This is a genomic window from Mycolicibacterium baixiangningiae (assembly GCF_016313185.1).
Lineage (GTDB): Bacteria > Actinomycetota > Actinomycetes > Mycobacteriales > Mycobacteriaceae > Mycobacterium > Mycobacterium baixiangningiae.
Genome location: NZ_CP066218.1, coordinates 4,985,434 through 5,100,776 on the forward strand (window position 1 = coordinate 4,985,434; position 115,343 = coordinate 5,100,776).

A 115,343-nucleotide genomic window follows, 5' to 3' on the forward strand; every position below is an offset into this window, starting at 1 on the left:
CTGACCAGCGCGTAGCGCCTGCGTTCCCCTTTCGGAGTGACTGCTGCTGTCACGCCTAGCATGCTGCCAGCCACCGGGGTGGGGCATCGTCGTTTCGCCCAAACCCCAGCCTTTCTTCAGACAAGTCGGGCGGGGGCGGCGCCACCGGGTTCCGATGGCAAGATGGCCGCCATGTCTGGCCAGCTGAGTCGTCGCGCCGTCCTGCGCCTGGCAGCGGGCGCCGCCGCGGGCGCGGCGGGTGCCCACGCGCTGGGCACGGCGCTGACGGCCGCGGCAGCCCCGCCGGCACCCACCTACGTGACGGGGTCGTTCGTGTCGGCCGCCCGCGGCGGCGTGACCACGAACTGGGCGATAGCCCGGCCGCCGGGGCAGACCACCGCGCTGCGCCCGGTGATCGCACTACACGGCAAGGGCGCCGACGCGGCCCAGGTGATGGCCGGCGGCGTCGAGCAGGGGTTGGCCGAAGCGGTCGCCGCCGGATTGCCGCCGTTCGCCGTCGTCGCCGTCGACGGGGGCGGAAGTTATTGGCACAAGCGCACTTCCGGCGAGGACTCCGGCTCGATGGTGCTCGACGAACTGCTGCCCATGCTGGGTGAGCAGGGCCTTGACACCTCGCGTGTCGGTTTCCTCGGCTGGTCGATGGGCGGTTACGGCGCGCTCCTGCTGGGTGCCCGGCTGGGGCCGGCACGCACCGCGGCGATCTGCGCGGTCAGCCCGGCGTTGTGGACATCGTCGGGGGCGGCCGCACCCGGCGCGTTCGACGGTGCCGACGACTACGCCGCCAACAGTGTCTGGGGCCGACCGGAGTTCGCGTCCATCCCCATCCGGATCGATTGCGGCACTTCGGATCCGTTCTATTCGGCAACCCAGCAGTTCATCGGCCAGCTGGCCAGCCCGCCGGCGGGTGGGTTCTCCCCCGGCGGCCACGACGGCGGCTTCTGGAGTTCGCAACTGCCGGCGGAGATCACCTGGATGGCACCGCTCCTCTGACCCCGCGAGCAGACGCAAAACTGCCTCAAATTCGCGGAAAATGGGCAGTCTTACGTCTGCTCGCGCACGGAAATCCTGCCCTCCGCCGCAGCCTGGCCGATGTCGGTGCGGAAGTGGCTGCCCGGCAACCGAATCGAGGAGACGATCGAATACGCGGCGGCCCTCGCAGCGTCGAGGTCGGCGCCGGTGCCCACCACCGAGAGCACCCGGCCACCGGAGGACACGATCGCGCCGTCCTCGCGGCGGGCGGTGCCGGCGTGCAGTACTCCGTTGGCGTCGGCGCCCGTGATCGCGTCGCCCACGCGCGGGCGGCCGGGATAGTTCTCGGCGGCGATCACCACCGTCACCGCAGCGCCGTCGCGCCACTGCAGTGCGGGGAAGTCCGCCAATTGGCCGGTCGCCGCGGCGCGCAGCAGTTGCGCCAGCGGGGAGTCGAGCAGTGCCAGCACCGATTGGGTCTCCGGGTCACCGAACCGGCAGTTGAACTCCACCACAGCCGGTCCGCGTGAGGTGATCGCCAGCCCCGCGTACAGCAGTCCGGAGAAGGGGCTACCGCGCCGGACTAGTTCGGCGGCAACGGGTTTGACGATCTCGTCCACGATCTGGGCGTAGACCCCCGCGGGCAGCCAGGGCAGCGGGGCGTAGGCCCCCATGCCTCCGGTGTTGGGCCCGCTGTCGCCGTCACTGACGCGCTTGAAGTCCTGCGCGGGCAGCAGTGGCACCACGGTTTCGCCGTCGACGACGCAGAACAGCGACACCTCGGGTCCGTCGAGGAACGATTCGAGCAGGACCGGGTGGCCGGAATCGAGCAGGCCGGCAGCGTGCAGGCGCGCGGCGTCGCGGTCGGCGGTCACCACCACGCCCTTGCCTGCGGCAAGCCCGTCGTCCTTGACCACCCAGGCGGCCTCGCCTGCGGGTGGGCCGAAGCGGTCGAGCGCGGCGTCGAGGTGTGCGGGGTTGTCGACGATCTCGCTGGCCGCGGTGCGCACCCCCGCGGAGTTCATCACGTCCTTGGCGAACTGTTTCGAGCCTTCGATGCGCGCGGCGTCCCTGCTGGGTCCGAAGCACGCGATCCCGGCGGCGCGCAGGGCGTCGGCGACGCCCAGCACCAGCGGTACCTCGGGTCCGATCACCACCAGATCGGCGCCGACGCGTCGGGCGAGTTCGGTGACGGCCTCACCGGAGGTGACGTCGACGTCGTACTGGTCGGCGATCGCCGCAGTGCCGGGGTTGCCGGGCGCCACGGCCAGTGCCTCCACCTCGGGGTCGCGGCGCAACGCCAGCAACAGGGCATGTTCACGGGCACCGGATCCGATTACCAGGACGCGCACATGTGCACCCTAGACCGTGTTCTGGGCATACACCTTGCGCGAAAGTGTATGGTCGAACGCAAGCGTGTTCAGCGTCACACCGAGAGGCGGCCGTCATGACGACCATGGATCGATGCCCGTTCGGAGCCGGGTTCGACTTCACCGACCCCGACGTCTTGCTGCAGGGCATCCCGGTCAACGAGTTCGCTCAGCTGCGCAAGACCGCACCGGTCTGGTGGAACGAGCAGCAGGAGTCGATATTCGACGACGGCGGTTACTGGGTCATCAGCCGCCACGAGGACATCAAGGCCATCTCCCGCAACGGCGACCTGTGGTCGACCCACGCCAAGGGTGCGGTCATGCGGATGCCCGAAGGCGTCACCGCCGAGCAGCTCGACCTGACCAAGGCGCTGCTGATCAATCACGACGCCCCGGAGCACACCCGGCTCCGCAAGATTGTGTCCCGGCTGTTCACCCCGCGGTCGGTCGGCGCGCTCGAGGAGAAGCTGGCGATGTCCGCGCGCGAGATCGTCGCCGCCGCGCGGGAGAAGGGCCGCGGTGACTTCGTCAGCGACATCGCGACGGGCCTGCCGCTGCAGGCGATCGCCGATCTGATCGGTGTGCCCGAAGCCGACCGGGAGAAGCTCTTCCACTGGACGAACTGCATCATGAACACCGACGACCCCGACTTCGACTCCGATCCCACGGTCGCGAACGCCGAGTTGATGGGTTACGCCTACAACATGGCCGAGGAGCGCAGGCGGTGCCCGGCCGACGACATCGTCACCCGGCTCATCCAGGCCGATATCGATGGTGAGTCGCTCGGCGACGTCGAGTTCGCGTTCTTCGTCATCCTGCTCGCGGTGGCGGGCAACGAGACCACCCGCAACGCGATCACCCACGGGATGAACGCCTTCTTCGACAACCCCGAGCAGTGGGAACTCTTCGTCCGCGAGCGGCCCGAGAGCGCGGTCGACGAGATCGTGCGCTGGGCCACCCCCGTGCACTGCTTTCAGCGCACCGCGCTTGCCGACGTCGAGCTCGGCGGGGTGACGATCCGCGAGGGTCAGCGCGCCGGCCTCTTCTACAGCTCGGCGAATTACGACGAGGCGGTGTTCGACCGGCCGTTCGAGTTCAACATCCTCCGCGATCCCAACCCTCATCTGGCGTTCGGCGGCAACGGCGCGCACTACTGCATCGGCGCGAACCTGGCCCGCATGGAGATCAAGCTGATCTTCAACGAGCTGGCCGACCAGATCCCCGACATCGCCAAACTGGGCGACCCGCAACGGCTGCGGTCCGGCTGGATCAACGGGGTCAAGGAGCTGCCGGTCAGCTACCAGGGCTGACCGCCGCCGCAAGTAGCATCTGCGCATGCGCACCCACGGCTGGTCGGGCTCGGCGCCGGCCAGCGACGAAGAGGCCGTCGAACGGATACTGGCCGCCGCTGGCCGGGCCATCGACGAGCGCGGCGCGGACCTGAGCATCGCCGACGTCGCCCGCACACTGGGCGTCACCCGCCAGACGGTCTACCGGTACTTCCCCAGCACCGAGGCGTTGTTGGTGGAGGCGGCGGTCCATGCCGCGGCCGGGTTCCTCGACCGGCTGGCCGAGCACGTGCGTGGCATCACCGAACCCGAGGAGGCGGTGACGGAGGCGATCGCCACCGCGCTGGAGTGGCTGCCCAAGGACAAGCACATCGGTTTGCTCGTCACGCCGGGCCGCGCCGACGCGCATTCGGAGTCGGTCACCTCCGACGTGGCGCTGCAGTTCGCGAATGCGATGGTCCGCCGGTTCGACGTCGACTGGACTGGTCTCGGCTTCAGCGATCAGGAACTCGACGAGCTGGCCGAGTATCTACTGCGCATCATTCAGTCGTTCGTCGTGGACCCCGGCCGCCCGCCACGTACCGGCGAGGCGCTGCGCGGGTTCCTGCGGCGATGGGTGGGCGCCGCGGTGCGCCGCTGAGTCGTCCCGGATACGCCGAAACTGCTGGGAGATCACCGTTTCGAGCATTTCGGTGATCTCCCAGCAGTTTCGAGGGGGTTTCGGGTCAGCGGGTGGTGACGTAGACGACGCGGTCGTCGTTGTCGTAGCGCACCGACACGATGCTGGACTGGTCGAGCGACTTGTTCATGCCCTGCTGGCTGACGCGGACCTGGTAGCCGCGGTCGTCCAGCGAGCTGATGGCGTCCTGGGCGTTGCCCGGTCCGGCGGGGGCGGCCTGGGCGGGGGCGGCGAAGGCCAGGAATCCGGTGGCCAGTCCGCCGGCGATGATGGTGGCGAATCCGAACTTGTTCATGTCCGTACCTCTTCGTGTCCGTTCGGTCTGGAGGGTTTTCCTGGCCGGTCTGCCTGCAATAACCTGCAGGTCAGCGGCTTCCATCCCGTTGGCAGTGATTGACCGACCGCTGGCAGGAAATGCACGACGGACGCGATGACGCCACCCTCGAATACGCCGAAACTGCGGGGAGATCACCGTTTCGAGGGATTCGGTGACCTGACCGCAGTCTCGGTGCAATGTTTTCAGACGACGGTCAGCGGCAACGATCGTCTCGGCTGGAATGCGAACTCCGCGCCACCGCTGATACGCACCACCGACACCTCGGACCGCTCCTTCGCGGCCGTGTCGGTCTCGATCACGCGGACAGTCCAGTCGCTCTCGGTGCCCGACACCTCCGCACGCAGATGCGGATCGACGGCCTGGACGGCGGCATGCAGCGGCAGGTCGGCGGCCGGCGATATCAGCGAGATCCACGCGCCGTCGTCGTGCGCGGGCGAGCGCCGGACGTGCAGGAACCCGGGGTCGACGTCGGCCCACACATAGGCAGCGGGGTTGAGCATCGGGTGCAGCTCGAGGACCCGCAACGCACCCTTAGAGTCGGTGGACAGGTTGAGCGCCCGACGAATTCGGTCCGCGGCCACACCGGCGATGCCGATGAGCTGCTTGCTACGGATCGAGTGTTCCAACGCCGCGTCGTCCTTCGCACGTGCCCGCACAGCAAGGTTGAATGACAGCACCAGCAGGTGCATCTGCAAGCACACTTCGTCGGCGATCCGCACCAGCGCAGAGTGTGAGAACGCGCCGAAGTCGAGGTCGGACAGCAGCGGACCCGAGTAGTCCGCCAGCCCTTCGTCATTCGCGTCGATCGCGTCCAGTTCGGTGTGGTACGCGCGGCTGGCGCCCACGATGTCGAGCTGCGGGACGAAGCCCACCTCGGGATAGGACTCGTCGATGATGACCGTCCACCGGCAGTGCGGATGCCGGTCGGCGGGTGTGCGGGGCGGCCGGTGAACGGGCCGCACCTGGCACTTGCGGTTGGTGGCCAGCGCGGTGGCGTCGAACGTCGGGTCCTCGATGTCGTGGCACATGCCGCGGACATAGTCCTCACCCATGGGCTCGACGTCGAGCAGCGCGCCGCAGTGGTCGAGGTGGAACTCGCCGTGCCAGCGGTCGTGCACCGTGTACCGGAAGTCCATGAACTGCGGCGGCGCACCGATGTCGAGCTGCAGGCCCTTGAAGATCGTGATGATGTCGACGCCCTCGTACTTCAGCGCCTTCTGCATCCGTTTGGTGTAGAGCGGACTCGACCCGGCCCACTCCTCGATCGCGATCTGCACCATCTCCTCGCGGCCGAAATTGGAGATGCACCAAGCCATTCCGGACCGGTCGATGAGCTGGCCGATCAACAGCAACTCCGGCACCAGGGTGGCGAGTTCCTCGCGTGAGAGCGCGGCGTACCTACTCATCATCGAGGCTGCTCCCCGAGTGCATGTTGAGCGCGGCGTTGACGTTCGCCTTCTTGTCCTCGCCCTTCTCCGCTGCCTTGCGCCGCTGTTTGGCCACCTTGGTGACGACGCCGTCGAGTTTCGACCCCAGGGGGAATCCGAGGTAGTGCGTCAGGAAGATCGCCATCTCCTTGAGCTCCTCCTCACTGAGCTCACCGTTGGCCATCGCGGCGTTCGCCTGGATCTCGGCGAGATCGCCGATGCCCAGGGCGGTCACCACCGTCAGTGTCATGATCCGCTTGTCGCGCATGGAGAGCCCGGGGCGGTTCCAGATCGTGCCGAAGAGGTGGTCGGCCGTCAGCGCGAAGTACTCGCCGGGCATATCGGGCATCTCCCAGCCGTACACCTCGTTCATCTTCTCGAGGCCTTTGCGGCGCAATTCGTCCATACCGGTCACTCCTCCGTGCTCGACTCCACGCGCGGCACACCGAGACCGTCCGCGAGATTCTTCAGTGCGATCTGGGCCAGCGGCAGGTCGACGCCGAGTTCCTGTCCGAGCGCCAGTGCCAGGCTCAGATCCTTCTCCCCCAGACCACGGGTGTGCAGGAACATGTCGTAGAGGAAGTTGTCGTGGTCGAGGGGACGCATGTTCTCGCGGACGATGATCGCGCCGGGGCCACCGGACTGCGCGTCGCTGTGACGGACCACCCGGCCCAGCGCCTGCAGGTCGAGGCCGGCCTTCTCCGCCAAGGCCATCGCCTCGCACGCCGCGGTGAAGCCGGTGAACGTCAACATGTTGCGGGCCAACTTCATTCGAGTTCCCGCGCCGGGTTCACCGGCGTGTACGACAACGGACGCCCACTGTTTGAACGCCGGTTTGATGCGCTCGTAGACCTCGCGCTCCGCCCCCACCATGACGGCGAGCTCGCCCTTCTCGGCGGCGCTCGCGCCGCCGCTGACCGGGGCGTCGACGACGTGGATGCCCTGCGGCTCGAGCTCCGCGGCGAGCTGCACCGCGGTGTCCGGGCTGATGGTCGAGTGGATCGCGATGACGGTGCCAGCCTTGGCGTGCGGGACGAGTTCGGCGACCACGCCCCGCACCTGTTCGTCGTTGAGCACGGTGATGCTGATGATGTCGGCGGCCGCGACGTCGGCGACGCTGTCGGCCAGCGATGCGCCGGCTTCTACCAACGGCGTCATGGCGTCGGTGCGCACGTCGAACACGATCAGCCCGCCCGGCCAGTTCGTCAGGCGTTTCGCCATCGGCGCGCCCATGTTGCCGAGGCCGATGTAGCCGTACTTCAGGTCGTCGGCGCTCATCACCGGATGATCTGTCCGCCATCGACATTGAAGATCTGGCCGGTGACCCACTTGGCCTGATCCGACAGAAGGAACAGGCACATCCCGACGAGGTCCTCGGGCTGGCCCATCCGCGACAGGGGGATGCCCTTGACGATGTCGGCCACCATCTCCTGCGGCGTGGTCGTCCGGTTGGCCTCGGTGTCGATCGGTCCGGGCGCGATCGCGTTGACGCGGATGTTCTGCCCGCCCAGTTCGGTGGCCAGCTGCTGGGTGAGGCCGTTGATGCCGACCTTCGCCAGCCCGTAGAAGTTCGAGTACAGCCACGCCGCGGTCGACGACTGGTTGACGATCGCCCCGCCCCCACGTTTGGCCATCTTGCGGTACACCGCCCGGGTGCACACCAACGCACCGTCGAGGTTCACGCTCATGAACTTCTTGTAGTACTCCCAGTCGACGGTGATCAGGAAGTCGAGCTTCATTCCACCGAAGATGGCGGCGTTGTTGACCAGGTAGTCGATCCCGCCGAACTCGGAGAGGGTCTGCGCGGCCATCTCTTTGGCCGAATCCGGCTCGGAGACGTCGACCCGTACCGCAAGGGCATTGCCGCCTTCACCACTGATGCCGTCGGCGACCTTCTGGGCGCCCTCGAGGTTGATGTCGGCCACCACGACCGCGGCGCCCTCACGGGCGAGCGCCTCGGCGTATGCCTGACCGATACCGCCACCCGCCCCGGTGACGATCGCGACCTTGTCCTTGAAGTCGTCGCCGTAATTGACCATCGAAACTCCTCAGTTCGCTGCTGTCGCAATGAGTTTGATCTCGGTGTACTCTTCGAATCCGGCGGCGCCCATCTCGCGGCCGATGCCGGACTGCTTGTAGCCGCCGAACGGTGCGTCCGCGGAGTACCAGATGCCACCGTTGACGTTGACGGTGCCGACCCGCAGTCGCGCCGCCACCGCCTGCGCACGGTCGTCGTCGCCGCCGAACACCGTGCCACTCAACCCGTAGGGGGAGTCGTTGGCGATGCGGACGGCGTCGTCGTCGCCGTCGTGGGCGATCACCGTCAGGACGGGTCCGAAGATCTCCTCCTGCGACACCCGGGCGTTGTTGTCCAGTCCCGCGATCACCGTCGGCTCGATGAAGAAGCCGGTGTCACGGTCGGCCGGACGGCCACCGCCGCAGGCGAATCGGCCGCCCTCCTGCAACGCCAGGTCGAGATAGCTCTGCACGCGGTCGCGCTGGCGGGCGGAGATCACCGGACCGCACACGGTGCGCTTGCTGGTCGGGTCGCCCGGCTTGATCGACCCCATGGTCGCGGCCGCCGCTTCCACGGCCTCGTCGTAACGGGCCCGCGGCACCACCAGTCGAGTGGTGATGGCGCAGCCCTGTCCGGCGTGCATCGCGGCGGTGAACGCCGCCATCGAGCAGGCGCCGGCCAGATCGGCGTCGTCGAGCACCAGGAACGCCGACTTGCCGCCGAGTTCCAGGAACACCTTTTTGATCGTCACGGCGGCATCGGTCATCACAGCGCGGCCGGTCGCCGTCGATCCGGTGAACGACACCATGTCCACCCGCGGGTCCTGGGACAGCAATGCGCCGACGGCATGGTCGCTGGAGGTGACGACGTTGATGACGCCCGGCGGAAAATCGGTGTGTTCGGCGATGATCTCGCCGACCGCCGCGGCGCACCACGGGGTGTCGGGCGCCGGTTTCAGGATCAGCGTGTTGCCCGCCGCCAGTGCCGGCCCAACCTTGGCGAGGTTGATCTGGTGCGGGAAGTTCCACGGAGTGATGGCACCGACGACGCCGACCGCCTCGCGGGCCAGCGTGCGGCGAGTCGGGATGCCCTGCGGTGTGGCGTGACCGAGATCGGTGCGCCATTCGTAGGTTTCGGCCGTATCGGCCGCGAAGGCGAGATCGTCGATCGGGCCCTCCAGCTGCGCGCCGGAGGTCAGCATCCGGGGTGCGCCGACCTCCCCGATGGTGATGTCGCGCAACTCCTCGACGTGTTCGCGCAGTGCGTCCTTGAGCTGACGCAGGCAGCGGACCCGCAATTCGGTGTTCGTCGACCAGTCGGTGTCGTCGAACGCAGACCGGGCGGCGGCGATCGCGCGGCCCATGTCGTCGGTGTCGGCGTCGGCGGCCACGCCGAGCACTTCCTCGGTCGCCGGGTTCACGGTGGGGAATGTCCCTCCCGTGCCCGCGACCAGCTTCCCGTCGATGAGCAGTCGGCTCTCGCCATTGGCCAGTATCGGCATCCGAACTCCCATTCGCATCACTGGACAACTGTCCGGCTCTATTCCTCCGAACCATAGACGCCCATCCACCGGGGTGGCAAGCATCCGACCTCGACGTTCGCGACGGAAGCCCGAAACGCCCAGCTGGAAGCCGGTGTAGAAAACCGGTGCTTGCTTCGCGCCCCTGCGTTCGGCTAACTTGGACATGTGTCCAGTGAAGCAGTGGCCGCGCTCACAGAGACGCCGCGCAACCGCCGGCAGGAGGAAACCTTCCGCAAGGTGTTGTCCGCCGGCGTCGAGATGCTGCGCGAATCGTCCTACGCCGACCTCACGGTCCGGGCGGTGGCCGCCCGCGCGAAGGTCGCCCCAGCCACTGCGTACACGTACTTCTCGTCGAAGAACCACCTGATCGCCGAGGTGTACCTCGACCTCATCCGTCAGGTGCCGTATTTCACCGACGTCAACGACAGCATGCCCACGCGTGTGGACAAGGCCTTGCGCAGCATGGCCCTGATGCTCGCCGACGAACCCGAAGTGGCAGCCGCCTGCACCACCGCACTGCTGAGCAACAGCGACGCCGCCGTCCGCGCGGCGCGGGAGCGCATCGGTGCCGAGATCCACAAACGCATCACCTCTGCCATCGGGCCCGGTGCCGATTCCCGCAAGGTGTCGGCGCTGGAGATGACGTTCTTCGGCGCGTTGGTCAATGCCGGCAGCGGCGCCTTCAGCTACCACCAGATCGCCGACCGGCTCACCTACGTGGTCGGCCTCATCTTGGGAGACGACCAGTGACCCTGACCAGCGATGTCGTGCTCGACCCGTATGACTACGACTTCCACGAGGACCCCTACCCGTACTACCAGCGGCTGCGCGACGACGCGCCGCTGTACCGCAACGAGCAGCTGGGCTTCTGGGCACTCTCGCGCCATGCCGATGTCCTGCAGGGCTTCCGCAACAGCACGACGTTGTCGAACAAGTTCGGCGTCTCACTGGACCCGGTGTCCCGGGGACCGCACGCGTCGAAGACGATGTCGTTCCTCGCAATGGACGATCCCGCCCACCTGAGGCTGCGCACCCTGGTCTCGAAGGGGTTCACCCCGCGGCGCATCCGCGAACTGGAACCGCGGGTGACCGAGCTGACCCGTAAGCATCTCGAGACGATGCTCGAGAAGGCCGATGCCGACGGAACCGTCGACTACGTCGCCGAATTCGCCGGCAAGCTGCCGATGGACGTCATCTCGGAGCTCATGGGTGTCCCCGAGGCCGACCGGGACCGCATCCGCGCGCTGGCCGACGGGGTGATGCACCGCGAAGACGGGGTCAACGACGTCCCCGCCGAAGCGATCGAGGCGTCGCTCAACCTCATCGTCTACTACCAGGACATGGTCGCCGAGCGTCGCAAGAAGCTGACCGACGACCTGACCTCGGCGCTGCTCGAAGCCGAGATCGACGGGGACCGGCTGACCGACGAAGAAGTGCTCGGGTTCATGTTCCTGATGGTGATCGCCGGCAACGAGACGACCACGAAACTGCTTGCCAATGCCGCATTCTGGGGCCACAAGAACCCCGACCAGCTGACCCGGGTCTACGACGACACCTCCACGGTCCCGCTGTGGGTGGAGGAGACGCTGCGCTACGACACCTCCAGCCAGATCCTGGCCCGCACGGTGGTGGGCGACCTCACGCTGTATGACACCCGAATCCCCGACGGCGACGTGCTGCTGCTGCTCCCCGGCTCGGCCCACCGCGACGAGCGTGTCTTCGACGATCCCGACTCCTACGTGATCGGTCGCGAGATCGGTTCCAAGCTCATGAGTTTCGGCAGTGGCGCGCACTTCTGCCTCGGCGCCCACCTGGCCCGCATGGAGGCCCGGGTGGCGTTGACCGAGCTCTTCACACGGATCCGCGGATACGAGGTCGACGAGGCCGGCGCCGTCCGAGTCCACTCGAGCAATGTCCGCGGGTTCGCCCATCTTCCGATCACAGTGGAGACCAGATAGATGCCACGTTTCGCACCCCTGCCCGACCGCCGGCCGGCCATCGTCGCCGGAGCATCGTCGGGAATCGGCGAGGCCAGCGCGATCGCCCTCGCCGCGCGCGGGTTCCCCGTCGCGCTGGGCGCACGCCGCGTCGAGAAACTCGAGGACCTCGTCGGGAAGATCAACGCCGACGGCGGTGAAGCCGTCGGGTTCCACCTCGACGTGACCGACCCGAATTCGGTGAAATCCTTCGTCTCCCAATCGGTGGACGCCCTCGGCGACATCGAGGTCCTGGTGGCCGGTGCGGGTGACACCTACTTCGGGAAACTCGCCGAGATCACCACCGACGAGTTCGAATCGCAGCTGCAGGTCCACCTCGTGGGCGCCAACCGACTGGCCGCGGCGGTGCTACCCGGCATGCTCGAGCGTCAGCGCGGCGACCTGATCTTCGTCGGCTCCGACGTCGCCCTGCGCCAGCGCCCCCACATGGGCGCCTACGGCGCCGCCAAGGCCGCCCTGGTCGCCATGGTGAACAACTTCCAGATGGAACTCGAGGGCACCGGCGTGCGTGCGTCGATCGTGCACCCCGGCCCCACGAAGACGTCGATGGGCTGGAGCCTGCCCGCCGAGAAGATCGGTCCGGCGCTGGAGGACTGGGCCAAGTGGGGGCAGGCGCGCCACGACTACTTCCTGCGCGCCTCCGATCTCGCGCGCGCCATCACCTTCGTCGCCGAGACACCGCGCGGGGGCTACATCGCCAACATGGAACTGCAGCCCGAAGCGCCGCTGGCGAACGCGCCCGCCGAACGCCAGCAGCTGAGGCTGAACGCGGAGAACCTGAAATGACCACCGAAGGGCAGGAGCGGAGCGACCGGGGAATGTCATCAGCGATCGTGCCCCGGGTCTCCGGCGGCGAAGAAGAACACGGACACCTCGAGGAGTTCCGCACCGATCCGATCGGGTTGATGAACCGCATCCGCTCCGAATGCGGCAACGTCGGGTGGTTCCAGCTCGTCGACAAGCACGTCGTCTTCCTGTCCGGCGCCGAAGCCAACGAGTTCTTCTTCCGTTCCGCCGACGAGGATCTCGATCAGGCGGAGGCGTACCCGTTCATGACGCCGATCTTCGGCGAGGGCGTGGTGTTCGACGCCAGCCCCGAGCGGCGCAAGGAGATGCTGCACAACTCCGCGCTGCGCGGGGAACAGATGAAGGGCCACGCCGCCACCATCGAGGGCGAGGTCAAGAAGATCATCGCCAACTGGGGTGACGAGGGCGAGATCGAACTGCTCGACTTCTTCTCCGAGCTGACCATCTACACCTCCACGGCCTGCCTGATCGGGCTCAAATTCCGCGAACAGCTCGACAGCCGCTTCGCGAAGTACTACCACGAACTGGAGCGCGGCACCGACCCGCTCTGCTACGTCGACCCCTACATGGACATCGAGAGCTTCCGGATCCGTGACGAATCGCGTGTGAAACTGGTTGCGCTGGTTCAGGAGATCATGGAAGGTCGCCTCGCCAATCCGCCGAAGGACAAGGCGGATCGCGACATGCTCGACGTACTGGTCTCGATCAAGGACGACGACGGCAACCCGCGGTTCTCGGCCGACGAGGTCACGGGCATGTTCATCTCGCTGATGTTCGCCGGCCACCACACCAGCTCGGGCACCTCGTCGTGGACGTTGATCGAGCTGCTGCGCAACCCCGACGTCTACCGCGACATCATCGCCGAACTCGACGACCTCTATTCCGACGGGCAAGAGGTGAGCTTCCATGCGCTGCGCCAGATTCCGTTGCTCGACAACGTCGTCAAGGAAACGCTGCGCCTGCACCCGCCGCTGATCATCCTCATGCGCGTGGCCAAGGGTGAGTTCGAGGTGGAGGGCTTCCCGATCCACAAGGGCGATTTCGTCGCCGCCTCACCGGCGATCTCCAACCGGATCCCCGAGGACTTCCCGGATCCGGACGCGTTCAAGCCGGACCGCTACAACAAGCCCGAACAGGCCGACGTCGTCAACCGGTGGACGTGGATCCCCTTCGGCGCGGGCCGGCACCGCTGCGTCGGCGCGGCGTTCGCCACCATGCAGATCAAGGCGATCTTCTCGGTCCTGTTGCGCGAGTACGAGTTCGAGATGGCTCAACCCGCGGACAGTTACCGCAACGACCATTCGAAGATGGTGGTCCAGCTCGAGCGGCCCGCCAAAGTGCGTTACCGCAGGCGGGTGTAGGCACGGTCATCATGGGATTCAAGATCGCGCTCGACATGGACCTGTGCCAGGGTCACGCCATGTGCGAGCTGGAGGCACCGGACTATTTCCGCGTCCCGAAACGCGGTCAGGTCGAGATTCTCAAAACCGAAGGGCCCGATGAGGATCGGGCTGAAGTCGAACAGGCGGTGTGGGCATGTCCCACGCAAGCGCTGTCCATCACAGAAGAGGATGAGTGACGATGCCGTCTATCCCGAGGGAACAACTCGAAGGCTGGGTCGAGCGGTGGTTGCAGGCCAACCGGGACGCCGAGCACAAGGGCGACTGGAAGCCCCTGGCCGACTTCTACACCGAGGACGCCACGTACGGCTGGAACATCGGGCCGAAGGAAGACGTCATGTGTGTCGGCATCGACGAGATCCGTGACGTCGCGCTGGGCCTGGAGATGGAAGGCCTCGAGAACTGGAACTACGAGTACCAGAAGGTGCTCATCGACGACAAGCAAGGCGAGGTCGTCGGCTTCTGGAAGCAGATCGTCAACAAGTCGGATGGCACCCAGGATGAGATCTACGGCATCGGCGGCAGCTGGTTCCGCCTCGACGGCAATCTCAAGATCGAGTGGCAGCGCGACTTCTTCGACTTCGGCCACGTGTCGAAGATGTTCCTCAAGCTGATCGAGACCGGCGATCTGAGCGCCGGCATGCAGAAGCGGATCGAGCGCAGTATGGCCGGCGAGAAACTCCCCGGTTACCACCCGCTCGGACAGGCCCCCGTCCCGATCTGGTGACCGTGGTCGCGTGTAGTTTGACACCCGTCGAGAGCCCACTGAGACATGCGTCACTAGGCTGATGGCCGAGACGTTCTCCGAAGGAAAGCAGGCAAGATGAAGACCAAAGGCGCCCTCATCTGGGAGTTCAACCAACCGTGGTCGATCGAGGAGATCGAGATCGGCGATCCGGTCCAGGACGAAGTCAAGATCCAGATGGAAGCGTCGGGCATGTGCCACTCCGACCACCATCTGGTCACAGGCGGAATCCCGATGGCCGGGTTCCCGGTGCTGGGCGGTCACGAGGGCGCCGGCATCGTCACCGAGGTCGGGCCCGGCGTCGAGGACGTCGCTCCGGGCGACCACGTCGTGTTGTCGTTCATCCCGTCCTGCGGGCGCTGCCCGTCGTGTCAGGCCGGGCTGCGCAACCTGTGCGACCTGGGTGCCGGGCTGCTGGGCGGCACCGCGGTGTCCGACAACACCCACCGCATCCACGCCAAGGGACAGCCCGTCTTTCCCATGACGCTGCTGGGCACGTTCAGCCCGTACATGGTCGTGCATAAGAGCTCGGTCGTGAAGATCGATCCGTCGATCCCGTTCGAGGTGGCCTGCCTGGTCGGCTGCGGCGTCACCACGGGCTACGGCTCGGCCGTCCGCGCCGGTGACATCCGGCCCGGTGACGACGTCGCGGTGATCGGCGTCGGCGGCGTCGGCATGTCCGCGCTGCAGGGTGCGGTCAACGCGGGTGCGCGCAACCTCTTCGTCATAGAGCCGGTCGAGTGGAAGCGCGACGCCGCGCTCAAGTTCGGGGCCACCCACGCCTACCCGGATCTGGAGTCCGCGTTCGCAGGCGTTGCCGAGGTGACCCAGGGATTGATGGCCAAGAAGGTCATCGTCACCGTCGGTGAGCTGCACGGCCAGGACGTCGACAACTACGTCAACCTGACGTCCAAGGGTGGCACCTGCGTGCTCACCGCCATCGGCAGCATGATGGACACCCAGGTGACGCTGAACCTCGCGATGCTGACCCTGCTGCAGAAGAACCTGCAGGGCACCATCTTCGGTGGCGGTAACCCGCACTACGACATCCCGCAGCTGCTGTCGATGTACAAGGCGGGCAAGCTCAACCTCGACGACATGATCACCCGGCAGTACAAGCTGGAGCAGATCAACGACGGATACTCCGACATGCTGGAGGGCAAGAACATCCGCGGCATCATCCGCTTCAGCGACGACGACCGGTAGGCCATGCCCGACAACAGCACTGAAACGGTCGAGCAGTCACCGGTGGTCGCCGCGTCGCGGTCGTCGTGGCGATGCGTCCAATCCGGCGACAAAGAGGGCTGGCTGGCCCTGATGGCCGACGACGTCCTCATCGAGGACCCGATCGGCGAGGCAGTGACCAACCCGGACGGAACCGGGGTGCGCGGCAAGGACGCCGTCGCGGCGTTCTACGACGCAAACATCGGGCCGAACACGCTCACGGTCACCTGTGAGGCGACGTTCCCGTCGAGCTCGCCGACCGAGATCGCCTACATCCTGGTGCTGCGGACGGAGTTCCCGAACGGTTTCGTCGCCACGGTCCGCGGCGTGTTCACCTACCGGGTGAACGATGCGGGCCTGATCACGAATCTGCGCGGTTACTGGAACATGGACTCGATGACGTTCGAAGAGGCCAAGGGCGATTAGCGGCACGCAACCGCTCGCCGGGCGGGGTGCGGTGGTGGTCGGCGGCACGCGGGGCATCGGCCTCGCGGTCGCCGAACTGCTCGCCGCGCGAGGTGCCGGGGTGGTGGTGAGCGGACGGGACGCCGATGCGGTGGACGAAGCCGCACAACGTGTCTCGGGTGTCGGATGCGTGGGCTCACCGGCCGATCCCGAGGTTGCCGACGCACTGATCGAGCGATGCGTGCGCGAATTCGGCCGCATCGACATCCTGGTGAACTGTGCGGGTACCGCGGAGCCGCCCGGATCGTCGATCCTGAACGTGAGCTCCACACAGTTCCGCGACCTGCTCGACGCACACCTGGGCACAGTGTTCGAGACGTGCCGGGCGGCGGCGCCGCGAATGGTGGCGCAAGGCGGTGGGGCGATCGTCAACACGAGTTCCTTTGCCTACCTGGGTGACTACGGAGGGACGGGCTATCCGGCCGGCAAGGGTGCGGTGAACGCGCTGACGTTGGCGATCGCCGCGGAGCTGGCCGAACACGGCGTGCGCGCCAACGTCGTGTGCCCGGGCGCCAGGACACGGTTGTCGACGGGTCCGGAGTACGAATCACACGTGACGGAGCTGAACCGGCGCGGGTTGCTCGACGACGTCAGCCTGCAGGGCGCGCTCGACGCGGCCCCGCCGGAGTATGTGGCGCCGACGTACGCATATCTGGTCAGCGATCAGGCACGCGATGTGACGGGTCGGATCTTCATCGCGGCCGGCGGCTTCGTCGGTGAGTTCGCGCGGCCCTCCCCCGGATTCCTCGGGTATCGGGACCACCACGACTCACCGCCGTGGACCGTCGAGGAGTTGCACGGGGTCATCGGGGGCTCAGCGTAGGGCGGCGATAGCGGACAGTTTGCGGCGGTGCGGTGTGGCCCGTATCCGGGTCCGAAAGGTGGCGGTCGGCCATGAGCTCGGCCGGGTCCACCAGCGACACTCCGTCATCATCAACTCGAAACACTTTGCCTGCAATCCCCCGTGACAGCCGCCCTCCACTGCCACGGAAGAAGCATTAGCCCGGTGGTTCAGGTGAAGATGGACATTGCCCCTGCTTGGCGAGAGCTGTACTAACCCGAAGTCTTCCGACTTCCATAGCTGAAAGGAGCCGCAGATGGACGTCCTTACTGCGGCAATATCATTGACGGCCGTCGCATGTTTCATCGCACTGAGTGCCTGGTACTTCCGCCGCATACGCGCCGGTCGCGCTGACACTTACGTCAACCCTAGCTGGCCCACCACCATGCGTCCGTCTCCAACGGAGTTTCACGCACCGCAGCACGACGATAAGCAGACCAGCCGGTACGACGATGGCTCCGGGAACATTCGGTGACGCCAGGAGACACCGACGCTTCTCGGCGTCAACTGCCACAGCGCCGCTGGATGGGTCCGCACCGACGCTGGTGGGCCGCGATGGTTGGGGTGGCGGTAGTCGCTGTCGCCGTCGCCGTCGTCGTGCTACGTGCCCAGTCAAACCCATGCCGGGCAGTCGACGAGCTGGTTGCCTTCAATGAGTCACAGCTGGCGTTGTTGCAATCCCGTACGCACACCCCCGCTGCAGGTTCACATGACGAGCCGTCGGCCCCCAGCGAGAGCGACTACCAGGCTTGGGCCGAGGGAATGCAGCAGCACGCCGCTGAGGTAACCAAGCCCGAACTAGCGGAGCACGCGCAGCGAGCGGCGGAATTGGCCGACCAAACCGTCGTTGTAATCCGGAAGTTTCGCAGCGAGAGCAGTTCCCGCGACGTCCTAGATGTGGAGCCACCGCCGTCAGCGAAGGCCTATGGGGAAGTAACGACCGAGTTACGCGGGGAACTGCAGGCGCTCGAGAGCGCCTGCCCGCGCCGCTGATCATCGATCGACCTTCGATGACGGACCGATGCGTTGCTCGACTATGAGTGCCGGCATGAATCGCTTGGTCAGGCGCCACATCGCCTCACGCCCCGAGCCAACCCCCGCCTGACCCTCACTATGCTCGGGGCCATGGCGACTGTCTTCACGAAGATCATCAACGGAGAACTGCCGGGCCGATTCGTCTACGAGGACGATGAGATCGTCGCGTTCCTGACCATCGCGCCGATGACCCAGGGCCACACGCTGGTGGTGCCCCGCGCCGAGATCGACCAGTGGCAGGACATCGAGCCGCAGGTGTTCGCCCGCGTCATGGAAGTCTCGCAGCTGATCGGCAAGGCGGTCGTCAAGGCGTTCGGCGCCGAACGCGCCGGCGTCATCATCGCCGGCCTCGAGGTGCCGCACCTGCACGTGCACGTCTTCCCGGCCTACAACCTCACCGACTTCGGATTCGCAGGAGTCGACAACAACCCGTCGCCGGAGTCCCTCGACGACGCGCAGGCCAAGATCAAGGCCGCGCTCGCCGAAATCGGCTGACGGTCAAGCGGTTTCGAAGGTCACGTCGCTAAACCGCGGCATGTTCACCGTGAAGCGGCAGCCCTGCCCTGGCGCCGTCGTCACCCGGACCGACCCGCCGTGGGCCCGCACCAGCGAATCGACGATCGACAGTCCCAGCCCGGTCCCGCCGCTCTCCCGTGCCCGCGACGAGTCGGTGCGGTAGAACCGCTCGAACACCCGGCGCGCGTCCTCCTCGGTCATCCCCGGCCCCTCGTCACACACCTCGAGCACCGCGTTGTTCTCATCGGTGCCCACCCGCACCGTGATGCCTGCGTTCTTCGGCGTGTGCTGCAACGCGTTGGCGACCAGATTGCCCAGCACCTGCCGCAGCCGTGCTTCGTCACCCAGCACCTCCGGTGTGCCGGGCCCGTCGAGCACCTGCAGCGTGATCGTGCGCAACGGCGCGATCGACCGGGTGTCGTGCACGGCATCGGTGGCCAGCGCCAGCAGGTCCACTCGGTGCTGCTCCAGCGGTCGCTGCGCGTCCAGACGCGCCAACAGCAGCAGATCCTCGACGAGCAACCCCATCCGGCGCGATTCGCTCTCGATGCGGCTCATCAACATCTCGACGTCGCGCGCGGCGCCCTGACGGTACAACTCGGCGAAGCCGCGGATCGTCGTCAGCGGTGTGCGCAACTCGTGGCTGGCATCGGTGATGAACCGGCGCATCCGCTCCTCGGAGGTACGCGCGGCATCCGCTGAGGACTCCGAGGACGCGACCGCCTGCTGGATCTGCGCCAGCATTCCGTTGAGCGCCAACGAGAGCCGACCCACCTCGGTGCGGGGGTCCCGTTGCGGCACCCGGCGGTCGAGCTGACCCGCCGCGATCGCCGCCGCCGTCTCCTCGACCTCCGCGAGCGGGCGAAGGCTGCGTTGCACCACGGCATAACCCACGACACCGAGGATCAGCAACACAGCCGCCCCGATACCGACCTGCGACCAGACCAGCGCGCGCACCGTCGACTGCACTTCGGACAGGTCGATCGCCACCGTCGTCAGCTCCCCGTCGGGGCCACGGACGGTCATCGCACGCCATTCCACATTGGAGTGGTTGACCGACCCCACGGTGACGGGATCGGGACCCACGTCGTTGTCGGCCGGCAGCAGGGGTTCTGCTTCGCGGTCGTTGACGGCGGTCCACATCCGCCCGTCGGGGCCGGTTCCCCTGACGTAGAAGTTCGACGGCGGGCGGGCCGGGTTGGGACCCGCCAGCGGCGTCACCGGCAGCTGGCGTGGCGCCTGCGCCCAACTGCGCGACGCGTCGAGCAGTGTCTGATCCACCCGGCTCTCCAGGCTGTGCCGCATGATCGACGTCACGGCGATGCCGGAGGCCAGCAGCCCCAGTGCGACGAGCACCAGCGTCGCGGCCACCAGACCCAGCCGCAGGGGCACGCCGCTGCGCACTACCGCGGCTCGCGCAGGACGTACCCGACGCCGCGCAGCGTGTGCAGCAGGCGTTTCTCGCCGGTGTCGATCTTGCGGCGCAGATACGAGACGTAGGACTCGACCACGTTCACGTCACCGCCGAAGTCATACCGCCAGACGTGGTCGAGGATCTTCGGCTTCGACAGCACCGTGCCCGCGTTGATGATGAAGTACCGCAGCAGCGTGAACTCCGTCGGCGACAGCGACACCGGTTCGCCGGCCTTCCACACCTCGTGGGTGTCCTCGTCGAGTTCGATGTCGGCGAAGCTCAGCCGCGAGGTCTTGGGTTCCTCGGCGCCGCGGCCGGTGCGGCGCAGGATCACCCGCAGCCGCGCGACGACCTCTTCGAGGCTGAACGGTTTGGTGACGTAGTCGTCGCCGCCGAGGGTCAACCCGGCGATCTTGTCCTGCAGTGAATCCCGGGCGGTCAGGAACAACGCGGGTGCGTCGATGCCGTCGGCGCGCAGGCGGCGCAGCAGTCCGAAGCCGTCCATGCCGGGCATCATCACGTCAAGGATCACCGCGTCGGGCCGGACGTCTCGGGCTTTGTCGAGGGCCGATGCCCCGTCGGAGGCGGTGTGCACCTCGAAACCCTGGAACTTCAAGCTGACCGACAGCAGTTCGACGATGTTGGCCTCGTCGTCGACGACGAGGACCCGGGCCTCGGGAGTGGTCTCTGATAACGCAGCCATGGCCATGAACTCAGAGTCCAGCATGGGCCTTGGAGTAATCCTGCTGGTTGGCTGTGAGATCTCTGTGAGTTCGCGCTTGCATTGTCCATAGACTGGCGAGATGGATCTCGGCAAGAGCCTGATGCAGCTCGCGACCGCCCCGGCGCGCATCGGGCTCGCCGTCGCGGAGACCGGGTTGGGCGTCGCCACCTCGGCGGTAGGCGTGGCCAAGGCGACCCTCGGCGAGGGTGATGCCCGGATCGGGGCGAACCCGAGCGCCTTCGCGCAGGTTCTGGGCATCAACGACGCCGTGGGGCGGGCCAACCGCCTGGCCCGGTTGATGGACGAGGACCAGCCACTCGGACGTGCGCTCGCGCCGGACGGACCCGTCGACCGGCTCCTCAAACCGGGCGGCGTCATCGACCGGCTCACCGCACCGGGTGGTGTGCTGGACCGGTTGACCCAGGACGACGGCGGGCTGATGCGGGCGATCGAACCCGGCGGGCTCGTCGACCAGCTGCTCGACGAGGACGGCCTGATCGAACGGCTGCTGGCCGAAGACGGTCTGGCGGACCGGCTGCTGGCCGAGGGCGGGCTCGTCGACAAGCTGACGGCCCGCAACGGGCCGCTGGAACAGCTCGCCGACGTCGCCGACACGTTGAATCGGTTGACGCCGGGCCTGGAAGCGTTGGCGCCGACGGTCGAAGCGCTACGCGACGCCGTGATCTCACTCAGTCAGGTGGTCAACCCGCTGAGCAATATTGCCGACCGGATCCCGCTGCCCGGCCGCAGGCTCGGCCGGCGCATGCCGACCACCCCGGTGCGCTCCCAACGGGTGATCGACGTCGACGAGTGACCGGTCATCGACGAACGAGCCTGGGCGACTTTGCACGGCCGGCCGCCACAACGTTTCCACACCCGAGACCGGTCGTCGACACAGATCGACGCTAGCCTGGGGCGCCGACAACTACGGCGTCGGTGGATTCCGTAGCGATCTGTTGACGGACCGCCCGACCGATCGGCCATGTCCAGGGCGCGCACCGCCCGGCGCCCGCCGAAGCGACCCACTTTTCGAGCGAGCACAGCACTGCGAATAGTGGAGCCGGGGAGAAGCCGATAAGCTCTGGCAGTCCAACGAGACACGCCTCCTTAGCTCAGCGGTAGAGCAACGCTCTTGTAAAGCGTAGGTCGTCAGTTCAATCCTGACAGGAGGCTCCACAGTTCGACCGGGTTGGATCGGCACCGGTCTGGGTAACCTGCCCCCGTGCTTAACGGGGATGCAGTAGTGGCCATCGACGACTGTCACGGATGTGGCTACCCCCGACTCGGGCCCGGTCTGTGCGCACCGTGTCAATCGTTCTCCGCCATGCCGTTCACGGGGTTCGAGGAACGATTGACCGGGTAGAGCCCGCAGCATGAACTGAGCAACGGCGCTGGACCACCGTCGTCGCCATCGGTGCGGCCGTGGTGTTCGCACCACTGGCCGTCGCGTGCGGCGGCAGCGAGGAAACCGGCGAGACGTCGACGACCTCGACAACCACCCCGACCACCTCGACGAGCGCCCCGGCGACCACGACCCCAGCTTCGCCCGCACCGGCCGGTACGGCACCGGCGACCCGACGCAACCCGCATCGCCGGCCGTGCCCGGTGCCGGCTCCCCCGCCGCACCCGCTCCCGAAAAGCGGCGCGACCACCCGGCCCGAGACACCCACCGTCCCGCCCGGTGAGGGACCCGGCGGCACCACGGGCGGCAACACCGAGGCACCTGGCATGGGTGACGGTGAGGGCGGCAGCGGCGATCCGGGTGATACCGGCGACGAGGGCTGACGCCCGAGACCATTGACGAAGGCCGGTTCGGGGTATGCGGGGGGTATGACCGTCATCGGCTTCCACTGCTCACACGAACAGATCGACCCCGCCCAGCTTCTCAAGGACGTCCAGCACGCCGAGCGGGCCGGCTTCACCGCAGGCATGTCTTCCGACCATTTCAGTCCGTGGAGCGAACGGCAGGGGGAATCCGGGTTCGCCTGGGCGTTCCTCGGCGCCGCGCTCGCCACCACCGCTCTGCCCTTCGGCGTCGTCAACGCACCCGGCCAGCGCTACCACCCGGCGATCATCGCCCAGGCCGTCGCCACGCTGGCCCAGATGTTCCCCGGTCGGTTCTGGGCGGCGCTGGGCTCGGGTGAGGCGTCCAACGAGCGGATCACCGGGCAGGTATGGCCCCGCAAGGAGGTGCGCGACGCACGCCTCGTCGAGTGTGTGGACGTCATCCGCCGCCTTCTGCGCGGTGAGGAGGTCAGCCACGAGGGCCTGGTTGAGGTCAACCGGGCTCGCCTGTGGACGCGGCCCGAGGTGGTGCCCGACCTCGTGGGGCCGGCGGTCACGCCGCAGACGGCCGCCCGCCACGCCGCCTGGGCCGACGGACTGATCACGGTCAACCAGCCGCCCGACAAACTGCGCCAGATCCTCGACGCGTACCGGGAGGCCGGTGGGCGCGGCCCGGCCCGGCTCCAGATCCACCTGAGCTGGGCGCGCACCGATGACGAGGCCATGGCGATCGCGCACGACCAGTGGCGCAACAACGTCTTCGATCCACCGGTGTCGTGGGATACCGAGACGGTGGAGGCGTTCGACGTGGTCGGCAGCGCCGTCTCGGCGGAGAAGGTTGGTGGCGCGGTACGGGTTTCGGCGGACCTCGCCCGCCATGCGGAGTGGCTCGCCGAGTATGTGGAGCAAGGCTGGGAGGAGCTTTACCTGCACTTCGTCGGCAAAGAGCAGGCAGGCTTCATCGACGCCTTCGGTGAGCATGTGCTGCCGCAACTCTCCCCGACTGCTCCGTCGACGAGCGCGGCCATCGCGTGAGGAAGATCGAGACCGGCGACCTCTGGTGGAAGAACGCGGTGTTCTACTGCGCCGACATCGAGACGTTCTACGACTGGAACGGCGATGGCAGCGGCGACATCCGAGGCATGACCGAGCGCATCGAGTACCTGTTCGATCTCGGCATCACCTGCCTGTGGCTGATGCCGTTCTATCCGACCGCCCGCAAGGACGACGGTTACGACATCGTCGACTTCTTCGGGGTCGATCAGCGTCTCGGTAACCTGGGTGACTTCGTCGAGTTGGTGCGCACCGCTCGGTCCAAGGGCATCCGCGTGATCATCGACTTCGTCATGAACCACACCTCCGACGCCCACCCGTGGTTCAAGTCCGCCCGGCGCAGCAAAGACGACCCGTACCGCGACTACTACGTGTGGAGCGCGACCGAACCCAAGTCGGACCCGGCCGACGTCGTCTTCCCCGACCAGGAGGACAGCATCTGGGAGTTGGATCCCAAGACCGACGAGTGGTACCTGCATCACTTCTACAAGCACCAGCCCGACCTGAATATCGCGAACCCCAAAGTGCAGGAGGAGATCTCACGCACGTTGGGCTTCTGGCTGCAGCTCGGCGTCTCGGGGTTCCGGGTCGACGCCGTCCCGTTCCTGTTCGCCCGCGACGGTGCGCCGGGCGACCCGGGTGTATTCGACCCCTACGAATACCTCGGGGACGTTCGCAACTTCGTCACCCGGCGGGTCGGCGACGCGGTGCTGCTCGGCGAAGTGAACGTTCCCTATGAGGATCAGAAGACGTTCTTCGGTGGCGACGACGGCGACGGGCTCAACATGCAGTTCGACTTCATCGGAATGCAGAACATGTACCTGTCACTGGCCCGCGGCGACGCCGGCCCGATCTCCGAGGCGCTGCGCGGGCGCCCGCCGCTCGACGAGACGAGCCAGTGGGCGAACTTCGTTCGCAACCACGACGAGCTCACGCTCGACAAACTCGGCGAATCGGAACGCCAGGAGATCTTCGACGCGTTCGGTCCGGAACCGGAGATGCAGCTCTACGGCCGCGGGCTGCGGCGACGCCTGCCATCGATGCTCGGCGGGGACGAGCGGCGGATGCGGATGGTCTACTCGCTGGCGTTCTCGCTGCCTGGGACTCCGGTCCTGTTCTATGGCGAAGAGATCGGGATGGCCGAGAACCTCGACATCCCAGGGCGGTTCGCCGTACGGGTTCCCATGCAGTGGACCCGCGACGACAACGGCGGCTTCTCCAGATCCGACCCACGGCGGCTGGCCCGCCCGCTCACCGACGGCCTCTACGGCCCGGAGCATGTGAATGTCGCCGACCAGCGCCACGACCATCAGTCGTTCTGGTGGTTCATCCGCGATCTGATCTACACCTACCGCCAACAGCCCGAGATCGGGTGGTCGACGGCCGAGGTGCTCGACCAGCCCAACCCGGCGGTGCTCGCGCACTGCTGCCGCGAGAAGACCGGGTGGACGATGGTCGCGCTGCACAACTTCGGTGCAGACCGCTGCATGGTGCCGATCCAGATCGAGGACGCGCCGGAGGGGTCGACGCTCGTCGATCTGCTGGACGGACTGTCCGTCCACGAACTGGACGCCAAGGGAGGGCTCGAGGTCGGCCTCGACGGATACGGCTACCGCTGGCTGCGCCTGCTGCGTCCGGGCGATGACCCCATCATCTGATAGATGACCGTGTGGGGCTTCGTGATCGGCGTCGCCGTCGCGCTCTCGCTGACATGGCTGGCGCTCGTGGTCGTGTTGATGGTCGCGCGGCCCCGCGGCGGGGTGACGCGCGAGGCACTGAGGATCCTTCCCGACGTCCTGCGCCTCGTCCGCCGGCTCGCCGCCGACACGTCACTACCGACCGGTGTGCGGGTGCGTCTGGGGTTGCTGCTCGCATATCTGGCGTTGCCGTTCGACCTGATCCCCGACTTCATCCCGGTGCTGGGCTACGCCGACGACGCGATCATCGTCGCCGTGGCGCTGCGCGGCGTGGCCCGCTCGGCCGGCCGCGAGGCCCTGCGCGCTCACTGGCCCGGTAGCGACGAGGGCTTCGCGGCGCTCTGCCGCCTCACCGGGTTGAACTCCCGCGACGATGGGTAACCTCCGCGCGTGCTGGGTGGGGAAGCAATGACCGCCATCGACAAATGCCACGGACGTGGCTATCCGCGGCTCGGGCCAACACTGTGTGCTCCGCGCCGATCCTTATCCGCGGTCCCCTTCAGCACCGCACTTCGGGTCGATGGCGCGCGGTTCGCGATACCGATTGACACCGATTGACGAGGTAGACGTCGCATCATGAGAATCGAGCATCTGTCGGCCCACCACGGCGCCGTGCGCCGGTGGTCCGCCGCCGCAGGAATCAGCGCCGCCGTCGTGATCGCACCGCTGGCCGCCGCGTGCGGGACCACCACCAGCGAGTCGAGCCAGCCCCCGACCCCCGCGCCCCCGACCACGACGACCGCAACCGTCCCGGCCGCGCCTGCGCCCCCCGCGCCCGGCGCGGTACCACCGGCTCCTGGGAGCGAGCCGAGCACACAGCCGGAGACCCCGGTGATCGCGCCCGGCGAGGGCCCGGTCGTCACCACCACCATCGTCGAGACCCCGGCGCCCGGAATGGGTGACGACGAAGGCAGCGGCGACTAATCGACCAGCCGTTCGCGTGCCTGCTCCTCGGGGGTCGGCGGGATCTGCCGCATATACCGCCGGACGAGTGGTCCGGCCATCGCCGAGGTGACCAGCGCGACCAGCACGAGGATCGTGAATCCTTCGGTGGAGATGACTCCGAGGCGCAGACCCGCGGCGGCGACCACGAGTTGAACGGTGCCGCGGGCGTTGAGCGCCGACGACACCGCCATCGACGCCGGGTGCCCGAGCCGGGCGAGGCGGCCGCCGCAGTAGGCCCCGGCCGACTTGCTCGCGATCGCCAACACGACCGCCGCGACCGCGACCAGGGCCAGGCCAGGGTCGCGCAGGGCCATCACGTCGGCTGACAGAGCATTCACGGCGAGGAACAACGGCGCCAGCACTCCCAACACCACTGTGCGCAGGGGCTGCAGCTTGGCCACGGGCACGATTCGGCCGCCGGCGACGATCGCGCCGCACACGAAGGCGCCGAGCGTCGAATCCAGCCCGACCAGGTCGGTCAAGACTGCCCCCAGCGTGATGAACGCCGCCGCGACCAGACAGCACGCGCCGGCGCCGAGATCACGTTCAGCGCCGGTGACCGCGTGCCGCGCGACGACTGCGATCAGCACGAGGGCGGTGACGGCCGCCACCGCCAACGGCATATCTCCATACCAGACGGCCCCGGTGCCTGCGTCTTCCAGATGAACCACCGCCGCGAGGATCGACAGGCCGATCCATACGACGGCGTCGTCGATGACGGCCACGCTCAGCGCCAACTGGCTCAGGTTGCGGTGCAGCACACCGATATCCGCGAATATCTTGACGATCACCGGTACGGCGCTCACCGACAGGGCGAGGCCGGCGAACACGGCGAACGACCAGCTGTCCGCGGCGGGTCCGCGCAGCCGGTGGTCGGCGAGCAGGGCCAGCGCCGCCGTGGACACCAGCGGCAGCACGAGGGCTCCGGCGCTGAGCAACCACACCGTCGACAGGCGTGTCCGGACGAACGAGAGGTCGACGGACGCTCCGGCCACGCCGATCAGCAACACGCCGCAGAACAGTGCGATACCGCGAAGTGCGTCCATCGGGGACGCCGGGGTGAACAACCAGTCCCCCGGGTCCGCTGCGATGCGGCCGAGCACCGACGGGCCGAGCAGCAGCCCGGCCGCGAGTTCACCCGTGGTGGCGGGCAGCCCGACGCGCTCTGCCAGGCGGCCCAGCAGAAAGGCGACCGCCAGCAGGATCCCGAGCTGCAGCAGCAGAGTCGTGGGGTCGAGGCTCTGCACGGACGCGACAGTAGCGAACGCAACATCCTCGCCGTCTTCAATTGACGCAATCTGCTATTCCATACCCCGCTGATGGCGTGAGGAGCAGAATGGCAACGTCGCACTGTTCGGACCTCGTGGGGAGGCCGACGAATGACCAGGGGAATGCTTCCGCCGAGCGTCGAAACACACGAGCGTTTGCTGCAGGATCACGACGCCGTGGTCGAACAACTCATCGCGGCCGACGCCGTGCTCGTCGCATTGGGGCGGTCCTCCTCGGCCGCCGACACGAACGCCGTGATGGCCACGGTGGCACACAGCGCCCAGCGCTTGTGCCGATGCCAGGGCGTGTCGGTCTACCTGCTGCACGGTGACGAATTCGAACTCGCGGCGACGGTCGGTCTTCCGCCCGAGTACCGCACCTACGTCGACGCCCACCCGCTGCGCAGGGACCGCGAGACGATGGCGGGCCGGGTCGCGATCGACCGGCGCGTCGAACAGGTCACCGACGTCCTCACCGACGCCGGCTACGGCCGCCGCGACGTGCAGCAGCTGGCCGGATCGCGGACCGTGATCGCCGCACCGCTGATCCTCGACGACGAGGTGGTAGGAGCAATCACGTTGTTCCGCACCGAAGTCGAGCCGTTCGACGACCGCGCCACCACCATGCTGCAGCGTTTCGCGGCCCAGGCCGCCGCCGTGGTGCGCAACCTGCACCTGGTGCGCGCACTGGGCGGGCGGCAGAAGGAACTCGCACGCAAAGTCGAACAGCTGCAAGCACTCAACGCGGTCGGTGAAATCGTCAGCTCGACCCTCGACCTCGACGAGGTGCTGTTCAAGATCATCCTCAACGCCGTGCGGTTCGCGGGCTGCGACGGCGGCTCGATCATGGAGTTCCTCGACGACGAACGTCGCTTCGTCGCCCGCACCACCTACCCCAGCAGCCCGGCACTGTTGGCCGGCTTGCGCAAGCTCCACATCGGCTTGGACGACACCCTGGTCGGCCGCGCCGCACGGCAGGGCCGCCCGCAGGGGATCCCCGATATCGCCGAGGTGGACCGAGACGTTCACCTCGAGCTGCTCTATCAGGACGGATGGCGTTCGGTACTAGCCGTTCCGGTGCTCCGCGACGGGCAGATCATCGGCGTCATGGTCGTCCGGCGCAAGACATCCGGCGTCTTCGCCGACGACCTGCTCGACTTCATCGAGACCTTCGCGAGCCAATCCGCGCTGGCCGTGCACAACGCTCGTCTCTATCGCGAACTCGAACGCAAGAGCGCTGAACTGGAAGTGGCCAGCGACCACAAGTCGGACTTCCTGGCCAGCATGTCCCACGAGCTGAGAACCCCGCTCAACGCGGTCATCGGATTCTCAGAGGTGTTGCTGCAGAGGATGTTCGGCGATATCAACGACCGCCAGGAAGAGTACCTGCGGGACATCCTCAACTCCGGTAAGCATCTCCTCGAGTTGCTCAACGAGATCCTTGACCTGTCGAAGGTCGAGGCGGGCCGGATGGAGCTCGAACCGTCGGTGTTCACGGTCGGCGGGGTCATCGAGCACACCATCGCCCTTGTGCGGGAGCGGGCGGCCCGGCATGCGCTCACGCTGGCCGTCGCCATCGATCCCGAACTGGATCTCATCGAGACCGACGAACTGCGGTTCAAGCAGGTGGTGCTGAACCTGCTGAGCAACGCGGTGAAGTTCACCCCGGACGGCGGACACATCGAGGTCAAGGCCGAACAGACCGGCCAGTCCCTCACCGTCACCGTGACCGACGACGGTGTGGGCATTCCACCCGAGGACCAGCAGCGCATCTTCGAGGCGTTCCAGCAGGGGCGGCGGGGACCGGCGCGCGAAGAGGGCACCGGCCTCGGTCTCACCCTGTGCCGCCGGATCGTCACGCTGATGGGCGGTGTGATGTCGCTGCGCAGCGAGGTCGGCGTCGGGAGCACCTTCAGTTTCACGGTTCCGGTTCAGCACACCGGCGCGGCGGCGGTCAACGCCACCACCGACGGCGCAGATCCGATCGTCGTCGTGATCGACGACGACCGCCGGTCTCTCGACCTGCTGACCGCCTATCTGGACGGTCAGGGGGTACGGGTCGTGTGGGCACGGGACGGCAGAGACGGACTCGACACCATCCGTCGGCTGCACCCGCTGGCGACCCTTCTCGACATCCGGTTGCCGGGCATCGACGGATGGGCCGTGCTCGACGATCTGCAGACCGACCCCGAGACCAGGCCCATGCCCGTGATCATCGTGTCGATTCTCGACGAGAAGGCCCGCGGCCTGGCGGCCGGCGCGACGGACTACCTCACCAAACCGGTGGGGCGTGACGACCTCCTCGACGCCCTGAGGCGGGTGCGCGTGCTGCCCGTCGGGAACGCGGGACGCTGATGGCCGCGCGCATCCTCGTCGTCGAGGACAACCCCCTCAACCTCAAGTTGATCAGGGACGTGCTGCGGTTCCAGGGATACGACGTGATCACCGCGCGGTCCGGCGAGGAGGGCGTCGCGTTGGCGACCGGCGACGCACCCGACCTCATTCTGATGGACCTGCAGCTGCCGGGTATCGGCGGCTACGAGGCGCTGGAACTGCTGCGCGGCGACCCCCGCAGCCAAGGCGTCCCGGTGGTCGCCGTGACGGCCTTCGCCATGAGGGACGACCGCGAGCGGGCGATCGCGGCCGGCTTCGACGGCTACATCGCCAAACCGATCAGCATCATCGCGTTGCGAGAGCAGCTGGCCCCCTTCTTCACCCGGCGGACGTGATGGCCGACCAGATCACGATCCTCGCCGTCGACGACCAACCCCAGAACCTGCGGCTGCTCGACGCCGTCCTGAGCCCGCACGGCTACCGCGTGGTGCCCGCCATCTCGGGCGAGAAAGCGCTCCACGAACTATGCGAATCCGACGTCGACCTCGTCCTGCTCGACATCGTGATGCCCGGTATGGACGGACACCACGTCTGCCGGCGCATCCGCCAGGACCCGAAGACCGCGTTCCTGCCGGTCGTCATGATCACCGCCAGCGGACAGCAGGAGAAACTCGCCGCCCTGCTCGCCGGCGCCGACGACTTCATCAGCAAGCCGTTCGACCAGGGCGAGCTACTCGCGCGTGTCGCGTCACTGGCGCGGCTCAAGCGCTACCACGACACGATCAACCGGCAGGCCGAGGAACTCAGGCGCTGGAACACCGAGCTGGAGGACAGGGTGGCCGCCCAAGTGCGCGACCTCGAACGCGTGGGCCGGCTGCGGCGTTTCCTGTCCCCTCAGCTCGTCGACGTGATCATCGACTCCGGGGAGCAGGACTTCCTGGCCAGCCACCGGCGAGAGATCGTGGTGGTGTTCTGCGACCTGCGCGGCTTCACCCCGTTCGCGGAGGCCAGCGAGCCCGAAGAGGTCATGGGTGTGTTGAACGAATACCACCAAGTCCTCGGAAAGCTCATCTTCGAATACGAGGGCACGCTGGAACGGTTCACCGGCGACGGCCTGATGGTGTTCTTCAACGATCCGTTTCCGGTCGACGACGCTCCCGAGCGCGCGTTACGCATGTCGCTGGCCATGCGCGACGACGTCCGCGTGCTGGCCGAAGGGTGGCACCGGCGCGGATACGACCTTTCGATGGGAGTCGGGGTCGCGCAGGGGTTCGCCACCCTGGGGCGGATCGGATTCGAGGGGCGGTTCGACTACGCCGCGATCGGCAGCGTCACCAACCTCGCCGCCCGCCTGTGCGGCGCGGCCGGACCCTGGGAAGTCCTTGCTTCCCAACGCGTCTACCACGCGGCCGAGCCGGCTGTGCTCGGCACGGAGATCGGCGCGCTGGAACTCAAGGGGTTCAGCCGCCCGGTCCGGGTGTTCGACGTCACTGACACCGGCGATCATCGAGAAAGGTGAAACCCATGGCCGTTTCGGAACTGGCGGAATCGCAGAGCCAACCGACGCTGTCCGAACTCGACGAGGCGGCCCGGCAGGGCCGATTCGAGGCCCTCCAGGCCAGGATGCAGACCGTTTGGGACGCAATGAAACTCGACCTGGAGGACGAATCGGTGGTCATCGTGCCGTCGGTGTCCGTGACGCAGCCGGTCCCCGGGATCGTCTCGGCCTTCGAGGAGCGGTTCCTGTTCCTGCTGCTGTTGCTGCGCCAGCCGCGGCTACGGCTGATCTACGTGACGTCGACACCGGTTGACCCGCGAATCGTCGAGTACTACCTCGCGCTGCTGCCCGGCGTGATCCCCAGCCACGCATTGGCGCGGTCGACCTTCGTCTCCATCGACGATCCGTCGGACCGCCCACTCGCCGACAAGCTGCTGGAGCGGCCCCGGCTGCTGGCGAAGATCGCCGCACACATCCCGAATCGGCAGCGGTGCCATCTCATTCCATACAGCACGACCGCGGCCGAGCGCGACATCGCCCTGACCCTCGGCATTCCGATGTACGGTGCCGACCCCCGCCTCGCCGACCTCGGCAGCAAGACGGGCTGTCGTCGCCTGTTCGCCGAATGCGGTGTCACCCACCCGCTCGGCGCTCAGGGATTGCACAACCTCGAAGAGGTGGCGGACGCGATCGCCGGCATGCTGGCGGTACGGCCGTCCATCAGGGAGGTGATCGTCAAGACCAACGAGGGTGTCGCGGGTGCGGGGAACGCTCTCGTCGATTTGACCAGGATCACCGAGCTGCCTGCTGACGAGCGGCGTCCGGCCATCGCCGCGGCGGTGCGCGCCATGCGTCTGGAGTCGCCGAAGGTGCCGCTCGAGGCGTATGTGGAGAAGTTCGAGCACGGCGGCGGCATTGTCGAGGAACGCATCGTCGGCGAGGAACTGCGCAGCCCGAGCGTGCAGTTGCGGGCCCGGCCGGACGGCAGCGTCGAACTGCTGTCGACGCACGATCAGCTGCTCGGCGGCACCACCGGACAGAGTTTCCTCGGCTGCCTGTTCCCTGCCGACCCGGCTTACTCGCGACTGATCAGCGAGCCCGCCCTGCGCATCGGCGAACGGGTGGCGGCGGCCGGCGCGCTCGGGCGCTTCGCGATCGACTTCGTCGTGGTCAAGGACGAGACCGGCGCCTGGTCGACCTACGCGATCGAGATCAACCTCCGCAAAGGCGGGACCACCCATCCGTTCCTCACGTTGCAGTTCCTCACCGAGGGCTCCTATGACAGTGCGAGCGGACGGTTCCTCACTCCGCAGGGCCAAGAGAAACATCTCGTCGCCACCGACCACCTCGAGTCCGCCGGTCTGCGTGCTTTGTCGGTCGACGACCTGTTCGACGCCGTCGCCCGTCACGGGATGCACTTCGACCAGTCGAGCCAGACCGGCGTGGTCTTCCACATGATCAGCAGCCTCAGCGGATGCGGCCGGGTCGGCATGACCGCCGTCGGCGACACCGCGACGGACGCCATGGCGCTCTACCAACGCGCGCAGCACACCTTGCTGCAGGAGGCGGCGGCCGCCGCCCGGGAGACGGCGCTTCCCGGGTAGGCACCGCTGCCTCGCCGATTCCCGCCCGGCTGCGCCGTTCACCTGGCAGCCTGGGCACGTGCGGCGCCCTGACAGCCCAACGACGTGCGGAAATGACGCTCTCCCTTTCAGGGGGACTCGTTACCAGTTACGATAACGGCACTCTTGCTGGCGCCCGTGACCGACCACTTACGCGCAGAAGCAATCCGACGGAATGGAGCGATCACCGATGACCGACACCGTCGCCACCCGGTACTCGGGCACCCGCGTCGCCCGCGTCGAGGACAATCGCCTGCTGACCGGTCGCGGCACCTTCGTCGACGACATCCAGCGCCCGGGGATGCTGCATGCGTGCTTCGTGCGCAGTCCCTTCGCCCGAGCCCGGATCACGCGCGTCGACGCGACCGCCGCTCTGGCGATGCCCGGCGTGTACGCGGTCTACACCGCCGACGACCTCAACGGTGACGCCGTCGAGGCCTGGCACGCCGTGACCGGTAAGGACATTGTCGACACCCCGCGCCCGCCGCTGGCCGAGGGCGAGGTGAAATTCGTCGGTGACCCCGTCGCGCTCGTCGTCGCCGAATCCCGGTACCTCGCCGAAGACGCCGTCGACGCCGTCGAGGTGGACTACGAACCCTTGCCCCCGGTGGCCGATTTCCGCACCGCGGTGAACTGCGAGAACGTCGTTCACGAGCAGTACCCGGACAACGTGGCGGGCGGACTCGGCGGCGCACCGCCGGACGAGGAGACCTTCTCGTCGGCGGCATGTGTGGTCAGCGAGAACGTCTATCAGCAGATGTACGTGCCGGTCCCGATCGAGACCCGCGGCATGGTGATCGAATGGGAAGCCACCACAGGCGAATTGACGCTGTGGGCGTCCACGCAGACACCGCACGAGCTGCGCGCGTTCACCGCCCGGCTGCTCGGCATCCCGGCCCAGAAGGTCCGGGTCATCATGCGCGACACCGGCGGCGGTTTCGGACAGAAGGTCGTGCCGATGCGCGAGGACATGGTCATCATGCTCGCCGCGCGCAAAGTCCCCGGTGCGCTGAAGTGGATCGAGGACCGGCGCGAGAACCTGATGTCGGCCGGCCAGTCCCGCCACGTCGACGGCACCGCGCGGATGGCATTCGACGACGACGGCACCCTCCTCGCCGTCGACATCGACTTCAACCAGGACGTCGGCGCGTATCCCACTCCGTACCCGGTGCTCACCACCGCGGCGATCGGCATGTTCTTCCCCGGGCCGTACCGCGTCCCGAAGGCCAGCTTCAACTACAAGACGGTGTTCTCCAACACCGCAGGCCTGCACGCCTACCGGGGCCCGTGGCAGTACGAGACGCTGGCACGCGAGATCCTGCTTGACATCGCCGCCCGCAAGCTCGACATGGACCCGATCGAACTGCGCCGCAAGAACATCCTGCGCGGGGATGAGATGCCCTACTTCAACCCCAACGGCATGCCGTACGACCACGTCGCACCGGCCGACACCTTCGAACAGGCCGTCAAGATCCTCGACCACGAGGGCTTTCGCAAGGAGCAGGCCGAAGCGCTCGCCCAGGGTCGCTATATCGGGCTGGGGTTCTCGGCATACATCGAACCGACGGGCGCGGCGACCGGCCACCTGGGCACCGAGGGGTGCACGATCCGGATGGAGCCGACCGGCAAGATCAATGTCTACGTCAACGGCGGGTCGACGGGAAACAGCCTGGAGACCACGGTCATTCAGCTCACCGCCGACGCGCTGGGCGCCGACATCGACGATGTGGCGACGATCCAGGGTGACACCGCCGTCACGCCCTACGGTGCGGGCACACAGGGCAGTCGCAGCGCCCCGATGACGGCGGGCGCGGTCAACGAGGCCGGCACCATCCTGCGGGCCCAACTCGTCCGCATGGCCGCGCACCGGCTCGAGGTCACCGAGGACGAGATCGAACTCGGCGGGTCGCAGGCGTATGTGCGCGACGACCCGTCGAAGAGCGTCAGCTTCGCCGACATCGCCTACCGGGCGCACTACCAGCCCGAGCACCTTCCGCCTGGAGGAACAGCCACCCTCGAAGCCACCGCACGCTTCACCTCGATGGCGATGATCCACTGGGCCAACGCCACCCACGCCTGCACCTGTGAGGTCGACGTGGAGACCGGCCAGGTGACGCTGACCCGCTACATCGTCAGCGAGGACGTCGGCCCGATGATCAACCCGAACGTCGTCGAGGGCCAGGTGGCCGGCGGCACGGTGCAGGGCATCGGGGGCGCACTGCTGGAGAGCCTGGTCTACGACGCCGACGGCAACCCTTTGTCGTCGACGTTCGTCGACTATCTGCTGCCGACGGCCACCGAGGTGCCGCCGATCGAATTCGGCCACGTCGAGATCCCCGGCCCGGGCGTCGGCGGCTACAAGGGCGCCGGCGAGGGTGGCGCCATCGGCGCCACACCGGCGGTCATCAACGCGATCAACGACGCGCTCGCCCCGCTGGGGGTGACCGTCACCAAGCTGCCCGCCAGCCCCGCGACCATCGTCGAACTGCTCGAAGGCTCCGGAGGGCTGGAGCGAAGCGACCGGGGAATCAAACCAAGAGAGGACCACTGACCGTGGAGCTGAACAACGAATTCCGGGTCGCGGTGCCCGCCGCCAAGACCTGGGAGGTGCTCACCGACGTCAATCGGGTGGCACCCTGCCTGCCCGGCGCGACGCTGCTGTCGGTCGACGGCGACGAGTTCACCGGCGCGGTCAAGGTCAAGGTCGGTCCGATCACGGTGTCCTACAACGGCGTTGCCGCGTTTCAGGAGAAGGACGCCGCGGCGCGGCGGGTGGTGCTCAAGGCTTCCGGCAAGGAGACCCGCGGAAACGGCAACGCCTCCGCGACCGTCACCGCACAACTCAAGGACGAGGGCGACGCCACCCACGTGGTGATCAACACCGACCTCACCATCTCGGGTAAGGCCGCCCAGTTCGGCCGCGGTGTGCTCGCCGACGTCGCGACCAACCTCATCGGCCAGTTCGCCAAGGCGCTCGAGGCCGACGTGCTCGGCGATGCCCCGACGGCGACGACGGCACCGACTGCGGAGGCGGCCGCCGCGGCGTCGCAGCCCGCCGCGGGTGATTCGCTCGACCTGCTCAAGGTGGTCGCGGTGCCGCTGGCGAAGCGCTTCGCGCCGGTCGCGGGCGCAGTGGCCGCGGGCGCCGCTGCGGGCTTCCTGATCGGCCGTCGCCGCAAGCGCGCGCCGGCGGCGGTGCTGGCCGAGGATCTGCAGGCCGCGCTGGCCCGGCTGCTGTCGTCATGAAAGCCGCACCGTTCGCCTACCACCGTCCCGACACGGTGACCGAGGCGGTGCAGATGCTCGCCGAATTCGGTGAGGACGCCAAGATCCTGGCCGGCGGGCAGAGCCTGGTGCCGATGCTGGCCATGCGCCTGACGCACTTCGAGCACCTGATCGACATCTCCCGCGTCGGAGAGTTGACGGGTATCGACCTCGTCGACGGTCAGATCTCGGTGCGCGCGGGGACACCGCACGCGCTGGTCGGGATGGACGACGAAGTGGCCGACTCGGTGCCGCTGCTCACGTTGGCCACCCCACACATCGGGCACTTCCAGATCCGCACCCGCGGCACCCTCGGCGGCGCGATCGCCCACGCCGACCCCGCCGCCGAGTACGCCGCGGTCGCGCTGGCACTCGATGCGCAGATCGACGCCGTGTCCGCCCGCGGCCGCCGCGAGATCGCCGCCGCGGACTTCTTCACCGGCCTGTGGGAGACGTCGCTCGCGGCAGACGAGATCCTCACCGCCGTGCGGTTCCCCGTATGGAGCGGTCGGACCGGCTTCGCGGTCGAGGAGTTCGCGCGCAGGCACGGCGATTTCGCGATCGCCGGCGCGACGATCGCTCTGGAGGTCGACGGCGACGACCGTGTGACGCGGTGCGGCATCGGGCTGCTGGGCCTGGGGTCGACACCGCTGCGCGGCACCGACGGTGAACGGGCCGTCGTCGGAGAACGGATCTCCGACATCAGCACCGACGAGATCGGCAGAGTGACGCTGGCCGCACTCGCCGACGTACCCGCCGACCTGCAGGGTTCGGCGAGCTACCGCCGCCGCGTCGGGGCCGCGATGGTGTCGCGCGCCCTGACCGCGGCCGTCACACAGGTGACTTCATCGGAGGAGATGGTCCATGCATGAGCTTCCGGTGGCGTTGACGGTCAACGGCCGCAACCACCGCGGGGTGGTCGAACCGCGAATCACGTTGGCCGACTTCCTGCGTGAGACCTGCGGGCTTACCGGCACCCACCTCGGCTGTGAGCACGGGGCGTGCGGGGCGTGCACGGTGCTGCTCGACGGGCAGGCCGTCCGGTCCTGCCTCGTGTTCGCCGTGCAGGCCGACGGCCAAGAGGTCACCACGGTCGAGGGTATCGCCGGGCCGGAAGGAGAGCTGTCTCCCGTGCAGTCCGCGATGAAGGAATGCCACGGGCTGCAATGCGGTTTCTGCACACCGGGGTTCGTCACCTCGATCACTGCGCTGCTGGCCGACAATCCTGACCCCAGCGACGAGGAGATCCGCGAAGGGCTGTCCGGCAACTTCTGCCGGTGCACCGGGTACCAGGGCATCGTCAACGCCGTGCGCCTCGCAGCCGCGAAGACCCGCAACGGGGAGATCGTCAGGTCCTGAGCGTGCACCTGTGTAACGCGGTGGCGGAAATGTGCGCTTGCGACCGCCACACCGTTACGGAAGTTCCTCGCCACCTCCGGTAGAAGTGGTCTATGCACATCGGATTCATCGGCCTGGGCAACATGGGTTCCGCGATGGCGGCCAACCTACTGGCCGCCGGTCACGAGGTGACCGCCTACAACAGGTCCCAACACAAGGTCGACGCGCTGGCCGCCAAGGGCGCGCGCCCCGCCCGCACGGTGGCTGAAGCGTCCCGGGCCGAGGTCGTCGTCACGATGCTCGCCGACGACGCGGCCGTCGAAGCGGTCAGCTTCGGCGCGGACGGCATCGTGGAGTCCCTGGGCCCCGATGCGCTCCACGTGTCGTCATCGACCATCAGCCTGGCCCTGGCCGAACGGCTCACCGCCGCGCACGCCGACGCCGGTCAGCGCTTCGTGTCCGCACCCGTGTTCGGCCGCCCCGAGGCGGCTGCCGCGGCCAAACTCTTCGTCGTAGCCGCCGGTGCAGCCGATGACCTGACCGAACTCGCCCCGGTCTTCGAGGCCGTCGGACAGCGCACCTTCGTCATGGGGAGTGAACCGAAGGCGGCGAACCTCGTGAAGATGTCGGGGAATTTCCTGATCGCCTCCGTGATCGAATCGCTCGGCGAGGCCATGGCTCTGGTGACCAAGGGCGGCGTGGACGCCGGCGAGTACCTCGACCTGCTGACGTCCACGTTGTTCGACGCACCCGTGTACCGCACCTACGGCGGCCTTGTGGCGAGCCGCGAATTCGAGCCTGCCGGCTTCGCCGCCACGGGCGGTCTCAAAGATGTGCGTCTGGCGTTGGAAGCCGGTGAGGGTCTGCAGGTTCCGTTGCCGATCGCCAGCCTGCTGCGTGACCGGTTCCTCACGTTGCTCGCCACCGGCGGCGGACACCTGGACTGGTCGGCGATCAGTGCTCTCAGCGCCCGGGATGCAGGCGGCCCTGGCCCCGTCGCCTGACCGACGCTCACAATGGCGCGATGACACCGTCGTCGCGCTACCGACTCCTGCAGATCGCACTCGTCGTCTTCGGGACAGTGATGCTGCTGCTCTACCCGCTGGCGGTGGTATGGCCGTCGGGGTGGGCGTGGCATCCCGGCGCACCGCACCAGTCCGACTACTTCATGATGATCGTCGGCCTGTACGCCACGCTCGGAGTGTTTCTGTGGAACGCGGCTCGACGCCCCGAAGCCCATCTCAGCCTGATCTGGTTCACCGTGTGCTCGAGTGTCGTGCACGCCGCGATCATGGCGGTGCAGTCCTTCGGCGACGGCCATGACACGGGTCACCTGCTGGGGGATGTCCCGGCGCTGCTACTGGTCGCCGTGGTGCTGTCGGCGCTCGTGCTGTCCTCCGGCGCCGGACGGCGGTCAGACCACCCCGCGTAGCCCGTCGGCGCCGAACAGCGGCTCGAGCATTCCCGACATGTCCGGTCCGCGCCGCAACGCGTGCCCGCCGTCGACGTTGATGATCTGTCCGGTGATCCACGCCGAGGCATCGCTGAGCAGGAACACCGAGAGGTTCGCGATGTCCTCGACCTCCCCGAATCGGGGCAGCGGTGTGCAGGCGCGGTAATCGGCGGACACCTCCGGCGACTCCAGGATGGGGCCGACGAGGTCGGTCTGGATCAGGCCGGGACGAATGCCGTTGACCCGCACCCAGGATGGGCCCAGCTCGTCGGCGGCCAGCTTCATGATGTGGTCGAGCGCCGCCTTGCTGGGCCCGTACGCACCGAACCAGCGGTGCACGTTGCTCGACGCGATCGACGAGATCCCGACGAACGACCCCCCGCCGCCACGCACCAGTTCCCGGGCGGCGTGCTTGAGCACGTACATCGTGCCGTTGACGTTGAGGTCCACCGTGCGCCGCCAGGCATCGGAGTCGATCTGGGTGATCGGACCGATGGTCTCCGATCCGCCCGCACTGTGCACGACACCGTGCAGCCGGCCGCTCCAGGCGGTGGCGGCCTCGACCAACCGGGCCGCTTCGTCCTCGTTGGTGATGTCGGTGGGCTCGTAGCGCACCGATCCGGCGCCGTCGGCGGCCGCGGCGGACAGTTCGTCGGCCGCGGCAGCGAGGCGGTCGGCGTTGCGGCCGGCCAGCATCACGTCGCCGCCCGCCGCGAGGATCGCCGTGGCGACCCCCTTGCCGATACCGCTGCCACCGCCGGTGACCAGATAGGTTCGATCCGCCAAGGAAAGCAGCAAGGTGATTCTCCGGTCTGTAGACGTATAACTGAAACGCGTTCTAGTTATACGTCACGGCACGTCGCGCCGGGCCGACTTCGGTGCGCCGAGCTCGCGCCAGTCCGGCACATCGGGCGGCATCCCGACCGCCATCCGGTTCTCGTTGTGTGCCGCCCAGTGCGCGTGTCCGAGTTCGTGAATGTGGAAGCCGTGCCGCAGAGCCTCGGTGAAACCCATGGCGTCCGCGGCCGCGTTGACCGAATCCTTGACCAGCAGCGCCGCCATCGTCGGCAGCGCGGCGATACGTCGTGCGAATTCGACGGTCTTGTCCTCCAGGTCGGCACGCGGGAAGATCTTCGACACCATGCCGAGGCGGTGCGCCTCGTCGGCGTCGATCGAATCCCCGGTCAGCAGAAGCTCTTTGGCCTTGCGAGGTCCGAACTCCCATGGGTGGGCGTAGTACTCGACACCCGGCATACCGAGCCGCACCGCCACCACGTCACTGAACTTGGCGTCATCGGAGGCGACGATGAGGTCGCACGCCCAGATCAGCATCAGCCCCGCGGAGATCGCGTTCCCCTGCACCTGGGCGATGGTGATCTTGCGCAGATCCCGCCAGCGCCGAGTGTTCTCGAAGAAGTAATGCCACTCCTGCAGGTAGATCTTCTCCGCGATGGCGGGACGCGTCGCCCCGTTCATCCGGAACGTCGGATGCTGCCCGGGCCCGGGGCCGCGCTCGGCGATCGCCTCCTCCGACCCGAGGTCGTGCCCGGCCGAGAAGTTCTTCCCGCGCGCCGCCAGGATCACCACCCGCACCTGGTCGTCGGCCTCCGCACGGCCGAACGCCTCATCGAGCTGTACCAGCAGCGTGCGGGACTGGGCGTTGTGCGTATGCGGCCGATCCAGCCAGATCCGCGCGATGCGCCCGTCGTCGAGTGTCTCGTAGGTCACCTGATCGGCGTTGGCCACAGATGCACCCTACGTGGGCACGTCGTCACCCCGCGGGCGAGTCGCCTAGAGTTGGAACATGCCTGCACAGTCTGATTCAGCTGAAATCGGCGACGTCGAGCCGCTCGCCGACAGCACCGCGCGTCAAGCCCGCAAGGTCGTCGCCGCATATGCCGTCGACGCCGACGAATGTCGCGTCTTCTTGTCCATGCTCGGCATCGGACCGTCGAAGCTCGAGGCGTAGGTGGCTCCGGGGGGCGACCCAGGCGTTGGCTCCGGAGACTCCGACTTCGTCGTGGTGGCCAACCGGCTGCCGATCGACATGGAACGTCTTCCCGACGGCACCACGTCGATCAAGCGAAGTCCGGGTGGGCTGGTCACCGCCCTCGAGCCGCTGCTGCGTAAACGCCACGGCGCGTGGATCGGGTGGGCCGGCATTCCGGACAGCCCCGAGGACCCGATCGAGGACGACGGTCTGCACCTCTACCCCGTCGCCCTGTCGGCCGACGATGTCGCCGACTACTACGAGGGTTTCTCCAACGCCACCCTCTGGCCGCTCTACCACGACCTGATCGTCAAACCGATCTACCACCGCAAGTGGTGGGACCGCTACGTCGACGTCAACCGCCGCTTCGCCGAGGCGACCGCACGGGCCGCCGCCCAGGGCGCCACCGTGTGGGTGCAGGACTACCAGCTGCAGTTGGTGCCGAAGATGCTGCGCATGCTGCGTCCCGACCTGACGATCGGCTTTTTCCTGCACATCCCGTTCCCGCCGGTCGAGCTGTTCATGCAGATGCCGTGGCGCACGGAGATCATCGAAGGCCTGCTCGGTGCGGACCTCGTCGGCTTCCATCTGCCGGGCGGTGCGCAGAATTTCCTCTACCTGTCCCGCCGGTTGACCGGCGCCAACACCTCGCGCGCCAGCGTGGGTGTGCGCTCGCGGTTCGGCGAGGTCCAGGTCGGCTTCCGCTCTGTGAAGGTCGGCGCGTTCCCGATCTCGATCGACTCGGCCGAACTCGACACCAAGGCCCGTAACCGCGTCGTGCGTCAGCGCGCGCGGGAGATCCGCAACGAACTCGGCAACCCCCGCAAGATCCTGCTCGGCGTGGACCGGCTCGACTACACCAAGGGCATCAACGTGCGCCTCGAGGCGTTCTCGGAGCTGCTCGAGGACGGTCGCGTCGACAAGGACGACACCGTGCTCATCCAGCTGGCCACCCCCAGCCGCGAACGCGTCCAGAGCTACATCGAGATGCGGGAGGACATCGAACGTCAGGTCGGCCACATCAACGGCGAGTTCGGCGACGTCGGCCACTCGATCGTGCACTATCTGCACCGGCCGGTCCCCCGCGACGAGCTGATCGCGTACTTCGTGGCCGCCGACGTCATGCTGGTCACCCCACTGCGGGACGGGATGAACCTGGTCGCCAAGGAGTACGTGGCCTGCCGCAGCGATCTCGGCGGCGCGCTGGTGCTCAGTGAATTCACCGGTGCCGCAGCCGAACTCCGTCAGGCCTACCTGACCAACCCACACCACCTCGAAGGCGTCAAGGATGCGATCGAGGCGGCGCTGAGCCAGGAACCCGAGGAGGGCCGGCGACGGATGCGGGCGCTGCGCAGGCAGGTGCTCGCCCACGACGTCGACCGCTGGGCGCGGGCGTTCCTCGACGCGCTCGCCGACACCCGCAAGGACGCCATACCGGTGTGACTAGACGGTATGGGTGACCGTCGGCTTTGAGTCGGGGGTTGCGGGCCGGGGCCCCACTCACCCATGTTCGTGGGTTACCGAGTAGGGAGTCGCCTGCCCGGTCTATCCGACAGTGGTGGGAGGCCCCGGTGTTTACAGAGCGTACGAGTGTGGGACTGGACGTGCATGCACGTTCGGTCGCAGCAGCGGCCATCGACGGCGTGACTGGTGAGGTTCAGCAGACTCGCCTGACCCCGTCCCACGAGCACATCCGGTCGTGGATATCGGGGCTGCCGGGGCCGGTGGCGGTGGCCTACGAGGCTGGTCCCACCGGTTTCGGCTTGCAGCGGTCGTTGACGGATGCCGGGATCCGCTGCGTCGTGGTGGCACCGTCGAAGCTGCAGAAGCCCGCTGGAGATCGAGTGAAGACCGATGCCCGCGATGCCCTGCATCTGTGCCGGTTGTTGCGTCTGGATGAGATCACGTCGGTGTCGATCCCGAGCGTGGCTCAGGAAGCGGCTCGTGACTTGGTGCGTGCCCGCGAGGACTGCCGCGGCGACCTGATGAGGGCTCGGCATCGCCTGTCCAAGCTGCTGTTGCGCCACGGCATCGTGTACTACGGCGGGGCGGCCTGGACCGGTGCCCATGATCAGTGGCTGCGCACCGTCGCCGCGCCGCAGCTCAGGGCGTCGGCGACGCGGATGGCCTTTGATGCCGACTATGACCACGTGTTGACAATGCAGGCCCGGCGGCGGCGTCTGGACGCAGCGATCGAGGAGAGGGCCGCCGATGGTGAGTTCACCGCGATTGTGCGGCGGGTGTCGTGTCTGCGGGGGGTGAACACGTTGACCGGGTTTGCGTTGGCAGTCGAAATTGGTGATTGGAACCGGTTCACCGGCAACACGATTGGCTCTTTTGTCGGGTTGGTTCCCTCGGAGTTTTCGTCGGGTTCCTCGCGGGCTCAGGGTCCGATCACCAAGACCGGCAACACCCATGTCCGGCGGCTGCTGGTCGAGGCGGCGTGGCATCACAAGCCGCGATATCACGTGGGTGCGGTGATGCGTTCGCGGTGGGATCGGGCTTCTGCGGCGGCCCGCGCCCGCGGGGACGAAGGCAACCGCCGCCTGCATGGCAGGTGGGTTGGCTTCCTGGAGCGACGTAAGCGACCCGTGACGGCCAATGTCGCGGTCGCGCGTGAACTGGCCGGCTGGTGCTGGTCGCTGGCAGTCATGGACGACTGACCGCCACCTGATCTGCTTCCTCACGAGGTCCGTGGTGGCAGCGCGTGGATCGACCCGCGACACACCTATGAGCAGCCCATGCGGGTGACGCTCGACTCTAGACATGCGGATGCGATCCAGCCGAAACACCGTCCTGCGGTAGCCAATCCGCGTATATCAGTCTGACCGCGCGTCGCCAACGACACGCTCACCACACAGACTGGCCGAGGAAGCAACGAGGCGCCGTCGAGGGTAGCTCCCCGGCGGCGCCTCACCCTGCCCTCTTGACAAAAGTCTCTACATATCAGATGTACTGACCACGGACGTTGGTAACGGCGTGATGAGGTGACACGAAAAAGACCTCCGAGTGAAGTACGAGCTCTCTAGGAACGCACCAACTTCATCTCGGAGGTCTTCATGTCCCACCGTAATGCCCCGTTGTCAGAGACTGGCCGGTTAAGGCTGGCTCAAATGTGTCGTCGACGAGCGTTGGTTTTATCGGGCTCTTCGTGAACGAAGGGTGCACCGAGGGCTGCGGATACCCGCGCTGTTTGTTCGTGTCGGTGAGCCGAGGCGGGGCCTCGGTGGGTGACGATGCGGGTTCCTACACCTAGCGTCATCACAGCACCGAGGGGTCCCGTTGTCTGAGGCTACTGCCTGCCCGCGTTCTGTTGTCGCCGACACGATCATGCGCACTATTGAGTTGGGCGTGACGATCACCGATGCCGCTGTCGATGATGAGCAGACCACGCTCTTCTGCGCGCCGGTGGCGCGGGATGCTCGCTGCCCGGACTGCGGGCGAGACGGCAAGTATCGCGACACCGTTGTGCGGCCGTTGACCGATCTGCCGGTGGCCGGCTGTCCACTGGTGTTGCAGGTCGCCGTTCCGCGCTACCGCTGCACAATGCCAGAGTGTGCGCGGACGGTGTTCAACCAAGGCCTCGGCAAGCTCGCAGCGCCGAGATCCTCGACGACACGTCGCTGCGCTCGCTATGTGTTGCGGCGGTTGATGATCGACCGAACCACCATCTCGGCGATCGCGGCCGAATTGGGTCTGTCGTGGCACACCGTGAGCACCATCGCCATGCGGGCGGCAGCCGAACTGATCGCTGCGGCCGGACCCGAACGGCTCGACGGCGAGCGCGTCATCGGCGTCGACGAACACCGCTGGGCACCACGGCGCCGCGGCACCGCAGGCTTCGTCACCCTGATCATCGACTTGACTCCCGTCCACGACGGCACCGGACCCGCGCGGCTGCTCGACCTGGTGGCAGGGCGCTCAGCGGCGGCACTGAAGACCTGGCTGGCTGACCAGTCGCCGGCGTTTCGCGACCAGGCAGAGGTGATTCGCCATGGACGGCTTCGGCGGTTACAAGACCGCCGCGGCCGACGAGCTGCCCGACGCCACCGCGGTGATGGACCCCTTCCACGTCGTCGCGTTGGCCGGTGCCAAGCTCGACCTGACCCGCCAACGCATCCAACAGCTGACCTGCGGCCATCGCGGCCGCACCGGCGACCCGCTCTACGGTGTGCGCCGCACCCTGCGCACCCGAGTTCCCCTGCTGAGCACTCGACAGCGGGCACGACTGGAAGCGGTGTTCGCCGACGACGACCATCTCGCTGTCATGGCCACGTGGAGTGGCTATCAGCGCATCATCGCCGCCTACGGCCACCCCGACCGGCGGCGCGGCAAAACGATGATGACCGCGATCATCGACTCGTTGCGCCGAGGCGTCCCCACGATCCTCGATGAACTCGCCCAACTGGGCCGCACTCTGCACCGTCGCCGCGCCGACGTGCTGGCCTTCTTCGACCACCACACCTCCAACGGCCCCACCGAGGCAATCAACGGCCGCCTGGAATCCCTGCGCCGCAACGCCCTCGGATTCCGGAACCTCACCCACTACCGATGGCGCTCACTCCTGCACAGCGGCGCACCACATCAACTCGTCAATGCACTCAAAATTCCGAAGAGCCCCTTTGGACGCCCGCAGGATCGCTGCCGCAGTTCTGTCCCTCGAGCCTGAACGGCTGCGCAGACCGCGCAGCGACGACGGTATCCGGTCAGCATTGCGGGTTCTCGTCACTGCACGTGAGCACATGACGACTGAACGAACCGCGACCGTCAACGCACTCACTGCCTTGCTGCGTGTAGCCGCGCTGGGTGTCGACGCTCGAAAGGCATTGGTCGCCAGTCAGATTAACGATATTGCTCGCTCGCGCCGGTCCAGCGCGGGTGTGTTGGCCTGCCCCAGTTTGTCCCGATCACAATCAATGCCGAGTCGACGAGGACGTACTGCAGTGGTACGACAAAGCGTGCACCCTGCGGCGAGTCCACCAGCAACACCAAGCTCGGGATGCGGGCCATATCCGAGGTGAGATACCTACCGCGGCTCACCGCATACAGGCCACGGTCGATCGCGATAATCGAGCGCCGCAGCGGGCCCGCGAATCGCCTATGCCCGATTGCGCGCACAAACCTTGGGCCCCAAACCACGTCCCGTTTCGCTTGATCAGTCAACTCTGGCACTCCTACGCAAAACGCGCATCACATCCGAAGATCCACTGGCTGCCGCGGCTTTTCCGGTTAAGGCTTGCGCGCTGTTGCGATGATGTAGTCGCTGACCCCCAGGCTGGATTTCCATAATTCTAGCCCCGCGATATTCTCGATGTCGTCGCGGCTCAGCGCGTCGAGCTGGTCGTCGTAACTGCCGCCCTTCTTGACTCGATGATGTATATATCTAGCCATTCCCGGATAGGTGAATCCCGCGATGGACTTCACATCGGCCTCGACGAAGCCGGCGGATGTGAGCTTTCGCACGTAGGACACACGGTCGTACATATTAGCGCGGGGCACACACGCTCTTTTGCGAGCTAGGGACCTGATCAACCCGGAAAACTGCTCACCAGCGCCAGGTAGCATATCAGCTAATACCAATTTGCCGCCGCTTCTCAATACTCGGAATGCTTCGCGAAAGAACTCATCGCGCGTATCGAAATGGAATGCGGACTCAAGGGCTATGACCTTATCAAATGAGCCGTCAGGATTCCCGGTCCGCAGGGCGGACCCCACGGCGAGCTGGATTCTGTCATCCAGACCTAGGTTTCGCAGGCGCTGCTGCCCGACTTCGATGTGTTGGGGCGTTATGTCGATTCCGACGATCCGCCTGACGCCGAACTCCTCGACGAAGAAGATATCTTGCTCTGCAAATCCGCATCCCGCGTCGAGGACCGTATCGGCGTCTTGTAGATCTGCAGCCTCGCCCACCAATGCAGCCATCGCGCGGCAAGCGTCCGGGTAACTTCGAGCTTCTTTCCAGAAGCCGATGTTGAGCCAGAGCGGTTTACTGACGTCTTCGAAATTCCCGTTGAATCGTTCGACGACATCGTCGCCCAGCAGGGTGTAGAAATCCGATGGATCCTTGCTCATCAGTAATTTCGGCGTGGTAAGCGTCATGAGAAGCTGCCACTTGGCATATGTTCTTAGCACTCCCAAATACTTCAACGCCGACCTCCCGATTTGATTCGCCATATCAGCCGGTCGCCGCCCCATGCGTGTAGCTCAATTGCTGTCGCTCGGGCTGCATGGTCACTCCGAAAGCCCTTCGATGACGGCGAAGAGCGTTTCGTCGTTGGCTACATCGAGATCCGGGGTCCCGGTGGTGGCGGCGATTCCGCGCAGAGACTGCTGTACGGCGGCCAATCGTCGCAGCACTTCAACACGAGTATGGTCTTCGAGGCTGATGTCCGCACCGCTCCGTTGTGTTGTCTCTTCGAGGCGGGTGAGCAACTCCATCAGATTCGACGACATGTCCCCGTCCACGGAATGCGCCTGTGATCCGATCTTGGTGCGCAGGTACCGCGCAAGTGCGTGAGCGTTGGGGTGATCGAACACTATGGTGGTCGGCAGTTTGAGACCGGTTTCACTCTGTAGTCGGTTCCGAAATTCGACGCCCGTCAGCGAGTCCACACCCAGCGATCTGAAGGGCTCATCAGGTGGAATGGTGCCGACTCCGTGGTGGCCAAGCACCGCCGCCGCCTGCGCGCGCACAAACTCGAGGATGGTCCGCTCCTGTTCGCCTACCGGGCGCCCGGCAATCTGGGCGGCCAACTTGGATTGAGCCATATCGTGGCTGACGGCCGTTTTCCGGCGGCTGACGCGAACAAGCGCACGGTACAGATGTGGCAAAGTCTCAGCGTCGGCCACGGTCGCCAGCGACAGCCGGGCGGGGACGAGCAGTGCGTGCCCAGTCTGCAGTGCAGTGTCGAATAGTGCCAGCCCGTCATCGGAGCTGAGCGGTGATAGACCGATCCGGCTCATCCGGTCGTTGTCCTGCTCGTCCAGATGCCCGGTCATGCCGGTTTTCTGCTGCCACAGGCCCCACGCCAACGAGGTGGCCGCGAGCCCTTGATGTTGACGGTACTGGGCCAGGGCGTCGAGATAGCTGTTAGCGGCGGCGTAATTCGCCTGGCCCGGGGTACCGAGGACACCGGCCGCGGACGAGAAAAGCACGAATAGCGCCAGGTCGCTGTCGGAGGTGAGGTCGTGAAGATTCCACGCCGCGTCGACTTTGGTACGCACCACCGAATCGAAGTGTTCCGCACCGAGATCGCTGAAGATGCTGTCATGAAGCAGACCCGCGGCATGGATGACCCCGGTGAGCGGACGGTCGGCGGGTATATCGGCCAGGACCGCCGCCAGCGCGTCGCGGTCGGCTGCGTCGCAGGCCACCACCCGGGTCTGCGCGCCCAACTCACCCAGTTCAGCGACCAGTGCGTCGGCACGCTCTGCGTTCGGTCCGCTTCGCGAAAGCAACAACAGGTGGCGCACCCCATGGCGAGTCACGAGATGCCGGGCGAGCAGGGATCCGAGGCCGCCGGTGCCACCGGTGACCAACACTGTGCCATTGGAGTCAACCGGGCGTGGGAGGGACAACGCGATCTTCCCAATATGGCGGGCTTGCGACACGTACCGGTACACCTCCGGCAGACGACGCATGTCCCACGCGGAGACCTCCGGTGGGTCGATCGCGCCCGCGGACAGCATGGCCATCACATCGCGCAAAGTCTCGCGGATTCGGTCAGCACCCGCTTCCAGAGTGTTGAAATGCAAGTAGCCGACGCCCGGATGGTCAGCGGCCACGACTGCTGGATCGCGTAGGTCCGTGCGGCTCATCTCCAGGAATTTGCCGCCGCGCGGCAGCAACCGGAGCGACGCGTCGGTGTACTCGTTGGCCAGGGAATTCAGCACGAGATCCATCCCCGCGCCGTCGGTGAAATCGAGGAAGCTCCGCTCGAAGCCCACATCGCGGGAACTGGCGATGTGGTCGTCATCGAGCCCCTGTGCACGAAGTACCGGCCACTTCGCCGGGCTGGCAGTGGCGAACACCTCCAACCCCCATGCCTTGGAAAGCGAGACCGCCGCCATGCCGACGCCACCGGTCGCGGAGTGCACGAGAATCCGCTCGCCGGGTCGGGCGTCGGCCAAGTCACGCAACGCGTAATAGGCGGTCAGGAAGGCCACCGGGATGCTAGCCGCCTGGACGAAAGTCCAGTCATCGGGAACTGAGGTCAGTAGGCGGTGGTCGGCGTCCACGCTGGACGCCACGCCCAGCAGAATCCCAAAGACTCGATCCCCGGGCACGAAACCAGTAACCTCGGCGCCCACGGCGGTGACAACACCGGCGGCCTCGCATCCGATCTGGGCACCCGGGTCAGGGTACATCCCAAGGGCGACAAGCACATCGCGGAAGTTCACACCGATGGCGCGGACTTCGACCCGCACCTCGCTCGGCGCGAGATCACCGAGGCCAGCCGGCTGCACCGACAGGTTGTCAGCGCTCAAAGTCGCCAGACCGGCACACTGCAATGACCACTCCGGAGGGTGCGAATCCCATTCGAGCGAGGCACCGCGGTCCGGCCGGACCAACCGAGGCGCTCTGAGCGCCCCTCGGCGGTACGCTGCCTGCGGCTCCCCCGACGCCAATATGGCGGGCACTGCGGCGTTCATCGACGCCCAGTTGTCGAGGTCTAGCAGCAAGACCCGGCCCGGATCTTCTGTCTGCAGGCTGCGTAGCAAACCCCACACACCGGCATGAACGAGGTCAGGCACGGCATCGGAGGCATCCGATGCGATTGCGTCGCGCGTCACCACGATGAGACGGCTATCTGCAGTTTCTCCGTCGGCCAACCAATCTCGTACCCGCTGGGCAACAGCCCACAAGCGCTCGCGCACCGTGGCACCGTCGGCGACGCCGCCTCCACAACAGCGCAAGATCTGGGTCGCCGCGCCGGAGGCCGACGTTTCGGTGATGTCCGCCCAATCCACGTCGCGAGCTTCGACGTCGACCGGGATCCAATCCACGCTGAACAGTGCCTGCTCGGCAATGTTTGCGCCGCGAGGGCGCAACCCGCCGACCGGCGTGTCACGCATCGTCAACGCACTTACCGTGGCAACCGGTTCACCGTGCTGGTCGTACAACTGCACAGCGACCCGCCTGTCGCCGATGACCTTCAGCCAGACTCGCAACTGTCGCGCACCGACCGCCCGCACGTGGATGTGGTCCCAGGCGAAAGGCAGCAGCACTTTGTCGGACTCGGCGGTGAGACCGCAATAGCCGACAGTTTGAAGGGCGGCGTCCAGAAGCGCCGGATGCAGCACGAAACCCTGCGCCTGGTCGAGACCCTGCTCCGGCAGCTCGACCTCGGCGAAAACTTCCATCCCTCGGGTCCACACTGCACGGATCCCCTGGAATGCGGGTCCGTAGTGGTAACCACGGTCGGCGGCAGTTCGGTACGCGCGTGACACATCGACGCTGTTGGCTGCGGCGGGCGGCCAGGCGAACGGCGTTGACGGTGCGTCGGGTGCGGCCGGGGTCAACATGCCTTGCGCATGCAGGCTCCAGGCAGTGTCAGCATCCTCGGGACGCGAATAGACCGCCACCGTTCGGCCGGCGGCACTCTGCCGGCCCACAACTACCTGTAGATCGACCCCGCCCTGTTCGGGTACGAACAGGGGCGCCGGTAGCACCAGCTCCTGAACGGCTCCGTGACCGACTTGTTCGCCGACGAACAAGGCGCATTCCACGAGTGCCGTACCCGGCATCAGTAATGCATCGCCGACGGCGTGGTCGGCGAGCCAGGGATGCATTTCCAGTGACACTCGGCCGGTGAACAGCACCTCACCCGACGCGGGCTGCTGAACGACGGCGCCCAGCAAGGGATGCTTGCACGTGCCGATCCCCAGCGCAGCGACATCCGAGCGAGCACTTCTAGGCGGATCGAGCCAATAACGTTCGTGGGCAAAGGGATATGTTGGAATTTCGACATCTGCGCCATTGCGGCCGACGTAGTTGGCCCAGCTGATGGGTACGCCGGCCGCGTTGGCTTCGGCGGCTGACTCCACCATCCGGAGAAGTCCGCCGTCTTCACGGCGCAGCGAACTGCCGACGAACCAGTGGTCGTTCTCGTCGGCAACCGCCTCGCAATTCTGTGCCACGCTGACCGTCAGTACCGGGTGTGGGCTCATCTCGAGGTATCGGCGCACGCCTCGCCGATAGGACGCTTGCACCGCCTCATCGAACCTGACGGTGTCGCGTAGATTTCGGCACCAGTAGTCCGCGCCGAGAATGTCGCCGGCGATCATGTCGCCGTAGACGGTGGAGTAGATCTCGACGGTCGAATCTCCGGTCGGGGTGATCTCTCCCAAGACCGCTCGAAAATCGTCCTTTATCAAGTCGATCTGCGAAGAGTGTGCGGCGTAGTCGACCGGGATGCGTTTGGCTTCGATCCCTTCCGAGTCGAACTCGGCCAGCAGCTCTTCGAGTGCTGCCGTGGTTCCAGAGACCACGGTGATCTTTGGGCTGTTAACGGCGCCGACACCGAGTTCGCCGCGCCAACGATCAAGTCGTTCGCGGACTTGGTCGTGAGGCAGTGACACAGACGCCATGCCGCCGAGACTGGCCAACGTGGCGACAGCACGACTGCGCAGCACCACAATTCGGGCGGCCACGCGCAGTGGCAGCGCCCCAGCGACATACGCCGCCGCAACTTCGCCCTGGGAGTGTCCAATGACGGCGTCGGGGACAACCCCTAACGAGCGCCACACTTCGGCAATGGCGACCAGGACCGAGAACAAGACGGGCTGCACGACATCCACCGCGTTCAGCTTTGGCGCGCCGGGCTCTCCGCGGAGGACGGCGAGCGGGTCCCAGTCCACGAATTCGCGAAGGGCCACGGCACAGGAGGTCAAGTGTTCAGCGAACACCGGACAAGTAACGAGAAGGTCTCTACCCATCCCGATCCACTGGCTGCCCTGGCCAGGAAACACGAGCGCCGTTCGCCCCGTCGCCTGCGCATGCCCGGTCACCAGCCCGGCATTGGGCTGGCTGTCGGCCATGGCTGCCAAACCCGTTGTCAGAGTGTCGCGGTCGGCACCAAGGATGATTGCTCGGTGTTCAAATGCGGTGCGACGAACGAGCGCACCGGCTACGTCCGCGGGGTCCAGGTGGGGGTCACCTTCCACCATATCGCGCAGGCGGGTGGCTTGGCGGACAAGGGCTTCGGGCGTTCGTGCTGATAGCGGCCACACGAGTGCCGCCGGCGGTGTGGCGTCAGCGGACGAGCGTTGAGTCTCCGGGGCTTGCTCGAGGATGACGTGCGCGTTGGTGCCGGAGATGCCGAACGACGAGACCGCCGCGCGCCTGGGGCGACCCCGCTCCTCCCAGTGCCTAGCCTCTTGCAGCAACCGCACGGCGCCGGCGTTCCAATCGACCTTCGTCGATGCCACGCCTGCATGGAGCGTCGCCGGCATGACGCCCCGGCGGATCGCCTCGATCATCTTGATCATCCCGGCCACACCGGCAGCGGCCATGGTGTGACCGATGTTCGACTTCACTGAACCGATCCACAGCGGGTCACCGTTGCGGCCCTCGCCGTAGGTCGCCATCAGTGCCTGAGCCTCTATCGAGTCGCCGAGTGGTGTGCCGGTGCCGTGCGCCTCAACCACGTCGACCTCGGTCGTACCGACTCCCGCGTCCGCCAGCGCAGCCCGGATAACCCGCTGCTGCGCAAGCCCGCTGGGCGCACTCAGCCCGTTGGATGCCCCATCCTGGTTCACCGCCGATCCACGAACAACGGCGAGCACACGGTGGCTGTTCTCGCGTGCATCTTCCAGTCGTTCCAAGGCCAGCACACCCACGCCCTCCGCCGGCCCGAACCCATCGGCATGATCTGCGAAAGCCTTGGATCGGCCGTCGGCGGCCAGCGCCCGCAGCGCCGAGAATCCGACGAAGTAGTTCGGCACCGCCATGACGGAGGCGCCGCCCACCAAAGCCAGCGAGCACTCGCGCAAGCGCAGTGCACGCACCCCGAGGTGCACAGCCGTCAACGATGAGGAGCACGCCGTGTCCACAGCCACCGCCGGTCCCTCCAGACCGAGGACGTAGGCCACCCGGCCGGCAGCGACGCTGCAGGTGGCTCCTGTCATCAGATGCCCCGCGTAGCCCTCCCGATCTTGATATGCGCGAATGCCGTACTCGCCGTGGACGATGCCGGTATACACCGCCGTGTCGGACCCTTTCAACGAACGGGGGTCGATGCCTGCATGTTCGAGCGCCTGCCACGTGACTTCCAGCAGCAGCCTTTGGTGGGGTTCCATCGCGATCGCCTCGCGCGGGCTTATCCCGAAGAATGCGGCGTCGAACCCAGCCGCGTCGTGCAGGAATCCGCCCTCGCGAACGTACGTACTCCCGGTGGCTCCCGGCTCCGGGTTGTAAACGAGATCCCATGCTCGATCTCTGGGGAATCCTGATATGGCGTCACGACGTTGTTCAACGACCGACCACAGGTCGCCCGGGCTGTTTACGCCACCCGGGTATCGACATCCGATACCGACCACCGCAATCGGCTCCGCCTGGCAGTCGCCGACCTGAGATAGCTGCTCGCGTAAGGATCGGATCTCCTGCGCGGCCCGCCGCAGATAAGCCCGTAATTCATCCTCTGTCGGCACAGAAATCACACCCTCAGAGATTCTGTCGATCAAGGTGAGAGTGCCCTGCAATCGTCCAGAAAGATACGCGTAACGGATGAATTGGAGCGCGCCCTGCTCGCAGTAGCGTTGTTCGGTTCACGGCGCCCACAGCTAGACCGACGCCCGCACGTCCAGGACAATTGCGGTCGCGACACCGCCGGCACCGATTATCGCGGCCAGCCCGTAACCCCCGCCGCGCCGTTGCAATGCGTTGATCAAGGTGCCGGCCACCCGCGTGCCGGATCCAGCGTATGGATGGCCGAGCGCGAGCCCCCCTCCGTAGACGTTTATCTTGTCACGATCGAGTTCCAGTGCGCGCTCGAACGCCACTCCGATAGAGGCGTACGAATCTTGCACTTCGAATAGATCCACCTCGTCCAATCCGAGACCTGCAACCTCAAGCGCACGCCGACTCGCGGTCACCGCTGCCATAGTTGCCGCGTCCGGTTCGGCTGCTGTGCACGACCACCCGATGACCTCGGCCAGCACCGGAGCACCACGCGATCTGGCGAATTCGAGGTCGCACAACACCATTGCCGCCGCACCGTCTGTTAGAGCAGTTTGATTGCCCACAGTCACCGTGCACCCGGGTCCCATGAAGGAATCCATGCTCTGAAAGAATTCGAGACTGAGTCCACGATGCGGTAATTCGTCATCGAAAGCCTCGGTTGACTCGACCTCCACTGCCACCTTTTCGATGTCGAACAACCCGTCGTCTATCGCCGACGCGGCGAGTCGGTGCGCGCGGTATGCCCATTCGTCGATGTCTTCCCGAACTAGGTTAAACAGCTTGGCTGTACCCTCGCCCAGCGTCAGCACGAGGTCCATGGCGGGTGACGCGCCGGCGTTGGGATGGCTTGGCGAACATTCCTGTTCGAGGATCCCGGTTTGCAGAAATGAGGGTGTCACGAACTGCGACCGCGACACCGAAGAGACTCCGCCGGCAACCACACACCGGTGCATACCCGACCGAATCGCGGCGACCGCGTGATGTATAGCCATCATGCCGGACGTGCAGAAGCCTCCGATGGCGACGCCCGGTACCTCCGGCGACAGGCCGAGATCCAGCGCGGCGTATCGTGCGATGCATCCACCGCCCTGGTAAACCTCGCCGAGCATGATGTTGTCGACATCAGCTGCGTCCACACCGGAACGGGTCAGGGCGGCGGCCACGGCGGCCTTCGCCAAGTCGAATTCCGTCGCCTTTGCCAAAGCGCCGGAGAATGCACGCGCGAACGGCGTCCGTGCCGACGAGATGATAACCGCCTCTGTCACGAAACCGATCCGCCTTCCACATCGTTGAGCATGTCCGTGAATTCCTGAGGCTCATCCACCGCGCGAGCAGCCGGCGACGAGTTGGAGGTCGGCGGCGAGTTCGACACCATACGAGAACCTCTTCTTCAGCTGGTATGTCGGATCGGCGAGTTCATACGATTTCCGGTGCGCGATCCGCGCCACGGTCAGCGGAATCAACACCTCCGCAACGCGCTTGCCCATACAGAGGTGATGCCCACGGCCGAAGGGAGCCAGGACACCTGCTGGTACCTGTATCCGTTCGGGACCGATGAAGCGGTACGGATTGAAGGTAGTCGGTTCCACGAAGTATGCATCCGACATCTGCGCCACGCAGGTGGCAATCATGAGCGACTGGCCCCGGTGAATGCGTTGGCCCGCGAATTCGAAGTCTCGAAGCGCATGGCGCATCAACACCGGAACCGATGGGTATAGGCGCATTGATTCTTTGACAATTGCTTGCAAGAAGGGCGTTTTCTGGAAGAGCGTCACCTCATCCGGTGTACCGGCCGAGAACAGGTGATCTGCTTCGGATTCAACCCTCATCCGGTAATCGGGATGCCGGGCCAATGTGCACAGAATGGAGGCAATGGTGTTTGATGCGGTATCCATCCCACCAAGAAATGGGCCGAAGAGGTTCATCGGCAGATCGTGCTCCGTCATGATGTCCGGATGCTGTCTGCAGGCGGCTATCAGGTCATCAAACAATCGCGCACCGGTGACTCCGCCGGGGGCCGCGTCCGCGCGTGCCTCGAATATTCTTGCTATTCGCGAGGCATCGGCGACCATTCGTGCCTTTGCGCGCCGATACTTCGGAAGTCGTAGCGACATTCGCGGCCAGCGCTTCAGTAAGTGTACGTTGGTCGCCCAGTGGATTTGCGTGCGGATGTGATCGATATTGTCGAACAGCAACATATCGGCGAACACCACACTCAGCTCGTCTATGACGAGTTCCTGCAATGACTTTACCGCCGAAACTCTGAAACCCGACCGCCAATGCGTATTTAGCCACGCGTCAATAATGTCGAGGACTTTCCCATACCGTCCGGTTAGCGCTTCGCGCGCATAGCCTTTGTGTACCATTGCTCGGAATGCCGCATGCCGCTCGCCGTCGGAATTGACCAACGCCTCTTCAGTTCCGTATTCATCGATCATCCCCTGAAACGCAACCTTGGATCCTAGAGCGTTCTTCCCTTCTGGCGATCCGACATAGTTCACGGCATCGACCCCAGCGAGCACCACAAACTCCCTGCCCACCGCTCTGATCAGAAACACTGGTCCATGCTTCAAGAATTGAGAGTGAAGAAATTGAGGCAGAGCGTCATACATCGGCCACGCGCTGCCGATCAACGGGATACTATCGGCAACTGGGAGCTTCTGCGTCACCTCTCGACCCACGATCCATGGTTGCGGTGATAGCGCACGGCTGCGCGAAACTGTCGTTCGTAACGGTTGACGCCGGCGCCTTCTATCCGTGCGGTAACGCGCAAATCGCACCCCTTACGTACGCCACCGTCGCTGGCGTGTCCTCGACCCCGGTTCGGAAAGTAGCACCTCCCCAGCGGTACCGCAAGGCTCTGGAAACGCAGCCGCGACCGGTGCACATGCTCAATTCATGCCGCTTTTCCTTACACGTGTATCGCGGCGGGGCTATGGTCTATGCGGGCGAGCACTCCGTTCGCTGGCGGGACGACGTCTTATGACGTACGCCGTCGCTACACCACGAGTTCTTGAGGTGGACCGACTCGCAGAGAGGGCTAGGAATGCTCGGCAACAATCTGCGCTCAGCAGATGATTTTCTCCCGGCGATCACGGTATATGAGGAAAACATCTCGCTAATCTCTGGCGTCGATGAGGTGTGGACCGAACTCGCGGCCGGAAATCATCGTTTCTTGCCCGGGATCAACGTTGAGTGGTTGACGGTCGAGCCGCATGGCGTCGGCACGTTGCGCATCATGAATTTCGGCCCGGTTCATCTGAGATCGCGGTACTTCGCTTGGGACGAAACGAACCACTACAAAGCCTTTTATCTTGAGAACCCGCCCGTGGGGGTCCGCGAACTCGTTGAGCACTTTCGCGTGACGCCTAATGGCTCTGGGTCAATTTTCTCATACCGTCTCGCTGTCATTCCGACATCGGTCATTCGACCGCTGATCCCAGCCTTGTCTGCTTACGTCACCTTCGTGATGCGGAACTGGCACGTGCGATTCATAAAACGCCGTTTCGGAGCCAGTGAGGCACGTCATCAAATGGACATCGCGCCGGCGCAGACACGGAGTAGCGTGAGCCGGCATGGAAAGTGGCGTCGATCGCACGACTCGTGAGGAACCGCAGCATGAGTGATCCGACCCTCGTCCAGGCCCACGCCGACCCGTCCGGGCATGCGACCCGGCTGCCGCCGGGGCCTTCGATCCCGAAGTTGGTGCAGGGCTTTTGGTTCGCGCTGGCACGACGGCAGATGATCGACAGACTGACCCGGCGGTACGGGGACGCGTACACCATCAAACTGCCGACCGTGGGCACTGTCGTTGTCGTCACCGATCCAGATCTGGCCAAACAGACATTCCAGGTCAGCCCAGAAGAACTGGGAATTCTGCGACCCAATCTCAGCGACCGCTTGCTGGGTCCCGGTTCAGTGTTCGCTCTCGACGGCGCTGACCACCGGCGCCGCCGCGACCAGCTCAGCCCGCCATTCCACGGTAGGAGTGTGCGCAGGTTCGAGCAGGTGTTCGTGGAGGAGACGCTCCGGGAAACCGCGGACTGGCCCATCGAAAGACGGTTCGAAACCCTGGAGCCGATGCTGCGGATCGCACTCAACGCAATGCTGCGTGGAATCTTCGGCGCCGAAGGAAGCGAACTGGGAGAACTGCGACAAATCATCCCACCCTGGGTGACCTTGGGACAGCGGCTGACGACGCTTCCGATGCCCCGCCGCACATTCGGCAGGTTCACACCCTGGGGGCGGCTTGCTGAGCTGCGGCGCCGGTACGAGGTGGTGTTAGACGAATTGATCGCGCGCGCACTCGCAGACCCGAACTTCGCGGACCGGAACGACGTGTTGAGCATATTGCTGCGCAGTACCGATGAAGATGGTCATCCGATGTCCCGCGGGGATATCGGGGACGAACTGCTGACATTCTTAGCCGCTGGCCATGAGACCACGGCAGCGACTCTGGCATGGGTGTTCGAGCGGATCAGCAGAGAACCCGAATTGCTGGCAGCGCTGACGGCGGAAGCTGATTCCAGTGAGAATTCCTTACGTCGCGCCACTATCCGGGAAGTGCAACGTACCCGTACCGTTGTCGACTTCACTGGGCGCCACGTGTATGCACCAACGATTCGACTGGGCGATTGGGTGATTCCGCGGGGATCTTCAGTGATGGTGTTCATTTCGCAAATCCATGTCAACCCCGCCGCCTTTGACCATCCGGCCGAATTCGAACCGCAACGCTTCGTCGGCGCTAGTCCCCAAGCCTCTACGTGGATTCCATATGGAGGCGGAACGCGTCGCTGCCCCGGCGCGAGTTTCGCGAATATCGGTATGGATGTGGTACTGCGAACGGTGTTGCGGCAGTTCGTCATAGTGCCGACCGTCGCCTCCGCGGAGAAGCGGCATGCTCGCGGCGTGGCTTTCACTCCCAAAGACGGGGGGCGGATCGTGATCCGTCATCGCTGAGAATGCGCCATGGCGAAAGGGATCTCGCGCCGGTAATGGAGGGGTCACCGCACCCGCAAGGACCAACCTCGCCCCAGCGCGTAATACGCTCAAGAAATTATGGCGTGTTCGTAATTCGCTAGATCGGCGTGATGTAGTCGATCAGCCACCGGCCGTCGACCTTGGCGTAGTCCACCCGCAGCCGGCTGCCGTCGTAGATCGGCTTACCGTCCTTCTCGGTGACGGTGCGGTTCAGGTACACCATGACCTGCGCTGAATTGCGTTGCGCATCCAGCACTCCCACGCCGACGACGTGGGCCTGGCTGACGACCTGACGCTCCCGCGCCTGCGGGATGATGTCATTGGTGGCACGATCGCGGAACTCCTGGCGGAAGTCCGGTGCGAGCATGGTGTACGCCTCGGTCAGGCTGCGCTCGACGGTCTGATAGTCGTAGCCGAAGACCTTCGGGACCTGCTCGGCCGCCAGCGGTGCCAGCTCGGCGCGGGCCTGCTGCGCTCCGCGGGTTTCGACGCGGTCCCAGAACAGCCAGCCGCCCAACGCGGCGAGCGCGACGAACGCCACCGCGCACAGCACGCCGAGCACAGATGCCAGGCGGGTCGGCCACTTCCCCATCAGTTGCCGCCCTCCGGGTACTTCAGGTCGTATCCGGTCATGTGGCCGTTGTCGTCCTCGTGGACGATCACGCGCAACCGGTACGGCTGCGACGGCTTGTTGTTGCCGTCGATGTCGGTGATGGTGACGCGGACGGCGACCAGCACCGCGGCGTTGTCGGCGACGTCGTCGACCTTCTCGAGCGCGGCACCGTTGATGACCGCCTCGGCACTGGCCTCGGTGTCGCGAAAGAGCGCCTTGAGGTTGTCCACGTTGTTGCCCTGGCTGAGCATGTCGCGCAGCGGACCGCTGGTGCCGTCGACGAACCGGTTCACGTCCTCGTCGATGGTGTCCTGGGTGTAGCTGAACATGTTCACCACGGTCTGCGACGCCGTATCGACGAACCGCTGGTCGCGGGCCTGTATCGCGTCGGCGTCGCGCTGTTGCGCCGACCACACCCCCACGAGCGTCGTCACGGCCGCCAACGCCACCGCCAGCACGCCCAGCGACACCGCCGCGACCAGCGTGCGGTGCGGTCGGCGGCGCGGTGGCGGGGGGGCCGGCTTCGGGATGCGCACCTTGATGGGTGCCGGCGCATCGACCCGGGCGCCATCGGAGGCCGGTTCGCTCGCACTGCCGTTCGCCGGGCCGGCCGCGCGGGACGCACGCCGACGCACCGGCTTCATTGTCGAAGCCGATTGTTCAGTCATCTCACATCTGCCTTGGAGCCATCATCAGGTCTGCCCAGTTTTCCGCAGACGCCAGTTTGTCAGCGCCAGGGGCATACACGCCAGTTCCGCCGGCCGGGTCGGCGAAAACGCCGGTTCTGGTGTCGTAGGTGGTCGTCATCGGGGCGCTCGCCACCGCAGCTTCAGCGGGCAGCGGCGACCCCGGGAGCGGCACACCGTTGACCGAGTTGCCCGGTGGTGGCGGTGACGGCACCGGTGCGGGCGCGGGCGGGGCCGGCGGCGCGGGTGGTGTCCTGCCGTACGGCGGAGCGACCTGGTCCGGCGGCGCGTAGAACGGCAGCGGCGGCGGGACTCCGGGCTCGTTGGGCGGCGACGGCAGCGGGAACGGCCCGTGCGGCGCCGGTCCGGGCCCGGGCGGTACGCCGGGCGGGAGCTGCACCGCGGGCGGCCCGGGATCGGGATCGACCTGCGGCGGGATGAACGGGAATTTGTTCTGCGGCAAGATCATCCGGGGATCCTGGATGGGCTCACCGATGGGGATCGGCGGTCCGCGCCAAGGGTTGCTGCCGATCGGCACGAAGCCCTTGGGGTCGCGGCACTGCTGCACCGTGGCGGCGCGCTTACCGGGGAACTCCATGCACGGATAGTTCCGGGCGCCACGCACGACCGAGGGGTCGTTGTGCGGCGCCTTGCAGTACAGGTCGGTCGGCAGATCCCGCAGTGCCGTATCGGCGGGCGACCGGATCGAGGTCGCCGGTAGGAATCCGACCGAACACGTGGGCGGGTCGTTGAGGTGAATCTTGAAGTCCAGCTTGCCGCCCTCGTCCTGCGGCACACCGCCCGCGACGGTGTTCAGCGCGGCCAGCAAGGCTGGGAAAATCACCAGCGCCTGTTCGATCGACTTGTGGTAGATCACCCCGATGCGGCCGAAGTTCGCCAGGTTGGCGGCCAGCACGGGAAAGGTCGGCCGGATGCCCTCGAACGTGGTGTTGGCCGCCTGGGTGGCGCCGGGCGCCGTCTGCAACGTCGTGCGGAACTGCGCATCAGCCCCGGCCAGGTTGCCGGTGACGTCGGCCAGCCCGTCTGCCAGCGAACGGATGTCGTCGCCGCTGCGGAGCTGGGCGTCGAGGAACGGCCCGGCCTGGTCGATCAGTTGCGAGACCTCGTCGTAGTTGGCGTTGGCCTCGTCGACCAGGAGCCGCGACGATTGGATCAACCGGGACAGCTCGGGGCCGGATCCGTTGAACGCTTTGAACGTCTCGCGCAACACCTCCTGGATCCGGCTGTCGCCGATGCTGGTGACCAGCTTGTCGGCCTCCTCGAGGAGCCCGGAGATGTCCTGGCCGATCGCGGTCCGGTCCAGCCCGATGTTCGCCCCGTCGCGCAACATCGACTGCGACGCCCGCTCCGGCGGCACCAGGTCGATGTACTGCTCACCGATCGCCGAGACGCTCTTCACCGTCGCGGTGACGTTCGCGGGCACCGGGGTGCCGCTGTTGAGTCGCATCTGGGCGACGATGCCGTCGTCGGCCAGACCCACCTTCTCGACGCGGCCGACCGTCACACCGCGATAGGTGACGTTGGCGTTCTCGTATAGGCCGCCGCCGGCGGTGAATTTGGCGGTGACGTTGTACGCCCCTATGCCCACCGCCGCAGGCAGGTGCAGATAGAACAGCGAGATCGCGCCGACGGTCAGCACCGTGACGACGGCGAAGATCGCCAGTTGGAGTTTGGTCAGCCGGGTCAACATCTAGGGCGCCGCCTCGTGTTGGGTGGCCGTGCCCGGCGGGATCTTGAACGGATCCGCCGCCTGACCCGACAGGTTGGCCATCGAACCGGTGAGGAAGTCCGGTGGGTTGACGACTTCACTGATCCGCTTCATGTTCGGGTCGAGACCGAGAGAGGTGGTGAACACCGACTCCCCGATTCGCCGCAACGTCAGGTCGAACGTGGTGAACACGTTCAGATAGTCACCGCGCACCGCGTTGCGCAGGTATTTGTAGTGGAACGGGAACGTCGGCAGCAGCTCGAGTGACTTGATGAAGTAATCGGCGTTGTCGTTGAGCGACTTGATGACCGGGTAGAGGTCCTTGAGGTCCGCGGTGAAGTCGGTCTTGGTCTCCGACAGCATCCGCGACGCCACGACGGCGAAGCTGCGCAGCGCGCCGAAAGCGTCGACGATGTTGGTGCGGTTGTTGTTGAGCACCTCCAGCGCGGCGGGCAACGTGTCGAGGGTGCGGCCCAGGCTGTCCCTGCTGCGGGCCAGAATCCCGGCGAACCGGTTGAGCCCTTCGGCCGCGGCGATGATGTCGGCGGTCTGACGGTCCAGCGAGGTGGTCAGCTCGGCGAGGCGCGGGACCAGGTCGGTGAAACTGTCCTGACGGCCCGCCACCGCGGCGTACGCCTCATCGGTGATGTCCTGCAGAGCACCGAGATTACCCTTGTTCACCACGACGCCGAGTGCCGAGAGCACCTCTTCGGTGCTGGGGTAGCGGCCGGTGCGGTCGAGCGGGATGTTCGAGCCGTCCTTGAGCTTCCCAATCTCCGGTTCGCCTACCGGAGCGGCTAATTCGATGTGCTGACTGCCCAGCAGCGAGGTCTGGGCCACCTTCGCGGTCGCGTTCTCGGGCAGAGTGACGTCGCCGTCGAGGGACAGCTGGACGGCGGCGTAGAACGTGCCATCTGACCGTTGAACCGCGTTGACGCCGGACACGCTTCCGACCGTGACGTCGTCGATCATCACCGGCGAGTTCTGCGGCAGGACCGAGACATCCGGCAACTGGACGGTGATCTTGTAGGAGCCCGAACCGTGGCCGGCGGTACCCGGCATGTTCAGCGAGTTGAGGCCGCCGAACTGACACCCGGCCAGCAGCAGCACCCCGCCGCCCAGCGCGATCGACCGGAAGCCGACCCGGGAGACGTTGCGTCGCAGCGTCATCGCGGACCCCCCTCCACCGGCAGCGGTGCCAACGGCACGCCATTGAGAGAGTTACCCGGGGGCGGGGGTGGCGGCGCGGGAGCCGAAGGCCGTGCCGGTGCTGCGGGAGCCGGGGGCAGGAACAGATTGTTCAGATCCTGTTCGGCGGCGGCGGGGTCCGGCGGGGTTACCCCGGGTGCGTTCTGCCACTGCAGGTATGGCACGGGCGTCTCCGCCTTGGCTTCGGTGGCCGGGGTGTCGTACTGGATCTGTCCCTTGTATGCGGTGATGCTGTTGATCGGGTGGAACAGCAGCGGCGGGAAGTTCATCGCGATCCGCTTGAACACGGGCCCCATGCGTTGACGGCAGATCTCCGCGCGCTTGTAGTTGTCCGGGTTCGCCGCCGCGTCGAACGTGCCGCCGCAGATGAACTGGATCGGGTTGGCGAAGTTCGGCAGGGTCAGCAGACCGCCGACTGTGCCCTGGGCGGGGTTGTAGATGTTGTAGAAGTTGGCCAGACCGTTGGGCGTCACGTGCAGGATCTGCTCGACGTCCTCGCTGTGGTCGGTGAGGATCTGGGTGAAGTCGGCCAGCCGGCTGACCTGTCCGATCAGGGCATCGTTGTTCTCGTCGAGCAGGTCGCGGACGTCGACGAGCGCCTGGTTCAGGGTGCCGAGTGTGTTGTCGAGGTCGGCGGTGCTCTCGGCGAGCACCTGCGACACCGAGGCGACGTGGTTGGAGAACTGCACGATCTCTTCGTTGCTGTTCGACAGCGCATTCACCAGCACCTGCAGGTTGCGGACAGTGCCGAACAGGTCGGTGCGCGAGTCGCCGAGACGGCCGGCTGTCTGTGACAGTTCGCGCAGCGCCTGCCGGAACGAGTCACCGTTGCCGTCGAAGGTGTCGGCGGCCTGGTTGACGAACGAGCTCAGCGGGCCCTGCATCGAACCCTGTTGCGGGCCGAGCTGCGTGCTGAGCGCGGTGAGCTGCTCTTTGACCTCGTCCCACTCGACCGGGACGGCGGTGCGGTCCAGGCCGATGCTGGTGCCGTCCGCCATGACCGGACCGCCCGTGTAGGCGGGCGTGAGCTGGATGAACCGGGCGGCCACGAGGTTCGGCGCGATCATCAGCGCCTTGGCATCCTCAGGCACCTGCACGCCGTGGTCGAGCGTCATGGTCACCTTGACGTCTTCGGCCCGCGGATCGATCGAGTTGATCTTGCCGACCGGGACGCCGACGATGCGCACCTCGTCACCCGGGTACAGGCCGACCGCCGAGGTGAAGTAGGCGGTGATCTTGTTTCCGGTGCGGGAGGGCCACACCAGGTAGACCCCCACCGCCAGCGTCACCACGAGCAGGGCCGCCAGGCCCACCCGCATCCAACGGCCGCGCGACTTCACTGAATCCCCTTGTGTCATGGTGACTTCGGCCTGATGATCATGCGCTCCGAGATGTAGCCGCGAAGCATGTCGGACAAGCTGTCGGGCAGTTTGCCGGGCTGGAAGTAGGTGTCCAGCAGCACTTCAGCGATGGGTGCCGGCGGCAGGCCGAAAAGGTTGATCTGGAACCCGGGGCCCGATCCCACGACCTCACCGAGGGCGGTTGCGTACGGCGGCAGCCTGCGCAGCGCCTCACCGATGTGCTCGCGGCGCTCCAACAGGTTGTCCATCACCAGGGTGAGCTTCTCCAGCGCGGGGCCGAATTCGCGGCGGTTGTCGTTGACGAATCCCGAGAGCTGTACGGACACATCGTCAATTCCGGCGATCAGGTTGCTCAGTGCCTGACGCCGCTCGTCGAGGGCGGCGAACAGCAGATTGCCGTCGGTGATGATCTGGTTCACCTGGCCGGCCCGCTGCGCCAGCGTGTCCGAGACCCGCTTGGCGTGGCCCAACAGCTGTTCGAGTGCCTCGTCGCGGGCGTTGATGCTCCGCGACAGGTTGGTGATCCCGTCGAGCGCACCGCGCAACTGCGGGGTGGCGTCGCGCAGCGAGTCGGTCAGCGTCGACAGCGCCTGCTCGAACCGCGGCTTGTCCAGCTCACCGACGTTGCGGCCGAGGTCCTGCAACGCGGTGTTCAACGTGTACGGAGTCGTGGTGCGCCCCAGGGGGATCACCGTGGAAGATCCGGCGCCCTGGGGTGTCACCGAGAGCGACTTCTGGCCGAGGACGGTGTCGGTCTTGATCGCGACCATCGACTGGTCCCCGACCCGCACCTCGCGGTCGACGGTGAACGTGACCTTCGCGGCGTCACCGGCGAGTGCCACGCCGCTGACCTTGCCCACCAAGATGCCCGAGACGTTGACGTCGTTGCCGGGCGTGATGCCACCGGCGTCGGAGAAGTAGGCCTCGTAGGACTTGCCCTGCGGGAAGAACGGCAGGCTGCTGTAGCCGAATGACACCAGCACGAGGCACGTCACAACAGTTATGCCGAAGATCCCGGTGCGAAGCGGATTGCTGCTGTCAGGCCTACTCATTCTCGGCGCACCTCCCCTTGGACGGATCCGGCGGGCCGCCGAACGGAATCAGGATGTCGCTACCGGCGGGCCCGTTGATCTTCAGTCGGGTCGAGCAGTAGAAGATGTTGAAGAACGAACCGTAGGCGCCCAGGGCGTTGAGCCGCAGGTAATTCTCGGCCAGCGGCTCGATCACCTTGTTGACGTCGGCCTTGCGGTCGTCCAGTCGCTGCGCCAGCGGACGGGCGTTCTCGAGGATGCCCTGAAGCGGCCGGCGCGACGTCTGCAGCATCTCGGTCAGATCGTTCTCCGCCGTCGCGAGCGGTTGGATCGCACCGGCGATCGGGTCGCGTCCCTGGGCCAGCCCGGTGATCAGCTGCTGAAGCTGGTCGACGCTCGCGTCGAACTGCGCGCCCTTCTCGTCGAGCGTGCCCAGCACGGTGTTGAGGTTAGTGATCACATCGCCGATCAACTGGTCCCGCGCGGCGAGGTTCTGGCTGAACGATCCGGTGGTGGCCAACAGGTTCGACAGCGCGCCACCCTGCCCCTGCAACAGTTCGATGACGGCGGTGCTCAACTCGTTGACCTTCGCGCCGTCGAGACCCTTGAGCACCGGACGCAGCCCGCCGAGCAGCGCGTCGAGGTCGAGCGCCGGTTGCGTGTTCTGCTTGGGGATGGTCGCGCCGGCGGGTAGCTTGCGCAGTTCGCCCGGCCCGCTGGTGATTTCGAGATAACGGTCGCCGACGAGGTTCTCGTAGCGCACCACTGCCCGTGTCGAGGTGTACAGCTGATACTTGTCGTTGACGTCGAACTCGACGTCGACGGTGTTGTCCTCGTTGAGCTTGATGCTCTTCACCGCGCCGACCGGGACGCCCGCGATCCGCACGTCCTGGCCGGCCTTCAGCCGCGAGGCCTCGGTGAAATTGGCGTGGAACGAGTTGCCGGAGGCGAACCGGAACTCACCGAACACCACCACGAGCATGGCGGCGACCAGCAGCATCGCCACCGTGAAGATGCCGACGTTGACCAGGTTCCCTTCGCGCTTCATCAGTATTCGTCCTTCTCGGCGAACGCGCCGTTGAACAAGAACTGCAGTGTCGACGGGGCGTCGAACTGAAGTTCGGTGTTCGGCTGGTACGGCACGTAAGCGTTGTCGGTGACCAGGAACGGGGTGTGATACCAGGAGCCCCCGAACTGCTTGCTGGGCGCGATCGGCAGGCCGCGACAGTTGGGACCGCCGGAAGCGTTGACGATGGGCAGGCTCTCCGGGTACGTGTACGCCGGCGACCCGGGCAGGAAGTTCGACGACACGAACAGGCCGGGCCGGATACCGCCGATGATGGGAGCGAACCGGTCGATGGTGGAGCCGGTGCCCTCGAGTATGCAGTCGATCACCGGGGAATACTCACCGGCGACCTTCAACGGCGCCCGCAACCGCTGAATTGCCGCGATGTAGTTCTCGGCGGCCGGTTCCAACGTCGCGGTGCCGTTGTTGGCCAGGCCGGTGGCGGCCAACAGAGTCGTGTTCAGGTTGTCCTGCTGGTCCACGATCGTGTTGCTGAGCGTCGGCGCATTGTCGAGGATGCGCGCGATGCTCGGGCCGGCGTCGCCATAGATGTCGGTGACTTCGGCGGCCTTGCGGAAATCCTCCTGCAGCGTGGGCAGTTTCGGATTGAGCTGCTGCACGTAATAGTTGATCCCGGCCAGCATGGACCCGAGATCGTCACCGTTGCCACGCAACCCCTCTGCCAGCGCGCTGATGGTCGCGTTGAGATTGATCGGGTCGATCTTGGCGAGCACATCCGTCAGGGTCTGGAACAGCGTGTTGACCTCGAGCTGGACGTCGGAGGCCTGGACCTCGGCGCCAGGGCGCAACGAGGTCTGCTGCGCCTTCTCCGGCGGGATGAACTCCACCGCCTTGGCGCCGAACACCGTGGTGCCCGCGATGCGCACCGGAGCGTTGGACGGGATGTAGCGCATCTCGTCGCTCCGGATGGCCAGCGTGAGCTTCGCCTGGTTCCCGGCGTCCTCGATGGATTTGACCTCGCCGATCTGGATTCCGCGGTACTTCACCTTGGCGTCGGTCTCCATGACCAGGCCCGCGCGGGGCGAGACGACGGTGACGGTGTCGGTGGAGGTGAATGCGGCCGTGTACGAGAGGTAGGTGAACACCGTCGCGGCAACCAGGATCGTCGCCAGGATTGCGGCGGCGATGCGGACGTGACTGCGTTTCGCCTCGATATCTGCCATCGCTTATCCTGACAGGTTGAAGTTGCCGGACGCGCCATAGACGGCGAGCGAGATGAACAGGGTGATGGTGACGACCACGATCAGCGACGTCCGTACGGCTTGGCCTACCGCGATGCCGACACCGACCGGACCGCCGGAGGCGTTGTAGCCGTAGTAGGTGTGCACCAGCATCACCGCGATCGACATGACGATGGCCTGGAGGAACGACCACAGCAGGTCGGTAGGCACCAGGAAGGTGTTGAAGTAGTGGTCATAGAGGCCTGAGGACTGCCCGTTGATGTAGACCGTGGTGAATCGGGCCGCGAAGAACGCCGCGAGCACGGACAGTGAGTACAGCGGCACGATCGCGATCAGCCCGGCCATCAGACGCGTCGAGACCAGATACGACACCGAGTGCACGGCCATCGATTCGACGGCGTCGATCTCCTCGGCGACGCGCATGGCGCCCAGCTGCGCCGTGGTGCCCGCGCCGATGGTGGCTGCCAGCGCGATACCCGCGATCACCGGTGCGACGATGCGTACGTTGAGGAAGGCCGACAGGAACCCGGTCAGCGCTTCGATACCGATATTGCCCAGCGACGAGTAGCCCTGGACCGCGATGACGCCGCCGGAGGCCAGCGTGAGGAACGCCGCGACGCCGACCGTCCCACCGATCATCACCAGCGCGCCCGCACCCATGGTCATCTCGGCGATGAGCCGGATGGTCTCCTTGCGGTAGCGGGTCAGCGCGTTGGGGACGTAGCGAATGGTCTCGCCGTAGAACAGCGCCTGCTCGCCGATGGTGTCCACGGCTCTGGGAGCCCACCGGAAGGCGCGGCGCAGTCGGACGGTGGCGTCGAAACTCATGATGTCGTTCTATTCGCGTGAAGGCTCATATTCGCTACCGCACCAGCACCCGGACGCCGATGGCCGTCATGATCACGTTGATCACGAACAGGCAGATGAAGGCGTACACCACGGTCTCGTTCACCGCGATGCCGACGCCCTTCGGCCCGCCTTGCACGGTCAGTCCGCGGTAGCAGCCGACCAGCCCGGCGACCACCCCGAACAGCAGCGCCTTGATCATGGCCAGCACCAGCTCGCCGAGCCCGGTGAGCACCGTGAGTCCGTTGATGAATGCGCCCGGGTTGACGCCCTGCAGGAAGACCGAGAACACGTATCCGCCGGCCAGACCGATGGCGCACACCAGACCGTTGAGGAGTAGCGCCACGAACGTCGAGGCCAACACGCGGGGCACCACCAGGCGCTGGATCGGATCGATGCCCAGCACCCGCATCGCATCGATCTCTTCGCGGATGGTGCGCGCGCCGAGGTCGGCGCAGATCGCCGTCGCACCCGCGCCCGCGACCACCAGCACCGTGACCACGGGTCCCAGCTGGGTGACGGTGCCGAACGCGGTGCCGGCACCCGACAGGTCGGCGGCCCCGATCTCGCGTAGCAGGATGTTGAGCGTGAACGCCACCAGGACCGTGAAGGGGATGGCGACCAGAAGTGTCGGGATGAGCGAAACCCGCGCGATCATCCACGTCTGGTCGAGGAACTCCCGGAACTGGAACGGCCGCCGAAAGATCTTGACGAAAGTGTCGATGGACATCTCGAAGAAACCGCCCACCGCCCGGGCCGGCGCCGCGAGCTGTTCGATCAACCTCGGCTCCGTTCTCGGGTCGGGTCTGCGAACTCCGGTCGCGGCGAAGATTCGGAGAATTTTCCGCCGGGTCGGCCTTCCCACCCCTGGTTCAGACTGTGCGCTCAGTGAGCCGGATCATATTAACTAGAACACGTTCGCAGTGTCAAAGAACTGTAAAATCCGTCATCGTCGGCTTGTTTTCGCTGGTCAGAGCGCGTGTGATTCAGGCCGTTCTGTAACGTGTTCTACTGCCTCCACAGCGCCTGACAACCGAGACTGTCAGTCTCGCGAGTCCATCAGCGCGGTAGCCGAGAATCCCCGCTCGGGGTCACGCTCAGCAAAGTAACCGCGCAGCTCAGCACTGAGGTCCTCGATGTCCCACGCGGCCGCCTCCGCCGCGAAGTGGGCCTCCGCGACGGGTGCAGCTACCAACGTCACCTTCGGACCGTAGACGATGAACAGCTGTCCGTTGACCCCTTCCGATGCCGGCGAGGCCAGGAACTTCACCAGGGTGACCACGTGGTCCGTCGACAGCGGGTCCACTTGCCCGGTGGGGAGCTCGGGCACGTCCCCGAAAACCCCGGCGGTCATCGCGGTCCTGGCGCGCGGCGCGATCACGTTGGCGCGCACGCCGAACCGTTCGAGCGCCCGGGCGGCCGACAGCGTCAGCGCGGTGATGCCCGCCTTGGCGGCTCCGTAGTTGGGCTGCCCGACCGGACCCGACAGCCCCGCCTCCGAGGACGTGTTGACGATGCGGCCGTACACACGACCGTCGCCGGACTTGGCCTTGGCGCGCCAGTAGGTGGCGGCGTTGCGGGTCAGCAGGAAGTGGCCGCGGAGGTGGACAGCGATCACCGCGTCCCACTCCTCGTCGCTCATGTTGAACAGGATGCGATCCCGGGTGATGCCCGCGTTGTTGACGATGATGCTCAGCCCGCCGAGCCCGTCGGCGGTCTCCACCAGTTCGTCGGCGGTCGAGCGCGCGCTGATGTCGCCGGCGACCGCGACGCCCTTCGACCCGGCGGCGGCGATCTCGTCGAGGACGTCGGAGGCCTCCAGGGCGGCGGCCATGTCGTTGACCACGACGGTGGCGCCGGCACTGGCGAGGCCGATCGCCTCGGCGCGCCCCAGCCCGGCGGCGGCGCCCGTCACGACGGCGACGCGGCCGGACAGATCAGTCAGGTCGTTACTGGGAGTCGTCAATTTATGAATACCTCTAGTCTCGGCGGTTCAGCGCGGCGCGCGGGCATTCGGCGATCGACTGCTCGGCCACGTCCTCCATGTCGGCGGGTACCGGATCGAGCTTGACCACGGCGTAATCCTCGTCGTCCAGATCGAACAGGTCGGGCGCAATTCCCAGGCACACTGCATTGCCCTCGCAGCGATCCCGGTCGACTTCCACTCGCATGACAACCTCCTCGCGACAGCTGTGCGGACGGCCCGCCCGAACGTCGGGGTCAGAATACGACCCGCCAGGACGGCGTGTGCGAAACACCGGCCTGGACCCCAAGACTAGAACGTGTTACAACCGGGTGGAACGGGCGGGCCCGCAGGCCGTCCCGAGAAGCGGCACAGTGAGGACGACGGATGCGGATCGGCTACAACCCCGAGCAGGAGGAGTTGCGCCGCGAATTGCGGTCGTACTTCGCCGAACTCATGACACCCGAGCGGGCCGAGGCGCTGGCGTCCAACGACGGTGAGATGGGGCGGGGCAACGTCTATCGCGAAACCGTCGCGCAGATGGGCAAGGACGGCTGGCTGACGCTGTCGTGGCCCAAGGAGTTCGGCGGCCAGGCCCGCCCTCCCATCGACGGGCTGATCTTCAACGACGAGGCGGCCATCGCCAACGTCCCGGTTCCGTTCCTCACCATCAACAGCGTCGCGCCGACGATCATGGCGTTCGGCACCGAGGAGCAGAAGAACTTCTTCCTGCCGAAGATCGCCTCGGGCGATCTGCACTTCTCGATCGGTTACTCCGAACCCGGTGCCGGCACGGATCTGGCCGCCCTGCGCACCACCGCGGTGCGCGACGGCGATGACTACGTGATCAACGGTCAGAAGATGTGGACCAGCCTGATCGCCTATGCGGATTACGTGTGGCTGGCGGTGCGCACCAATCCGGAAGCCAAGAAGCACCGGGGTATCTCGATGCTGATCGTGCCGACCACCGCCGACGGCTTCTCCTGGACGCCGGTGCACACGATGTCCGGTGTGGACACCAGCGCCACCTACTACCAGGACGTCCGGGTGCCGGTGTCGAGTCTGGTCGGCGAGGAGAACGCCGGCTGGAAGCTGGTCACCAACCAGCTCAACCACGAGCGGGTCGCGCTGGTGTCGGCGCAGCCGATCTTCACCGCACTCGACGGTGTCCGCGAATGGGCGCAGAACACCAAGGACCCGCACGGCCGACGGCTCATCGACTCGGAGTGGGTGCAGCTCAACCTGGCCCGGGTGCACGCCAAGGCCGAGGTGCTCAAGTTGATCAACTGGGAGCTGGCCTCCACCGAGGCCGCGCCGTCGCCCGCCGACGCGTCGGCGGCCAAGGTGTTCGGCACCGAGTTGGCCACCGAGGCCTACCGCCTGCTGATGGAGGTGCTGGGCACCGCGGCCACGTTGCGGCCCGGCTCCCTCGGTGCGCTGCTGCGCGGCCGCGTCGAACGCATGCACCGGTCCTGCCTCATCCTCACCTTCGGCGGCGGCACCAACGAGATCCAGCGCGACATCATCGGCATGGTCGCGCTCGGCCTGCCCCGGGTCAATCGGTAGGGAGCGGAGATTTCACATGGACTTTTCAACACCTGAAGCCGCCGACGATCTCGGCGGCCTGGTTCGCACGATCACCGACTCGGTGTGCACACCCGAGCACCAGCGTGAACTCGACGGTTTCGAGCACCGCTTCGACCGCGAACTGTGGCGCAAGCTGGTCGACGCCGACGTGCTGTCCACGACAGCCCCGGAAGCGCTGGGCGGCGGAGGGTTCGGTGTTCTCGAAGAGGTGGCCGTCCTCGTGGCACTGGGCCGTCAGCTCGCCGCGGTGCCGTATCTGGAGTCGGTGGTGCTCGGCGCGGGCGCCATGGCCGCCTTCGATTCGGCTCAGCTGCACCAGGATTGGGCCGCCCCGGCCGTCACGGGCGAGAAAATGCTGACCGTCGCGCTCGACGGTGAGATGGGGCAGGGTCCGGTCCAGGCTCAGGCGAACGGATCGGGCTACCGGTTGACGGGCTCCCGCACGCTGGTCCCCTACGGGCCGGTGGCCGACGCGTTCCTGGTGCCCGCCGAAGCCGAGGGCGCGATGCGGGTCTTCCTGGTCGCCGCCGGTGATCCCGGTGTGGCGGTGAGCGCGCTGGACACGACGGGCCACGGCAGCATCGGACACCTGGAGTTGTCCGGTGTCGAACTCGACGCCGCGCGCGTGGTCGGCGACGCCGAGGTGTTGGCCTGGTTGACCGTTCGTCAGCACCTCGGCCGCGCGGCATTCCAACTCGGGGTGCTGGAGCGGGCGCTGGAGCTCACCGCCACGTATGCCCGTGAGCGCGAACAGTTCGACCGGCCCATCGGCAGCTTCCAGGCCGTCTCGGCACGCCTCGCGGACGGGTACATCGACGTCAAGGGCCTACGGCTGACGTTGACGCAGGCGGCCTGGCGCGTCTCGGAAGGTCTGCCCGCCGACATCGACGTCGCGAGCGCGGCGTTCTGGGCGGCAGACGCCGGCCACCGCGTCGCGCACACCGCAGTACACGTGCACGGCGGTGTCGGCATCGACACCGACCACCCGATCCACCGGTACTTCCTGGCGGCCAAACAGACCGAGTTCGCGGTCGGCGGCGCGACGGGTCAACTGCTGCGCATCGGCCGCGAACTGGCCGACACCCCGGTGTGACAGTGGGTTCGGACCCCACCGTCGCAAATCTGTTGGCGCCGTTGGTCGACGTCGACGACCGCGGCGTGTACGCCGCCGGGGAGTTCGTCAGCTGGCGCGAGCACATCCGGGACGCAGCGGCCCTGGCCGCGGCGCTGCGGGCGCGACTGACGCCGGACAAACCGCCGCATGTCGGTGTGCTGCTCGGCAACACCCCGTTCTTCTCCAGCGTCCTGGTTGCGGCCGCGCTCGCGGGCCTGGTGCCGGTGGGGCTGAACCCGACGCGGCGGGGTGCGGCGCTGGCGCGTGACATCGCCCGCGCGGACTGCCAGGTGGTGCTCGCCGACGAGGGCGCCCACGTGCCCGACGGAGTCGACTTCATCGACGTCGAATCGTCGCAGTGGCGAACCGAATTGGCCGCCCACCGCGACGCCCCGGTGGAGTTCGGGGCCCCGGGCCCCGATGACCTCTTCATGCTGATCTTCACCTCCGGCACGAGCGGTGAGCCCAAGGCCGTCCGGGTGACCCACGAGAAGGTGGCGTTCCCCGGTCGCATGCTGGCCGACCGGTTCGGCCTGGGTCCGTCGGACACCTGCTACCTGTCCATGCCGCTGTTCCATTCGAACGCCGTGATGGCCGGATGGGCGGTGGGGGTGGCCGCCGGCGGTTCGTTGGCGTTGCGCCGCAAGTTCTCCGCGTCCCAGTTCATCCCCGATGTCCGCCGCTACGGCGCCACCTACGCCAACTACGTGGGCAAGCCGCTGTCCTACATCCTGGCCACACCGCCGCGCACCGACGACGCCGACAATCCGCTGAAGATCCTGTACGGCAACGAGGGTACGCCACGCGACCTCGACCGGTTCGCGCGCCGGTTCGGCGTCACCGTCGTCGACGGCTTCGGATCGACCGAGGGTGGGGTGGCGATCGCCCGGACGCCCGGCACCCCCGAGGGGTCCCTCGGTCCGCTCACCGGTGACGTCGCGATCGTCGACGTCGACACCGGCGAACTTTGCGCACCGGGGCAGGTCGGCGAACTGGTCAACCCGAACGGCCGCGGGCAATTCCGCGGCTACTACAACGACGAGGCCGCCGAGGCCGAGCGGATGGCGGGCGGGATGTACCACACCGGCGACCTGGCCTACCGTGACGAGAACGGCTTCATCTACTTCGCGGGCCGTCTCGGTGACTGGATGCGGGTGGACGGAGAGAACCTCGGGACCGCGCCCATCGAAAGGATTCTGCTGCGGCACAACGACATCACCGAGGTGGCCGTCTACCCCGTCCCCGATCCGGCGGTGGGTGACCGGGTGATGGCTGCGCTCGTGCTCGCACCCGGGGCGGAATTCGACCTCGAGAAGTTCCAGGCCTTCCTCGCCGAGCAGTCCGATCTCGGGCCCAAGCAGTGGCCGTCATACGTCCGGGTCAGCGACGCCCTCCCGCGCACCGAGACGTTCAAGGTGCTCAAGCGGCACCTGTCGGCAGAAGGCACCGACTGCGCGGATCCGGTGTTCGAGATCAGGCGCTGACCTCAGCAGTCAGGGCTAGCGTCGGATCATGGTCTATCGGGAGGCGTCTGCACCGGAGCGGTTGCGCGGGCTGGCGGAGTGTCTGTGGACGGTGCGCGGGCCACGCCGGTCACGGATTCTGCCCGACGGCTGCATGGACCTGATCGACATGGACGGTGTGGTACTCGTGGCCGGACCCGACACCGAAGCCTTCGACAGCGAACAGCACTGTGAGGTCGTGCGCGGCATCCGGTTCCGGCCCGGGGTCCTGCCGCGGCTACTCGGCGTACCCGCCGCCGAAGTGCGCAACCACCGCGTCGCGCTGCGGGACCTGCGCCCCGACGCAACCGGGGACACCGCGCTGGAAGCCACCACCGGCCTATTGGCCGGCGCTCCGTCCCGCGAGGCCGCGCCGTGGCCGTTGGCGCAACTGCACGAGGTGACCGCCCGGCTGGCCGGTGGCGCGGAGGTCGGCGCGTTGGCCGACGAGCTGGGCTGGTCGGCGCGCACGGTGCAGCGACAGTGCACCGCCGCCTACGGGTACGGCCCGTCGATGGTGCGCCGGGTACTGCGATTCCGGCGCGCGGTCGGCATGGTGCGGGCCGGCACGGCGGTAGCCGACGCGGCGGCCCGGGCCGGCTATGCCGACCAGCCTCACCTCTACCGCGACGTCCGCGAGTTCGCCGGTGTGCCGCTGGGTCAGCTCTGCAGCGGCGCGAACAAATCCACCGAGGTGCCGTCGGGGTCGGTGACCGTCGCGTAGCGCTGTCCCCATGGCGCGTCGAACGGCTTCAGAATCCCGGGATGTCCTGCCGCGACGAGACTTTCGAACAGCGCGTCGACCTGCTCCGGTGCGGTCACGCCGAACGCGATCGCCAACCGGCCGGGTGCGTCCGGCGGCGTCCAGCCGGGGTGCATCCCGGCGATGACCTCTTCGGTGTCGAAGGCCAACCGGTTGCCGCCCGGGAGCGCGACCTCGACATGCGGACCTTCGGCCGCGGGCACCGTCAGCCCGAGTAACCGATAGAACGCCAGTGACCGTTCGATGTCCTTCGCGACGATCTCGATGACCGTCGACGTCACCTGCATGTCCATGGCACCGACGCTATTCGCCCCATCGTCGGGTGTCGTGGACGAATCGGACAGGAGCCGCCGACGGGTCAACCATCGCCGGCCGCGTCGGCTTCGCCGCCGGGCGGCGCCGGTAGCGCCAACTGTTCTCGTAGGTAGCGCCAGGCCACCGCGATCAACGCGGCCGCCGGTGCCGCGAGCAACGCACCGACGACACCGGCAAGCTGTCCGCCGACGACCACCCCCAGCAGAATCACCGTGGGATGCAGATGCAGACCCTTGCCCTGCAGGAGCGGCTGGAAAACGTTGCCCTCCAGTTGCTGCACCACCAGGATGATCGCCAGCACGATCAGCGCGGCAGTGAACCCGTTGCTGACCAGCGCGATCAGCACGGCCACGGCGCCGGCGAACAACGCGCCGATGATGGGGACGAACGCCGCGACGAAGGTGAGCACGGTCAGCGGTAGCACCAGCGGCACCCCAACGATGAGCAGTCCGGCACCGATGAACACCGCGTCGATCAGCCCGACCACCGCCTGAGACCGCACGAAGGAACCGAGCACGTCGTATCCCCGTGACATGAGCTCGGGGACGTGCACCGCCGCGTTGCCGGGCAGTTGGTCACGAAGCCATGGCAGGAAACGGGGACCGTCCTTGAGGTAGAAGAACAGCAAGACCACGCTCAGCAGCGCTGTCACGATGCCGCTGATCACGGTTCCCACGCCGCCGGCAACCGCGCCGGCGATGTCGGTTGCGGAATTCTTGATCTCGTTCACCGCGCCGTCGATTGCCCGGCCGAATTGATCGTCGTGCAGGTTGAGCGGCGGTCCCTGCACCCATTGCCGAAGCGATTCCACACCCCGGGCCACCCCGTCGGCGACCTGGCCGGACTGCGAGGCGACGGGGATGACGATCAGCGCGGCTATCCCCACCAGGAGCACGACGAACGTCACGGTCACCGCTCCCGCCGCAGCCAGGGCCGGCCAGCCGCGCCGACGGAGGAACCGGGCCACCGGCCACGTCAGGGTGCTCAGCAGAAGCGCGAGGATGATCGGCCACACGGCCACCCAGACTTTTCCGACGAGCCACAGCGTCACCGCAGCCGCGACAGCCACCACCAGCGCCCACGTAGAGAACCGGGCCGCATCCCGCAGCGCCGCCCGCGCTCGGCGAGGATCCATCACGGTCGCGCGGCCCACGGTCTGGACGTCACCCAAGTCAGTAGCACCGTCACATGATCGCAAACCGTGGGAACCGCTTGAAGAGTCGACCTAATGGGTAGTAGGGCTTAGTAAGTCGTTGCGAAGCAACGAGCTGACCAGGAATGGAGTAGTCGCCATGACCGATAGTCGGGTTCCGCGTCGTTTCCGTGTCGCGGCAGGGATAGCCGCTGGTATCGCTGTCGGCACGCTGACCGTGGCGTGCGGCGGAGGTGAAAGCGGTTCCGAATCGTCGACCTCGAGCACGACTCCCACCACCAGCGTGACCACCGCGCCGACCACGGCGCCGACGTCGCCCGCGGCACCGCCGGCCGGCACCGGGGCGCCGGGGGCGGGTGCCGGACCGGGTGGAGCTACCGCAGGTGTGCCGGGTGCCGGAGCGGGTGCCGGACCGGGCGGAGCCTCCGCAGGCGTGCCGGGTGCCGGCGCGGAGGCCGGACCGGGCGGAGCCTCCGCAGGCGTGCCGGGTGCCGGCGCGGAGGCCGGACCGGGTGGAGCGTCCGTAGGCGTGCCGGGTGCCGGCGCGGAGGCCGGCCCTGATGGCGCCGGCGCCTGCGCCGGTGGCATCTGCGTCGGGACGGGTGGCTAGCCACCCCGCCTGACCCACGGGTCCGAGACAGTAGCCGTGCGCCGTTCTCGCGGCGCACGGCTACTGTCGACTGGGAAACGTCTGAGGCTGGCTAGCGGCTCGCGGAGGTAGGCATGGACGTCCCAACCTGGGTGTGGGGATTGACGATCGCCGGCATCGTCGGGCTCTTGGCGTTCGACTTCTTCTTCCACGTCCGCAAGGCACACGTCCCGACGCTGAAAGAGGCGGCGGTGTGGTCGGCCCTCTATGTCGGCATCGCGGTGCTGTTCGGCGTCGGCGTCCTGGTTTTCGGGGGATCCGAAGCGGGGTCGGAGTACTTCGCCGGCTACGTCACCGAGAAGGCGCTGTCGGTCGACAACCTCTTCGTCTTCCTCATCATCATGGCGAGCTTCCGTGTGCCCCGCGAGGACCAACAGAAGGTGCTGCTGTTCGGCATCGTCTTCGCCCTGATCGCCCGCACCGGCTTCATCTTCCTCGGCGCCGCGCTCATCAACACGTTCGCGTGGATCTTCTACCTGTTCGGGCTCATCCTGCTCCTCACCGCGGGCAACATGCTCAAGCCCGAAGGCGGTGAGGACTCCCACAAAGCCGACAACTTCGTCATCCGCATCGCCAAGAAAGTCCTGCCCGCCACCGATCACTACGACGGCGACAAGCTGTTCACGATGCAGGACGGCAAGCGGGTGATGACGCCGATGCTGTTGGTCATGGTCGCCATCGGGGGCACCGACATCCTCTTCGCCCTCGACTCGATCCCGGCAATCTTCGGTCTCACCCAGGACGTGTTCATCGTCTTCACGGCGACGGCGTTCTCGCTGCTGGGACTGCGGCAGCTCTACTTCCTCATCGACGGCCTGCTCGACCGGCTCATCTACCTCGCCTACGGCCTGGCCGCGATCCTCGGTTTCATCGGCGTGAAGCTGATCCTGCATGCGTTGCACGAGAACAACGTGCCGTTCATCAACGACGGCGAGCCGGTGCCGGTGGTCGAGGTCAGCACCAGCCTGTCACTGTCGGTGATCGTCGGCGTGCTCGTGGTCACCGTCGCCGCCTCCCTGTTCAGTCGAAAAGGCAGGGCCCAGACCGCGATCAACAACGCCCGGCGCCACGCCACGGCCTACCTCGATTCGGAATACACCCGCGACGCCGCCGAACGTGAACGCATCTTCGGCAAGCTGCTCCAGGAACGGGATCAGATCCTCGCGCTCGGCCCGAAGTACCGGCAGATGGTGCGCGACGAACCGGCGCTGATGGAATTGCTCGACCGCGCCGCCGACAAGCACGACGAAGCCGTCGACCGAGGCCAGGCCGAGCCGTTCACCCCGAAGGGCCTGACCTAGTGATCAGCCCTCGCGGATGCCGTCCAGCCGCTTCGACGCCTCCTCGAAACCGTCGACCAGTTCGGCGATGATGTCGGTGACGGGGCGGATCTCGTTCATCCGGCCGACGATCTGACCGACGGGCATCGACACCGTGTCCGGGTTGTCCGATTCGTTCATCCGCTGATGCGCCTCGCTGACGAGGATGTTCTGCAGCGGCATCGGCAGCGGCTCCGGCGCTTCGGGGGCTTCCCAGGCCTCGGTCCACTTCGTCTTCAGCAGACGGGCCGGCTTGCCGGTGTAGATGCGGCGGCGCACGGTGTCGCTGGAGGTGGCGCGCAGCATCGCCTCCTGGATGGTCGACACCCCGCTCGGTTTGCGGTGTCCCAGATCGTATTCCGCGGCGGTCAGGAACGCCGACCCCATCCACACACCCGATGCGCCGAGCGCGAGCGCGGCGGCGACCTGGCGACCCGTGCCGATTCCGCCGGCCGCCAGCACCGGCGCCCTGCCGTCGAGCGCGTCGACGATCTCCGGCCACAGGACCATCGAGCCGATCTCACCGGTGTGCCCGCCGGCCTCATGGCCTTGGGCAACGACGATGTCGACGCCGTTGTCGACATGTCGTTGGGCGTGTTTGGCGCTGCCGGCCAGCGCCGCGACGGGCACCCCGGCCTCGTGCACCTGGTCGATGACGTCCTTGGGCGGGGAGCCCAGCGCGTTGGCGATCAGCTTGATCGGATGCTTGAGCGCGACCTCGACGTGGCTGCGGGCCACCGAGTGCAGCCAGCCCAGCACGCCTTCGTTGCGGGTCCCATCCTCGGGCAGCGGCGGCACCCCGAGGTCGGCGAGCGTCTTGTCGACGAAGTCGCGGTGGCTCTGCGGGATCAGTTTGTTGATGTCGACCGCGGTGCCCTCGGTGGGGATCTTCGCCGGCATCACGACATCCACGCCGTACGGCTTGCCGTCGGTGTTCTCGTCCATCCACTGCAGCGCGTTCTCGAGGTCGTCGGAGTCGTTGAACCGCACGCACCCCAGCACACCCATACCGCCGGCGCGGGTGACGGCGGCGGCCACCTTCTCCGACGGGGTGAAGACGAAGATGGGGTAGTCGATCCCGAAGCGGTCACACAGTTCGGTACGCATGATGATTACTTGGCTCCAACATGATTGGCGTGGGTCTCGTCCGCGGGACGGGACTCGGTGTGGGCTTTGGCCCAGCGGTAATCGGGCTTGCCGGCGGGGGTGCGCTGGATCTCGTCGGCCCACCAGATCTTGCGCGGCACCTTGTATCCCGCGATCTCGTTGCGGATGAACGTGTCGAGTTCGGCCAGTGACGGCGTGGCACCCTCGCGGCGCTGGACGACGGCCGCGACGCACTGGCCGTAGCGCTCGTCGGGAACTCCGACCACCAGCGCGTCGAAGACGTCCTGATGGCCCTTGAGGGCGCCCTCGACCTCTTCGGGGTAGATCTTCTCGCCGCCGCTGTTGATCGACTGCGAGCCGCGCCCGAGCATCGTCACACTGCCGTCCTCCTCGACGGTGGCGTAGTCACCGGGGATCGCGTAGCGCACACCGTTGATCGTGCGGAACGTCTCGGCGGTCTTCTTCTCGTCCTTGTAGTACCCGACCGGGATGTGGCCGGCTTTGGCGATCATCCCCCGCACACCGCTCCCGGGCGTGACGTGGTTGCCGTCGTCATCGATCACCGAGACGTTCTTGTCGATCGTCACGCGCGGACCGCCGGTGTGGGTCTGGCCCTTGGCCACCACGCTCGAGCCGCCGAATCCGGTCTCCGACGAGCCGATCGAGTCGGTGATGATCCGGTTGGGCAGCAGTTCGAGCAGTTGGTCTTTGAGGCTTGGCGAGAACAGCGCCGCGGTGCTCGCCAACAGGAACAGGCTCGACAGGTCGAACTCGTCACCGTGCTCCTGGTGGGCGATCAGCGCGTCGAGCAGCGGGCGGGCCATCGCGTCACCGGTGAAGAACAGCAGGTTCACCTTGTGCTTCGCGCAGGTGCGCCACACCTCCTCCGGGTCGAACTCCGGCACCAGCACGACGGTCTGCCCCGCGAACAGCGCCATCCAGGTGGCCGACTGCGTCGCGCCGTGGATCATCGGCGGGATCGGGTAGCGGATCATCGGGGCGTTCTCGGCGGCCTGCTTGGCCAACCCGTACTCGTCGGCGATCGGCTCACCGGTGGCGAAGTCGGTGCCGCCGAACAACACTCGGTAGATGTCCTCGTGGCGCCACATCACGCCCTTGGGGAAACCGGTGGTGCCGCCGGTGTAGAGCAGGTAGATGTCGTCCTCGCTGCGCGGGCCGAAGTCGCGTTCGGGCGAACCCTGCTCCAGCGCGGCGTAGAACTCGACACCGCCGTAGCCCGAGTGGTCCTCGCTGCTGCCGTCCTCGACCACCAGAACGGTCGTGACGGCCGGGGTCTCGGGCAGGACGTTGGCGACGCGGGGGCTGTACTGGCGCTCGTGGATCAACGCCACCATGTCGGAGTTCTCGAACAGGTACCGCAGTTCGCCCTCGACGTAGCGGAAGTTGATGTTGACCGCGATGGCACCGGCTTTGACGATGCCGACCATGGCGATCACGATCTCGATGCGGTTGCGGCAGTACAGGCCGACCTTGTCGTCCTTCTTGACGCCCTGGTCGATCAGGTAGTGCGCCAGGCGGTTGGCCCTCTCCTCCAGTTCGCCGTAGGTCAGCGTCTGGTCGCCGCTGATGAGGGCGACACGGTCAGGCACAGCGTCGACGGCGTGCTCGGCAAGATCCGCAATGTTCAGGGCCACGGACCCAAATTAGAACGTGTTACATTTCCTGACAAGTCTGTGGCATCGACGCTGGAAGGCGAACGGTCTGTGAGTGACGTAGAAAATACGGAAAAAGGCCCCGACGCACTGGTTGAGCAGCGCGGACACACGCTCCTCGTGACACTGAACCGGCCCGAGGCACGCAACGCACTTTCGACCGAGATGCTCTCGATCATGGTCGAGGCGTGGGACCGCGTCGACAGCGATCCGGAGATCCGTTCGTGCATCCTCACCGGGGCCGGTGGTTACTTCTGCGCCGGGATGGACCTCAAGGCCGCCACCGCCAAACCGCCGGGCGACTCGTTCAAGGACGGCAGCTACGACCCGTCGCGTATCGACGCCCTGCTCAAGGGCCGCCGCCTGACGAAACCGCTGATCGCCGCCGTTGAGGGCCCGGCGATCGCCGGCGGCACGGAGATCCTGCAGGGCACCGACATCCGCATTGCCGGTGAGAGCGCGAAATTCGGTATCTCCGAGGCGAAGTGGAGCCTGTACCCGATGGGCGGGTCGGCGGTCCGGCTGGTTCGGCAGATCCCGTACACCATCGCGTGCGACCTGCTGCTGACCGGACGGCACATCACCGCCGCCGAGGCGCTGGAGTACGGGCTGATCGGTCACGTGGTGCCGGACGGCACCGCGCTGGACAAGGCGCTCGAGATCGCCGAGGTGATCAACAACAACGGCCCGCTGGCGGTGCAGGCCATCCTGCGGTCCATCCGGGAGACCGAAGGCCTGCACGAGAACGAGGCGTTCAAGATCGACACCAAGATCGGCATCGAGGTCTTCGTGAGCGAGGACGCAAAGGAAGGCCCGCGGGCGTTCAAGGAGAAACGGGCGCCGAACTTCAAGATGCGCTGACGGCCTCTTCCGGTTCGCCGAACGTGCGCTGAGTGCGACTTTCGCCCGATTCTTCGCAGGGAGCGCACGTTCGACGCAGTGTCGGAGCCTGTCGGCACACTCCCCGCATGGTGGAACCGTTCATCGGCAGTGAGGCCGTCGCGTCCGGCGAGTTGACCCCCTATCGGCTGCGTAGCCGCTTCCGCGTCGTCTACCCGGATGTGTATGCGCCGCGGGGCGCCGAGCTGACCGCGACGCTGCGCGCTACGGCAGCCTGGCTGTGGACGCAACGCCATGGTGTGGTGGCCGGCCAGTCGGCGGCGGCGCTGCACGGTGCCAACTGGGTGGATCCGGCGCGGCCGGCCGAGGTGTTGTGGTTCAACCGGCGGCCGCCGCCGGGGCTGCATACGTGGTCGGACCGTCGGCTGCAGGCCGCCTGGGCGCAACGAACGTGAGCTCACTGCGAAAACCGGGCCGGAAATTCGCAGTGGCACACGTTCGGCGGGACGGGAGACCCTCAGCGGTAGTGGCCGCGGAAGGCGTACGGGCCTGGCCCGAAGAACGGCGGAGGCGCGTAGTACCGCCGCGGGGCGTAGAACGCGTGACCCGGCCGGTACCAGGGCCGATACTCACCGAACCCGGCGCCCGTCGCGGTGATGCCCGAAGCGGGGACGACCAGTTCCGGCGACACGGCCGCCTGGGCCGCCCCACTGCCCACGCCCAGCGTGGCGGCGAGGACTCCCCCGCACAACATCACGCCGCCGACCATCCGACGCACCCTATGCGTGTGATCAATCTTCATCTTCTGCTCCTTCATCGCTGACAACAGGCGATGACAAAAGCTTCGGCTCGCACCATGCGGCCCGGGTGCGAGAGCGGTGGGAGCTTGCTGTCAGTCGAGCACGCGGGCGGTCGGGGTGAACACCACCGGCATCGACTCCGGACCGCTGACGAAGTTGGCTGGGCGCAGCGGCACGGCGGCGTCGTCGGCGAGGCGCAGATCAGGAAGCCGGGCAAGTACCTTCGTCAGCATCAACCGCAGCTCGAGGCGGGCCAGCTGATTGCCGAGGCAGAAGTGCGAGCCGAAGCCGAATGCCATGTGGCTGTTCGGGTTCCGGTCGATATTGAAAGCTTCAGGGCTGTCGAAAACAGCTTCGTCGAAGTTCGCCGACTCGAACATCAGCATGATCTTCTCGCCGGATTTCAGCTCGGTGCCGTGGAATTCGGTATCGGCGGTGAGCGTGCGGCACATGTTCTTCACCGGCGACGTCCACCGCAGCATCTCCTCGATGGCGCCGGGCAGCAGGTTGACATCGGCCACCAGCCGGTCCCACTGATCACGGTGCCGCAGGATCTGCTCGGTGCCGCCGGACAGCGTGTGCCGTGTTGTCTCGTCACCGCCTATCAGGATGAGCAGCGTTTCGAAGACGATCTCGTCGTCGGTCATCCGCGATCCCTCGACCTCCGCGTTGACCAGGATCGAGAACAGGTCCTCGGTGGGTTCGGCGCGGCGTTTGGCGATGACGTCCATCGTGAACGCGGTGTACGCGGCGAAGGTGTCCATCAACTTCTGGATCGCCAATTCGTCGACGTGCGAACTCAACCCGCAGACCAGGTCGTCAGACCAGGTGAGCAGCATCTCGCGCTCCTGGGGCAGCACGCCGAGCATGTCGCCGATCACGGCCATCGGCAGCGGTGCGGCGATGTCCCGGACGAAGTCGCATTCACCGCGTTCGCACACCGCGTCGATCAGCGTGTCGCACAGCCGCTCGATGGAGGGCACCTTGTCCATCACCCGCTTGCGGGTGAAGCCGGAGTTGACGAGCTTGCGGCGCAACAAATGTGCGGGGTCGTCCATGTCGATCATGTACGGCATACCGGGCTGATCGGGCCGAATACCGCCGGTCGACGAGAACAGCTCCGGGTTGCGCTCCGCGTCGAGGACGGCCTGGTAGGTCGCCGCCGCCGCCAGCCCGTTGCGGTCACGGAAGACCGGCTCGTTGGCCCGCATCCAGCGGTACGCCTCGCGTGCGGCCGGTCCGTCGGCGTAGAACGTGCCGTCGGTCAGGTCGACGTCGGGCTTCGTGCTGGGCAGAACCTGGGTCATCGAATCTCCTGTGCGTCACCGAAGGTCATTTCGACATTGGCAGATGCCTGGCTGGCGATGGCCCGTTTCGGTAAACCGAGTGCGGCCAGTTCGCGGGCGTAGGGGTGATCGCCCAGGCGCAGCCGCGCGCCGCCCAGCCGCGCCGACATCCCGGTGTTGCGCATCTCCCAGGGGATCTCGCGGGTCACGCCGTCCAGACAGCTGTAGGTCGTGAGCACCTGCGGGCGGGCGGTGACCGCCGACGGGATCGGCACTCCTCGGCCGTACTCGATGCCGGCCACGAGTTTTCCGTCGACGGTGACGTCGAAGTCGAAGCGCGGCGTCTCGCGCACCCGGAAGTCGGCCATCACCTTCGGGAAGCCCCAGATGCGGCGGCCGGCCTCCAGTGTGAAGGTCTGGTCGACGGGCAGGTGGTGAATGAACGCCGCGGCGGAGGCGAGCGCGCGCGGCCCCTTCGCATCCGACCCCGGCGGGTTGACCATGACGGCCGTCCCGAATTCGTGGTACTGCCCGAGGTCACCTTCGACGTAGCGCACCAGCATCAGCATCACGACCGTACGGCCGGGCAGGTATTCGCAGACCTTCAGCCCGGAGTAATCGATCATCCGCTGGGCGGTCGGCGCGGCGACGGAGAACATCGCGACATGGGTGTTGGCTTTGCGGATGCGCACCGGCATGGTGAGCACCGTGTCCTGGATCGTGTGTTGCGAGACCGAGTCCGTCATCCGGTCAATCTAGAACGTGTTCTAGACAACCCGCAAGAAGTGTTCACACCAGGGCGGCGAGTTCCCGGACCTGCTCGGCCGAGCGCGCGCTCACCACCATCATCGTCACCCCGGACGCTTCCCAGAGCTTGATCTGCTCCCGGACGTGGTCGATGTCGCCGACGATCGCGGCGTCGTCGACGAGTTCGTCGGGGATCACGGTGGCCGCCTCGTCCTTGCGGTTGCTGCGGAACAGCCTGGTGACGTCGTCGACCACCTCGGCGTAGCCCATGCGGCGGTAGACGTCGGCGTGGAAGTTGGTGTCCTGGGCCCCCATCCCACCCATGTAGAGCGCGAGGAACGGTTTCATCATCTCGAAGGTGGCGGCCCGGTCGTCGGTGATGACGACCTGCGCGGTGGCGCAGATCTCGAAGTCCTCGCGGCGGCGGCGGGCACCCGGCCGGGCGAACCCCTCGTCGAGCCAGGCGTTGTAGGTGTCGGCCATACGCGGGGTGTAGAAGATCGGCAACCAGCCGTCGCAGATCTCGGCGGCCAGCGCCACGTTCTTCGGCCCTTCCGCCCCCAGCATGATGGGGATGTCGGCCCGCAGCGGGTGGGTGATCGGTTTGAGCGCCTTGCCCAGCCCGGTGGTGCCCTCGCCGGTCAGCGGCAGCGGATAGTGCGGCCCGTCGCTGGTGACCGGCGCTTCGCGGGCCCACACCTGGCGCAGGATGTCCACGTACTCGCGCGTGCGGGCCAGTGGCTTCGGGAACTTCTGTCCGTACCAGCCCTCCACGACCTGCGGCCCGGACACGCCGAGGCCGAGGATGTGGCGCCCGCCGGACAGGTGGTCGAGCGTCAGCGCCGCCATCGCGCACGCGGTGGGCGTCCGCGCCGAGAGCTGGATGACCGAGGTGCCCAGCCGCATCCGCTGCGTCGAGGACCCCAGCCACGCCAGCGGGGTGTAGGCGTCCGACCCCCACGCTTCGGCGGTGAAGACGGTGTCGAAGCCCGCCTCTTCGGCGGCCGCGACGAGTTCGGCGTGGTTGGTCGGCGGCTGTGCGCCCCAATACCCGAGCTGGAGTCCGAGCTTCATCGCGTCGCCTTCCCTAGCCTGTCTAGACGGTCCCTTGAAACCATAGTTAGAACCTGTTCTACTTTGTGCTGTGACCGCCAGCCAAAGCAGCCCGGCGCTGATCGAGACGCATGAACCGCCCCTCTCGGCGCCGCTGAAGTTGTCCTTCGACTACACCCGTTCGGTCGGGCCACTGCTCGGCCAGTTCTTCACCGCACTGCGCGACAAACGCATCGTCGGCGTGCGGGGCTCCGACGGACGCGTACACGTGCCGCCGGCCGAATACGACCCGGTGACCTACGAACGGTTGACGGAGATCGTACCGGTGGCCGGTGTCGGCACCGTGGTGTCGTGGACGTGGCAGCCCGAGCCGCTCGAGGGCCAGCCGTTGACGCGTCCGTTCGCGTGGGCGCTGATCAAACTCGACGGCGCCGACACACCGTTGCTGCACGCGGTCGATGCCGGCGAAGCCGACAAGATCAACACCGGTGCGCGGGTGCACGCCCACTGGGTCGACGAGCCCGTCGGCGCGATCACCGACATCGCCTACTTCGCGCTGGGCGACGAGGCGGAGCCGGAGGGCGAACCGTCCGACCGGGATCCGATAACGATGTTGGTGGTGCCCAGCGCCATCGAGATCCAGCACACCGCGTCGGCGCCGGAGAGCACCTTCCTGCGCGCCCTGCAGGAGGGCAAGCTGCTGGGCGCCCGCACCGGCAAGGACGGCAAGCTGTATTTCCCTCCGCGCGAGGCGGATCCGGGTACCGGTAGGCCCACGACGGAATTCGTCCAGCTGCCGGACACAGGCACGGTGACGACGTTCGCGATCATCAACATCCCGTTCGCCGGACAGCGCATCAAACCGCCCTACGTCGCGGCCTACGTCCTGCTCGACGGTGCCGACATCCCGTTCCTGCATCTGGTCACCGAGATCGAGGCCGACCAGGTCCGGATGGGCATGCGGGTGGAGGCGGTGTGGAAGCCCCGCGAGGAGTGGGGGCTGGGCATCGACAACATCAGCCATTTCCGGCCGACGGGTGAGCCCGACGCCGAGTACGACACCTACAAGCACCACCTCTAAAGGGATCTGAGCCATGACAGACATTGCAGTGGTGGGCTTCGCGCACGCGCCGCACGTGCGCCGCACCGAGGGCACCACCAACGGCGTCGAAATGTTGATGCCGTGCTTCGCCGAACTGTACGAAGACCTGGGAATCAAACAGACCGACATCGGCTTCTGGTGCTCGGGTTCCTCGGATTACCTTGCTGGACGCGCCTTCTCGTTCATCTCCGCTATCGACTCCATCGGTGCCGTCCCACCGATCAACGAATCGCACGTCGAGATGGACGCCGCGTGGGCGCTGTACGAGGCGTACATCAAGCTGCTCACCGGCGAGGTCGAGACGGCGCTGGTGTACGGCTTCGGCAAGTCCAGCGCGGGCACGCTGCGCCGGGTGCTGGCCCTGCAGACCGACCCGTACACCGTCGCCCCGCTGTGGCCGGATTCGGTGTCGATCGCCGGCCTGCAGGCCCGGATGGGTCTGGACGCGGGTAAGTGGACCGCCGAGCAGATGGCGCAGGTCGCGCTGGACGCATACGCCGCAGGCGGGCGCACCGATTCGGAGAAACCCGGTAACAGTATCGACGAACTGCTCGAACGCCCCTACTTCGCCGAACCCCTGCGCCGCCACGACATCGCCCCCATCACCGACGGGGCGTCGGCGATCGTGCTGGCCGCCGGTGACCGGGCCCGCGAACTGCGCGAGAACCCGGCATGGATCACCGGTTTCGAGCACCGTATCGAGACCCCGATCCTCGGCGCCCGCGATCTGACCACCTCGTCGTCCACCGCGGCATCGGCGCACACCGCCACCGGCGGCGACACCGGATCCATCGACGTCGCCGAGATCTACGCGCCGTTCACCCATCAGCACCTCATCCTCAAAGAGGCCATCGGGCTGTCGGAGTCGACGACGATCAATCCGTCCGGCGGCACCCTGGCCGCCAACCCGATGTTCTCGGCGGGCCTGGAGCGCATCGGCTTCGCCGCCCGGCACATCTTCGACGGCTCGGCCCAGCGGGTACTCGCGCACGCGACGAGCGGGCCTGCGCTGCAACAGAATCTGGTCGCCGTGTTGGAGGGGAAGAACTGATGGCCGGCAAGAACCTGGCCGCGGTGCTGGGCACCGGGCAGACCAAGTACGTCGCCAAGCGCCAGGACGTGTCGATGAGCGGTCTGGTGCGGGAGGCCATCGACAGGGCGCTGGCCGACGCCGGTGCGACCTTCGACGACATCGACGCCGTGGTGGTCGGCAAGGCGCCGGACTTCTTCGAGGGCGTCATGATGCCCGAGTTGTTCCTCGCCGACGCCGTCGGCGCCACCAACAAGCCGCTGATCCGGGTGCACACCGCAGGATCGGTCGGCGGGTCCACCGCGGTGGTCGCCGCGAGCCTCGTACAGTCCGGCAAGTACCGCCGGGTGCTGTCGATGGCGTGGGAGAAGCAGTCCGAGTCGAATGCCATGTGGGCGTTGAGCATTCCGGTCCCGTTCACCAAGCCGGTCGGCGCCGGCGCCGGCGGCTACTTCGCGCCGCACGTGCGGGCCTACATCCGCCGCTCGGGCGCCCCGACGCACATCGGGGCGATGGTGGCGGTCAAGGACCGGCTCAACGGCGCGAAGAACCCCCTGGCCCATCTGCACCAGCCCGACATCACCCTGGAGAAGGTGCTGTCATCGCAGATGCTGTGGGATCCGATCCGCTTCGACGAGACCTGCCCGTCGTCCGACGGCGCCTGCGCGCTGGTGATCGGCGACGAAGAGTCCGCGGATCGCCGTGTCGCCGAAGGCCATCCGGTGGCGTGGATCCACGCCACCGCGCTGCGTACCGAACCGCTGGCTTTCGCGGGCCGCGACCAGGTGAACCCGCAGGCCGGCCGTGACGCGGCCAAGGCGCTGTGGGCGGCGGCCGGGATCAGCAGCCCGATCGACGAGATCGACGTCGCGGAGATCTACGTCCCGTTCTCCTGGTTCGAACCGATGTGGCTGGAGAATCTCGGGTTCGCCGCCGAAGGCGAGGGGTGGAAACTGACCGAGGCCGGTGAGACGGCGATCGGCGGCAGGCTGCCGGTCAACCCGTCCGGCGGTGTGCTGTCGTCGAATCCGATCGGCGCGTCGGGAATGATCCGGTTCGCCGAAGCTGCCATCCAGGTGATGGGTAAGGCCGGGGAACACCAGGTACCGAACGTCCGCAAGGCGCTCGGGCACGCGTACGGCGGCGGTTCGCAGTACTACTCCATGTGGGTCGTGGGCGACGACAAACCCGTTCAAGCGCAACCGGCTTGACCATGAAGTACACGGTCAGCATCGCGATGGGCCCGATCGACGAGCTCACCGAGATCGCGAGATGCGCCGAGGAGACCGGCTTCGACGCGATCGCGCTGCCCGATTCGCTGTTCTTCATGGAGAAGCAGGCGGCCGATTATCCGTACACCCCCGACGGTTCGCGGATGTGGAACGCCGACACACCGTGGGTGGATCCGCTGATCGCCGCCGCCGCGATGGGTGCGGTGACGTCGACGCTGCGGTTCTACACCAACGTGATGAAGCTGGGCTCGCGCAATCCCCTGCTGCTGGCCCGTCAGGTCGGTTCGGTGGCGAACCTGACCCGCAACCGGTTCGGTTTTGGAGTCGGGATCGGCTGGGCACCTGAGGAATTCGAGTGGTGCGGAGTGCCGTTCGAACGGCGGGGCAAGCGGGTCGACGAGATGATCGAGGTGCTCAAGCTCGTGCTGGGCGGCGGCATGGTCGAGTACCACGGCGAGTTCTTCGACTTCGAGCGGCTGCAGATGAGCCCCGCGCCCTCCGAGCCGGTGCCGTTCTACGTCGGCGGTCACACCGACGTCGCCCTCAAACGTGCCGCGCGCGTCGGCGACGGCTGGACCAGCGCCATGATGACCGGCGACCAGCTGGCCGAGACCATCGCGAAGCTCAACGCGCTGCGGGCCGAATTCGGCCGCGAGGACGACCCTTTCGAATTCCAGGCGGTGTGCATCGACAAGTTCGGGGTCGACGGCCACCGCGAGCTCGCCGAGGCCGGTGTCACCGACAACATCGTGATCCCGTGGATGTTCGACGGGCTGGGCTTCGACGCGCCGCTGGCGAAGAAGAAGGATTCGATGAAGCGGTTCGCCGACACCTACATCCACTAGCGTCCTTGCGCCGACACTACGGTTGTTGACGCGGATCCACGGATTTCCGTCAACAACCGTAGTCTCGGCGAACCGTGCGATCCGGGCCGTCAGCGGGTCAGGCGATCGGCCACCGCGGTGGCCAGTCCGAACACCATGCGCTTACCGCGTTGTGTCGCGCCGGCGAGCGCACTGTGCCGGTGCGGTTTCAACGCCACCTCGTCGCCGACCCCGACCACTCCACCGGCGTCGACCCAGCAATAGCTGCCCAGGCACCGGTTCGCCCGCTCCGCGACCGCGCGGGTGATCCGCCGGTCGACCTCCAGGCCGGGCTGCGCCCGACTCGGCACCACGCAGCGGATGGTCGGCATGGTCACTTCGAGCACCGCGTCACCGAGCGTGAGATGGCCGCCTGTCCATTGCGACTCGGGCAGCGCGTCGGCCGGATCATCAAGGGTGAGCAGCACGTTGGGGCGGAACCGGCGCACGTCGAGTTCGGCGCTTCCGAGTTCGGCGCTGTCGAGTTCGGCGCCGATCGTGTCCAGGCTGGTCCGGGTCATCACGTGGACGGGTGCCAGGTCGACGAACGTGCCGGGAGGCGTCGAGTACCTCGCCAGCAGCATCAGGTCCGATATCCGCATCATCGAGAGATTCGGCAGCTTCTCCCCGTCGGCGATCCCGAAATCCGAGCGCATCGAGGCGATCGGCGAGTTGTCGGGGTCCGTCAGGCCCAGCCGGTGCAGGCTCGTATCGGACGCCGGGGGCAGCGCGGTCAGCCGCATCTCCCGGCCGACCAGTTCGGACAGTTTGGCGTGGACCGCGTCGTCGTCGGAGCGCAGCACCGTGCCGTCCGGGAACGTGATCTCGACATCGGGCACGCGTCCGGGACCCGCGTCGGAGGCAAGCGGCGCGCAGTAGCGCGCGGTGGCGGTCAACAACACCGGCACCCTGCGCGCGGTGGCGGTGATGTCGCGCTCGACGTCACGCACCGCCCACAACCGGTCACCGTGCACACCCCGGGGCCCGAACTCCACCTGCTCGACCTGCTCACCACCGAGCGATTTGACGGGATAACGCCACAGCGCCGCCACCTGACCCACTCGCATCGTCCTACCGTACGGCCGCGGCTCCGCGGCAACCGCCGATTCCCGGTCACCGCAGGCGGGTATGCGTCGTGTCATCGAAGTGCCTACACGCCGCTGTCATACAGCTCTGAGGTCGTTGTCCGTCATCGCGCTGGTGGTGGTGACGTGCTCCGCGACGCTCGGGTGCGAAGCGCCTCCGGCACCTCCCGGAGCCCGCCAGTCGTCGTCCACGGTTCCGCCCCTGACGGCCGCGCCGACCACTGAGCGCACCACCTCCGGGAGCGGCGACGTCGACTACAGCCGCCTGCTTTTGACGGCTTCCGACGTCAGCGACAGCGAGGACATCTTCGCGGTGCGGTCCACGACGCGGGATCCCGGCGGGCTGCCCGGGGCCAGCGTCCTGTTCGTCAACGCCGAGGACACCCGCGCGATCTCCGACACCATCGTGTCCTATCCCGATGCGCCGACCGCGACCAGCACGCTGCGCAAGGCCCTGCCCGAGGTGGGCAGGGTCGTTGCCGGCGGAGTGCCGGGGGCGGCCCCGGTCGGCACCGACGGCACGATCGTCGTCGGTATGTCCCCGGACGGCACGAAGGCCGCCACCCTGCTGCTGTTCACCCGCGGCCCGGCACTGGTCAGGATGCAATTCGAGAGCGCACCGGGCGATGTCGCCACCGCCGAGTACGTCATCTCGGTCGGCAAGATGCAGGACATCGCGCTGCGGACGGGCATGCCGCACGCGGAATGACGGTTGTTCAGAAACCTCGCAGCATGGGTATGCCCCAGGTCACGCGCCAATTATTGCGAGATCACCGGACAAAACTGTAACGTGTTCTAGTTAGAGGCCGCGGTATCGCGGCCGGGGACTTTGGAGGCGCCCAGGTGACTACCGACACCGCCCACAGCGGCATCCGCGAAATCGACACCGGAACCCTGCCCGACCGCTACGCCAGGGGCTGGCACTGCCTCGGCCCGGTCACCGACTACCTCGACGGCGAACCGCACTCCGTGGAGGCGTTCGGCACCAAACTCGTGGTGTTCGCCGACTCCAAGGGCGATGTCAAGATCCTCGACGGCTACTGCCGGCACATGGGCGGTGACCTGTCCCAGGGCACCGTCAAGGGCGACGAGGTCGCCTGCCCGTTCCACGACTGGCGCTGGGGCGGCGACGGCAAGTGCAAACTCGTGCCCTACGCCAAGCGGACACCGCGGCTGGCCCGCACCCGCGCCTGGACCACCGACGTGCGCAGCGGCCTGCTGTTCGTCTGGCACGACCACGAGGGCAACCCGCCGCCGCCGGAGGTGCGCATCCCGGAGATTCCCGAGTCCTCCAGCGACGAGTGGACGGAATGGCGCTGGAACTCGATCCTGATCGAGGGCGCCAACTGCCGCGAGATCATCGACAACGTCACCGACATGGCGCACTTCTTCTACATCCACTTCGGGCTGCCGACGTACTTCAAGAACGTCTTCGAAGGCCATATCGCCAGCCAGTACCTGCACAACGTGGGCAGGCCGGACATCGACGATATGGGCACGACGTACGGGGAGGCGCACCTCGATTCCGAGGCCTCGTACTTCGGCCCCTCGTTCATGATCAACTGGTTGCACAACAACTACGGCGGGTTCAAGGCCGAGTCGATCCTGATCAACTGCCACTACCCGGTCACCCAGGATTCGTTCGTGCTGCAGTGGGGCGTCATCGTCGAGAAGCCCAAGGGCATGGACGAGAAGACCACCGACAAGCTGTCCCGCGTCTTCACCGACGGCGTCAGCAAGGGCTTCCTCCAGGACGTCGAGATCTGGAAGCACAAGACCCGCATCGACAATCCGCTGCTGGTCGAAGAAGACGGCGCCGTCTATCAGCTTCGCCGCTGGTATCAGCAGTTCTATGTCGACGCCGCCGACGTCACCCCCGAGATGACCGACCGCTTCGAGGTCGAGGTCGACACCACGGCGGCCAACGAGTATTGGAACACCGAGGTCGAGGCGAATCTTCAGCGCCGGTCCGACGAGAAAGCCGAACAGCCGACGTCATGACCTCACCGGAGGAGCAGGACGCCGAGGTCGACCGGTTGGCCCGGTCGATGCTCCTGCTGCACGGCGCCCATGACGACGACGACCATCCCGAACCGTCCACCGGCGGGCCCAAGACCTGGTCGAAGGCGCCGAGTTTCGCCGGCGACGAGGCGCGGGCGGCGGCGGTGCGGGAAGCGACGCAGCGGGATCGGGAGCGCTACCTGAGGTCCGGGCTGGTGTCGGTCGACTGCCGGTTCTGCCACGTCGCGGTGGAGGTCAAGAAGCTCGGACGCGGCCACACCTCTGTGCAGTGGAACTCCGAGGCATCGCAACGGTGCGCATACTTCTCCGAAATCCGGGAGGCCGGCGGCGAACCGGCACGGACCCGCACCTGCCCGAAGCTGTCCGACAGCATCAAACACGCTGTCGCCGAAGGCTGTCTGGAGGAGAACTCCACCGCCCCCTCCCCCGGTGACGGCTGAACGATCCGGCACGTGTGGCCGGTGCTCCGCGGCATCGCCGGTGTGATGACACTGGCGTCCGCCGCGGCGTGCGTTTCTCAGCAGCCGCTGCTCGAGGAGTCGTTCGCCGGCAACGACACCTCGACCTGGGCGGTGACCAGCGGATCGTTGTTCCGTGACGACGACGAAGGCTGGACCGGGATACCGGATGCCGGTCGCGGAGAGGGCGACACCGGGTCAGCGGTGTTCCGGATGGTCTCGGCGCGACGCGATCTCACCGACATCGACGTCGCTCTGCGGCTCGAGGTGCCGCAGCTGGTCACCACCGCGCGGACGCCGGCTCAGAATTTCGACGGAGCCCACATCTGGGTGCGGTACCAGTCCGACCGGCAGTTGTACGCGGTCAGTGTGGACCGCCGTGATGCGACGATGGTGATCAAGAAGAAGTGTGCGGGAGGCGATTCCAACGGCGGCCGCTACCTCGACCTCGGTGCCGTCGTCGCGGACGCGCCGATACCGTTCGGCCGGTGGCAACAGATCTCCGTCGCTGTCCGCAACAAGCCCGACGGCTCCGTCACGATCTCAGCGAACCGCGACGGTCACACCGTCGCAGCGACCGACAGCGGGATCGGGTGCCCGCCGCTCCGCGAGGGCGGGGTCGGAATTCGCGGCGACAACGCCGAACTACGGTTCGACGACATCCGGGTGGTCACCGCCGACCGCTGAGGCCCCTCAACCCCGGACCGGCAGTCCCACACCGGCTTTCACGTTCGGCAGATCCCTGCCCGCGGTGACCGACAGCTTCGTGAACACCGGCCACGGCGCGGACTCGGTCATTCGGGAACTGCTCAGCCCGATCCCTCCGTATGCCTGCGGACCACCGTCGAGCGGGACCGTCACCCGCACCGACCCGTCGACGACGATCTCGATCACCGTCGGCGCCACCGTCATCTTCACGGTGTGCTGGTCACGGCGTGCCAACGGCAACTGCCTGACCACCTTCGGCTTCGCGCCGAGGCCGATCGACACCCTCAGATAGTCGGAGCTCACCTGGGTCGAGAGTTCTTCGCCGGTGCCGACGCGGGCGATCAGCGCGGCGTTCTCCACCCCGGGTGCAGCCAACCCGCGCAGGGTCACCGATGCGGTGTAGGACGCCCAATCCGCCGTCGCCTCACGGCCGTACGCGACGCCCGACCATCGACCAGGACCGCTCATCCGCACGTCGTCGCCTCTCGCGAGAACGGGTGCGGGCGTGTCGTCGCTGAGCTGTGTCCACAGATCGGGGCGGCGGGGCGGCGGAGCCTGGGCGGGGGTGACCGGGGTGCGGGCCCGCACTGCGGCGAGCAACTCGTCGACGGTGGAGTCGAATGTCAGCTCGATCCGGCCGGTCATCCCGACGGCGGCCGCCCGGGCACCCGCGGGCAGAGGCTGCGGCGGTGCGTTGTTGAACGCACCCGCGAAGAACTCACGGATGACCGTCATCGCGACGGCGGCGGCCTGCGGATCGGTCGAGTCGCCGTGGTCACTGAACCCCTCGGAGAACGGGAAGGCGAACAGCGTCGGCCGGGGCAACCCGTGGTCGAGGATGTCCTGCACCGAGGCCTGCAGGTCTTTTCTGATCTTGGTCTCGAACTCCTCGAGTGTCTCGAGCCGGCTCTTCTCGGGAAGCCAACGGCGGTGCGTCATCTCGGAGGCCAGCGTTCCGGCCGCGTCGACCGGCAGCCGGGCGTGCATCTTGCGGGTGTGCGATTGGAAATCCCACCGGCCGGACCGTGCCATCCGCTCGATCTCCTGCCACGACAGGTAATACGGCCGGTTCGCGCCGACGTTGCCCGTGATGAGAAACGAGGCGGCGTGCATCCCGTGGCGTTCGAGGATCTTGTCGGCATGGGTCCACAGCCCGTGGGTGCCGTCGTCGAACGTGATCAGCACCGACCGCTCGGGCACCACCCCGCCCGCGAGGTAGTCGACGTACTGATCGGAGGTGATGGAGCTGTAGCCGGCCGCCCGCAGTGCCGCGAGTTGCGCATCGAACGCCTCCGGGGTGACGACGAAGTGGTGTCGCGGTTCCGCGCCGGCGTCGGAATGCTCTTCGACCGGCCGCACATCGTGATAGGCGAGCACCACCGGCGGTGTGCGAGAGGGCAACTCGGAACGTACGACACCAGCCAGGACGGTCTCGTCGGGCGTCAGCGACGCCACCGGCGTCGAGAACTGTTCGGTCACCTGCAATCCGAGCTCGTGCAGGTACCAGGCCACGCCGAACGGGGTCGCGACGAGCGCCGCCGTGAGGGCCGACAACACGATGCGCACCGAGCCACGCCCGATCCGCGTCCGCCAACCTGCGCCGGATGCCACCCTCACCAGAATGTTCCGTTCGTCAGCACGATCAGGAAGATCAGCACGCCCACGGTGAGGTAGAAGAGGTCGAAGAGTCGATTCTTCAAGCGGTGGATCATCATTGGGCACCCCGCGCCCAGGTGCCCTTGCGGATGGTGGCCAGTGAGTAGGGCAGGAGCCAGGACAGCAGCAGTGAACCGAGCGCGGCCATCATCAGGCGGTAGCGCCAATGGGGGTTGCCCGGATTCGAGAGCTTGAAGGACAGCGCCCACGCGAACCCCTTCGTCAGCACCCCGCACAGGTAGAGCACGGTGAGGAAGTAGAGCCCGTGCGCCGGCGCCCAGACCAGGTGGCGCACGGCCATGATCGGCGCGACCGCCACGAACAGCACATGCCCGTAGAAGAGTGCCGCAGCGCCGGGACCACGCCGCCACATGAACGACCCGGTGAAGCACAGGTTCCGGATGAAGCTCTTCTTCCACCGCACCTGTTGTTTGAGGAACGGGCGGAAGCGCGCAGGAACCGTCGTCCAGACGTGCGCCGAGCGCACATACCCGACCCGCCAGGGGCGTTCGGCGTAGTCGTGGTCGGCCACCAGCGGATCGTCGGCATACCGTCGCTTGAGTCCGCGGCCCTTCCACACCTGGCCGAGTACGTAACCCGTCAGTTGCCGGTCGGTGGCGAAGCGGAATTCGCGACCGAGGAACGTGTCGTTGGCCCACGCCGGCAGATAGTTCACGATCGCGTCCCGCCGGAACACCGCCAGCGGTCCCGACACGCAGGAGACGCTTCCGAAGGTCGCCTCCGCGGCTTTCGCCACCCGGAACTGGCCGTCGTACCAGGTGTCCTGCGCACGGGTCAGCACGGTGTCATCGGCGTTGAGGGCGCGTGCGTGGCCGCTCACCGCTCCCAGTTCGGGATTGTTGACCAGAGCGCGCACGCAGCGCGACAACGCATCCGGAGCCAGGACGCAGTCGGAATCGGTGAACGCGAGGATGTCGCCGGAGGCGATGCGCACGCCGTCGGTCAGCGCGTGTTTCTTGCCACCGTTGACCTCTTTGAAGATGACCGTGACGTCCAGTTCGGCCGCCAGTCGACGGAGCACGTCGGGCGTGCCATCGGTCGACGCGTCGTCGATGACGATCACTTCGAGGTGGGGGTGGTCGGAGCCGACCATGGTCCGCACGCACTGTTCGATCCCGTCCAACTCGTCGCGGACCGCGACAAGCAGACTCACGGTCGGCTGGGCGGGCAGCGCGGGAATGACTTCGGTGATGCCTTTCGCGCCCCCGAACAGAGGTGTCCGGTTGCCGGTGCGCATCGGATGGACGCTGGGGTCCTCGTAACGCGCGAAGCCGAGGTACATCATCGAGATCGTCGCGGTGAGGACGAGCATCCCGTAGCCGAGTAGGAGTGTTCCCCTGGGCAGAAGCGGGGCCTGCACCGCGAGCAACACGATCAAGGGCATGAGCGCCGCGAGGACCAGAACCCTACGCAGACCGCGACGGACGTCGGCAGGTTTCGAATCGATCCACTGAGCGAATGCGATGGTGCGGGGAACCCGCGGCGCCGGATCCGCGCCGAGTGTCGCGACAGAGGGCGCGACCGGAGCGACCGTGCTCAAAGCACCCTCCGCTGCGGCGACTCCGGCAGCCCGTAGGCGGCGTCGAGGAGCAGCGGGACGGTGGAAAGCCAGGCGTGATCGGTGGCGGGATGCAGCGTATGCGCGATGACGAGGTCCCAATCCTGCTCTGCCGAATCGGTTTCGCGTACCAGCTGTCCCGAGGCCGTCCACACGCTTTCCACCATGACGTCGGTGAACGCGACCTCGGCGCCGCGGCGGTGCAGTTCCTCGATGATGTGCAGAGCCGGTGACTCGCGCACATCGGCCACCGCGGGCTTGTACGCGACTCCGACGACCAGGATCCGTGAACCGGTCAGCGCCCGGCCACTGTCGGCCAGCAATCCCTGGGCACGGTTGACCACCGCCTGCGGGCGGGACGCGATGGATGCCATGGCCGCCTCCGTCACCGGCGACGGCAGCTTCGTGGCCTTCAGCTGCCAGAGCAGATAGTGCGGATCACAAGGGATGCAGTGTCCGCCGACACCGGGGCCGGGCCGGAACGGCATGAACCCGTACGGCTTGGTGGCCGCGGCGGAGATCACCTCCATCACGTCGATGTCGAAATTGTTTGCGACGTCGGAGAATTCGTTCGCGAGCGCGATGTTCACCGCACGGAAGGTGTTCTCGAGCAGTTTGGTCAGCTCGGCCGCCTCGGGAGATGACACGTGGTGTATCGAGGCGGCGGACCGGATCAGCGTCTGCGTCGCGCGGGCGGCGCACTCCTCGGTCACGCCCCCGACGACGCGAGGCGTCTCCTCCGGGAGGTGCGCCGGAGAACCCGGGTCGATCCGTTCCGGACTGAAGGCGACGAACACGTCGCGGCCGGCGACCAGACCGCGGCGCCGCAGGGGTTCGACGAGCAGTTCGCGGGTGCAGCCGACATATGTGGTCGACGTCAGCACGATCGTCTGGCCCGGTCGCGCCGCCTCGACCGCGGTGGCGCACGCTGCGCGCAGGGCGGTCAGGTCGGGAACGAGATGAGTGTCGACCGGGGTCGGCACACAGATCAGCACGGCATCGACCCCGGAGAGACCGGTGACCTCGGTGGTGAGGGTGAGCAGATCCGTGTCGAGGAGCCGATCCAGGCTCACGAGTGTGTCCTCGAGCAGGTCGACCTGCCGGGATTTGATCGCCGCGATGCGCGATTCGCTGATGTCGCAACCCAATACAGCGACGCCCGACTCGGCGAGGGCGACCGCGGTGGGCAGCCCGACATACCCCAGTCCGAGAATGCCGACGCTGTGAAGGGGCTGCGCCGGCGCAACACCGTCGCCGACGGCGTCGGTCGTCATGTCGAGGAGGGCGGGAAGTGCGTAGGTGGTCGGCATTTTCATCCTTTGGACGCCGTGAACGGTGGGCAACCTCTTCAGGTCGCTGTCGGGGTGATCGGAGTGCTGGAGTACACCCGCGCACGACTGCTTCGAACGCATTGCAACCCCCTGAAGAAACCCCTGACCCGGCTCGACCTGAGATCCAGGTGAGCACATCCTTGCCACTTCCCTGAAACCTGTGGCTTGCGACGCGTGAGGGACGCTACCACCCGTCAATGGCACGGTCAAGCAATGCCACAAGGCTTTCTAAACATGGTTCTGGCCGTCGCCATCCACCGCGAGGTGACCTAGGTCACTGCCGCGCCTTTATCGGCATTGAGCTGGTACTTCATTGAGACCAGCTTGTGCCGTCGATATCGAATACCCTCGCCTATGCGAAAACTACGCGCACAGATGCGCAGTTTCAGCAAATTTCTATTCAGATAGAGTCCCTGCTCAGAGCGTTGACCTGCAATTGCGTTAATTAGTTGCCAGTGGGGGCCGTGCAAACGCCGCGCCGGTACACCGACGTCCGGCAAGGGTGACGAGGGGCCCGCACATCGATCCGCAGGGTCGGGACGGGTGGCAGGCTTCGCGAGCGCTTCAGTGAGCGCGCAAAAGATGGTCCGGGGAGCAGGACACCCGAAACGATGCGCCGTGATCGGCGCGGGGGACGTGCTTACCGCCGGCGTCGTTCAGGCCGTCGAGGCCCGTGACGTGTCAGCGGTTGAAATGCGGTGTGCGGCAGGCTCAGAGCCCTGCGAAGCGCTCCTTGACCTGTTCGGCGGTCAACCCGTAGTCGGCCAGCGAGTAGGTGTGTTTTGGCGCGCGGGGCCCCTTCTGACTGTCCGCGTGGCTGGTCTCCATCGCCTCTCTGGCGGCGTCGGTGTACGGCAACCCGAAGTGCCGGTAGATCCGCTCCACCTCGGCCACCGGATCGTTGATGAACTCGAAGTAGTCCAGGTCGTAGAACTGCGCGGGGTTGCGCTCGGCGCGTTCGGCGGTGAACCGCGCCAGCCCGCGGGACCAGGTCTCCATCGAGTCCTCGCCGATCTGCGCTCCCACGAACGTATTCGACCATCCCGCGGTGGTGTGCTGGGCCAGTGAGCACATCGACGCCATGATGGTCTCCGGCGGCCGGTGGCACTGCACGACCAACGCGTCCGGATAGGTGGCGAACAGCGCGTCCAGCGCGAACAAATGGCTGGGATTCTTGAGCACCCAACGCTTCTCGGCGTCGTCGAGGCCGATCAACTGCAGGTTGCGCCGGTGTCGCTGATACGGCTTCGTCCAGTCCTGCCGGGCCAACCACTGCGAATACGTCGGCACGTGGGCGAGCGTCTCGTAGGACACCGAGTGCAACGACTGCCGAAGCAGCTGCCAGCACTCCTCGACCTCGTCGGCGGTCATGTAGTGCAGCCCCGTGTAATCGGGATTCTCCTCGTGCGCCTTGGTGAACTGCGCGTCGAGCTGTTGGAAAACCGGGTTCTGCGACCAGGTTTCGCGGGGTGGCCGCGGCTGCGGGAACTCGGCCAGCCACAGCTCGAGGCCCTGGTGACCCGGGTCGGCGGCCAACAGCCGGTGCAGTGCCGTGGTGCCGGTGCGGGGCAGCCCGGTCACGAAGATGGGCTTCTCGATCGCGACGTCGGCGTGCTGCGGATACTGCTTGAACGCCGCCTCGGACACCAGCCGGGCCACCAGCGCGTTGCGCAGGAAGAATCGCGACATCTTGCTGCCGATCTCGGTGAGATCGGCGTCGCGGGCGTACGAGTCGAGCAGTACGCCGAGCGCCTCTCGGTAGTTGTCGTCGTCGATGCCGAAATCGTCGAGCCCGCACGCCTTGACCGCCGACGCGTGCAGATCCTCGACCGTCCCCACATTGGTGCGCGTGCTCACTGCTCGACTCCCGCTCGCTCCGGTCCTCGCTCGTGCCTCGCTGCGATCCTCACTCGCGCTCGTCTTCGCGTCACGCCTTGTACTCCCCGCAGTTGACGTCCAGGGTCTGCCCGGTGATCCCACTGGACAGGTCGCTGGCCATGAACAGGATCGCCGACGCGACCTCGTCCTCGGTGGGTAACCGCTTGAGATCGGACGCCGCAGCGGTCGCCTGGTAGATGTCGTCGACGGTCGTCCCGTACTTGCCGGCCTGGTGGTTGAAGTAGCTCTTCAGCGTGTCACCCCAGATGTAGCCCGGCACCACCGAATTCACCCGGATGCCCTGGTCGCCGAGTTCGGTGGCCAGGGACTGCGACATCGCCAGCAGCGCGGATTTCGCCATCTTGTAGGCGCCGTATTTCGCCTGCGAGTGACGGATGACCATCGAGTTCACGTTCACGACCGCGCCGTTGGCATCGGCCAGCGCGGGCGTGAAACCCTGGGTCAGCCGTAGCGCCCCGAGCACGGTCAGCTCGATCGCCTCACGGATGTGCTCGAACGTGGTGTTCGCCAGCGGTTTCATCGACGGAACCCGGAACGCGTTGTTGATCAGCACGTCGACTTTGCCGTAGGCCTCCAGCGACCGCTCCACGAGGTTCGCGACCTGCGCGTCGTCGGTGATGTCCGTGCCGACAGACACCGCCCGTCTTCCCAGACCGATGACCTGTTCGGCGACGTCGTCGAGGCGTTCCACCGTGCGCGCGGCCAGCACCAGGTCGGCGCCGGCTTCGGCACAGCGCCGCGCGAGGGTCGTGCCCAGCGCGGGCCCGACACCGCTGATGACCACGACCTTGCCGTCGAGCAACCCGGCCATGTCAGCCCACCATCCTGTTCTGGATCTGCTGTTGGCGCAGCGCGATCCGCGCCTGCCAGTCCGCATCGGAGATCTTGTTCGTTTCGTAGTGCGGTAGAGCGGCCGCCACCTCCTCGATGTCGACGACGTCGACCGTCGGGCCGTCGGCCTCGGTCAGCGCCCGGGACAGCCGCTGCCAGCGGAACTGCAGGTAACCCCTGCGGTGGCCCAGGGTTTCACACCAATTCGTCACTCCCGGGTTGGCGTCGGACACCACGATGCGGATCTTGCCGTCCGGATCGGCCTGTGCCTGAGTGCCGTTCAGTGACGTCTGATGGTTGATGTAGTCCAGCGAGATGTACCAGAGGCTGCCCAGCTGGAAGCCGAGGTATGGCGCGTCGCTGACCGGCAGCGTGATGATCATCGCCTGGTCGGGAGTCAGGTCGAAATGCCCCACCGACGAGTACTGGGTAGCCAGGCCGCCCGGCGTGAGCCGTGGGGGGACCATCGTGTTCACCGGCAGCGTGTTGTAGAACCACTGCGGAAACTGCAGCCACGTCTTGACCCGCTGCACCAGCTGTTTGCCTGCGACGGCGTACCGCTTCTCGATGAGCTCCCTGGTCAGCGGCGGCGGTGCGGTGCCCGCGGTGTCGGTCCGCGCGATGCTGATGTAGCCGCGCTGCGCCGACCAGTCGTTGAAGACCTCGCGGACGACCAGCTGCGACGGACTGCTCGGCGTCACCCGCCACTCGTAGATGCCGTCCGCGGCGATGTCGAGCTCGCGGTCGTCGAACGCGGCCTGGCTCGGCGGAACGTTGTCGTCGGTGTACTCCCCGCCGAGCAGCTGGAAGGCCAGGTCGGTGGCGGTGCCCCGCTTGCCGGTGACGACGTACTCGTGACCGGCGTGCACGCGCGTGCCGAAGTACAGCGCGTCCGGGTTGTCGAGGCCCATCTTCGTGAACGGACCCGTGCCCGACTGCATGAACGGGTGGTCACGGTCGTAGTCGAACGCCAGGTGCGTGCAGGCGGCGATGCCCCCGGCCAGGTATTGCAGACCCTCGAGCAGGTCGGCCTCCGACTCGATGAACGGTGCTTGCGTGACGAGGTGTTCGGCTTCGGCGATCGCGTCGGTCAGCGGCTGCGAGTACACGCCCCGAAACTAGAACGCGTTCTAGCCGTAGTCAATATACTGACCGAGCTGGTCCAAATATGGAACGGAAAGGTAGCGTGCCGGCATGGCCACCACCGAGTCGTCATCCGGCCGCCCGTCTCCGCCGACGGAGCGGGTCGTGGGCATTCTCGACTTCCTGGCCGGCCACCCCGACCAGCGCTTCGGCGTCTCGGAACTCGCCCGCAGGGTCGGGTTGAGCAAGCCGACGTGCCTGGGCATCGTCACCTCGCTGTCCGACGCGGGCTATCTGGTGCGCGATGCGACGGACAAGACGTACCGGCTGGGCCCGTCGCTGATCACGCTCGGGCACAAGGCGCAGGAGTCGATGCGCGTCAGCCCGGCCGCTCGCGAGGAGCTGCGCCGACTGTCAGCCCGCTTCGGGGTGACGGCCGCGCTGTCGGGGGTCATCGACGACCGGATCACGCTGCTGGACCTCGTCGCACCCGCCGGCGCCCGGCCCGGTGTCGAGGTGGGCCAGAGCTACCCGTTCGCACCGCCGGTCGGGCTGATGTTCGTGCTGTGGGACGACGAGGCGGTCCAGGCGTGGCTGTCCAAGGAGCCGACGCTGCCGCTGCGCACCGACACCGACCGGCTGAACCGGGTGATCGCCGAGTGCCGCGCCGACGGATACCTTGTCGAGCGGCTGACGCCGGGAGGCCGGAGGCTGTATGCGTTGATGGCCGGCATGTCGACGACCCTGCCCGACGAGTTGCGCGCGCTGCTCGGCGAATTGGTGTCCGATATCGGTGAGCGTGTGTACCTGCGCGCCGGGGACTCCCCCGGGCGCAAACGCCACGACATCAGCGTCATCTCCGCACCTGTGTACGACCACTATCAGCGTCAGGCGATGGTCGCCTCGATGCACATCGGAACGTCGTTGACCGACAACGAGATCGGCGTGCGGGCACGGGCGCTGGTGGCTACCGCCGACGCGGTCACGCTGCAGCTCGGCGGGTCCAGACCGCAGTGGTGAGCCGGACCGTCAGCTGACGGCGGCCAGCGCGAACGGCAGCACCTCGGGCGCACCCGCGGCACGGACCACCCGCGCCGCCATCGTCAGCGTCCATCCGGTGTCGGCGAGATCGTCGACCAGCAGCACCGGCCCGGTCACCCCGTCGAGAGCCGGCTTTTCCCACGAATCCTGGAGCGCTGCCACCCGATACGCGGAGTTCGCCGCCGTCACCGGACGCCGGTCCGGCCGGTACTGCAGCGTGCCGAGGTCGGTGAGCCTGCCGAGTTCAGCGAGCCGGGACGCCAACGAGCGGATGAGCACCGGGTGGGTGTCGGAGTCCATCGCGAGCACCGCGACCGGACGCGTCTGCCACTCCCAGGCCGCCAACACGTCGATGGCGGCGCGCACCATGTCCTCGGAGACCTCGCCGTCGGGTTCGTCGAGCACCGCGCGCAACCGGGCACCCCAGCCCAGATCGGTCAGCCTGCCGATCACCCGGCCTGTCGCGGGACCGTCGTTGATGCGTCCGCTCAGATCCAGGCCCAGCTTCGTCAGGCCCGACGGCCACTGCTTTCGGGCGCTGAGCTCGACGCCGGGACGCATCAGTCTGCGGCGGGTGTCCTCGGCCGCGGCGGTGTCGACGTCCGCGGACAGGCGGGTGCCGGTGCAGTTGTCGCATCGCCCGCAGCGGTCACCTTCACGCAATTCGGGGTCGTCGAGCTGACGGCGCAGGAAAGCCATGCGGCAGCCGTCGGTGCTCTGGTAGTCGAGCATGGCCTGCTGTTCGCGTCGCCGCGCCTCGTCGAGTTTGCGGTAGCGCGCCTCGTCGTAGCTCCACGGCTGACCGGTGCTCACCCACCCGCCCTTCACCCGCCGCACCGCGCCGTCGACGTCGAGGACCTTGAGCACCATCTCCAGGCGGCTGCGGTTGAGGTCGACGAGCGGTTCGAGCGCCGGGGTGGACTGCGGCCGGTCCGTCTCTAGGGCGCCGATCACGTTGCGCACCATGGGTTCCGACGGGAAGGCCACCGACGCGAAATAGCGCCACACCTCCTGGTCCTCGCGGCCGGGCAGCAGGACCACCTCGGCGCTCGACGTGGCGCGCCCGGCACGGCCGACCTGCTGGTAGTAGGCGATCGGTGAGGACGGCGCACCGAGGTGGACCACGAAGCCGAGGTCGGGTTTGTCGAACCCCATACCCAGCGCGGACGTCGCGACCAGCGCCTTGACCCGGTTGGCCAGCAGGTCGGCCTCGAGTTGTTCCCGTTCGGTCGGGTCGGTGGAACCCGTGTAGGCGGCGACGGTGTGGCCGTGTTCGCGCAGCAGCGCGGCGATGTCATGAGCCTGGGCGACGGTGAGGGTGTAGACGATGCCCGACCCCGGCAGGTCGCCGAGATGGCCGGCGATCCACGCGGCGCGCTGGGCCGGGTTACCCGCCTGGACAACCGACAGCCGCAGCGATTCGCGGTCCAGTCCGCCGCGCAGCACCAGGGTGTCGCGACCGCCCACCCCGAGTTGGCTCGCCACGTCGTCGACGACCCGGTCGTTGGCGGTGGCCGTGGTCGCCAGGACCGGGATGTCCTGCCCCAGCTCCCCGATCAGCGTGCGGATGCGCCGGTAGTCGGGGCGGAAGTCGTGGCCCCAGTCCGATACGCAGTGCGCTTCGTCCACCACGACCAGACCGGCGTCCGCGGCCAGCGCGGGCAGCACACTGTCACGGAAGTCGGGGTTGTTGAGCCGCTCGGGGCTGACCAGAAGGACGTCGAGGTCGCCCCGCTGCACCCGGCCGTGGATGTCCTGCCACTCGGCGACGTTGCCCGAGTTGATGGTGGCGGCCCGCACGCCGGCGCGCTCGGCGGCGGCGACCTGGTTGCGCATCAACGCCAGCAGCGGCGAGACGATCACCGTCGGTCCGCGGCCGGCGGCCCGCAGCAGTTTGGCGGAGATGAAGTAGACCGCCGACTTACCCCATCCAGTGCGCTGCACGACGAGCGCCTGGCGGCGGTGGAGCACCAGCGCCTCGATCGCGGTCCACTGGTCGTCGCGCAGGGTGGCCTGCGGGCCGGCGAGCTGTTCGAGCAGCGCCTGGGCGTCATCACGGGTCGGCATGGGACCCATCGTGCCGGGTGGGTCCGACTATTGGATGACCAGCCAGACGGCCGCGAAGTGGCAGAGCGCCCCGGCCGCGGTGAACGCGTGGAAGAACTCGTGGTGGGCGAAGGTGCCCGGCCACGGGTTCGGCCAGCGCATGCCGTAGAAGATGGCGCCGATGTTGTAGAGGATCGCGCCTGCGACGAGCAGGGCCACGACGGTGAACCCGGCGCCGATCAGCAGCGCTTCGGCGAACAGGACCGCCACGTAGCCGAGCATCAGATAAAGGGGTACGCCCACCCAGCGGGGCGCCGACGGCCAGAGCATCTTGAGCGTGACACCGGCCGCGGCGCCCGTCCACATGATGACCAGTGCCTGCGTCCCGATGCCCGGCGGCAACGCCAGCACCGCGAACGGCGTGTACGTGGCCGCGATGAACACGAAGATCAGCGAGTGGTCGGCGCGCATCATCCACTTCTCGGCCGACGGCGAGGACCACCGCACGCGGTGATACGCCGCGCTGACGCTGAACATGGCGATGATCGCGATCACGTAGATCAGTGCAGCCCACCCGGCCCGTGACGAACCCGTCCCCATCCATGCCACCGGGACCAGCGCCGCGCCCGCCACGACGGCGGCGGCGGCCGAGACGAGATGGATCAAACCCCGTGCCCGCGGTCGGCAGATCAGCTCCTCGGCCGGATCGGCCTGGATGTCGATCGCAACCTCCCGGCCAGGCGGGTCGGTGATCACGGATTCCCCATGACACGCGTTCGGTCGTTCAGAACATCTCCGATATCGCGGGTGTTGCCGGGCCCCCATCCGGCCTGTCGCCGGGGACGGCGGCAGCGGAGCACAGCATACCGGCGCGATGCGCCGTCACCGCGCCGCACCGCCGAGGACGGTCAACTCGGACCGGCGTCACGTGGCCGCCCCACAGGCCGACGTTTGCTGCGGGATCGCTTCTCTATCGTCGGAGCCATGGATGTCACGACGGTCGCGAGCGAGGCCCAGCAGATCGGAGGAGTGGCCGGGTGGGCGGTCGAGATGATGGAGCGGCTCGGCGGGTTCGGCGCCGGCGTCGCGATCGCCGCCGAGAACCTGTTCCCCCCGATCCCGAGTGAGGTCGTCCTGCCGCTGGCCGGCTTTGCCGCGGCCCGCGGTGACATGACGGTGCTCGAAGCGATCATCTGGACCACTGCGGGTTCGGTCGTCGGCGCCATGCTGCTCTACCTCGCGGGCGTCGCGTTCGGACGCGACCGGGTCTACCGGCTGGCCGAGCGGATTCCGCTGTTCTCCGCCGACGACCTGGCGACAAGCGAGGCCTGGTTCCACCGCCACGGAACCAAGGCGGTGCTGTTCGGGCGCATGGTTCCCGTTGTGCGCAGCCTGGTTTCGGTGCCTGCCGGACTGCAGCGCATGCCGATCATCCGGTTCATCGCGCTCACCGCAGCCGGCAGCGCGGTGTGGAACACCCTGCTGATACTGGCCGGCTACCACCTGGGCGTACGGTGGGAAACCGTGTCCGACTGGCTGTCCCGCTATCAACTCGTCGTCTTCACGGCGGTCGGGGTGGCGGTCGCCGTGTGGCTGGTCCGGCGGATGCGCGCCCGATCCGCCTAAGACGTTCCGGCGGCGTCCTGTTCGCGCTTGATCTCCAGCGCGATGTCGATGAGCTGGTCTTCCTGACCACCGATCAACTTCCGCTGTCCGGCGCGGTGCAACATCTTGTGCGCGGGCACGCCGTAACGCTCGGACTGCCGGATGGCGTGCTTGAGGAAGCTCGAATAGACACCCGAGTAACCCATGATGAGCGCATTGCGGTCCAGGAGGCATTCGGCGGGCATCGCCGGGGCCACGACCTCTTCCGCGGCGTCGGCGATGTCGAAGAAGTCGATGCCGGTCTTGACGCCGATCTTGTCGAACACCCCGATGAGCGCCTCGACCGGCGCATTGCCCGCGCCGGCACCGAAGCGGCGGCACGACCCGTCGATCTGCTTGGCGCCCGCCCGCACCGCCTCCACCGAATTCGCCACGCCCAGACCGAGATTCTCGTGCCCATGGAATCCGACTTGAGCATCGTCACCGAGTTCGGCGACGAGTGCGGCCACCCGGTCGCTGACGCCTTCGAGTACCAGCGCACCCGCGGAGTCGACGACGTAGACGCACTGGCAGCCGGCGTCGGCCATGATGCGCGCCTGCGCCGCGAGCTTCTCCGGCGGGATGGTGTGGCTCATCATGAGGAAGCCGACGGTCTCCAGGCCGAGTTCGCGTGCCAGCCCGAAGTGCTGGATCGACACGTCGGCCTCGGTGCAGTGGGTGGCGATGCGGCAGATCTCCCCGCCGTTGTTCTGCGCCTCCTTGATGTCCTCCTTGGTGCCCACTCCGGGCAGCATGAGGAACGCGATCTTGGCTTCCTTGGCGGTCTCGGCCGCGAGCTTGATCAGTTCCTGCTCAGGCGTTTTCGAGAAGCCGTAGTTGAAGCTCGACCCGCCGAGGCCGTCACCGTGGGTCACCTCGATCACCGGCACACCGGCGGTGTCCAGCGCCGCGACGATGGACCGCACCTCGTCGGCGGTGAACTGGTGGCGTTTGTGGTGGGACCCGTCGCGCAGCGACGTATCCGTCATCCGCACGTCCCACATCGGGTTGAAGAAGATGTCGGTGCTCATGACTGCGCACCTCCTGCCACTGAGAGGGATTCTTTTGCGATTTCCTCGCCGACCTTGGCGGCGGCCGCCGTCATGATGTCGAGGTTGCCCGCGTACGGCGGCAGGTAGTCGCCGGCGCCTTCGACCTCCACGAACGTGGTCACCACGGCTTGGCCGCCGGAGTGCATCGAGGGGTCGTCGAACTGCGGGTCGTTGAGCAGGCGGTAGCCGGGCACATAGGTCTGCACCTCGGCGACCACGTCGCGGATCGACTGGGCGATCGCGTCACGGTCCGCGTCTTCGGGGATGGCACAGAAGATGGTGTCGCGCATGATCATCGGCGGATCCGCGGGGTTGAGGATGATGATCGCCTTACCGCGACGGGCCCCGCCGATCGTCTCCACACCCTTACTGGTGGTCTTGGTGAACTCGTCGATGTTGGCCCGCGTGCCGGGGCCTGCCGAACTCGACGACACGCTGGCCACGATCTCGGCGTACGGCACGGACGACCCCTGTTCGGCGACCGCGCGGGACACCGCGTAGACGATCGGGATCGTCGCCTGGCCACCGCAGGTGATCATGTTGACGTTCGGGGCGTTGAGGTGTTCGCGCAGATTGGCCGGGGGGATCACGGCCGGGCCCACCGCCGCGGGGGTGAGGTCGATGGCGCGGATTCCCGCCTCCTCGTAGCGCGGTGCCGCCGCCTTGTGCACGTAGGCACTGGTGGCCTCGAAGACCAGATCGGGTTTCTCGTCCTGCGCGAGCAGCCAGTCCACCCCCTCGTGAGAGGTCTCGAGACCGAGCTTGCGTGCCCGCGCCAGACCTTCGGACTCGGGATCGATGCCGATCATCCAGCGGGGTTCGAGGTACTCCGAACGCTGCAGTTTGTAGAGCAGATCAGTGCTGATGTTGCCGGACCCGACGATCGCGACTTGCAGCTTCTCCGGCATATGACTCTCCCTGTGCTGTTCGAAGAGCTCACTCGAAAGTGAGTTGGACTGAACCTAACCCGGCGAAGTCGGCGACGAAATGGCTCCCGGGAGGTGCATCTATCGCACGCGTGCACGAGCCCGGCAACACGATGTCCCCGGCCCGCAGGCGCACACCGAAACCCTCGACCTTGCGGGCCAGCCATGCCACCGCGGTCACCGGATTGCCCAGCACCGCATCGCTGCGGCCCTCGGCGACCGTCTCACCGTTGTTGGTGAGCACCGCGTCGATGGATCTGATGTCGATGTCCTTGGGTGACACCCGTGCCTCGCCGAGCACCCAACCCGCCGACGAGGCGTTGTCGGCGATCGTGTCGCAGAGCTTGATCTTCCAGTCGTTGATGCGGGTGTCGATCAACTCGATCGCCGGGGCGAACGCCGCGGTGGCCGCGAGTACGTCCTCCTCGGTGCAGCCCGCGCCCGGCAGATCGTCGGCGAGGATGAAACCGACCTCGACCTCGACGCGGGGATAGAGGTAGTTCGCCGATACGACGGGCTTGTCCTCGTAGACAGCCATATCGTCGAGGAGATGCCCGTAATCGGGTTCGTCGACGCCCATCATCTTCTGCATGGCCTCCGACGACAGGCCGACCTTGTGGCCGATGATGCGGGCGCCTTCGGCGACCTTCTGGCGGATGTTGATCAGCTGGATCTCGTAGGCGTCGACGACATCGATGTCCGGGTGGCGGTCGGTCAGGGGTTTCAACGAGACCCGGCTGCGCTCGGCTTGGACAAGGTCGGCGGCCAGCTGCTCACGCACCTCGGAACTGAGCATCTAGGTGAAGTCCCCTCGTTTCGTCGACCGGCGCGGTTGTGGGTCGGCCGGGCAATTCTATAACGTGTTCTACATGACCGGACAGGAGTACGACGTCGTCGTGGTGGGCAGCGGTGCGGCCGGCATGGTCGCCGCCCTCACCGCAGCTCATCGGGGTCTCTCGACGATAGTCGTTGAGAAGGCCCCGCACTATGGGGGTTCCACTGCGCGGTCAGGTGGCGGCGTATGGATCCCGAACAGCGAAGTCCTCAAGCGTGACGGGGTCAAGGACACGCCCGAAGCGGCCCGTCAGTACCTGCACGCGATCATCGGCGATGTCGTCGAACCGGAACGCATCGACACCTACCTCGAGCGCGGACCGGAGATGCTGTCGTTCGTGCTCGAGCACTCGCCGCTGAAGCTGTGCTGGGTGCCGGGATACGCCGACTACTACCCCGAGGCGCCCGGCGGCAAGGCGACCGGACGGTCGGTGGAACCCAAGCCGTTCGACGCCAAGAAGCTCGGCGAGGACATGGCCGGCCTCGAACCGCCGTACGGCAAGGTGCCGATGAACATGGTGGTCATGCAGCAGGACTACGTGCGGCTCAACCAGCTCAAGCGGCACCCGCGCGGGGTGCTGCGCAGCCTCAAGGTCGGCGTCCGCTCAGTATGGGCCAACGCCACCGGCAAGAACCTCGTCGGGATGGGGCGCGCGCTGATCGCCCCGCTGCGGATCGCGTTGCGCGAAGCCGGAGTACCGGTGCTGCTCAACACCGCTCTGACCGATCTGTATGTAGAAGACGGCGTGGTCCGCGGGATCTACGTGCGCGATATGACGGCTCCCGAATCCGACGAGCCGACGCTCATCCGCGCGCGTCGAGGGGTGATCCTGGGCTCCGGCGGTTTCGAGCACAACGAGCAGATGCGGGTGAAGTACCAGCGCGCCCCGATCACCACCGAGTGGACCGTCGGCGCACAGGCGAATACCGGCGACGGCATCCTGGCCGCCGAGAAGCTCGGCGCCGCATTGGATGTCATGGAGGACGCGTGGTGGGGCCCGACGGTGCCGCTGGTCGGCGCGCCGTGGTTCGCCCTGTCCGAGCGCAACTCCCCCGGCTCCATCATCGTCAACATGTCGGGCAAGCGGTTCATGAACGAATCGATGCCCTACGTCGAGGCCTGCCACCACATGTACGGCGGCCAATACGGGCAGGGCCAAGGGCCCGGCGAGAACATCCCGGCGTGGCTGGTCTTCGACCAGCAGTATCGCGACCGTTACATCTTCGCCGGTTTGCAGCCAGGACAACGGATTCCGCGCAAGTGGCTGGAGTCCGGTGTCATCGTCAAGGCGGACAGTCTGGCGGAACTGGCGGAGAAGACCGGGCTGCCCGCCGATGCTCTGGGCGCGACGATCGAGCGGTTCAACGGCTTCGCGCGCACCGGCGTCGACGCCGACTTCCACCGCGGCGAGAGCGCCTACGACCGCTACTACGGTGACCCCACCAACAAGCCGAACCCCAACCTCGGTGAGATCAGCCACGGACCGTTCTACGCGGCCAAGATGGTGCCGGGCGACCTCGGCACCAAGGGCGGGGTGCGCACCGACGTCAACGGCCGGGCGCTTCGCGACGACGGTTCGGTGATCGAGGGTCTGTACGCCGCGGGCAACGTCAGCGCACCGGTCATGGGGCACACGTATCCCGGTCCGGGCGGGACCATCGGCCCGGCGATGACGTTCGGTTACCTTGCGGCGCTCGACCTGGCGTCGGCCGGAAAGAACTGACGCCGTGCCGATCAACCTGGACGAGGCGCTGGGCGCCGAGCTGCCCCCCGCCGAGTTCTCGTGGACGAGCAGCGATGTGCAGCTCTACCACCTCGGCCTGGGCGCGGGTGTGGATCCGATGGATCCGCGCGAACTGCAGTACCTGGTGGACAACACCCCGCAGGTGCTGCCGACGTTCGGCAATGTGGCGCAGAGCTTCCACATGACCGAACCACCGTCGGTGAAGTTTCCCGGTATCGACATCGAGCTGTCGAAGGTGCTGCACGGCAGCGAGGCGGTGACCGTCCCTGGGCCGATCCCGCCGTCGGGCACCGGGACGGCGGTGACCCGGTTCACCGACATCTGGGACAAGGGCAAGGCCGCGGTCATCTGGTCGGAGACCACGGTCACCGATCCCGACGGCACGCTGCTGTGGACGCAGAAGCGGTCGATCTTCGCGCGCGGCGAGGGCGGATTCGGTGGCGAACGGGGCCCGTCGACGTCGGCCGAACCGCCGGACCGCGCACCCGACGCCGAGATCGACCTGCCGATCCTGCCGCAGCAGGCCCTGCTGTACCGGTTGTGCGGCGACCGCAACCCCCTGCACTCCGACCCGGAATTCGCTGCGGCAGCAGGGTTTCCGCGACCGATCCTGCACGGGCTGTGCACATACGGCATCGCGTGCAAGGCGATCGTGGATGCGTTCCTCGACGGTGACGTCTCGCGGGTGAGTTCCTATGGCGCCCGGTTCGCCGGTGTGGTCTTCCCGGGTGAGACGCTGCGGGCCAACGTGTGGAAAGAGAACGACACGCTGGTCGCGACGATCACCGCGCCCGGCCGCGACAACGCCCTGGCGCTGTCGGGTGTGGAGCTGGTCCCGGCGTAGTTGTCGGTACGCCTAGTCCGCGTCCGCGCGGCTGATGTCGGCCTCCTTGCATTCGGCCGCCAACTGCGAGAGGGTCTGCCAGTTGCGTTCGGTCGCCTCGGCGGCCGCGTCCGCGTCACCCTGACGGCACAGTTCGATGATCTGCTCGTGCTGGGCGATCGACTCCCGTCCGGAAAGCGATGAGAAGCGGAGGTGCTCCAAGCGGCGGAGCACCGGGGTGACCTGCTCGAGGACCTGTCCGATCACCTCGTTCTCGCATGCCACCACCGCCACTCGGTGAAACTCGTCGTCGCTGCGGATCGCCGCGTCGGCGTCGCCACGGTCCAGGGCGTCTGCGAACTGCCCGTTGGCCCGCGCCATCGACTCGAAGTCGTTGTCGCCCATCAGCGGAACAGCCGTGCGTACGGCAAGCGCGTGCATCGCCGCGGCGACACTCTGAGCATTGAGCACCGCCTGCCGTTCGATAGACGACACCACCGTCGAACGCCCCGGCGTGGTGTGCACCAGACCGGCGACCTCCAGGCGCGCGAGCGCCTCCCGGATGGGTGTCCGACTGATCCCCAGCCATTCCTCGAGCTCGGGGTCACGGAGCTTTTCCCCCGGCGCCAGGGTGCCGTTGACTATGGCGTCGCGGATCGAAACATATGCCTGATCGCGTAACAACGACCGGGTGTGTTTTCCCCGCTCCACCGGCACTGGCATGCAACGTATCGTATATCACCGCTGGTCAGGCGCATGACCGCATCAGGTCGGCGGCCTTCTCACCGATCATGACGGTCGCGGCGTTCGTGTTGACAGGCACGATCCTGGGCATGATCGAGGCGTCGGCCACGCGCAGGCCGGCCAGACCGTGCACCCTCAGCCCAGGGTCGACTACCGCGTCGGGGCCGGTGCCCATCGCACAACTGCCGACCGGGTGGTAGTAGGTGCTGGTGGCGGCAGCGAGGAAGTTCCGCAGCGCCGCCTTGTCGGTCACGTCCGGCCCGGGGAGCACCTCGCGACCGCGCCATGCCGCGAAGGGTGCGCTGGCCGCGATCTCGCGGGCGACGGTCAATCCGTGAATCATCCTGCGCACATCGGATTCAGCCCCGAGGTAGTTCGGGTCGATCAGCGGCGGAGTCGCCGGGTCCGGTCCCGCGAGGCGGATCGAACCGCGGGCATCGGGCACCGTGGCGACCGCGAGGGTGAAGCTGTTCGCGGGCGCGGCGAGGTGCGCGGGGTGGAACGGGACGTGGATGAACATCAACTGCATGTCCGGACCGGTGAGCGATTCGTCGCTGCGCCACAGCATCGACGTCTCGGCGTGGTTGGTCCGCCCCGCGGGGATCGTCTGAGCCGCCTCGTAGGTGACGCCGCACAGCGGGTGGTCGTGCAGATTGCGTCCCACCCCCGGCAGATCGTGCACGACGTCGACGCCGGCGGTTTCCAGTTCGGCCGCGGGCCCGATGCCGGACAGCAGCAGTAACCGGGGCGAGTCCACGGCACCCGCGCTCACCACCACCTCGGTGTCGGCGTATGCACACACCAATTCGCGGTCCCGCTCGAAGCGCACCGCGACGCAACGCTGTCCGACGAACAGGAGCTTGTGCGCGCGAGACCCGGTAGAGACGGTGAGGTTGGGCCGGCGCTCGGCCACCGGGTGCAGGTACGCGGCGGCGACGCTCTGCCGGGCGCCCGAGGAGATCGCCAGGTCGTGCCAGCCGGCGCCCTCCGCGACGGCGCCGTTGAAATCGTCGGTCGACGGGAACCCGACCGCGGCCGCACCGTCGAGGAAGACCTGCGACAGCGGGTTGGCGTCGGCGGCGGAGGCCGGAGCCGGCGACATCGGCCCGTCGGTGCCGCGATAACGCGGATCGCCCCCGCTGACCGTCTCCATGCGCCGGAAGTGCGGCAGCACGGACGCGTAGTCCCAGCCGGTGCAGCCGGACTTGGCCCAGTTGTCAAAGTCGTCCGGGTGGCCGCGCAGGTGCACCATCGCGTTGATACTGCTGCTCCCGCCGAGCGTGTGCCCGCGCGGCCAGTTGTGTTCGA

At 66.9% G+C, this 115,343-nt stretch carries 103 protein-coding genes, 1 tRNA gene and 4 pseudogenes (2 of these 108 only partly in view); 57 read left to right on the forward strand and 51 right to left on the reverse strand.

From position 1 onward, the window contains the following. Positions 1 to 62, reverse strand: the start of a protein-coding gene (locus I7X18_RS23670) for a TetR/AcrR family transcriptional regulator (RefSeq protein ID WP_193046471.1). The gene continues 550 nt to the left of window position 1, outside the view; 62 of the gene's 612 nt are visible here — the first part of the coding sequence; the start codon lies at positions 60 to 62; its stop codon lies off the left edge, out of view. Positions 63 to 162: 100 nt separating this feature from the next. Between I7X18_RS23670 and I7X18_RS23675 the strand changes: the two genes are divergently transcribed. Then, a complete protein-coding gene (locus I7X18_RS23675; protein WP_193046396.1) occupies positions 163 to 990 on the forward strand; it encodes an alpha/beta hydrolase in 828 nt (275 codons plus the stop codon). A 50-nt stretch (positions 991 to 1,040) separates the two neighbouring features. On the opposite strand, the gene purD is transcribed toward I7X18_RS23675, so the two are convergent. After that, positions 1,041 to 2,321, reverse strand: a complete 1,281-nt coding sequence (purD, locus tag I7X18_RS23680; RefSeq protein WP_193046397.1) for a phosphoribosylamine--glycine ligase — start codon at positions 2,319 to 2,321, stop codon at positions 1,041 to 1,043. A gap of 95 nt (positions 2,322 to 2,416) precedes the next feature. Between purD and I7X18_RS23685 the strand changes: the two genes are divergently transcribed. Together I7X18_RS23685 and I7X18_RS23690 are read left to right on the forward strand one after the other, a co-directional pair. Continuing rightward, positions 2,417 to 3,649 (forward strand): cytochrome P450, encoded by a 1,233-nt coding sequence (locus tag I7X18_RS23685; RefSeq protein WP_193046398.1) that lies wholly within the window; start codon positions 2,417 to 2,419, stop codon positions 3,647 to 3,649. Between the two features lie 25 nt (positions 3,650 to 3,674). After that, positions 3,675 to 4,268, forward strand: a complete 594-nt coding sequence (locus I7X18_RS23690; RefSeq protein ID WP_193046399.1) for a TetR/AcrR family transcriptional regulator — start codon at positions 3,675 to 3,677, stop codon at positions 4,266 to 4,268. A gap of 85 nt (positions 4,269 to 4,353) precedes the next feature. On the opposite strand, the gene I7X18_RS23695 is transcribed toward I7X18_RS23690, so the two are convergent. The 6 genes from I7X18_RS23695 to I7X18_RS23720 form a co-directional block, all read right to left on the reverse strand. Then, complete coding sequence (locus I7X18_RS23695) at positions 4,354 to 4,602, reverse strand: hypothetical protein (RefSeq protein WP_193046400.1); 249 nt, start codon at positions 4,600 to 4,602, stop codon at positions 4,354 to 4,356. Positions 4,603 to 4,826: 224 nt separating this feature from the next. After that, positions 4,827 to 6,053 carry a hypothetical protein gene (locus tag I7X18_RS23700; RefSeq protein ID WP_193046401.1) on the reverse strand — a complete coding sequence of 409 codons (1,227 nt, stop codon included), beginning with the start codon at positions 6,051 to 6,053 and terminating at the stop codon, positions 4,827 to 4,829. After that, complete coding sequence (locus I7X18_RS23705; RefSeq protein ID WP_193046402.1) at positions 6,043 to 6,477, reverse strand: carboxymuconolactone decarboxylase family protein; 435 nt, start codon at positions 6,475 to 6,477, stop codon at positions 6,043 to 6,045. Before I7X18_RS23705 ends, I7X18_RS23700 begins: the two co-directional genes overlap by 11 nt. Positions 6,478 to 6,482: 5 nt before the next feature. Then, the gene (locus I7X18_RS23710; protein ID WP_193046403.1) at positions 6,483 to 7,349 is read right to left on the reverse strand and encodes an NAD(P)-dependent oxidoreductase; all 867 of its coding nucleotides are present in this window, start codon (positions 7,347 to 7,349) and stop codon (positions 6,483 to 6,485) included. Continuing rightward, entirely contained in the window at positions 7,349 to 8,110 is a 762-nt protein-coding gene (locus I7X18_RS23715; protein WP_193046404.1) for an SDR family oxidoreductase, read from the reverse strand. The genes I7X18_RS23710 and I7X18_RS23715 overlap by 1 nt, the downstream gene beginning before the upstream one ends. Positions 8,111 to 8,119: 9 nt before the next feature. After that, entirely contained in the window at positions 8,120 to 9,589 is a 1,470-nt protein-coding gene (locus tag I7X18_RS23720; RefSeq protein ID WP_193046405.1) for an aldehyde dehydrogenase, read from the reverse strand. A gap of 186 nt (positions 9,590 to 9,775) precedes the next feature. Between I7X18_RS23720 and I7X18_RS23725 the strand changes: the two genes are divergently transcribed. The 10 genes from I7X18_RS23725 to I7X18_RS23770 all read left to right on the forward strand — a co-directional run bounded on the left by I7X18_RS23725 (position 9,776) and on the right by I7X18_RS23770 (position 18,619). Next, positions 9,776 to 10,360, forward strand: a complete 585-nt coding sequence (locus I7X18_RS23725) for a TetR family transcriptional regulator (protein ID WP_193046406.1) — start codon at positions 9,776 to 9,778, stop codon at positions 10,358 to 10,360. Next, a complete protein-coding gene (locus tag I7X18_RS23730) occupies positions 10,357 to 11,568 on the forward strand; it encodes a cytochrome P450 (protein WP_193046407.1) in 1,212 nt (403 codons plus the stop codon). Before I7X18_RS23725 ends, I7X18_RS23730 begins: the two co-directional genes overlap by 4 nt. Continuing rightward, on the forward strand, positions 11,569 to 12,393 hold the full coding sequence (locus tag I7X18_RS23735; RefSeq protein ID WP_193046408.1) for an SDR family oxidoreductase: 825 nt from the start codon (positions 11,569 to 11,571) through the stop codon (positions 12,391 to 12,393). It abuts the gene before it with no gap. Positions 12,394 to 12,425: 32 nt separating this feature from the next. After that, a complete protein-coding gene (locus tag I7X18_RS23740; protein ID WP_193046472.1) occupies positions 12,426 to 13,775 on the forward strand; it encodes a lanosterol 14-alpha demethylase in 1,350 nt (449 codons plus the stop codon). A gap of 11 nt (positions 13,776 to 13,786) precedes the next feature. Beyond that, entirely contained in the window at positions 13,787 to 13,993 is a 207-nt protein-coding gene (locus I7X18_RS23745; protein WP_193046409.1) for a ferredoxin Fdx, read from the forward strand. A gap of 2 nt (positions 13,994 to 13,995) precedes the next feature. Beyond that, positions 13,996 to 14,541 (forward strand): nuclear transport factor 2-like protein, encoded by a 546-nt coding sequence (locus I7X18_RS23750; RefSeq protein WP_193046473.1) that lies wholly within the window; start codon positions 13,996 to 13,998, stop codon positions 14,539 to 14,541. Between the two features lie 96 nt (positions 14,542 to 14,637). After that, positions 14,638 to 15,765 (forward strand): NDMA-dependent alcohol dehydrogenase, encoded by a 1,128-nt coding sequence (locus I7X18_RS23755; RefSeq protein WP_193046410.1) that lies wholly within the window; start codon positions 14,638 to 14,640, stop codon positions 15,763 to 15,765. 3 nt (positions 15,766 to 15,768) lie between these two features. After that, a complete protein-coding gene (locus tag I7X18_RS23760) occupies positions 15,769 to 16,209 on the forward strand; it encodes a nuclear transport factor 2 family protein (protein ID WP_193046411.1) in 441 nt (146 codons plus the stop codon). Positions 16,210 to 16,240: 31 nt separating this feature from the next. Beyond that, entirely contained in the window at positions 16,241 to 17,071 is an 831-nt protein-coding gene (locus tag I7X18_RS23765) for an SDR family NAD(P)-dependent oxidoreductase (protein ID WP_193046412.1), read from the forward strand. A 1,143-nt stretch (positions 17,072 to 18,214) separates the two neighbouring features. Continuing rightward, positions 18,215 to 18,619 (forward strand): HIT family protein, encoded by a 405-nt coding sequence (locus I7X18_RS23770; protein ID WP_193046413.1) that lies wholly within the window; start codon positions 18,215 to 18,217, stop codon positions 18,617 to 18,619. A 3-nt stretch (positions 18,620 to 18,622) separates the two neighbouring features. Here the strand turns inward: I7X18_RS23770 and I7X18_RS23775 are convergent, their stop codons facing one another. Both I7X18_RS23775 and I7X18_RS23780 read right to left on the reverse strand, forming a co-directional pair. Continuing rightward, a complete protein-coding gene (locus tag I7X18_RS23775) occupies positions 18,623 to 20,044 on the reverse strand; it encodes a sensor histidine kinase (protein ID WP_193046414.1) in 1,422 nt (473 codons plus the stop codon). Further along, on the reverse strand, positions 20,044 to 20,763 hold the full coding sequence (locus I7X18_RS23780) for a response regulator transcription factor (RefSeq protein WP_185293052.1): 720 nt from the start codon (positions 20,761 to 20,763) through the stop codon (positions 20,044 to 20,046). The genes I7X18_RS23775 and I7X18_RS23780 overlap by 1 nt, the downstream gene beginning before the upstream one ends. Positions 20,764 to 20,857: 94 nt before the next feature. Between I7X18_RS23780 and I7X18_RS23785 the strand changes: the two genes are divergently transcribed. From I7X18_RS23785 to I7X18_RS23815, 7 genes are all read left to right on the forward strand, one after another. Then, the gene (locus tag I7X18_RS23785) at positions 20,858 to 21,592 is read left to right on the forward strand and encodes an MlaD family protein (protein ID WP_193046415.1); all 735 of its coding nucleotides are present in this window, start codon (positions 20,858 to 20,860) and stop codon (positions 21,590 to 21,592) included. 287 nt (positions 21,593 to 21,879) lie between these two features. Further along, positions 21,880 to 21,954, forward strand: a tRNA-Thr gene (locus I7X18_RS23790). Positions 21,955 to 22,226: 272 nt separating this feature from the next. Then, positions 22,227 to 22,463 carry a hypothetical protein gene (locus I7X18_RS23795; protein ID WP_193046416.1) on the forward strand — a complete coding sequence of 79 codons (237 nt, stop codon included), beginning with the start codon at positions 22,227 to 22,229 and terminating at the stop codon, positions 22,461 to 22,463. 145 nt (positions 22,464 to 22,608) lie between these two features. Next, positions 22,609 to 23,598 (forward strand): TIGR03885 family FMN-dependent LLM class oxidoreductase, encoded by a 990-nt coding sequence (locus I7X18_RS23800; RefSeq protein WP_193046417.1) that lies wholly within the window; start codon positions 22,609 to 22,611, stop codon positions 23,596 to 23,598. Next, a complete protein-coding gene (locus I7X18_RS23805; RefSeq protein WP_193046418.1) occupies positions 23,595 to 25,274 on the forward strand; it encodes an alpha-amylase family protein in 1,680 nt (559 codons plus the stop codon). The genes I7X18_RS23800 and I7X18_RS23805 overlap by 4 nt, the downstream gene beginning before the upstream one ends. Before the next feature lie 3 nt (positions 25,275 to 25,277). After that, positions 25,278 to 25,694, forward strand: a complete 417-nt coding sequence (locus I7X18_RS23810) for a YkvA family protein (protein ID WP_193046419.1) — start codon at positions 25,278 to 25,280, stop codon at positions 25,692 to 25,694. A 195-nt stretch (positions 25,695 to 25,889) separates the two neighbouring features. Continuing rightward, positions 25,890 to 26,237, forward strand: a complete 348-nt coding sequence (locus tag I7X18_RS23815; RefSeq protein WP_193046420.1) for a hypothetical protein — start codon at positions 25,890 to 25,892, stop codon at positions 26,235 to 26,237. On the opposite strand, the gene I7X18_RS23820 is transcribed toward I7X18_RS23815, so the two are convergent. Then, positions 26,234 to 27,505 carry a cation:proton antiporter gene (locus I7X18_RS23820; RefSeq protein ID WP_193046421.1) on the reverse strand — a complete coding sequence of 424 codons (1,272 nt, stop codon included), beginning with the start codon at positions 27,503 to 27,505 and terminating at the stop codon, positions 26,234 to 26,236. The two genes, I7X18_RS23815 and I7X18_RS23820, sit on opposite strands and share 4 nt — an antisense overlap. Before the next feature lie 132 nt (positions 27,506 to 27,637). Between I7X18_RS23820 and I7X18_RS23825 the strand changes: the two genes are divergently transcribed. The 10 genes from I7X18_RS23825 (at position 27,638) to I7X18_RS23870 (ending at position 39,014) form a co-directional block, all read left to right on the forward strand. Continuing rightward, complete coding sequence (locus tag I7X18_RS23825) at positions 27,638 to 29,881, forward strand: hybrid sensor histidine kinase/response regulator (protein ID WP_193046422.1); 2,244 nt, start codon at positions 27,638 to 27,640, stop codon at positions 29,879 to 29,881. After that, positions 29,881 to 30,255, forward strand: a complete 375-nt coding sequence (locus I7X18_RS23830) for a response regulator (protein ID WP_193046423.1) — start codon at positions 29,881 to 29,883, stop codon at positions 30,253 to 30,255. Before I7X18_RS23825 ends, I7X18_RS23830 begins: the two co-directional genes overlap by 1 nt. Then, entirely contained in the window at positions 30,255 to 31,379 is a 1,125-nt protein-coding gene (locus I7X18_RS23835; RefSeq protein ID WP_193046424.1) for a response regulator, read from the forward strand. Before I7X18_RS23830 ends, I7X18_RS23835 begins: the two co-directional genes overlap by 1 nt. A 5-nt stretch (positions 31,380 to 31,384) precedes the next feature. Beyond that, positions 31,385 to 32,962 (forward strand): peptide ligase PGM1-related protein, encoded by a 1,578-nt coding sequence (locus I7X18_RS23840; protein ID WP_193046425.1) that lies wholly within the window; start codon positions 31,385 to 31,387, stop codon positions 32,960 to 32,962. Positions 32,963 to 33,170: 208 nt separating this feature from the next. Further along, the gene (locus I7X18_RS23845) at positions 33,171 to 35,531 is read left to right on the forward strand and encodes a xanthine dehydrogenase family protein molybdopterin-binding subunit (RefSeq protein WP_193046426.1); all 2,361 of its coding nucleotides are present in this window, start codon (positions 33,171 to 33,173) and stop codon (positions 35,529 to 35,531) included. A 2-nt stretch (positions 35,532 to 35,533) separates the two neighbouring features. Continuing rightward, positions 35,534 to 36,226: an SRPBCC family protein gene (locus I7X18_RS23850; protein WP_193046427.1), complete on the forward strand. Its 693-nt coding sequence runs from the start codon at positions 35,534 to 35,536 to the stop codon at positions 36,224 to 36,226. Beyond that, entirely contained in the window at positions 36,223 to 37,116 is an 894-nt protein-coding gene (locus tag I7X18_RS23855; RefSeq protein WP_193046428.1) for an FAD binding domain-containing protein, read from the forward strand. Before I7X18_RS23850 ends, I7X18_RS23855 begins: the two co-directional genes overlap by 4 nt. Continuing rightward, positions 37,109 to 37,603 carry a (2Fe-2S)-binding protein gene (locus I7X18_RS23860; protein ID WP_193046429.1) on the forward strand — a complete coding sequence of 165 codons (495 nt, stop codon included), beginning with the start codon at positions 37,109 to 37,111 and terminating at the stop codon, positions 37,601 to 37,603. Before I7X18_RS23855 ends, I7X18_RS23860 begins: the two co-directional genes overlap by 8 nt. A 92-nt stretch (positions 37,604 to 37,695) precedes the next feature. Beyond that, a complete protein-coding gene (locus I7X18_RS23865) occupies positions 37,696 to 38,586 on the forward strand; it encodes an NAD(P)-dependent oxidoreductase (RefSeq protein ID WP_193046430.1) in 891 nt (296 codons plus the stop codon). Between the two features lie 20 nt (positions 38,587 to 38,606). Continuing rightward, on the forward strand, positions 38,607 to 39,014 hold the full coding sequence (locus tag I7X18_RS23870) for a DUF6632 domain-containing protein (RefSeq protein ID WP_193046431.1): 408 nt from the start codon (positions 38,607 to 38,609) through the stop codon (positions 39,012 to 39,014). Here I7X18_RS23870 and I7X18_RS23875 read toward each other — a convergent pair. Both I7X18_RS23875 and I7X18_RS23880 read right to left on the reverse strand, forming a co-directional pair. After that, positions 38,997 to 39,833 (reverse strand): SDR family oxidoreductase, encoded by an 837-nt coding sequence (locus I7X18_RS23875; protein WP_193046432.1) that lies wholly within the window; start codon positions 39,831 to 39,833, stop codon positions 38,997 to 38,999. The two genes, I7X18_RS23870 and I7X18_RS23875, sit on opposite strands and share 18 nt — an antisense overlap. A gap of 51 nt (positions 39,834 to 39,884) precedes the next feature. After that, entirely contained in the window at positions 39,885 to 40,781 is an 897-nt protein-coding gene (locus I7X18_RS23880; RefSeq protein ID WP_193046433.1) for an enoyl-CoA hydratase, read from the reverse strand. A 58-nt stretch (positions 40,782 to 40,839) separates the two neighbouring features. Between I7X18_RS23880 and I7X18_RS23885 the strand changes: the two genes are divergently transcribed. The 5 genes and pseudogenes from I7X18_RS23885 to I7X18_RS23900 form a co-directional block, all read left to right on the forward strand. Further along, positions 40,840 to 41,004: a hypothetical protein gene (locus tag I7X18_RS23885; protein WP_193046434.1), complete on the forward strand. Its 165-nt coding sequence runs from the start codon at positions 40,840 to 40,842 to the stop codon at positions 41,002 to 41,004. Then, entirely contained in the window at positions 41,005 to 42,468 is a 1,464-nt protein-coding gene (locus tag I7X18_RS23890; protein WP_193046435.1) for an alpha,alpha-trehalose-phosphate synthase (UDP-forming), read from the forward strand. It begins immediately after the preceding gene. A gap of 128 nt (positions 42,469 to 42,596) precedes the next feature. After that, entirely contained in the window at positions 42,597 to 43,688 is a 1,092-nt protein-coding gene (locus I7X18_RS23895; protein ID WP_193048678.1) for an IS110 family RNA-guided transposase, read from the forward strand. A 396-nt stretch (positions 43,689 to 44,084) separates the two neighbouring features. Beyond that, a pseudogene (locus I7X18_RS30145) lies at positions 44,085 to 44,184 on the forward strand (IS481 family transposase); the annotation flags it as partial. Between the two features lie 171 nt (positions 44,185 to 44,355). After that, positions 44,356 to 45,601 (forward strand): annotated as a pseudogene (locus I7X18_RS23900) (ISL3 family transposase); the annotation flags it as partial. 653 nt (positions 45,602 to 46,254) lie between these two features. Here the strand turns inward: I7X18_RS23900 and I7X18_RS23910 are convergent. From I7X18_RS23910 to I7X18_RS23925, 4 genes are all read right to left on the reverse strand, one after another. Further along, positions 46,255 to 47,124 (reverse strand): SAM-dependent methyltransferase, encoded by an 870-nt coding sequence (locus I7X18_RS23910; RefSeq protein WP_193046477.1) that lies wholly within the window; start codon positions 47,122 to 47,124, stop codon positions 46,255 to 46,257. A gap of 132 nt (positions 47,125 to 47,256) precedes the next feature. Further along, positions 47,257 to 53,676, reverse strand: a complete 6,420-nt coding sequence (locus I7X18_RS23915) for a type I polyketide synthase (RefSeq protein ID WP_232375317.1) — start codon at positions 53,674 to 53,676, stop codon at positions 47,257 to 47,259. A 132-nt stretch (positions 53,677 to 53,808) separates the two neighbouring features. Next, positions 53,809 to 54,972, reverse strand: a complete 1,164-nt coding sequence (locus I7X18_RS23920; RefSeq protein WP_193046478.1) for a thiolase family protein — start codon at positions 54,970 to 54,972, stop codon at positions 53,809 to 53,811. A 51-nt stretch (positions 54,973 to 55,023) separates the two neighbouring features. Then, positions 55,024 to 56,376 (reverse strand): cytochrome P450, encoded by a 1,353-nt coding sequence (locus tag I7X18_RS23925; protein ID WP_193046479.1) that lies wholly within the window; start codon positions 56,374 to 56,376, stop codon positions 55,024 to 55,026. A gap of 377 nt (positions 56,377 to 56,753) precedes the next feature. Between I7X18_RS23925 and I7X18_RS23930 the strand changes: the two genes are divergently transcribed. Both I7X18_RS23930 and I7X18_RS23935 read left to right on the forward strand, forming a co-directional pair. Next, complete coding sequence (locus I7X18_RS23930; RefSeq protein WP_193046480.1) at positions 56,754 to 57,314, forward strand: SRPBCC family protein; 561 nt, start codon at positions 56,754 to 56,756, stop codon at positions 57,312 to 57,314. Between the two features lie 11 nt (positions 57,315 to 57,325). Continuing rightward, positions 57,326 to 58,666, forward strand: a complete 1,341-nt coding sequence (locus I7X18_RS23935; RefSeq protein ID WP_193046481.1) for a cytochrome P450 — start codon at positions 57,326 to 57,328, stop codon at positions 58,664 to 58,666. 118 nt (positions 58,667 to 58,784) lie between these two features. Here I7X18_RS23935 and I7X18_RS23940 read toward each other — a convergent pair whose 3' ends face one another. The 12 genes from I7X18_RS23940 to I7X18_RS23995 form a co-directional block, all read right to left on the reverse strand. Further along, positions 58,785 to 59,279 carry an Rv1363c family protein gene (locus tag I7X18_RS23940; RefSeq protein ID WP_193046482.1) on the reverse strand — a complete coding sequence of 165 codons (495 nt, stop codon included), beginning with the start codon at positions 59,277 to 59,279 and terminating at the stop codon, positions 58,785 to 58,787. Beyond that, positions 59,279 to 59,968 carry an Rv1363c family protein gene (locus tag I7X18_RS23945; protein ID WP_193046483.1) on the reverse strand — a complete coding sequence of 230 codons (690 nt, stop codon included), beginning with the start codon at positions 59,966 to 59,968 and terminating at the stop codon, positions 59,279 to 59,281. The genes I7X18_RS23940 and I7X18_RS23945 overlap by 1 nt, the downstream gene beginning before the upstream one ends. 1 nt (position 59,969) lies before the next feature. After that, positions 59,970 to 61,697 carry an MCE family protein gene (locus I7X18_RS23950; RefSeq protein WP_193046484.1) on the reverse strand — a complete coding sequence of 576 codons (1,728 nt, stop codon included), beginning with the start codon at positions 61,695 to 61,697 and terminating at the stop codon, positions 59,970 to 59,972. Then, on the reverse strand, positions 61,698 to 62,885 hold the full coding sequence (locus I7X18_RS23955) for an MCE family protein (protein ID WP_226863709.1): 1,188 nt from the start codon (positions 62,883 to 62,885) through the stop codon (positions 61,698 to 61,700). It abuts the gene before it with no gap. Continuing rightward, positions 62,882 to 64,282, reverse strand: coding sequence for an MCE family protein (locus I7X18_RS23960; protein ID WP_193046485.1), 1,401 nt, complete (start codon positions 64,280 to 64,282; stop codon positions 62,882 to 62,884). The genes I7X18_RS23955 and I7X18_RS23960 overlap by 4 nt, the downstream gene beginning before the upstream one ends. Further along, positions 64,279 to 65,337, reverse strand: coding sequence for an MCE family protein (locus I7X18_RS23965; protein ID WP_193046486.1), 1,059 nt, complete (start codon positions 65,335 to 65,337; stop codon positions 64,279 to 64,281). The genes I7X18_RS23960 and I7X18_RS23965 overlap by 4 nt, the downstream gene beginning before the upstream one ends. Further along, on the reverse strand, positions 65,330 to 66,364 hold the full coding sequence (locus I7X18_RS23970; RefSeq protein ID WP_193046487.1) for an MCE family protein: 1,035 nt from the start codon (positions 66,362 to 66,364) through the stop codon (positions 65,330 to 65,332). The genes I7X18_RS23965 and I7X18_RS23970 overlap by 8 nt, the downstream gene beginning before the upstream one ends. Next, a complete protein-coding gene (locus I7X18_RS23975; protein WP_193046488.1) occupies positions 66,364 to 67,566 on the reverse strand; it encodes an MCE family protein in 1,203 nt (400 codons plus the stop codon). The genes I7X18_RS23970 and I7X18_RS23975 overlap by 1 nt, the downstream gene beginning before the upstream one ends. A gap of 3 nt (positions 67,567 to 67,569) precedes the next feature. Then, positions 67,570 to 68,412: an MlaE family ABC transporter permease gene (locus I7X18_RS23980; protein ID WP_193046489.1), complete on the reverse strand. Its 843-nt coding sequence runs from the start codon at positions 68,410 to 68,412 to the stop codon at positions 67,570 to 67,572. Positions 68,413 to 68,446: 34 nt separating this feature from the next. Then, the gene (locus I7X18_RS23985; protein ID WP_193046490.1) at positions 68,447 to 69,211 is read right to left on the reverse strand and encodes an MlaE family ABC transporter permease; all 765 of its coding nucleotides are present in this window, start codon (positions 69,209 to 69,211) and stop codon (positions 68,447 to 68,449) included. A gap of 261 nt (positions 69,212 to 69,472) precedes the next feature. After that, complete coding sequence (locus I7X18_RS23990) at positions 69,473 to 70,396, reverse strand: 3-oxoacyl-ACP reductase (RefSeq protein WP_193046491.1); 924 nt, start codon at positions 70,394 to 70,396, stop codon at positions 69,473 to 69,475. Positions 70,397 to 70,409: 13 nt separating this feature from the next. Further along, on the reverse strand, positions 70,410 to 70,601 hold the full coding sequence (locus I7X18_RS23995) for a ferredoxin (protein WP_193046492.1): 192 nt from the start codon (positions 70,599 to 70,601) through the stop codon (positions 70,410 to 70,412). Between the two features lie 179 nt (positions 70,602 to 70,780). On the opposite strand from I7X18_RS23995, the gene I7X18_RS24000 reads away from it, so the two are divergent. The 4 genes from I7X18_RS24000 to I7X18_RS24015 are packed head-to-tail and all read left to right on the forward strand — an operon-like array spanning position 70,781 to position 75,320. Further along, positions 70,781 to 71,959, forward strand: a complete 1,179-nt coding sequence (locus I7X18_RS24000) for an acyl-CoA dehydrogenase family protein (RefSeq protein ID WP_193046493.1) — start codon at positions 70,781 to 70,783, stop codon at positions 71,957 to 71,959. A gap of 16 nt (positions 71,960 to 71,975) precedes the next feature. Beyond that, positions 71,976 to 73,073, forward strand: coding sequence for an acyl-CoA dehydrogenase family protein (locus tag I7X18_RS24005; RefSeq protein ID WP_193046494.1), 1,098 nt, complete (start codon positions 71,976 to 71,978; stop codon positions 73,071 to 73,073). Continuing rightward, a complete protein-coding gene (fadD17, locus tag I7X18_RS24010; RefSeq protein WP_193046495.1) occupies positions 73,070 to 74,578 on the forward strand; it encodes a long-chain-fatty-acid--CoA ligase FadD17 in 1,509 nt (502 codons plus the stop codon). The genes I7X18_RS24005 and fadD17 overlap by 4 nt, the downstream gene beginning before the upstream one ends. Positions 74,579 to 74,606: 28 nt before the next feature. Beyond that, the gene (locus I7X18_RS24015) at positions 74,607 to 75,320 is read left to right on the forward strand and encodes a helix-turn-helix domain-containing protein (RefSeq protein WP_193046496.1); all 714 of its coding nucleotides are present in this window, start codon (positions 74,607 to 74,609) and stop codon (positions 75,318 to 75,320) included. Here the strand turns inward: I7X18_RS24015 and I7X18_RS24020 are convergent. Next, complete coding sequence (locus I7X18_RS24020) at positions 75,257 to 75,652, reverse strand: VOC family protein (RefSeq protein ID WP_193046497.1); 396 nt, start codon at positions 75,650 to 75,652, stop codon at positions 75,257 to 75,259. The two genes, I7X18_RS24015 and I7X18_RS24020, sit on opposite strands and share 64 nt — an antisense overlap. A gap of 65 nt (positions 75,653 to 75,717) precedes the next feature. Beyond that, positions 75,718 to 76,845 carry an AI-2E family transporter gene (locus I7X18_RS24025; RefSeq protein ID WP_198730471.1) on the reverse strand — a complete coding sequence of 376 codons (1,128 nt, stop codon included), beginning with the start codon at positions 76,843 to 76,845 and terminating at the stop codon, positions 75,718 to 75,720. A gap of 265 nt (positions 76,846 to 77,110) precedes the next feature. On the opposite strand from I7X18_RS24025, the gene I7X18_RS24030 reads away from it, so the two are divergent. Beyond that, positions 77,111 to 77,437, forward strand: a complete 327-nt coding sequence (locus tag I7X18_RS24030; protein ID WP_198730472.1) for a hypothetical protein — start codon at positions 77,111 to 77,113, stop codon at positions 77,435 to 77,437. Positions 77,438 to 77,550: 113 nt separating this feature from the next. Beyond that, complete coding sequence (locus tag I7X18_RS24035) at positions 77,551 to 78,777, forward strand: TerC family protein (protein WP_193046499.1); 1,227 nt, start codon at positions 77,551 to 77,553, stop codon at positions 78,775 to 78,777. Between the two features lie 3 nt (positions 78,778 to 78,780). On the opposite strand, the gene I7X18_RS24040 is transcribed toward I7X18_RS24035, so the two are convergent. Next, positions 78,781 to 79,902 (reverse strand): NAD(P)H-dependent flavin oxidoreductase, encoded by a 1,122-nt coding sequence (locus I7X18_RS24040; RefSeq protein WP_193046500.1) that lies wholly within the window; start codon positions 79,900 to 79,902, stop codon positions 78,781 to 78,783. 5 nt (positions 79,903 to 79,907) lie between these two features. Beyond that, positions 79,908 to 81,557 (reverse strand): medium/long-chain-fatty-acid--CoA/3-oxocholest-4-en-26-oate--CoA ligase, encoded by a 1,650-nt coding sequence (locus I7X18_RS24045; protein WP_193046501.1) that lies wholly within the window; start codon positions 81,555 to 81,557, stop codon positions 79,908 to 79,910. A gap of 69 nt (positions 81,558 to 81,626) precedes the next feature. On the opposite strand from I7X18_RS24045, the gene I7X18_RS24050 reads away from it, so the two are divergent. Together I7X18_RS24050 and I7X18_RS24055 are read left to right on the forward strand one after the other, a co-directional pair. Next, positions 81,627 to 82,436: a crotonase/enoyl-CoA hydratase family protein gene (locus I7X18_RS24050; protein WP_193046502.1), complete on the forward strand. Its 810-nt coding sequence runs from the start codon at positions 81,627 to 81,629 to the stop codon at positions 82,434 to 82,436. 107 nt (positions 82,437 to 82,543) lie between these two features. Further along, positions 82,544 to 82,837, forward strand: a pseudogene (locus I7X18_RS24055) (hypothetical protein); the annotation flags it as partial. Between the two features lie 95 nt (positions 82,838 to 82,932). Here the strand turns inward: I7X18_RS24055 and I7X18_RS24060 are convergent. From I7X18_RS24060 to I7X18_RS24075, 4 genes are all read right to left on the reverse strand, one after another. Continuing rightward, positions 82,933 to 83,217, reverse strand: coding sequence for a hypothetical protein (locus tag I7X18_RS24060; RefSeq protein WP_193046503.1), 285 nt, complete (start codon positions 83,215 to 83,217; stop codon positions 82,933 to 82,935). A gap of 90 nt (positions 83,218 to 83,307) precedes the next feature. Next, positions 83,308 to 84,522 carry a cytochrome P450 gene (locus I7X18_RS24065; RefSeq protein ID WP_193046504.1) on the reverse strand — a complete coding sequence of 405 codons (1,215 nt, stop codon included), beginning with the start codon at positions 84,520 to 84,522 and terminating at the stop codon, positions 83,308 to 83,310. Then, entirely contained in the window at positions 84,519 to 85,247 is a 729-nt protein-coding gene (locus tag I7X18_RS24070; protein WP_193046505.1) for an acetoacetate decarboxylase family protein, read from the reverse strand. The genes I7X18_RS24065 and I7X18_RS24070 overlap by 4 nt, the downstream gene beginning before the upstream one ends. Before the next feature lie 43 nt (positions 85,248 to 85,290). Then, a complete protein-coding gene (locus I7X18_RS24075; RefSeq protein ID WP_193046506.1) occupies positions 85,291 to 86,322 on the reverse strand; it encodes an LLM class F420-dependent oxidoreductase in 1,032 nt (343 codons plus the stop codon). A gap of 70 nt (positions 86,323 to 86,392) precedes the next feature. Here I7X18_RS24075 and I7X18_RS24080 point away from each other — a divergent pair, with 70 nt between their 5' ends. The 4 genes from I7X18_RS24080 to I7X18_RS24095 are packed head-to-tail and all read left to right on the forward strand — an operon-like array spanning position 86,393 to position 90,510. Beyond that, positions 86,393 to 87,382: a Zn-ribbon domain-containing OB-fold protein gene (locus tag I7X18_RS24080; RefSeq protein WP_193046507.1), complete on the forward strand. Its 990-nt coding sequence runs from the start codon at positions 86,393 to 86,395 to the stop codon at positions 87,380 to 87,382. A gap of 13 nt (positions 87,383 to 87,395) precedes the next feature. Next, entirely contained in the window at positions 87,396 to 88,454 is a 1,059-nt protein-coding gene (locus I7X18_RS24085; protein ID WP_193046508.1) for a thiolase family protein, read from the forward strand. Further along, the gene (locus tag I7X18_RS24090; protein ID WP_193046509.1) at positions 88,454 to 89,644 is read left to right on the forward strand and encodes a thiolase family protein; all 1,191 of its coding nucleotides are present in this window, start codon (positions 88,454 to 88,456) and stop codon (positions 89,642 to 89,644) included. Before I7X18_RS24085 ends, I7X18_RS24090 begins: the two co-directional genes overlap by 1 nt. Before the next feature lie 2 nt (positions 89,645 to 89,646). Beyond that, the gene (locus tag I7X18_RS24095; RefSeq protein WP_193046510.1) at positions 89,647 to 90,510 is read left to right on the forward strand and encodes a TIGR03619 family F420-dependent LLM class oxidoreductase; all 864 of its coding nucleotides are present in this window, start codon (positions 89,647 to 89,649) and stop codon (positions 90,508 to 90,510) included. A gap of 89 nt (positions 90,511 to 90,599) precedes the next feature. On the opposite strand, the gene I7X18_RS24100 is transcribed toward I7X18_RS24095, so the two are convergent. After that, positions 90,600 to 91,595 (reverse strand): MOSC domain-containing protein, encoded by a 996-nt coding sequence (locus I7X18_RS24100; RefSeq protein ID WP_193046511.1) that lies wholly within the window; start codon positions 91,593 to 91,595, stop codon positions 90,600 to 90,602. Positions 91,596 to 91,710: 115 nt separating this feature from the next. On the opposite strand from I7X18_RS24100, the gene I7X18_RS24105 reads away from it, so the two are divergent. From I7X18_RS24105 to I7X18_RS24120, 4 genes are all read left to right on the forward strand, one after another. Further along, the gene (locus tag I7X18_RS24105; RefSeq protein WP_226863711.1) at positions 91,711 to 92,322 is read left to right on the forward strand and encodes a hypothetical protein; all 612 of its coding nucleotides are present in this window, start codon (positions 91,711 to 91,713) and stop codon (positions 92,320 to 92,322) included. Positions 92,323 to 92,456: 134 nt separating this feature from the next. Then, entirely contained in the window at positions 92,457 to 93,614 is a 1,158-nt protein-coding gene (locus I7X18_RS24110) for a 3-ketosteroid-9-alpha-monooxygenase, oxygenase component (protein ID WP_193046513.1), read from the forward strand. Further along, entirely contained in the window at positions 93,611 to 94,075 is a 465-nt protein-coding gene (locus I7X18_RS24115) for a hypothetical protein (RefSeq protein ID WP_193046514.1), read from the forward strand. The genes I7X18_RS24110 and I7X18_RS24115 overlap by 4 nt, the downstream gene beginning before the upstream one ends. A 12-nt stretch (positions 94,076 to 94,087) precedes the next feature. Then, positions 94,088 to 94,780, forward strand: a complete 693-nt coding sequence (locus I7X18_RS24120; RefSeq protein WP_232375318.1) for a hypothetical protein — start codon at positions 94,088 to 94,090, stop codon at positions 94,778 to 94,780. Between the two features lie 6 nt (positions 94,781 to 94,786). Here the strand turns inward: I7X18_RS24120 and I7X18_RS24125 are convergent, their stop codons facing one another. The 6 genes from I7X18_RS24125 to I7X18_RS24150 all read right to left on the reverse strand — a co-directional run bounded on the left by I7X18_RS24125 (position 94,787) and on the right by I7X18_RS24150 (position 103,206). Next, positions 94,787 to 96,418 carry a polysaccharide deacetylase family protein gene (locus I7X18_RS24125; RefSeq protein WP_232375319.1) on the reverse strand — a complete coding sequence of 544 codons (1,632 nt, stop codon included), beginning with the start codon at positions 96,416 to 96,418 and terminating at the stop codon, positions 94,787 to 94,789. Positions 96,419 to 96,512: 94 nt separating this feature from the next. Further along, positions 96,513 to 98,018 (reverse strand): glycosyltransferase family 2 protein, encoded by a 1,506-nt coding sequence (locus I7X18_RS24130; RefSeq protein ID WP_226863713.1) that lies wholly within the window; start codon positions 98,016 to 98,018, stop codon positions 96,513 to 96,515. Beyond that, positions 98,015 to 99,310 (reverse strand): nucleotide sugar dehydrogenase, encoded by a 1,296-nt coding sequence (locus I7X18_RS24135; protein WP_193046862.1) that lies wholly within the window; start codon positions 99,308 to 99,310, stop codon positions 98,015 to 98,017. Before I7X18_RS24135 ends, I7X18_RS24130 begins: the two co-directional genes overlap by 4 nt. Positions 99,311 to 100,078: 768 nt before the next feature. Next, the gene (locus I7X18_RS24140; RefSeq protein ID WP_193046515.1) at positions 100,079 to 101,224 is read right to left on the reverse strand and encodes a sulfotransferase family protein; all 1,146 of its coding nucleotides are present in this window, start codon (positions 101,222 to 101,224) and stop codon (positions 100,079 to 100,081) included. Between the two features lie 70 nt (positions 101,225 to 101,294). After that, a complete protein-coding gene (locus tag I7X18_RS24145; protein WP_193046516.1) occupies positions 101,295 to 102,077 on the reverse strand; it encodes an SDR family oxidoreductase in 783 nt (260 codons plus the stop codon). 1 nt (position 102,078) lies between these two features. After that, positions 102,079 to 103,206: a hypothetical protein gene (locus tag I7X18_RS24150; RefSeq protein ID WP_193046517.1), complete on the reverse strand. Its 1,128-nt coding sequence runs from the start codon at positions 103,204 to 103,206 to the stop codon at positions 102,079 to 102,081. Between the two features lie 85 nt (positions 103,207 to 103,291). Here I7X18_RS24150 and I7X18_RS24155 point away from each other — a divergent pair, with 85 nt between their 5' ends. After that, complete coding sequence (locus tag I7X18_RS24155) at positions 103,292 to 104,200, forward strand: IclR family transcriptional regulator (RefSeq protein ID WP_193046518.1); 909 nt, start codon at positions 103,292 to 103,294, stop codon at positions 104,198 to 104,200. 9 nt (positions 104,201 to 104,209) lie between these two features. Here I7X18_RS24155 and I7X18_RS24160 read toward each other — a convergent pair whose 3' ends face one another. Both I7X18_RS24160 and trhA read right to left on the reverse strand, forming a co-directional pair. After that, positions 104,210 to 106,288 carry a RecQ family ATP-dependent DNA helicase gene (locus I7X18_RS24160; protein ID WP_193046519.1) on the reverse strand — a complete coding sequence of 693 codons (2,079 nt, stop codon included), beginning with the start codon at positions 106,286 to 106,288 and terminating at the stop codon, positions 104,210 to 104,212. 27 nt (positions 106,289 to 106,315) lie between these two features. Next, positions 106,316 to 107,023 (reverse strand): PAQR family membrane homeostasis protein TrhA, encoded by a 708-nt coding sequence (gene trhA / locus I7X18_RS24165; protein ID WP_404822819.1) that lies wholly within the window; start codon positions 107,021 to 107,023, stop codon positions 106,316 to 106,318. Between the two features lie 228 nt (positions 107,024 to 107,251). Between trhA and I7X18_RS24170 the strand changes: the two genes are divergently transcribed. Next, positions 107,252 to 107,893, forward strand: coding sequence for a DedA family protein (locus tag I7X18_RS24170; RefSeq protein WP_193046521.1), 642 nt, complete (start codon positions 107,252 to 107,254; stop codon positions 107,891 to 107,893). On the opposite strand, the gene dmpG is transcribed toward I7X18_RS24170, so the two are convergent. From dmpG to I7X18_RS24185, 3 genes are read right to left on the reverse strand one after another with little or no spacing between them, the layout of a single operon-like run. Continuing rightward, positions 107,890 to 108,942 carry a 4-hydroxy-2-oxovalerate aldolase gene (gene dmpG / locus I7X18_RS24175; protein ID WP_193046522.1) on the reverse strand — a complete coding sequence of 351 codons (1,053 nt, stop codon included), beginning with the start codon at positions 108,940 to 108,942 and terminating at the stop codon, positions 107,890 to 107,892. The two genes, I7X18_RS24170 and dmpG, sit on opposite strands and share 4 nt — an antisense overlap. Next, positions 108,939 to 109,871 carry an acetaldehyde dehydrogenase (acetylating) gene (locus I7X18_RS24180; RefSeq protein ID WP_193046523.1) on the reverse strand — a complete coding sequence of 311 codons (933 nt, stop codon included), beginning with the start codon at positions 109,869 to 109,871 and terminating at the stop codon, positions 108,939 to 108,941. The genes dmpG and I7X18_RS24180 overlap by 4 nt, the downstream gene beginning before the upstream one ends. A 28-nt stretch (positions 109,872 to 109,899) precedes the next feature. Continuing rightward, entirely contained in the window at positions 109,900 to 110,685 is a 786-nt protein-coding gene (locus tag I7X18_RS24185) for a 2-keto-4-pentenoate hydratase (RefSeq protein ID WP_193046524.1), read from the reverse strand. A 73-nt stretch (positions 110,686 to 110,758) separates the two neighbouring features. Here I7X18_RS24185 and kstD point away from each other — a divergent pair, with 73 nt between their 5' ends. Both kstD and I7X18_RS24195 read left to right on the forward strand, forming a co-directional pair. Further along, positions 110,759 to 112,447 carry a 3-oxosteroid 1-dehydrogenase gene (gene kstD, locus I7X18_RS24190; protein ID WP_193046525.1) on the forward strand — a complete coding sequence of 563 codons (1,689 nt, stop codon included), beginning with the start codon at positions 110,759 to 110,761 and terminating at the stop codon, positions 112,445 to 112,447. 4 nt (positions 112,448 to 112,451) lie between these two features. Further along, positions 112,452 to 113,312 (forward strand): enoyl-CoA hydratase ChsH3, encoded by an 861-nt coding sequence (locus tag I7X18_RS24195; RefSeq protein WP_193046526.1) that lies wholly within the window; start codon positions 112,452 to 112,454, stop codon positions 113,310 to 113,312. Positions 113,313 to 113,328: 16 nt separating this feature from the next. On the opposite strand, the pseudogene I7X18_RS24200 reads toward I7X18_RS24195, so the two are convergent. Both I7X18_RS24200 and I7X18_RS24205 read right to left on the reverse strand, forming a co-directional pair. Beyond that, a pseudogene (locus I7X18_RS24200) lies at positions 113,329 to 114,014 on the reverse strand (GntR family transcriptional regulator); the annotation flags it as partial. A 25-nt stretch (positions 114,015 to 114,039) separates the two neighbouring features. Further along, positions 114,040 to 115,343 carry the 3' portion of a GMC family oxidoreductase gene (locus I7X18_RS24205; protein WP_193046528.1) on the reverse strand. The gene runs 223 nt beyond the window's last position, so 1,304 of the gene's 1,527 nt are visible here — the last part of the coding sequence; its start codon lies beyond the right edge, outside the window — the gene reads right to left on this strand; the stop codon is at positions 114,040 to 114,042.

Bases quoted from the DNA above. Each gene is read 5' to 3' on its own strand.
- I7X18_RS23810 (WP_193046419.1), top strand. From the start codon at position 25,278: ATGACCGTGTGGGGCTTCGTGATCGGCGTCGCCGTCGCGCTCTCGCTG.
- I7X18_RS24185 (WP_193046524.1), bottom strand. From the start codon at position 110,685: ATGCTCAGTTCCGAGGTGCGTGAGCAGCTGGCCGCCGACCTTGTCCAA.
- I7X18_RS23685 (WP_193046398.1), top strand. From the start codon at position 2,417: ATGACGACCATGGATCGATGCCCGTTCGGAGCCGGGTTCGACTTCACC.
- I7X18_RS24035 (WP_193046499.1), top strand. From the start codon at position 77,551: ATGGACGTCCCAACCTGGGTGTGGGGATTGACGATCGCCGGCATCGTC.
- I7X18_RS24020 (WP_193046497.1), bottom strand. From the start codon at position 75,652: ATGGACATGCAGGTGACGTCGACGGTCATCGAGATCGTCGCGAAGGAC.
- I7X18_RS24115 (WP_193046514.1), top strand. From the start codon at position 93,611: ATGACCTCACCGGAGGAGCAGGACGCCGAGGTCGACCGGTTGGCCCGG.
- I7X18_RS24160 (WP_193046519.1), bottom strand. From the start codon at position 106,288: ATGCCGACCCGTGATGACGCCCAGGCGCTGCTCGAACAGCTCGCCGGC.
- I7X18_RS23975 (WP_193046488.1), bottom strand. From the start codon at position 67,566: ATGGCAGATATCGAGGCGAAACGCAGTCACGTCCGCATCGCCGCCGCA.
- I7X18_RS23835 (WP_193046424.1), top strand. From the start codon at position 30,255: ATGGCCGACCAGATCACGATCCTCGCCGTCGACGACCAACCCCAGAAC.
- kstD (WP_193046525.1), top strand. From the start codon at position 110,759: ATGACCGGACAGGAGTACGACGTCGTCGTGGTGGGCAGCGGTGCGGCC.
- I7X18_RS23955 (WP_226863709.1), bottom strand. From the start codon at position 62,885: ATGACGCTGCGACGCAACGTCTCCCGGGTCGGCTTCCGGTCGATCGCG.
- I7X18_RS23970 (WP_193046487.1), bottom strand. From the start codon at position 66,364: ATGAAGCGCGAAGGGAACCTGGTCAACGTCGGCATCTTCACGGTGGCG.
- I7X18_RS23865 (WP_193046430.1), top strand. From the start codon at position 37,696: ATGCACATCGGATTCATCGGCCTGGGCAACATGGGTTCCGCGATGGCG.
- I7X18_RS23675 (WP_193046396.1), top strand. From the start codon at position 163: ATGGCCGCCATGTCTGGCCAGCTGAGTCGTCGCGCCGTCCTGCGCCTG.
- I7X18_RS24170 (WP_193046521.1), top strand. From the start codon at position 107,252: ATGGATGTCACGACGGTCGCGAGCGAGGCCCAGCAGATCGGAGGAGTG.
- I7X18_RS23695 (WP_193046400.1), bottom strand. From the start codon at position 4,602: ATGAACAAGTTCGGATTCGCCACCATCATCGCCGGCGGACTGGCCACC.
- I7X18_RS23980 (WP_193046489.1), bottom strand. From the start codon at position 68,412: ATGAGTTTCGACGCCACCGTCCGACTGCGCCGCGCCTTCCGGTGGGCT.
- I7X18_RS23825 (WP_193046422.1), top strand. From the start codon at position 27,638: ATGACCAGGGGAATGCTTCCGCCGAGCGTCGAAACACACGAGCGTTTG.
- I7X18_RS24135 (WP_193046862.1), bottom strand. From the start codon at position 99,310: ATGACGACCGACGCCGTCGGCGACGGTGTTGCGCCGGCGCAGCCCCTT.
- I7X18_RS23745 (WP_193046409.1), top strand. From the start codon at position 13,787: ATGGGATTCAAGATCGCGCTCGACATGGACCTGTGCCAGGGTCACGCC.
- I7X18_RS23945 (WP_193046483.1), bottom strand. From the start codon at position 59,968: ATGACTGAACAATCGGCTTCGACAATGAAGCCGGTGCGTCGGCGTGCG.
- I7X18_RS24005 (WP_193046494.1), top strand. From the start codon at position 71,976: ATGGACTTTTCAACACCTGAAGCCGCCGACGATCTCGGCGGCCTGGTT.
- I7X18_RS23705 (WP_193046402.1), bottom strand. From the start codon at position 6,477: ATGGACGAATTGCGCCGCAAAGGCCTCGAGAAGATGAACGAGGTGTAC.
- dmpG (WP_193046522.1), bottom strand. From the start codon at position 108,942: ATGAGCACCGACATCTTCTTCAACCCGATGTGGGACGTGCGGATGACG.
- I7X18_RS23735 (WP_193046408.1), top strand. From the start codon at position 11,569: ATGCCACGTTTCGCACCCCTGCCCGACCGCCGGCCGGCCATCGTCGCC.
- I7X18_RS23760 (WP_193046411.1), top strand. From the start codon at position 15,769: ATGCCCGACAACAGCACTGAAACGGTCGAGCAGTCACCGGTGGTCGCC.
- I7X18_RS24075 (WP_193046506.1), bottom strand. From the start codon at position 86,322: ATGAAGCTCGGACTCCAGCTCGGGTATTGGGGCGCACAGCCGCCGACC.
- I7X18_RS23700 (WP_193046401.1), bottom strand. From the start codon at position 6,053: ATGATGAGTAGGTACGCCGCGCTCTCACGCGAGGAACTCGCCACCCTG.
- I7X18_RS23720 (WP_193046405.1), bottom strand. From the start codon at position 9,589: ATGCCGATACTGGCCAATGGCGAGAGCCGACTGCTCATCGACGGGAAG.
- I7X18_RS24180 (WP_193046523.1), bottom strand. From the start codon at position 109,871: ATGCCGGAGAAGCTGCAAGTCGCGATCGTCGGGTCCGGCAACATCAGC.
- I7X18_RS24100 (WP_193046511.1), bottom strand. From the start codon at position 91,595: ATGCGAGTGGGTCAGGTGGCGGCGCTGTGGCGTTATCCCGTCAAATCG.
- I7X18_RS23715 (WP_193046404.1), bottom strand. From the start codon at position 8,110: ATGGTCAATTACGGCGACGACTTCAAGGACAAGGTCGCGATCGTCACC.
- I7X18_RS23815 (WP_193046420.1), top strand. From the start codon at position 25,890: ATGAGAATCGAGCATCTGTCGGCCCACCACGGCGCCGTGCGCCGGTGG.
- I7X18_RS23995 (WP_193046492.1), bottom strand. From the start codon at position 70,601: ATGCGAGTGGAAGTCGACCGGGATCGCTGCGAGGGCAATGCAGTGTGC.
- I7X18_RS23855 (WP_193046428.1), top strand. From the start codon at position 36,223: ATGAAAGCCGCACCGTTCGCCTACCACCGTCCCGACACGGTGACCGAG.
- I7X18_RS24090 (WP_193046509.1), top strand. From the start codon at position 88,454: ATGGCCGGCAAGAACCTGGCCGCGGTGCTGGGCACCGGGCAGACCAAG.
- I7X18_RS23930 (WP_193046480.1), top strand. From the start codon at position 56,754: ATGCTCGGCAACAATCTGCGCTCAGCAGATGATTTTCTCCCGGCGATC.
- I7X18_RS23940 (WP_193046482.1), bottom strand. From the start codon at position 59,279: ATGGGGAAGTGGCCGACCCGCCTGGCATCTGTGCTCGGCGTGCTGTGC.
- I7X18_RS23910 (WP_193046477.1), bottom strand. From the start codon at position 47,124: ATGACGCTTACCACGCCGAAATTACTGATGAGCAAGGATCCATCGGAT.
- I7X18_RS24085 (WP_193046508.1), top strand. From the start codon at position 87,396: ATGACAGACATTGCAGTGGTGGGCTTCGCGCACGCGCCGCACGTGCGC.
- I7X18_RS23950 (WP_193046484.1), bottom strand. From the start codon at position 61,697: ATGTTGACCCGGCTGACCAAACTCCAACTGGCGATCTTCGCCGTCGTC.
- I7X18_RS24040 (WP_193046500.1), bottom strand. From the start codon at position 79,902: ATGCGTACCGAACTGTGTGACCGCTTCGGGATCGACTACCCCATCTTC.
- I7X18_RS24060 (WP_193046503.1), bottom strand. From the start codon at position 83,217: ATGAAGATTGATCACACGCATAGGGTGCGTCGGATGGTCGGCGGCGTG.
- I7X18_RS23755 (WP_193046410.1), top strand. From the start codon at position 14,638: ATGAAGACCAAAGGCGCCCTCATCTGGGAGTTCAACCAACCGTGGTCG.
- I7X18_RS24070 (WP_193046505.1), bottom strand. From the start codon at position 85,247: ATGACGGACTCGGTCTCGCAACACACGATCCAGGACACGGTGCTCACC.
- I7X18_RS23770 (WP_193046413.1), top strand. From the start codon at position 18,215: ATGGCGACTGTCTTCACGAAGATCATCAACGGAGAACTGCCGGGCCGA.
- I7X18_RS23710 (WP_193046403.1), bottom strand. From the start codon at position 7,349: ATGAGCGCCGACGACCTGAAGTACGGCTACATCGGCCTCGGCAACATG.
- I7X18_RS23690 (WP_193046399.1), top strand. From the start codon at position 3,675: ATGCGCACCCACGGCTGGTCGGGCTCGGCGCCGGCCAGCGACGAAGAG.
- I7X18_RS23885 (WP_193046434.1), top strand. From the start codon at position 40,840: ATGCCTGCACAGTCTGATTCAGCTGAAATCGGCGACGTCGAGCCGCTC.
- I7X18_RS23870 (WP_193046431.1), top strand. From the start codon at position 38,607: ATGACACCGTCGTCGCGCTACCGACTCCTGCAGATCGCACTCGTCGTC.
- I7X18_RS23935 (WP_193046481.1), top strand. From the start codon at position 57,326: ATGAGTGATCCGACCCTCGTCCAGGCCCACGCCGACCCGTCCGGGCAT.
- I7X18_RS23960 (WP_193046485.1), bottom strand. From the start codon at position 64,282: ATGACACAAGGGGATTCAGTGAAGTCGCGCGGCCGTTGGATGCGGGTG.
- I7X18_RS23845 (WP_193046426.1), top strand. From the start codon at position 33,171: ATGACCGACACCGTCGCCACCCGGTACTCGGGCACCCGCGTCGCCCGC.
- I7X18_RS24145 (WP_193046516.1), bottom strand. From the start codon at position 102,077: ATGGCCGGGTTGCTCGACGGCAAGGTCGTGGTCATCAGCGGTGTCGGG.
- I7X18_RS23830 (WP_193046423.1), top strand. From the start codon at position 29,881: ATGGCCGCGCGCATCCTCGTCGTCGAGGACAACCCCCTCAACCTCAAG.
- I7X18_RS23740 (WP_193046472.1), top strand. From the start codon at position 12,426: ATGTCATCAGCGATCGTGCCCCGGGTCTCCGGCGGCGAAGAAGAACAC.
- I7X18_RS24065 (WP_193046504.1), bottom strand. From the start codon at position 84,522: ATGACCCAGGTTCTGCCCAGCACGAAGCCCGACGTCGACCTGACCGAC.
- I7X18_RS23840 (WP_193046425.1), top strand. From the start codon at position 31,385: ATGGCCGTTTCGGAACTGGCGGAATCGCAGAGCCAACCGACGCTGTCC.
- I7X18_RS23780 (WP_185293052.1), bottom strand. From the start codon at position 20,763: ATGGCCATGGCTGCGTTATCAGAGACCACTCCCGAGGCCCGGGTCCTC.
- I7X18_RS24015 (WP_193046496.1), top strand. From the start codon at position 74,607: ATGGTCTATCGGGAGGCGTCTGCACCGGAGCGGTTGCGCGGGCTGGCG.
- I7X18_RS23785 (WP_193046415.1), top strand. From the start codon at position 20,858: ATGGATCTCGGCAAGAGCCTGATGCAGCTCGCGACCGCCCCGGCGCGC.
- I7X18_RS23800 (WP_193046417.1), top strand. From the start codon at position 22,609: ATGACCGTCATCGGCTTCCACTGCTCACACGAACAGATCGACCCCGCC.
- I7X18_RS23965 (WP_193046486.1), bottom strand. From the start codon at position 65,337: ATGAGTAGGCCTGACAGCAGCAATCCGCTTCGCACCGGGATCTTCGGC.
- I7X18_RS23860 (WP_193046429.1), top strand. From the start codon at position 37,109: ATGCATGAGCTTCCGGTGGCGTTGACGGTCAACGGCCGCAACCACCGC.
- I7X18_RS24000 (WP_193046493.1), top strand. From the start codon at position 70,781: ATGCGGATCGGCTACAACCCCGAGCAGGAGGAGTTGCGCCGCGAATTG.
- I7X18_RS24095 (WP_193046510.1), top strand. From the start codon at position 89,647: ATGAAGTACACGGTCAGCATCGCGATGGGCCCGATCGACGAGCTCACC.
- I7X18_RS24155 (WP_193046518.1), top strand. From the start codon at position 103,292: ATGGCCACCACCGAGTCGTCATCCGGCCGCCCGTCTCCGCCGACGGAG.
- I7X18_RS23750 (WP_193046473.1), top strand. From the start codon at position 13,996: ATGCCGTCTATCCCGAGGGAACAACTCGAAGGCTGGGTCGAGCGGTGG.